Origin of the sequence: Photobacterium phosphoreum, from assembly GCF_002954725.1 — a bacterium.
Lineage (GTDB): Bacteria > Pseudomonadota > Gammaproteobacteria > Enterobacterales > Vibrionaceae > Photobacterium > Photobacterium phosphoreum.
Genome location: NZ_MSCQ01000001.1, coordinates 1150341 through 1236992 on the forward strand (window position 1 = coordinate 1150341; position 86652 = coordinate 1236992).

Genomic DNA, 86652 nt, shown 5'->3' on the forward strand with positions numbered 1-86652 from the left:
TCTTATTTTATCGGCTATGATTTCCCACAAAAGATACCTTTAATCGATACATCTGATAAGGAGACTTAGATATAAGACAATAAAGTATAGATACTGTAAATGCAGGTATAAAAAAACATCTATTCTATCGTATAATTTACGTTTTTATGATAGTTATACTTGTTTCACAATTGCATATTTAGCGGTTTTGTATAAAATACTAAGACGCTTTATCTATTTAGATATGGTGAACTTGATGACAATTTGGCTATCGATTTATAGCTAAAACTGATAAATAAGAATAAAAATGAACGATGAAGTAAACGACGGTTGTAAACGTATCGGGCGTTTCGATGTTGATTTTGCACGTAGGACCATAACGCGAATTAGTGATGGCGCTTTCATTAAAGCTTCGCGATCAGAAACCTTAATTTTCACTCTTCTTGCTGAATCTGCGAATAAAACAATATATAGAGAAGTTTTATTGGCTGACTGTTGGCAAGGAAAAATTGTTACCAACAATTCACTAACGGTTGCAATCAAAAATTTACGTACAGCTTTTTCAAAAATTGGTGAGCATAAAATAATAACGACAGAACCTAAATTAGGTTACTGTATTCGACAGTTAGCACTTATTGATGATGGTTCTCACCCACCGAAATGTAATGAGATCAGTAATGAAATCAACAGTATTGATAAAAGCATTCGACCTTTAATTGAAGAGCAACCTTTTGTTATTCAAGAAAAAAAAGAAATATTAACGCATTCAAAAAAAGAAAAAACACCACGCTTATGTAATATTAATATTTTTGAAATTATTGTTGGCATTACTTTCTTTTTTGCTACATTAACCATTTGTTATCGATTTTTGTTTTTTATTGATACAACTGCAGTTGAAGGATTACCTGTTATTTATAACGGCGTTGATTTACCCAAACCAGTCCAAAATTCTATTTTAGATAATGATAATAGTAGCATAAGCCGATGGTATGCGTTTCCTCTTGATAAATCATGTAATTATTATCAATTATTTGGCGTAAGTAATGGGCATTTTATTAATTACTCATCTACTATTAAACAGGAAATTTGTAGTGTTAAATAAAGCGCTTATTGGCATTGTTAGTGCTCTTGTTTTTTTATTTATACAGGCTGTAATAAGTTCTGTTAATACTAAAGCCACATATGAATTTTCAACAAATAATAACATTGAAGATACATTAAAATTAACATTGAATGATGGACATGTTTCAATGTTAATTTCAAATAATTGTAAAACTTATTATTCTAGTCGTTTTGATGGTGTCTTCTTGCGATTCCAAAATCATTATTACTTGTTCGGCATTGAGCATATAGATAATAATAATTCACAATTAACGTTTAGCAATTTTTTCATTGATTCATTACGCTCTGGAGATGCTATTTATATATCACGCTCTCCTTCTTTTTGCCAAAGTAATGATTCATCTGATGTGTTATTAGGCAAAAGAATCATTAATTAGGTAATATAAGTCATCGAGAGGTGGCTTTTATTATTGAAGGCTATAAAGTTATAGTGCATTAGAATAAAAGATTCACCTAATAGTATCTTATTGATATTATTAGGTTTCAATAAGGAGCATCTATGGCGATTACTATTAGAGATATCGATCAGCATTACTATATGATTGAAGCATTAAAATCTCTGACAGAAACAAATGTAACAACTAAGGCATTGATAAAAGGCGGTTATTTAGCTGTTGAAATTGGAGAACAATTAGAAAAAGAAATAAATCGACGCTTAAAAGCAGAAAAAGAGCTGCTTGAATTAAAAGAAAAAATTGCATTATTCATCCAAAGTAAAGATGCATTAATGAAATCCATCAATTAATGTTCTTAGTCCAAGAGTTAATATCTTGGGCTAATTACTATTATCGCGTATAACTAATTCGTCAAAACCAGTATTGAGATCATATTGACGTTCGAAATTTAAATTATTGTACGCAATCATACATAATTCAGCCGTATAAGAAACAATACAGCCTGGCATTAAATGCCCACCATAGACCTGCCCTTTTCTATCAGAAACTGAAATATGAATGTGGACATGCTTTGCTGTTAATGTTCCACATAATGTGAGAATTTCTAAAGGCCCCTCAATATCTAACACATTTTTTTCATTAGCTAGTCTAATTTTAGCGTGAGATAAACATCCAACCCCAGTCAATAATGAACCAGCTCGAATATTATTGACTTGAATAAATTCAAGTAATGACAAACGTAAATCATCACCTTCCAATAATCGTTTTGCATAGGGTTTTATCACTTTTTCCACCTTATTTTATATAATAAAAAACGCTACTTTTATAGATAGCGTTTCTATTTTCACTCTATTTTTATTACGCTCTTTTTCCACGCTTGGATGTTGGTACATTGTGTGGAAAAACATTTTTTATACGTTGCTTTATTTTATTTGGAACATTTTTTGAAAAATCTAATTTCGTAGTAAATCGTGTTTTATAGATTTTAACTCGGCCAGAAAAAGGGGTTTTATGAGCAATATCTCGACAAGCAGTTTGAAATCCCGTTGGTACTTGTCCTTTAGTTTTAATAAGTTCACCATCTTTAAACTCTAATACCATTATGGGTCTATCTTTAAAAACAATAAAAATAACCACAACGGCTAATAAAAGAACATATTCCATTACACACTCCTTAATAATAAAGTTTAGCTTGAAAGAGAAGTACCAACGACTTAATCAAAAAGTATATTATTCAAAAGAATCTGAATTAAGTAGTTGGTTAAGATCATTCTTTAAATCTGAAACGGTTTGACTCGCTTGTTCGGTTCGAGAACTTTCACTGATCAAATATTCAATAGTGTCTGATAATGTCGAACCCAATTCTTGTGATTTTTCTGCTAATTTTTCCCAAACTCGGTAATCCAAATCAATAGATTTCTTTCTTGTATGCATTTGCTCTGAATTAAAATGTCGCTTACGTTTAGCACGAATGGCTTGTTTTAATTTATTCTCTAAATCACGAGCCATATTGTTATCAATCCACTCGATAACTTTGGTTGGTTCGTGCTCAATATCGAGTAATATTTTTACGGCCGCATCGGCTTCACTTTGATCAATAAAGCTTGTTATTGGCACTCCTTCTTTCCATTTTTTAACCAAATAAGTCCATTTCCAACCTGCTTCAAGGTTCTCAAGTTGCTGATATTTCATAGGATTAATAATTCTCAAGCTATTCAAACTGACCGTTACAGTGTAACTCCTGACAGGCAAAATAACAATCAATTCTCCTAAGATTAAATAACCTTAATAGTGAAATTTAAATATAGACGATAAGTGTCTATTATGAGCCCTTTGATTGCTTTATACTGCACATCTTTTCACAGTAACAATAGAAATCATAAATTTATGCATGAAGAATCTTGGCGTAACATGTTTCCTGATTACAGCCCATATCAGCACGTTTTAGATCAATATGATGATTTACAACCGATTCTGATAGGCATCCTTCAATCTCGCCTATCAGATGCTGTACGCCGCTTCACCGCGATGAATTTACAGCCACGCATTCTACGCATTACGGCTTCCGATAACACGTTATATCGTGATTACATTATTGAATTGCTAAAAAAAAGCATTAATAAATCAAGCAACAATAATGAAAATGCCGTAACACAGCCCATCATCATTGCAGGTGACAACGTCACTCATGAGAAGCTATTTGGCGCAGTTTACCCAGCTAAAGACGGTGAAACACAACCTCAGCTAAAATATGGCTTACTTCATCAAGCACACAATGGTTATCTCGTTTTATCTATCACGGCAATTTTAAGTGATCCCACTATATGGCCTCAGTTAAAAAATGTATTAACAAATGGTCAATTAGAATGGCACCCCATCACAAAGAAATCTCTTTATACAATACCAGCAGCAGACACAGTTAACGTTAAGCTTATAATAATTGGCGAGCGTTACTTAATGGCTGAACTGGATGCTGCAGAGCCAGATTTAAGTGATGGCATGGCAATGTACGGTGAATTTGAGCAAGATTTATTACTTAATGAAGCGACGTTAACAGATTACTTGAGCTACATTAAAGGCATTGGTCATTACTATGGCTTACCAGCACTTGCTGATTCTGATGCGATTCACGCCATATTACAGGCAGGTGCTCGCCACGCAGAAGATCAAACACGATTACCATTATGCCCATTATGGCATTTAAGTTTGCTATCAGAAGCCGCCGTAGAATCGGAAGGTAACTTGATCACAGCCCAGCACATCAAAGCATCATTAAGAGCAAAAGAATACCGAGAGTCATATTTACCTGAGCGTGCAATTGCAGATATCCACCATGGCCAAGTATTAATTGCCACTGAAGGTGAAGAAATTGGACAAGTTAATGGCCTAACTGTTGTTGAAATGCCCGGGCATCCTTGTGCTTATGGCGAACCCGCTCGTATTTCATGTGTGGTGCATTTTGGTGATGGTGATATTGCTGATGTTGAACGTAAAGTTGAACTTGGTGGTAATATTCACGCAAAAGGCATGATGATTATGCAGGCCTTTGTTGCAACAGCACTCGATTTAGACCAAGCACTTCCCTATTCTGCATCCATTGTATTTGAACAATCGTACTCTGAAGTTGATGGCGACAGTGCTTCTCTTGCTGAGCTTTGTGCGCTTATGTCGGCATTATCATCGCAACCCATTAACCAAGAAGTGGCTGTTACTGGTGCCGTTGACCAATTTGGTCGTGTGCAAGCTGTTGGTGGCATTAATCAAAAGATTGAGGGCTTCTATAAGGTTTGTGTCCATCGAGGCCTTAACGGTAATCAGGGTGTCATTTTACCGTACACTAACTTATCAAGCCTTTGCTTAAACGATGAAGTTATTGAAGCTATAAAAGCGAAACAATTCCATATATGGGGAGTCAATAATGTTGACGAGGCCATCCCCCTTCTCACGGGTAAATCTTTCCGTAGTGAGAATGAAGATGATGAAACGATCCTCTCTTTAATTGAAGATCGTATTGATTATTTCCATCATGGTGACCTTTCTAACGAGATTGGTATCGTTAATCGACTTAGATTAGCAATATCCAACTGGTTGGGCCAGAACTGATCCGAGTTGTTTAGCGTACACGTGTAAGCTAAATTGCTTGCATACTTTTGAAGGAGTAAATGATTCTAATGACACGCCAGAATTCTTATACACACGAAGAACTAGTTGCATGTGGTAAAAGCGAGCTATACGGTCCTGAGTTTCCATCACTGCCAGTAGATAATATGCTGATGATTGACCGTGTTGTTAATATCTCTGCAGAAGGCGGAGACCACGGCAAAGGTTTTATCCATGCGGAATTAGATATCAATCCTGATCTATGGTTCTTCAACTGCCACTTTATTGGTGACCCAGTAATGCCAGGTTGTCTTGGCCTAGATGCTATGTGGCAACTTGTTGGCTTCTTCCTTGGTTGGTCAGGTGGTGAAGGTAAAGGTCGCGCATTGGGTGTGGGTGAAGTTAAATTCACCGGTCAAGTATTACCAACGGCCAAAAAAGTAACCTACGACATTCAGCTTAAACGTGTAATTAACCGTAAGCTTATTATGGGTGTTGCTGATGGCCGTGTACTTGTAGACGGTAAAGAAATCTATGTTGCTAAAGATCTAAAAGTGGGTCTTTTTAAAGATACTGACAACTTTTAATTCTTTCCCAATTTAAATACTATAAAGCCCTGAAGTCTTCTTCAGGGCTTTTTTTATGGCTATTTTTTTTAATCAATAACACTCTTAACATTATACTATGTAGTCCACCAGCAACTGTCTGTAATAACATCGATAACTATATTTAAAAACTTAGCTTATTATTTATTGCTATCTTATTTTGTTATTTATAACAACTAACCAAAAATAGATTGCTTATTCTCCAGTAAGAACAAAACTCAAATCATCAAAATGATAGCAATTAATTTTATTGGCAATAAAAAGCCCCTTCTCCTAAGGGGCCTCAGAAAGGTTAACCATGAGGGAGGTTATCTTATTTATAGAGACCTTGTTGCATTTCCTCTCTTGCGTCTCGCCAACCGCCAAGCCAATTCGTACGGGCATCTGTTCCATTATATGGACAATCTTCTGTAGAACGGCCATTCAAACCGGCTTGATAACCTCGAGCTTGTGCGCGTTCTAAACGATCCCGCTTTTGTCTCTTCATAGTTCGATCCTCATTCCTTATCTGTTGGTACTTTTCATCACAATAAAGTAATGACGGAGTGTTATAACTCCTTTATTAAAAATGGGTCAGATTTCGAAATTGATCAAGCCTAAAAACAAAACGGGCCCACAATTTGTGAGCCCGTTACAATTAATAAATCTATTTAAAAATTTATTTTCTTCTTCTGAAACCAATAAAGCCTAATGCTGTCAAAGCCAAAATGCCAAGCGAACCACCTGAACGCTTAAACGGTGGTTCTTCATCTTTTACGCGTGGTTGAATATCTTCAGCCGTTGCACCTGCTTTTGGAACTAGCTTAACAACCACTTGTTGCTCAGTACCATTACAATGTGCAAGTTTACTTAGATTTTCATAACCACCGTGACAGTAGTATGCTGTCGCTGCAATTACACCCGCATTATTAATGCCTGTTGCATCAACAATACGGTATGAGTTAGCAATAGAATTAACAACACCATCATTGGTTAAGTCATCAAGCATCCAAGCACCACCAGCCTTTAGTGGCCCTTGTGCTGTACCATTGATATAAGTAAATGCACGGTGACGCGCTTCTTTACCGTTACTTGATTCAATATCAACCCAACCTACAACTTGATCGTTATTATTGATCGCTGCCGCATTACTGTTTGAATCTTTAAAGAAAAGAGATGGCGCTAATTGATCAAAGAATTGAGCATTACCTTGCCCTGCTTTGTAAACGAATGCACGTTGTGGTTTTTCACCATTACCTTTTGCATCACCCACAATCACAGAACTATTATTAACACCATTTGCGATGGTATAAGTGAAATCACGATCATCACCAGGTTCAATATCCAAACCAGGAATCATCGTACGTGTCCATGATGCTAAATTACCCGCTTTCGCAGTGAAATACGCTGCTTGCATAGCATAGTAATCATTTTTAACATCAGTCGTCGAATAACCAACAGCAATTGGATTATCATTCTTATCTAGTGCTACTGCTTGTGCAGACGCTTGGAATGATCGTGAGTCATTGTCTTTATCAATAACGGCTAAACCATCACGATTATCACCGTTACCAGCTGTAATTGCATGAGATGTTACAGTACCGTTTGCATTCACTAGCCAAACTGCAGCTTCGTTAGCAAAAGTACTAAACTGACATTCCCAGTTTTTATAAAGATTATCCGATGGGTTAATCGTACATTGCTTCATTACATCAAAATTAAGTGGGTGTGACCCATTATTTAGGATGTCATCAGAGCTTGGTAATTTATTCTCATCTTCACGGTAATCACCATCGCGATCTTGAGCATAAAAACTTGCCGCATAAGATGATGAGCCAACTACAAGTAGATTACCGTCCTTCATAGCAACAGCATCATTGGCTTGTGTCTGACCCATGTTAGAGACAAGTGTCGCGGCATTCTCATTACCAGCAACAGACGCAATACTTGATACAGGCGCTAATTGAACAGACTGACCATTTGTATTAACAAAACCACGCTTGCTAAATGCTCTCGGTTTACCCGATGCATTTTCAAACAATGCCGATGATGTAATACCATATACAAAATCAGTTCCTACAGTACCTTTTACAGTACTGTCTGTAGTATTTGCAACAATAGCACCAAGATTCGCTTTTTGAGTACCATCATACTTTGCATCATCTTCAGCAAAAGTATTTACTGGCGCACCATCAACTAAACCTTGAGCATTAGAATGATAACCATTAACCCAAGCAGCTTGTTTTTTCTGTAAACCACCTAAACCTTGACCATTCCACTCATCATTATCGGCATAATCACGACCAAAAAACTGACTCTCGGCCCAGATATCACAAGTACCATAACCTAAGTTATTATCACAGTAGTTTTGTAGCTGATACTGATTGGTTATATCTTGGCTATTTTGATTATACGGTGTGGTATCTGCAATCGGTGTACCTTCTGTACCACGACGTGCTTCACTCGTCACTTTATACGTTTCACTAGTACAATCATCAGAAAAACAACTAGCATCAGTACCTGAGTCTTGAATACCAGTGCTTGAATATAAAAGTGGAGCACCTGATTGTGCTTTGTCAAAATAAGGCTGATCTTTTAATGTACTATTCTGATCAACAGGTACAACGGTATACACAGCAGCATTGGCTTGTGATGCACCTGCAATTAAAATAGCAAGTGTAGAAAGCTTTAACATCTTATGTGGCATTAGGATTCCTTTACATCGCGTCCAGCTCTTCCCATCGTTCAAATGCAACTTCAAATTCTGCTTCAAGCTTAGTTAAAGCTGTTAGCGTCGCTTGAGTATCATTCTTCGGATCCGAGAAGAACGCAGGATCATTAACTTGTTCCTGCAATTTTGCGATTTCATTTTCTAAGTCTTCGATTTTTTTCGGTAAGCCTGCTAACTCATGTTGAAGTGTAAAAGATAACTTCTTACCGGCACGTTTAGGTGTTACGTCTTGCTGCTTTTGTTCTTGCTCTGCTTTTTTCTTTTTTGCTAATTCAATTTGAGCTGCCTGCTCTTTCGCTTGATTCGCATAAGAATTAGCGCGCTGAGATTGGGCATCATGGTAACCGCCAACGTATTCGTTAACAACACCATCACCTTCAAAAATCCAGCTTGTAGTCACAGTATTATCAACAAATTGACGATCGTGACTTACTAAAAGCAATGTTCCTTGATAGTTGGCAAGAATATCTTCCAAAAGTTCCAATGTTTCGATATCTAGATCGTTTGTTGGTTCATCGAGAACCAATAAATTATTAGGCTTAAGGAACAATTTCGCCAATAATAAACGGTTTTTCTCACCACCAGATAGTGCTTTAACCGGTGTACGTGCACGACGTGGGTGGAATAAGAAATCTTGTAAATAACCTAACGCATGACGTGTTTTGCCATTAATAGTGACTTCTTGCTTACCATCAGCAAGGTTATCTATTACCGTTTTTTCAGGATCTAGAATTTCACGGTATTGGTCAAAGTAAGCCACTTCTAGTTTAGTACCACAATGGAAATCACCACCGGTTACTTTTAGTTGATCAAGCATAACTTTGATCAAAGTACTCTTACCACAACCATTCGCACCAATTAAGGCAATACGATCGCCGCGCATGACGTTAAAGCTGAAATCATTAACGATGGACTTATCACCATAACTATAACTGATATTTTTCGCTTCAAAGACAATCTTACCTGAACGGTTAGCATCTTGTAGCTGCATATCAGCCTTACCAACAACGTCACGACGGTCGCTACGTTCGTTACGTAATGCTTTTAATGCACGAACACGGCCTTCGTTACGCGTACGACGTGCTTTAACACCTTGACGGATCCAAACTTCTTCTTGTGCTAGCTTTTTATCAAATAATGAGTTTTGCTCAGCTTCAACACGCAGCATTTCTTCTTTGCCATCAAGATAACCTTCATAGTCACCAGGGAAAGACGTTAATAGACCACGGTCAAGGTCGACAATGCGTGTTGCCATTGAACGAATGAATGCACGGTCGTGAGAAATAAAGATAATTGAACCACGGAAGTCTTTTAGGAAACCTTCTAGCCATTCAATGGTTGTTACATCAAGGTGGTTAGTTGGCTCATCCAATAATAGGATATCTGGATTACAAACAAGCGCACGAGCAAGTGCGGCTTTACGTTGCCAACCACCTGAAAGATCAGTTAGAAGCGTATTCGGTTCTAATTTTAGGCTTTCTAGTACCGCAGCAATACGTGTATCAAGCTGCCAACCATTATGATGATCAACTTGCTCTTGAATACGTGCTAACTTATTAATGTTAGCTTCACTTGGATCTTCCGTCACTAAATCTAACTGATGGTGGTATTCACGTAATACACGACCAGCATCAGCAAGACCTTCAGCAACATAATCAAATACTGAACCTTCAGCATTACGCGGTGGATCTTGCTCTAAACGTGAAACCACCAGCTCGTTTTGGCGTTGTACGCTACCGTCATCAAGTAATACTTCACCAGCAATTACTTTCATTAATGTCGATTTACCCGCACCATTACGACCCACTAAACACACACGCTCATGTGAATGAAGAAGAAACTCTGCTTTATCAAGCAATGCATGATCGCCGTAGGCTAGTTGGGCGTTACTGATTTTAATTAGTGCCATCTTATTTTAACCAAGCTTATAAGTAGTTAACCATGTTGCTAATCTATTCCGGTCAAAGGGCCAATGAAGTTCTGGCGCCAGAATAGTATGATCATGATTTTGAATTGAGAGTACGGGTATTACTACGCCGTAACGAGAGAATAAAGCATCGTCGAACGCAATATCGACGATGCTTACTTGATGCTGCACTCCCATCTCCACCAGCAAACCATAAGCTTGCTCGCAGAGATGACATCCTTGTGTGCTATAAAGTGTGATTAGCACTTAGTCTTCCTTGTGGGTGATAATCCAACAGTTATGGATTTGCTTATTTTTAGCGAAATCAAGTGGTAATGTCTTATCTGAAATATTCTTAGCGTGTAGGCCAAGTTCAGTCAGTTTTTCAAGATCCATCTTGAAGTGACGCTTGTTGTTAGAGAATACAATCTGTCCGTCTGGACGCAGCATACGCTTTAGGTTTTCCATCAACATGATGTGATCACGTTCAATGTCAAATGTCTGCTTCATACGCTTAGAGTTTGAGAACGTTGGTGGATCGATAAAAATCAGATCAAACGTATCATCAACTTCTTGTAACCACTGTAGACAATCGGCTTGCACAAACTCATGCTGATCACCCACTTGGTTATTAAGCTCCATATTTTCTTGAGCCCAACGCAAGTAAGTATTCGACATATCAACCGTTGTTGTTGATTTAGCGCCGCCTACTGCAGCGTGAACTGTTGCAGAGCCTGTGTATGCAAACAAGTTAAGGAAATCTTTACCTGCTGCCATTTTACCGATCATACGACGTGTAGTACGGTGATCTAAGAATAGGCCTGTATCAAGGTAATCATAAAGATTTACTTTAAACTTAATGCCGTATTCATCGACTGTCATGTGACGTTCTGCACTTGATAGCTTTTGATATTGATTACGGCCTTTTTGACGTTCACGCACTTTTAAAATAACTTTATTTGGCTCAACGCCTGTTACTTCAATCGTGGCACGTAATACATCCATAATACGACGACGTGCTGTTTCTTCAGAAACCGTCTTTGGTGCTGCGTATTCTTGAATGATGAGGTAATCATTGTATTTATCGATAGCGGCATTGTAGTTAGGTAAATCCGCATCATAAATACGGTAACAATCCACGCCTTCACGCTTAGCCCATTTACCTAACTTAGCGATGTTTTTCTTTAAGCGGTTAGCAAAATCAGGTGCTACGTCTTCTTGAACGATAACGCCTTCTTCTTCGCCTTCTTCTTTCTTAACACTACCGGCTGTAATTAAGTATGTTTTAAGCACACAATCAAGTGCACCGTTACTTAATTTAAATTGTTTGTCTGCACGCATACGCATACAACTTAGCAATTCATTTGAGCCTGAGTAGATAGCCGCAACTGAACCTTCAAAGGCAAGTTTTAAACGGTTACCAAACTCTTTGTACAATGAGATAAGTTCAGATGTTGTTCCTAAACGCTCACCATAAGGAGGGTTACAAAGAATGATACCTGTTTCAAATCCTTCAGGGCGAATCAGTTGTGTTGCATCACCGTAGGCAAAGTCAATCAAACCTTTAACACCAGCACGACCTGCGTTATCACGCGCAATCGCTAATACACGTTGATCCATTTCACGACCAAAGAACTTCGTCGTTACTTTTGAAGGACCACGACGCGCTTTCACTGTCGCTTCAGCATGAATTTCTAGCCACGCTTCTTTGTCAAAGTCTTTAATGGACTCAAAGCCCCAACGCTTACGTTTAAGGCCTGGTGCAATATCAGCTGCCATCATAGCGGCTTCAATCACTAACGTACCAGAACCACACATTGGATCTAGCAATGCAGTTTCTGGTGTCCAGCCACTTTTCATAACTAATGCAGCAGCATGGGTTTCACGTAATGGCGCACGACCGGCTTCACTACGGTAACCACGTTGGTGTAAACCGCTACCAGCCATATCTAGGCCAAGAATACCTTTCTCACCAGAAAGACGCATATGAATACGTAGATCAGGATTTTCACGATCGATATTTGGGCGACGAAGATCAGCTTTAGTAAAGCGGTCAACAATCGCATCTTTGATTTTCATTGCGCCGTATTGGCTATTACGGATTTCACGGTTAGTACCATTGAAATCAACCACAATACGGGTATTGCTATCAAAGTGGCTCATCCAATTAATTGCCGTTGCACCTAAGTATAAGTCCATATCGTCACGGACATTAAACTCACTCAACACTTGGATGATTCGAGAGGAAATACGTGTCCATAGACAGCAACGATAAGCCATTGCTTGATCGGCTTTAAAACGGACACCGGCATGCACAACTTGAATGTTTTGTGCACCTAATTGTTCTAATTCATCCGCAAGCAAGTTTTCTAGGCCGCGGGAAGTAATCGCTAAATATTGATTCATGGCGTTCTTTTCACACTAATATTGCGTCGAATTATAACTTAAATCACATTAAATACCTCGTTTTTACCACAATCAATTCACTAATTAGGTGAAAAAATCAGCCTTTGATTCCCTATCAACATTCTATCCCCGTTATTTGAACATAAATACAGCGTAAATATTTGCCACCAAAACTTCCCTATCCTACCTCTCAACACTATTCTCACAAGGAAACAATAGGCTCTAATCAGGTATTTATTACATCAAAAATTATCATAAAAACAATTAACCACTCAGGGAAACAATCTTTAATTAATTGATTTTAAATATTTAAGTTTATTTTTTATAGATATAAAGAATAAAAGCGTAACACTTTCTCACCGTTTTTTTGTTGCAATAAGCCACTGTGGAATAAATGGAATAGTACTTATCTTCTTGTCTCTCTTTAAGACCACCAGCAACGTTGCGTTGAAGTGTTTAACAAAAATTGGTGGGTGTTAATTTACAGATATAAAAAAGCCAAATTGAATACCACATTCAATTTGGCTAAATAACTAATCGTCTTATTACATCATACGGTTACATTAAAGACCGTTAACAATGTCTTTTACTAGTCGTGGGCCGTGATAAATAAAGCCCGTATAGACTTGTACCAATTGCGCTCCTGCTTGCATCTTTTCACGCGCAGCCATTGCTGAATCAATACCACCCACACCAATGATCGGTAATGCACCATCTAGAGCAATCGCCATTTTACGAATAACATCAGTACTCTTATTTTGTAATGGACGGCCACTTAGCCCTCCCATTTCATCACAATGATCCATACCCTCAACCAAAGTACGATCTAATGTTGTATTCGTACCAATAACACCATCAATCTTATTGCGAATAAGTGATTCACAAACCTGAATAATTTCTTGATCATCAAGATCGGGGGCGATCTTAAGGGCTAACGGAACATACTTACCGTGTATGTCAGCAAGCTCGATTTGCTTTTGCTTTAGTTGCGCTAATAAATCATCCAATGCTTCACCGTATTGTAGCGAACGTAATCCCGGTGTATTAGGTGATGAAATATTAACTGCGATATAGCCAGCGTACTGATAGACCTTTTCCATACAAATCAGATAATCTTCAGCACCCTTTTCAATTGGGGTATCTTTATTTTTACCGATGTTAATACCAATAACACCGTCATAGGTCGATTTCTTTACATTCTCGACCAGATTATCTACACCTAAGTTATTAAAACCGAAACGGTTAATAATGCCTTCAGCAGGAATTAAACGAAATAAACGTGGTTTATCATTACCCGACTGAGGGCGTGGTGTTACGGTACCGACTTCAACGAAACCAAATCCCATTGCGCCAAATGCATCAATGCACTCACCGTTTTTATCAAGGCCAGCGGCCAAACCTACAGGATTTTTAAACGTAAGACCCATCACTTCAACAGGACGTTCAGGAACATGTTGACGATAAAAGAGATCAAGTGGAGTACCAGTAAAGCGAGAAAAGTTTTGAATAGCGAGGTCGTGTGCTTTTTCTGCATCCAGCTGGAAAATAGCGGATCGTGCGATGCGATATAACATTATAACTCCATTAAAAATCCCGTGTAAACGGGGTGGTATTATTCACAGTTATACCGTCAAATACAATCCCTATTCATTTGATTATCATCAACAAAACAGAGGCTTATATTTTATATCAATATTTACAATGAGTTATAAATAGCTCTTATTTAAAATAATTTCCTTTTTAAGCAAACGTTTTCGTTACTAATTGGTGAAAAAACCATAGTGAAACGTTTCACCTTCAAAATAAAACACAACTCACAACATTATTGTTACTTTATGGTGTTATTTTATCGACTTAGAATAAATATTTAATAATGTTAGCTCCCTTAATGCGACCGCAAATTTAGCAAATTCATGCACGGTCCCTATTTTAAATTCGGTTAATACGCCCTCCCAACGTTGAATCGGCACCGGATGTTGAGCAACCCATTGTTGAACACAGTCTTCTGGTTGAGATGCTGTATTTTGAATAACAGAAATAGTAAGTTGCCGTTGTTGCCAATCAAGCTCTTCTCTAAATGAAGCGCGGGCTAATGCTTGCCAATGATTCTCTACCGGTTGATTATTAATTTGCTTTAAAAACCAATGTAGCGACAAATCAACACCCAGAATAAAATACACTTGTGCAATATGGCTAAACGCTTGAGATGGATGTTGTTGTGCTATTTGGCCAATATCCATCGCACAATACAAACTCGATAATCGCACAATATCATTAGCCAACGTTTGAGGCACACCGACAGTTATCAATTGCAGGGCTTGTTGTTGATGCTCTTTCACCTCATCGGTGACAAGGTAACGTTCTAAGTTTTCATGTAAGTCAATAATATGGGGTATATAGAAACTGATCTGCTGCTCTATCGTTAAAGTTCTATCTCGATTACGTAATAGCCACCGTGTTATTCGACGCAACATGCGCCGACATTGAAAAAGCATATTGTATTGTGTCTCAGCCGTTACGTGATTATCGAGCTGTCGAATGGCCGTATATAATTTAGGAAAGCTGAAAATTTCACGTCCTACAACATACGCTGATGTAATATCAGTTATTGATGATCCGGTTTCTTCTTGTAATCGAGTGACAAAATTACACCCCATTTCATTTGACATCTGATTTGCTAATGCTGTCGCTATAATCTCTGTCGTTAATGGGTGATGGTTCATTTGTTGACGATAGCGTTGTAATGCTGACGGGAAATAAGTCGCTAACTGATGACGATGAAAAGTATCATTGGCTATATCGTCACTTTCTAATTGTTGCTTTAAGACTATTTTCCCATAAGCCACCAGCACCGATAATTCTGGGCGCGTAAGACCAATCCCTGCTTTTTCTCGCTCAATTAACGTTTCATCATCAGGCAAATACTCCAGACACCGATCCAATTTCCCCGTTCGCTCTAAATGATGAATAAACCGAATTTGTTCTTTCAGTAATGTGGTTTGTTGATATTGAGTCACAGATATTGATTCACTTTGGCAATAAACATCAGCTAATACTTGTTCACTGACCTCTTTTTCCATTTTATCCAACAACACATTACGCTGCTTATAAGTTAGATCGCCTTCAACCACGAGGTTATTTAATAAGATTTTTATATTTACTTCATTATCAGAGCAATCAACCCCTCCAACATTATCAATAAAATCACAATTAACTCGCCCTCCCTGTTTGGCATACTCAATTCGTCCTAATTGGGTTAAACCTAGATTACCGCCTTCCCCTACAATCTTTGCTTTTAATTGATGTCCATTAATTCGTAAACCATCATTCGCACGATCGCCTACATCCGTGTTTGATTCTGATTCGGCTTTGACATAAGTTCCAATACCGCCATTCCACAACAGATCGACATCCATCATCAAAATCAATTGAATCAATTCATTGGGTGTACAGCTATGTTTTTTAGTTCGCAGTATTTTTTTAATTTCAGGGGTTAATTTAATCGCCTTACTACGCCGAGAAAACACACCGCCACCAGCAGAAATAAGCGCTAAATTATAATCTTCCCAATGAGAACGTGGCAGTTCAAATAACCGTTGTCTTTCTTGATAACTAACTTGTTCATCTGGCGTTGGATCAATAAAGATATGTTGATGATTAAAAGCCGCTATCAAACAAACATGGGGCGAGCGCAACATACCATTGCCAAACACATCACCTGCCATATCGCCAATCGCAACACAAGAAAATGAGGTTTCTTGGCAGTTAATCCCTAATTCACGAAAATGCCGTTTAACTGACTCCCATCCCCCTTTAGCCGTAATACCCATTTGTTTATGGTCATAACCATGTGATCCCCCAGATGCAAAGGCATCCCCTAACCAGAATTGATAAGCTGCAGAAATTGAATTAGCTAAATCAGAAAAAGTGGCGGTCCCTTTATCTGCTGCGACAACAAGATAAGGATCATCGTCATCATGACAACGCACATCAGAAGGCGCTATAACCTTACCATCAATAATATTATCAGTAACATCAAGCAGTGCTTCTATGAAATATTGATAACAACGCATCCCTTCTTGAGTCACTTCTTCACGTGTTTTTAATTGTAGCTGCCGCTTACACACAAAACCGCCTTTTGCTCCCACTGGCACTATTACGGTATTTTTGACTTGCTGCGCTTTCACTAAGCCTAAAATTTCTGTTCTAAAATCTTCTTGTCTATCCGACCACCGTAGTCCTCCACGTGCAATTTTACCTGCCCGTAAATGTACGCCCTCAACATCAGGCGCATATACGAAAATTTCAAACATCGGAATCGGTGCTGGAATATCAGGAATTTGAGTGGGCAATAGTTTTATGGCTAAACAATGCTTAGGCTGGTGGTCATTATCATGTTGATAATAATTAGTTCGAACTGTCGCTGAAATCATATCGATATAACGCCGAATAATACGATCGTCATCTAAACTTTCAACTAATTCTAACTTTTGCTCCAATTTTGAAATTAATACTTGTTCACTTTGGGCAGAATGATGGCATTTTGTGTTAAAGCGTAATTGAAACAGCCTTACTAAATCGCATGCAATATCATTATGGTACGTTAACGTGTCTTCAATATATTGCTGGCTAAAGGGAAATCCTACTTGGCGCATATAACGCGCATAGCAACGCAAAACCGTCACTTCGCGCCCCGTTAATCCCGCATTAAGCACCAACCGATTAAACCCATCACTCTCAAGGGTTCCCTGCCAAATATCTGCAAATGCATTTTGAAACCGATCTCTGGCTTCTGTTAAATCAATACCACCACGACGGCTATGTAACATTGAAAAATCAAGCACCCAGTAAACAATATTATTGGCAGTGATAACTTGATATGGCGATTCACCAACGACACGTAACCCTAAGTTTTCCAACATCGGCATCACATCAGAAAGATAGATAGGTTGAGTGCGATGAAAAAGCTTTAATTTAACCACACAAGAATCTGCAGCTTCTTCTTGTGGTCGGTAAAAGAGCATGCCAAGTTTATTACTATCACTCAATCGTTCTAATTGCAGTACATCGGCAACAGCGTAACCTGGTAACATTTGTTCTTTATAAGATCGAGAAAATGCATTGGCATAATTTTTTGCCACTGCGATACCTTTACTTTCACCGAGGTTTGCCACTAAAGCATGCGTTAACCTGTCTTCCCACAACAAAGCCACTTCCACCAAATTATGTTCAATCGCTTTAGCATCAATATCACTATTATTATTAGCAACTCGTACAATATAATGCGTTCGTGCTAACCGACTTTCTGAAAAAAACGTGGTGAACTCAACATCCTCATTAGATCCAAGGTACATTTTCAATATCTGTTGTGTTTTTCGTCTTAGCTCAGTGTTGTAACGCTCTTTACTGACATAGACCATGCATGAGAAAAATCGACCAAAGGGATCACGTCGAATAAACAACCGTAATAAATCACGATCTTGCATTCGTACTACTCCCATACCCACCGCTAACATTTCATTTTCATTGGCTTGAATAAGCTCATCTCGAGGATAGGTTTCTAATATATTATTGAGCGCTTTCCACGAATGAGATCCTGGTGAATATCCACTAGCCTGTAATATACGACTGACACGATTACGTATTAACGGGATATTACTTACGGTTTGATGGTAAGCACTTGAAGCATATAAACCAATAAAGCGATGCTCACCAATAATATTGCCCTGAGAATCAAATCGTTTTATGCCGATATAATCAATATAAGCTGGACGATGAATGCGTGATTTACCATTACTCTTCGTCAGAATAAGCACTTCGGGTTTGTGAGCTTCAATACGTGCCGATTCAGGAAGGCTTGATAATCGAAATGAAGCAGCGGAGGTCGTTTTAATCAGTAACCCTAAGCCACTCTGCTTAACCGGTGTTAGTTCATAATCACCATCGACCACAGTAAGATCGTAAGTGTGATACCCCATAAAGGTAAAATTATGCCTTGTTAGCCAATTAATAAATTCAAGGGCTTCTTGGCAATGCACTGCTGAAATAGGTAAATCGTGATCTTGTAATTCAGCCGCGATTTGCAGTAATTTTTGTTGCATTGGCTGCCAATCACGTACCACCAGCGTAATATCTTTTAATAAAGTGGTTAACTCTCGTGTTAATTGTGCAATTTCTGCTTTTGTCGGTAAACGATCAACTTCAATATGAAACAAGGTTTGTTGGTCACCATCATCACTGCAAGCTTTAACAATCTGTCCATTATCATCGCGTTGAAAACGATACGGGCCATTAAGCATTAAGTGACTCGTTATACCAAGTCGGTCTAATACCATACGAATAGAATCGACTAAAAAGGGCTGATCAGGTGTCACTATCTCAACCACTGTATGGGTTGATTTCCAGCCATGAAGGCTAACACTTGGATTGTAGACGCTTACTGAGATCTGAGACGGTTGGTTTGCGACTAAGTGTTGCCATAAACTCAATACAGCACCATAAAGATCCGACTCGTTACGGTGTAATAAATCATCATCAGCCAATTGCCCCAATAATTGCTGAGCTAATGTCATCACTAAAGCACGTTGGGCAGGATTTACTTTTTCGGCAATTAAGCCATACACTTTTTCCAGTAAAACGGGGACGATATTGTCGGGTGCAGTCATGCATATACTCCAACATCTTTATAATTATACTGATAAGTATAGAGTTTGATGCTGGTGACGGGGGGTTTTAGGCGGGAATTAAGCTAAATACGTTCAATAGTCTCGAATTTGTTATCGTTATTCACCAATACACGAAATTTCCCCATGATACCTGCATGGGTTAAAAAACCACGTAATCTCACCGCAGGAAGTTGAAGCTTCAATCCAGTATCGGTTAATACCACGACACTACTTGCAGTACCAGAATAGTGCTGTAGGAAGGTATTGTAGCTAATATTAACGTTAAACGTAAAACTGCGCATCGCTAGTTAACCTCTATCGAACGGTTTGAGATGACCATTAAAAATATTTAAAACAATAACATAAAATAAAAGCCAGTCACTATTATTAGTCACTGGCTTTACTTAATCACGTTTTAAATCATTAACGCATTAACTTTAAATAAGCGCTTTTAAACAAGTGCTTTTTGTACTTTTTCAAACAAGTCTTTAGCCAAATTATCCATTGCGGCTAACTTTTCAAGTTGTTGACGCATCAATTGCTGACGACTCGCATCGTATTGGCGAAGTTTAAGTAACGGCTCAATTAAACGCGCTGCAACTTGTGGATTACTGGTGTTTAAAATCTCTAAAATCTCAGTTAAGAACGCATAACCTGAACCGTCTTTTGCATGAAAATGTACGGGATTATTCGCACTAAACCCTGCGACTAAACTACGAGTACGGTTAGGGTTTTTCAGACTAAATGTTGGATGATTCATGGTATTACGCACATTTTCTAATGCATCTGCCGCAGGGTTTGTACCTTGCAACATAAACCATTTATCCATCACTAAGCCATCATGGCTCCACTTGTCGCTGAAATCAGCCATTTGCGCAGCACGACAATCAAGTTGCGCATTATTAGCCGCTGACATTGCAGCCATCGTATCCGTCATGTTGTCAGCCGCTTTATATTGCGCAGCAACAAGTGCCTCACCTTGGGTAGTATATGCTAGGTATGACAAACATTTATTACGCAGTGCACGTTGTGCCATTGCCGCATGATCTAAGCTATAGCTACCTTGCGTTAAGCTATGATAAATCGCACTCAACTCATCTTCCATTTCAGCAGCAAGTAGTCGTGTAAATGCCCCCACAACCTGGTTGATCGCATCAACATCAACGGTTGTGTACCAACCCGCAATTTCATTCTCACTTGGCAGGGTTAGCATTTCAGCAATAAAGGCTGGATCAAGGTTTTCATCCAGTAATGCACCACGGAACGCATCAATCACCGCATCGGGTAACGTTACACTGTGACCTTGTTGTACTTGCTCAACATTTTGGCGAATATATTTAGCCAATAGCATCTGACCCGCATCCCAACGAGCGAATTCATTTGATGCATTTACCATTAGAAATATAAGTTCATCGTCGGTGTAGTTATATTCTAAAATCACTGGCGCTGAAAATTCACGTAGCATTGAGATAACAGGCTGCTCTGCAACATTATCAAATACAAATGTTTGCTCGGCTTCTTTTACATCAAGTACGTTATGTACTGTTTCGCCATTGATTTGTAAGCCAATGACTTCGCCTTTACTATCGTATAATTCAATATCAAACGGAATATGCAGTGGCTGCTTTTCAACTTGCTCGGCTGTTGGTGGGGTTTGCTGCTTAATAGTGACAGCGTAACTCTTAGCGTCAACATCATAAGCCGTTGAGACACTAACAACAGGTGTACCCGCTTGGCTGTACCAGCGACGGAAACGACTTAAATCAATCCCTGATGCATCTTCCATTGCTTGTGCAAAATCATCACAGGTTGCAGCTGTACCATCATGACGCTCAAAGTATAGCTTCATGCCCGCTTGGAAATTTGCTTCACCCAATAAGGTATGCAGCATACGGATCACTTCACTGCCCTTTTCATACACAGTTAGCGTATAGAAATTATTCATCTGAATCACTTTTTCAGGACGAATTGGGTGTGACATTGGGCCGCGATCTTCAGCAAATTGTGGACCACGAACAATACGGACATTCGCAATACGGTTAACAGGTCGAGAGCCTAAATCTGAAGAGAACTCTTGATCACGGAAAACCGTTAAGCCTTCTTTTAAGCTTAATTGGAACCAATCACGACAAGTAACACGGTTGCCTGTCCAGTTGTGGAAATACTCATGACCAATAACCGCTTCAATACCTTGATAATCAGTGTCAGTAGCAGTATTTGGATTCGCCAATACAAATTTAGAGTTAAAGACATTCAGGCCTTTATTCTCCATCGCACCCATATTGAAAAAATCAACCGCCACAATCATGTAGATATCAAGATCGTATTCAAGACCGAAACGCTCTTCATCCCACTTCATTGAGTTTTTAAGGGACGCCATCGCATAATCAGCACGATCAAGATTGCCTTTATCGACAAAAATTTCTAACGCAACATCACGACCACTCATGGTAGTGAACGTGTCACGTAATACATCAAAATCACCCGCAACAAGTGCAAATAAGTAAGATGGTTTTGGGAATGGGTCTTGCCACTGAACCCAATGGCGACCATTATCAAGTTCACCTTCTGCAATGCGATTACCATTACTTAGCATGTAAGGAAACGCTGCTTTATCTGCAATAACTTTAGTGGTGAAACGCGCTAAAACATCAGGACGATCTAAATAAAACGTAATACGACGGAAACCTTCAGCTTCACACTGAGTACAGAAGCCACCACCTGATTTATATAGACCTTCAAGTAAGGTATTGGCTTCTGGATTAATTTCAGTCGTAATAGCCAATTCAAAATCAGCAGGAAGATTTGTTAACGTCAAATGGCCTGACTGCTGGTGGTAATCTGCCCACGCTTGACCATTCACACTCACACTAATCAATGTCAAATCATCACCGTCTAAGACCAGTTCAGCATTCGCTTGCTCACTAAGACGTACAACATGGCTGATTGCAACAACCGTTGTTTTGGTATCATGAAGGTCAAATGTCAAATCAGTATCAGTAATGGTGTAATCAGGTGCGCGATAGTCTGAACGATATTTTGCCGCAGGTTGAGTCACAGTAGAATGTTCTGTCATTATTTTTATATCCTTTATGATTCGCTCAAATGCTGCATGCACGAGCTACCGATTAATGTTGACTGTTATGTAATAATATTGTGTCACCAATAACACTTTTCAAGCATAAATTAATAGACACTCTTTATTATCACTAACGTAATCGTTTACGTATTTTAATAGCAATACACGTCAAGATGATTAATGCAACAGTCACAATGAGTAAACTTGATATTCCTTGACCTTGTTCACCTCTTAGGTCACAATCTCACACCAGTTAAATAGTTTAGTTATTTATTTACTAAACCTTATAAACCATGTCCAAGACATTGAATTTAAAGATCCTATAATTATAAAAATAAATTCTTTAGATTTATTAATTTGAGTATCTACTACCAGATATGAATAATAACAGACACAATAATGGGGTTATAGACTCCCTGCTTGATACTGATGCTTATAAACTTCATATGCAACAAGCAGTATTTCATCAATACCCAGGCGTTGAAGCCGTGGCAGAATTTCATTGCCGCAGCGAAGAAGACCTACGTCCTTATGCTGCTGAAATTAAAGCACAAATTGATCACATTGCGACCTTATCTTTCACCTCAGGTGAACTCGATTTTTTATCGACTCTAACTTTTTTCCATGCCGATTACCTTGCGTTTTTAAAAGATTTTAAGCTTAATGCGGATGATGTTGACGTCGATATCTCAGGTGATCAATTAGCAATCACTATTCGTGGTACATGGCTTGATATCATTTTATGGGAGGTACCATTACTTGCCATTATCTGTGAAGTTCGTTGTAAACATCTTTATCCGCAAGCAACAACAGCGATAGCAATTGAGCAGTTAAAAACAAAAATTGAACGCTTCTATCATGATGCAAAAAATTGTGATTTAAGCCAGTTTTCGTTAGTCGATTTTGGTACTCGTCGCCGTTTTTCAAAAGATGTTCACCACCATGTTGTTGATTACTTAAAAGACAACATGCCTGAATTTAAAGGCACGTCAAACTATTACCTTGCTTATACGCGCGGTTTAACACCTGTTGGTACTCAAGCACATGAATGGTTCCAAGCACATCAACAGCTTTCTGGCGAGTTAGCCGACTCTCAACAACTGGCACTTAATCGCTGGTTGCAAGAGTATCCTCACGATTTAGGTATTGCATTAACAGACTGTATCAATATGGATGCATTCTTGCGCGACTTCGATCAACGCCTTTCTGAGCGTTTTATTGGCTTACGCCATGATAGTGGTGATCCTATTTCTTGGGGTGAAAAAGCCATTGCGCACTATAAATCTTTAGGTATTGATCCAAAAACGAAATCTTTAGTATTTTCAGATAGCCTAACACTTGATAAAGCATTGGTGATTTATAAACACTTTAATGATCATATCAATGTAAGTTTTGGTATTGGTACACAACTAACCTGTGATTTGCCTGATGTTAAAACACTAAATGTTGTTTTAAAACTCACTGAATGTGAAGGTCGACCTGTTGCTAAAATTTCAGACGAGCCAGGAAAAAGTATTTGTCGGGATGAAAACTATCTTGATCAACTACGGACTGCTTTTCAACTCGTTAACGAATAGTTCTCAACGATATCTATAAACAAAAAAAAGCGAACAGCTGTTGTTCGCTTTTTTACTTCTCTACACCATCATCAACACTGATCATCATATATCGTAGCTATTACTCTCTGCTGACATTATTCTCTGTTTAATATTGCTTCCATACCAAAATGTTTATTACTCAGCGTTAATGTATTCTGTCCATTCAAAACAAAATGACTGTCATGTTGACCTTCTTCATATAACAAGACAATTTGATCATCTTCTAAATAATACACACCACGGTGCTCTTTCGTTTTACCCGCTTGGTTAGAGATCTCAGCTGAAAATAAAAAGTCCGGACGCAAAGATAATGCAAACTCAGCTATATTATCAGCAACATCTTGTCCTGAAATCGTTTTAGTGCGCCAATTACCTGCTAAATTTTCAGGGGCCAGTTTAGTAAAATGTGCGCCATCAAGAACAAAACGATTATAGTTGAGTAAGTAGGTATGCATTTGATCATCTTCATTCGAGGAAATAAACGTAATATTGGTATCATCAATATCATAATCGCCTGTCCATTGTTCCACTTTGCCATCTGTCCGTAATAACCGCATTGCAAATTGATAATCTGATTTGAACATCACATGCATTGCTCGATATTTTTCCCCTTCACTTTCTATCCCGTCTTGTTGATTACTAAACCAATACCAATTACCTAATAAGAAGGGATAATCAAACTCAGTAATATCATCCGCAACAGAGTTAACACTAAATAAGCTTAAGATAAATAACCAAAAAAAATAAAATGTCTTCATCATATGCAGTTTCCCCTTACTGAACGCTTTCGCTTTTGTATTCCCTCTCTTAAATTGCAGAGGTCTATACTTAAAACTAGTCGGGAAACCTAATTTTCGATGAAAAATATGCGCTATATCACACTTTGTAGTTTAATCTATCTCAATAATAAGACACAAAAAACAACCATAAAAAAAAGCGCTCCTAAGAGCGCTTTAATAATAGAGACATCAACAAAATAATGTCATTCCGTATCATACTTACGATTGTTTTTGATTACTAAAATCAGCTGTTATTGCAACGGCTTCATCAAGATAAACATCAGGTGCTTCATAATCTTTTGGTACCGCATCCAAATCAGCGAACGGTTTTTCACCTAACACTTTTTGGCGTTTATTTAAGCGGGCTAAACGATCAGCATCTTCTTTATCTTGCTCAGCTATGCGTGACTTTTTATTCAATGAAATAGTATTGATATCTTTTTCCTTTTTATAGGTAATAATATCTTCATTGATAAAACCAAATTCCATATTATTTTTAATACGGGTTTGGTGTTCAGCTGTCAGTATCGGTACAAGCGTACTGTAATCATGTAACTTTTTATAACCTGCAGGCTTAATACTATCCCAAGGTAATGCATTATCTTCAACACTCTCTCCTGTTTCAGCAGGATCGATCGCTGAAGGGAAAGTGATATCAGGCACAACACCAAGATTTTGAGTACTTCCACCGTTAATACGGTAGAATTTTTGGATAGTATATTGAACATGACCTAATGGTTTATCAAACAAATCATAGAGATGATTTAATGATCGGTGTTGTTGCACCGTACCTTTACCAAAAGATTGCTCACCTAAAACAATGGCACGTCCGTAATCTTGCATCGCTGCTGCAAAAATCTCTGAAGCAGATGCGCTATAGCGGTTAACTAATACCGTTAATGGACCATCAAAAGAAATTTGATCATCTGAATCACCATTAACTTTAATTCGGCCATAACTGTCTCGCACTTGCACAACCGGTCCACTCGAAATGAATAAACCTGTTAATGCAGTTGCTTCAGTTAAAGCACCACCACCATTATTACGTAAGTCGATCACAACACCATCAACATTCTGATCATTTAATTTAACCAGTTCTTTTTTGGTATCTTGTGATAAGCCCACATAAAAGCTAGGAATTTCAAGCACACCAATCTTTTTACCATCGACAGTTTTCACTTCCGACTTCGCTGCACGATCTTCAAGACGTATCTTGTCGCGTACAATAGTTACGGTGTAACCCTTTGCATTATTGCCTTCAGGTAATATCTCCAGAATAACCTTACTGCCTTTCGGCCCTTTGATTAACTGTACGACATCATCAAGACGCCAACCAATAACATCAACAACTTTCTTGCCTTCTTGACCAACGCCAATAATGCGATCACCTGCTGCGATTTTCTTCGAACTTGCTGCTGGTCCACCAGCTACTAAAGAACGAATCTTGGTATAATCATCTTCAACCTGTAATACTGCACCAATTCCTTCTAATGATAGATTCATCTCAGCTTGGAACTGTTCAGCATTGCGTGGCGATAAATAACTTGTATGTGGATCGACCTCACGTGAAAAAGCATTCATGTATAACTGAAATACATCTTCACTGTGTGTTTGTGTTAGACGCTTAATCGCATTGTTATAGCGTTTAGTTAACGTTTTTTGAATCTCTGGCCATTTTTTACCTGCAAGTTCAAGATTTAACGCATCGTATTTAACACGCTGTCGCCAAATCTCATTCAATTCAGTGCTGTTTTTCGGCCATTCAAGTTCTGAACGATCAATAACAAAATCATCTTTATCATCGAATTTTATTTCAGTATCAAGTTGAGCAAGCGCAAATTGATACCGTTCAAAACGACGTTGAAGGACTTTATTAAAAATATCAAACGCAGCAGATGTATTCCCTGATTTCAGTTGATCATCTAACTGGTTTTTCCATTTACTAAACTGTTCAACATCTGTTGCGTCAAGAAAGCTTTTATTATAATCAAGCATTTCAATATAACGATTGAATACTTGTCCAGAGAACTTATCATCAAGTGAAAAATGCTTATAGTGAGAACGCGTATAACGCGAAGCCACTCTAGTACTCGCGGTTGCATGCTGTTTTTCAGGAGCAAGATGCGGCACATCACTTAATGAATATTTAGCCTCAGCGGCTTGAACCGAAGCTGCTAGCATCATGCCAGCAGCTATCAGTGAGAAACGGAATCGACAATTCATGCGTCGAGCATTCTCCTTTATGAACGCAAGTGCTCCGCTTTAACAGCCATTACTAGACCGTTATTCAAACGAACTCGCACATCGTCCTTGTTAATTTCAACAATAGTCGCAGGCATATTACCTGAGCCCATGTTCACTTGAACATTTTTACCTACGATTACTTCATCAGCATTAAGTACACGTGTCGTCTCTACAGGCTTCTTTTTAATAGTAGCTGTTTTTGGCTTAGTGTTACTAGATTTAACTGTTTTTGCTCGTGTTTTTTTAGCTTCGCCTTCTTTAGTCGCTTTAGCAATTGCTTGCTCTTTACGACGAGTGCGTACTTTAGCTTTACTTTCTTCTAAAGCTTTAAGCGCATGATCTACGTGCTCTTGCTCTAGAACATCACAATCATTACCATCTAGATCAACACGGTTCACACCCGCTTTAACACCGTGAAGGTAACGCCAAGAAGATGTGTATTGACGTAAAGCTGTACGTAGTTGAGTCTTGCTTACTTTTGGATCTTCGTTAAGACGCTCTGCAAGGTCTTGGAAGATACCAATTTTAAGTGGCTTCGCTTCACCTTCAACAGTGAAACATTTTGGGAAACGCTCAGCGATGTATGCAATAACTTCTTTACTGTTCGTTAACTTTTCAGAGTTTTCCATGGAGTTTCCTGACATAAACGAGGATTGCTCGTTATTTGTGCTTTGTTCAAAAAGAAATAGTGCTGCCATTATAATTACCTACCGCGGAAAAACCACCGAAAGCATGAAATTAGAGTACTTTTTGTAGTGCTTCTACGAAAGAAACTAGACCTCGTTCATCATTTTGGTCAAATCTTGACAAATTTGGACTATCAATATCCAGCACACCAATTAATTTTCCCTTCACTGTAAGCGGAATAACGATTTCTGAATTGCTAATAGCGTCACAAGCAATATGCCCAGGGAAACTATGCACATCAGCAATACGCTGAACTTTATTTTCAGAAATAGCCGTACCGCAAACACCTCGCCCAACAGGAATACGGACACATGCAGGATTACCTTGGAATGGACCCAGAACTAATTGGTCTTGTTTGAGTAAATAAAACCCTACCCAATTAATTTGTTCTAACTCCATATTTAATAACGCACTAATATTAGATAGATTAGCAATAAGATCTGTCTCACCTTCAATTAACGCTAGTGCCTGTTGAGTAAGGCGATTATAAAAAGCGGGTGTATTTTCCATAGATTACTCCGTATATAGCCGTTAGAATAGCAAGAATAACATTGATAATAGGAATTATTCTCACAGTGAAAGATAAGAACCATCTTATGATTAATTGGTCTTGGTTACTACTACAAGCAAAGTTACATAAACCAAGATTAATTGTTGCGAACATTATTGCGGTTATCGCAACCTTGATCAGTGTCCCTATTCCACTTTTAATGCCATTAATGGTGGATGAAGTTTTGCTACATAAACCCGGCGAAGGCATTACTTATCTCAATGCCCTATTACCCTCAGCTTGGCACAATCCAACCGGTTATATTCTACTTGTGCTGGTCTTAGTCGTCTTGATGCGCACATTTAGTCAGGCATTGAATATACTGCAAAGCCGACAATTCACATTAGTATCAAAAGACATAACCTATAACTTACGCCAACATTTACTCGATAAATTAGGCCGTATCAGTATGCGTCAGTATGAAGAGCGTGGCAGCGGCGGCATTAGTTCCCACCTTATAACTGATGTCGAGACGATTGATAAATTTGTGGGTGATACATTAAGCCGCTTTATTATTGGGTTCTTAACTGTTGTTGGTACAGCGGGCGTTCTGCTCTGGCTTGATTGGAAGCTCGGGCTTTTTATTCTTATCATCAATCCTATTGTTGTCTATGCCTCTAAGCTTATGGGCAGCCGCGTTAAGAATTTAAAAAGTAAGGAAAATAAATCTTATGAAGTATTTCAACATCGTTTAATTGAAGTATTAGATGGCCTCTATCAATTACGGGCTTCTAACCGTGAACGTGATTTTTTAGATCAACTAAAAGGTAATGCCAGTGATATTCGCCATAGTGCGGATAAATATGCATGGCAATCAGAAGCCGCTGGGCGTGTTTCCTTTCTATTATTCTTAATTGGTTTTGAAATATTTCGTGCGGCAGCAATGCTAATGGTGCTATTTAGTAATTTAACCATTGGTGAAATGTTAGCTGTCTTTAGTTATCTATGGTTTATGTTAGGCCCAATTCAAGAATTATTAGGTATTCAGTTTGCTTGGTATGGTGCATCGGCAGCAATGCAACGCCTTAACAGTTTATTAGATCTTGAAGAAGAAACGCGTCCACCAGCAACGGTTTATCCTTTTAATGACGATGAAACTATCGCGATTAAAATTCGTGACTTACATTTTTCTTATGATAACGATAAAGAAGTACTCTGTGGCTTAAACCTTGATATTCCTGCAGGTAAACGCGTGGCACTCGTTGGCGCTTCTGGTGGAGGTAAATCAACCTTAATTCAATTGCTATTAGGTATTTATCAAAAAAGTAGCGGTGATATTTTAATAAACGATCACCCTATTGAAGCCGTTAGCTATGAAGCACTACGTGAAAAAATGGCGGTGGTATTACAGCAACCAGTATTATTTAATGAAACGTTACGTCATAACTTAACCCTTGGCGCCTCATTCAGTGATGAGGAATTATGGCAAGCATTAGATATTGCACAACTTGCTGATGTAACAGAACGCCTGACTCACGGTTTAGACACTGAAATTGGCCGTCAAGGTATTCGCTTATCCGGTGGGCAACGGCAGCGATTAGCCATTGCGCGTATGGTTCTGACAAATCCCGAGTTTGTTATTTTAGACGAAGCAACGTCAGCATTAGACACATCAACAGAAGCGGCCCTACACACAGCCCTTAATGTATTTTTGAAAAACAAAACCACCTTAATTGTTGCTCATCGATTATCTGCTGTAAAACAAGCTGACATTATCTATGTACTTGAAGATGGTTTAGTTAGCCAATCAGGTACGCATGTAGAGTTGGTCAATACACAAGGGCTTTATCAAACCCTTTATGGTTCAATTCAATCAGCAGAAACAGCGACTAATGGACGTGATCATCACGAAGCAGTAGCCAGCGTCAACACAAAATAATATAGTGTGCATTAATCGGCGTTCATTGAGTTGTTAATAACTCAATGAGCGCTTTTGTATACATTAATTATCAAAGGAAGAAACGCACCATGTCGAAGGCTCGACGCTGCCCAGGCTGCGATTTACTTGTGTTGCCAGAAACAGCAACGCAAGGACACAGTGCCTATTGCCCACGTTGTCATACTCGACTCTATCGCGGCGGTATTGCGCGCTTTAATGCAGAATTAGCGATTGCGGTTGCCTGTCTTATTCTTTATATCCCCACGATCAGTTTGCCGTTAGTTACCATTCGTTTAATAGGTCAAATGATCCCAGCAACATTAACCTCAGGAACCGTTGCGCTTGCTCCAACATTTCCTGCCGTTGCTATATTAATTCTTTTTTGTAGTGCAATAGCGCCATTATTACTGATCAGTGCCGTATTAGGCGCACAGTTCTCATTACGTTTTCGGCAATTACGATTATTTAAACTATCACTGTGGATCCTCTCGCATTTAAAGCAATGGACAATGCTAGAAGTCTTTTTAGTCAGCTTAGCTATTTCATGTTTTAAAGTACAAGAAGTCGCAGATATCTATGTCGGCCTTGGTTTATATTGTTTGATCAGTATGCAGATATTACTGTCGGTATTATTAACTAAAGTCAGTGTTCGTCGTTATTGGGATGCGTGGCAACCAGAAGATGAACATATTAGTGATAAGCTTGATACGATCTGTCATTCCTGCCACTTAACTCAGGAAGCACTTCCATATTGCCGCCGTTGTGGCAGTCGATTACATCATCGGATCCCAAAGTCACTCCAAAAAACATGGGCATACCTTATCACCGCCAGTATTTTTATCTTGCCGGCAAACCTTTACCCTATTTCTATTTTTATGAATAACGGTAAGCGTATTGAAGATACTATCTTCTCAGGTGTGGCTGGCTTAGTAAAAACAGGAATGATCAGTATTGCCGTCATTATCTTTGTGGCCAGTATTGTTGTTCCCGTCGCTAAAATCATTGGGTTAGCATATATATTATTATGCATTCAATTTAAGCAACGTAGCCAACGCCTACAACGCATGCGTATTTTTCGCATCGTGCATTGGATTGGAAAATGGTCAGTCATGGATCTTTTTGTCATCGCGATCATGGTCGCTTTAATCGATCGTGGACAACTTCTCGATTTTACACCTGGGCCTGGTGCCATTGCTTTTGGTGTAGTCGTTATCTTAACAATGTTAGCAGCAGAGAGCTTAGATTCTCGTCTAATCTGGGACAAATATGAACAACGAACCAAATAACGAGCAACCACAACACGTTAGTATTCGCCGTGATCGCGGCTTATCTCCTTTATGGTTATTACCCCTATTGGCAATTATTGTCGCTGGGTGGTTATTATATAAAGCGGTTAATGAAGGTGGTGAACGTATTCAAATTCACTTTAATGATGCCGTCGGTTTAGTCGCGGGCCGTACCACTATCCGCTATCAAGGATTAGAAGTGGGTATCGTCCGTGATGTGACGTTATCGAAAGATCTGAAAAGTATCTATGTCTCTGCTGATATTTACCCAGAGGCTGTTAAAACGTTACGCACCCACACACAGTTTTGGTTAGTCAAACCCAAAGCATCGATTACTGGTATCTCTGGCCTAGATGCGCTGGTTTCAGGTAATTATATTGCTCTTCAACCGGGCACAGGTGATGAAGCAACGAAATTTACAGCGCTCGAAAACCAGCCAGCAAATATGCCGATACATGACGGTTTAACCCTACAATTAAAAGCCCCTAATTTAGGCTCTCTCAGTGTTGGCTCCCAAATTTTTTATAAGAAGATCCCTGTAGGTGAAATTTATAATTATACCCTTAGTGCCAATAAAAAAGAGGTACTTATTGATGCGTTAATCAAACCGCATTATGCCAATCTTGTTACCAATAAAAGTCGTTTCTGGAATGTCAGTGGTGTCAGTGCCAATATTGGCTTTAGTGGTGTTGATGTTAAATTTGAAAGTCTATCGGCATTAATTGCGGGTGCGATTGCCTTTGACTCCCCAGATGCAGGTAAACCTATTGATAAAGGGCATTTATTTAACCTTTACCCTGATATTAATACCGCAGGGCGTGGTATAGCAATCACGATTACTCTTCCTGATAATAATGACATCAGTAATTCAGGCGCACCGATTATGTATCGCGGCCTGCAAATTGGTAAAATTTCAGATCTAAAACTGGATGATAAAACCAATAAAATTATTGCCCATGCTGCCATTGAACCGAGTATGAGTGATTTACTGAATAATGGTTCACGATTATTACTCGAAGAAGCACAAGTCTCTCTTACTGGTGTTAAAAATATTGGTAACCTTGTTCGTGGTAATTACTTACGTTTAATTCCCGGTGAAGGTGAAAAATCCCGTCATTTTACCGCTATTACTCAAAATACACTTGAAGAGCAACAACCGGGCGTCGCTGTTTTCTCGCTTTATGCAGATAAAAGCTATGGCTTAAAATCTGGCACTAAGTTGCGTTACCGTGGTATTGATGTCGGTCATATCACAACAGTGAAACTCGATGGTGATCGAGTACGATTAGAGGCACTAATTCAACCGCAATATACCCACTTAATTCGCTCTCATAATCGTTTCTTTATCGATGGTGGTATTGAAGCCAATATCAGTAACCGTGGCGTAGATGTTTCTATCCCAGCAGCTGATCAACTAATAAGCAGCGCAATAAGCTTTACTTCTAGCGGTAAGGCGGGGATCCAAAAGAGTTATTCGCTATTTAAAAATAAGCATCTTGCTAAACTCGCAGACGATAAGTTAAAAGGCTTTACTTCTATTACACTGGTCGCTGATAACTTACCGTCAATTTCTGAAGGTAGTCCGGTGCTTTATCGTAATTTACAGGTTGGTGAAATCACCAGTTTTGCCCTTAAAACATCTGGCGTTGAGATAAAACTGAATATACAGAAAAAATACCGTCATTTAATTGATGCTAATACTGTATTTTGGAATCGTTCAGGAATAGAAGTCGAAGCAGGATTAAATGGCGTTAAAATCAAAGCAGATCCCCTCTCTACATTATTAAAAGGTGGTATTGCGTTTGATTCAATTAAAGGTGTTGCTAACCGTTCTGGTAATGACTATAAACTTTACCCTAGCTTAGGTGATGCTCAACATTTTGGCGTTATGATCACCCTAACGGCAGATGATGCACGCTCGATATCAAAATCTACAGCAATCAAATATCAAGGTGTCGTGATTGGTAAAGTTGATAATATTGAGCCTAATTTTGAACGTAATGACGTTACAGTAAAAGCGCGCTTATTCCCCCAATATGCAAAAGTAATTGCGCGTAAAGATAGCTATTTCTGGATAGTAAAACCTAAAATCAGTTTAAGTGGTAGCGAAAACTTAGACTCACTATTAAGTTCATACATTGCGGTTCAACCAGGTAAAGGCTTAACCTCTCATACTTTCAAATTAGGTTCTGCAGAACTATTTGATGCTGGTAAAACCTTTATCTTAGAAAGTGAAGAGCGCGGTTCAGTCAGTGAAGGAACACCACTGCTTTATCGTGACATTCAAGTAGGACAAGTGATTAAGGTTGCTTTGGGGGCATTAGCTGATCGGGTGTTAATTACAGTACAAATTGAACAAAAGTACCGTCACCTTATTCGTAGTAATAGTATTTTTTGGAATACATCAGGACTAAACGTTGATGTCGGTCTTACTGGCGCAAAAATAAAAGCCGGTACTTTTGATAGTTTACTCCGTGGTGGGATCTCGTTTGCTACACCAGCAACACATCCACTAGAGCCACAAGCTAATCAAGGTAAACACTTCTTGCTCAATAAAGAAGTCAACCCTAAATGGTTAAGTTGGCGTACTGCTATTCCCGTTAAATAATCACGGATAGCATCAATAAAAAAGGAGCAGTTAATGCTCCTTTTTTGATCTTTTTCGTTAATAAAACACCGCAACCAAGCCACTACCTGATGATGAAAACTGATCCATATACTGAACACTCTTCGAAGCATAGATAGCCGATATAACTTTGTTCCTATTTAGTATAGAATCCCGACATTGCTAGTTTGACAGAGAGTGCTACCTTGCATCCTAATATCTATATTCCTGACGCTTTTATTGATCTCATCAAGCACACAATGCCAGAAAATCTGAGTATTGATGAATTTATTAGCTGTTGTAAAACACCGTTACGTCGCAGTATTCGTGTAAATACACTCAAAATAAGTGTGGCGGATTTTCTTACTCGCGTTGCTGATAAAGATTGGACACTAACTCCTGTTCCTTGGTGTGATACTGGTTTTTGGATCAAACGTGAGGATGAAGAGAGTGTTTCATTAGGTAATACTGCTGAACATATGGCAGGATTATTCTATATTCAAGAAGCTAGCTCAATGATGCCCGTCACCGCGCTACTTAATCATAATGATGCGCTTGATTGTGTACTCGATATGGCATCAGCTCCAGGCTCCAAAACCACCCAAATTGCTTGTGCGATGCAAAACAAAGGGGCATTAGTGGCTAATGAGCTTGCAGCTAGCCGCATTAAAGTATTACACGCTAACCTGCAACGTTGTGGTGTCCATAACGCCGCATTAACACATTTTGACGGCTGTGTGTTTGGCACATGGGCACCTGAAGCCTTTGACTCTATTTTACTTGACGCACCCTGCTCTGGCGAAGGCGCTATTCGTAAAGATGATGATGCAATGGCAAACTGGAGCCTTGAATCAATCGATGAAATTGCAGCCGTACAACGCAATTTAATTGTCAGTGCTTTTCAGGCATTAAAACCTGGTGGTGTTATGGTGTATTCAACATGCACATTAAACCAACGTGAAAACCAAGAGGTATGTTATTACCTTAAAGAAACGTTTGGTGATGCGGTTGAATTTGAATCATTAGCTAACTTATTTGAACATGCAGAAAAAGCACTTACACCAGAGGGATTCTTACACGTTTATCCTCAGGTTTTTGATTGTGAAGGTTTCTTTGTTGCACGTATACGCAAACATGCATCTGTTGATACGGATCCGGTTAAAAAGCGAATGGGTAAATTCCCCTTCAGCCAAGTAAAAGCGGATGAGCAACAATTGATTGCTGAACAACTTAACACTGATCTGAATATTACATTATCAACCAACAGTGATATTTGGCTACGTGATAAAGAAGTATGGTTGTTCCCAACACAAATTAAACCCTTAATTGGTGAAATTCGCTTTCAACGTATCGGTATTAAGTTAGCGGAACAACATAAGAAAGGCTATCGCTGGCAACATGAGGCAATCATGACACTGGCGACAGGTAAAGAGTCAGTTGCCATCGCGTTAACCGCACCACAAGCGAAAGAGTGGTTTATGGGTCGTGATATTCGCCCTGATGACCTAACAGGTAAAGGCGAAGTGATTGTTACTTACCGTGATTACCCTATCGGCATTGGTAAATGGGTCGGAAATCGAATCAAAAATGGCTTACCTCGTGAATTAGTACGCGATAATAACCTCTTTGATATTTGATTATATTCAACTCGTTAGCGTTAAATAATGTTTTATTGATTAAATAAACAATTATTTTTGATTAAAACTGGAAAATCACCATAGCTAAACTAGTATTGATAGTGTAATCGAATTCTCTACATAAACCAGTTAGCGCAAGGCTCATCACTGAGCCTATTCCCCTAAGCCCGACACAGGAATCGTTTCGGGCTCTTTTTTATGCCTATTCCGTGTTTTCTTGATCCAACCTCAACCATACCCAATAAAAAAGCAAAAAAAAACCTGAGCATATAGCTCAGGTCTTAGTTAGCGAACAAACAAAAATTAATTATGTTTATGTGCTGTGATTTCTGCTTTTTTAAGCTCTTTAACGTTCTTGCTAACGTCACGACGCTCTTTAGATAGCTCCGCACTGATGATGATATGGTCATCAACACGATCTTCGTAATCGCTCTTCATGTTTTCAATAATTTCTAGAATTTGATCATGTGTCATATCTGGCTTGATATAATCCAACATGTTTTCTAGTAATTCGACACGCTTACGGTTATCACGAACTTTGCGGTCGTTATCAAGGATCTCGCGCTTAAGTTTGTTTTTACGACGAGCCTGACGAACAAGTTCAAGGATGTTGTTCATGTTTTGTCCTTAGTCTGAAAATAAAGCCTTGTGAAACTGATTTAATGCTAATGATTAGGAAAAATGCACTTCCTAGTACATAACCGTCGAGTCTCAGTTTTTTTCTAAAATCGTTATATCAGATAATCCGCAGTAAACTCAAGCAATACCCGAAGATTATCGACTAGATGGTGAGTTAACATACGCTTAACGATCTTTGCTTGTCTGAATTATGCACTTTATTATTTGTAGTTGCTTTGATTTCGTTCAAGAAACGTTTGAGATGATAACTGACAAAAAAGACATTTCAATGAAATTACCCATAAATAATAATAACATCCCGATTATTATTTTCTTTGTACACAAAAACAGTGAATTTGATTTGCAAATCACAGATCAACGCCTAATCTTCATAGTAGACCAGTATTCATTTACAGTTAAAGCAATCTGAACAAGGATATCTTCGCTGTCATCTTTATGATCAGCAACAGAGTTCAAAGCTCAAATCGCTCCGTAATCTGATATTGGCAATACCGTGTAATGAATAGATTTATCAGGAGACAACATGTCAAAAGCAACAGGTACCGTTAAGTGGTTCAACGAAGAAAAAGGGTTTGGTTTTATCACTCAAGATGACGGCGGTGCTGATGTATTTGTACACTTCCGTGCGATTAGTGGCGATGGCTTTAAAACCTTAACTGAAGGCCAAAAAGTCTCTTACGAGACAGAGCAAGGTCCAAAGGGTCTTCAAGCAGCAAATGTTGAAAGAGTCTAATAAATTAGTCTTGAATATCAATAAAACAAAGGGCTCATGTAGCCCTTTTTTTCGTCTCTATCATTCAAAAAAAACCAAAACACATCAAACATTTCAATAATATAGGCTTAAGATTAATAAGCACTAATACTATTTGATCGATAAAGAAAAATCAGCTCTAACATCAGTAAAAGTTGCTTCTCTCACAATAAGCAAACAATAGCATAATAACTCAACATGTTATTTTGTTAAAGTGGTCACATTATTGACTTGTTCTTACAGGAGAAACTTGCCCTTTCAATATGAAAATGGCCTAATACTCATGGTTTTATGAAAGGCCTATTTATGCAACAAATTGAAAGAGAAAACTTCGATACACTGTTCAAATATTCACAGTTGTCCTGAAGCGCTTCATTATTCTTTTGTACATAAGTAAAACAGCGTAATGTGCGCTACTAATTTATTATTTCAGGAGACATAACATGTCTAAAGCAACTGGTATCGTTAAGTGGTTCAACGATGAGAAAGGTTTCGGTTTTATCACTCAAGACAATGGCGGCGCTGACGTATTCGTTCACTTCCGTGCTATCACTGGTGAAGGCTTCAAATCTCTAGCTGAAGGTCAGAAGGTTTCTTTTGACGTTGAGCAAGGCCAAAAAGGTCCTCAAGCTGCTAACGTTGAGCGTGCTTAATTTTTCAACGAACAGTTGAAAGAAGTAAAGGGTATCTCAGATACCCTTTTTTTATATCTATTTTTTTATATCTATTGTTTATATAACCGCAAATGTTTATATAACCGCAAATCACGCTACCACACGCACCATTTTTACTCGTGGTTGATCAGGGCCAAAATAGTCATTTTCTTGTTCAACATCCGTAAAACCAAGCTGCTGATAGAGCTTTTTAGCAGGATTATCAGGATGTACCGTTAACCAGAGCTTCTCACATCCACTCAGTATGGCCATAGCCTCTTGTATCAATTGTTTACCTATACCTCGCCCCTGTACGCTAGGATCTACCGCTAATGCCAGTATCCACCCCTCTGATACAACTAATGACATGGTGTTAAACTGAGGTGCACACAACACATAACCAACAATATTATCTTGGTAACGAGCCACCAATAAACCGCTAGGCCAACAATCGTACGCTTGGCGAATAAAAAAATCAGGATAACAATGATCGCCAAACAAGTGTTGTTCTAACTGATACACCGCTTGCACATCTTCTTTCTTAGCAACATCAATTGTTATTAACTCAACCACAGTATTCCCTACCCATTATTTTCCTTTCTTCCATAAAAAAGCCAGCATCGAATAAACGACACTGGCTTTATAAAACAATAATAACTAATTATTATTTATCAGCACGGCTCATAAACTTGTGTTCAGCTGTGTTGATTTTGATTTTTTCGCCATTTGCAATGTATTCAGGAACTTGAACAACAAGACCTGTAGACAATGTTGCAGGCTTAGTACGAGCACTTGCAGATGCACCTTTAATTGAAGGATCTGTCTCAACAATTGTTAGCTCTACCGTTGCTGGTAGTTCTAATGCAACAGGTACACCATCAACAGTCAATACTTCAATACCTTTAGTATCTTCAGTAATGAAAAGTAGTTCTTCAGAAATTGCATCTTTAGTGAAAGTGTATGGCGTGTAATCTTCATCATCCATAAACACATATTCTTCACCGTCGATGTATGAGAAAGAGGCTTTTTGACGACTAAAATCTGCTAACGTAATCATCTCATCAGCTTTGAAACTAACATCTGATTTTGAGCCCGTTGCAACATCATAAATACGCATACGGTAAAGACTTGCGCCTGCACGACCACTAGGCGTTAGCTTAGTAATTTCTTTAACTAAAGATACTTTACCATTAAGTTCAATAGCAGCAAATTTTTTAATATCACTAGCCTTTGGCATGATCATTATTCCAAAAATAAATAGTGGTGAGAAATTACACCAAGATACAGATTTATAGCAAGTAATATGATAGTTCAATCTCTATTTTTTTGCATTGAACTACCCACATGGTCAATAGATAGACAAGAAAATAATCTAATCATCTTCTTTACTCTCTTGATATTACTTTATATAGAGCATCACTTATAATAAATGCTATAACCACTATATTAAGGCAATACTAACGCATTAACATCACTTAATACCCAAGCACTGTTATGTTCAGTAAAACCAATTTTAGGATAATAACCTTCAGCTTTGGGTGCTGATAATAAAACAATTTTACAATCTTCAGCGATAGATTCTGCCGTGACTAAAATAAGGTATTTAGCAATACCCATTGATTGAACACTTTGATCAACAGCAAGATCAGACAAATAGCAGCAATAATGGAAGTCGGTCATTGAGCGAGCAATACCAACAAGTTGCTCGTCAACCCATGCTGTGACAATCAAATTACTATTTTCAAGCATCCCTGTAATTGTCGCCTCATTATCAACGGGTCGGCGATCACCCAAGGTCGTCTTATTGACTAATTCAATATATTGGCTTGCTGTAATTGGATGATTAACTTTATATTCGATTTCCATCTTGACCCTTTAATACTAACTTGATGTTTTAACAACATACTACAGCCTTAAAGTGACACTGTCATAACGCAAAAGATATAATCACCTATATACAGAAAATTAGAATGCTATTTTTTACTTACATAAACCTGCCATGGATCACCTTGATCAGGAAGGTCACCTAATGTCCACCACTTTGCTTTATATATTATATCGTTATAGCTAATAATATCCCCACCATGATAGATAGTATCCTAATTTCAAATCGGTATGGTTGGCAGAGGAAATAACATCACTGGCGATATTTATTTAATTACGCCGCACACTAAACGAGCGCCACTACCACCATGTTGATGCGGATGATCAGCATGATTATCACCACCTACATGTACCATTAACGAACGTCCAACTAAATCAGCAAGCTTTAAACGAGGAGCAAGAACAGGCTCTGTCGCATGACCATGGTTATCAACATACAATGGTGGTAAATCACCAAGATGATTATCATTAGTCCAAGAATAACCATGTTTTCCCGTATTCATTGGATCATAATGTCCACCAGCACCACCTGCAGCTATTGCTTTTCCATTTTCTTGCGTCATTTCACATGATGCATTTTCATGTAAATGAAACCCATGTAAACCCGCCGATAAACCAGATAAATTGGGTGTAAATACCACACCATATTGCGATTGTTTTGCTGTAATATTACCGATTGATTTATCTGTATTGAGATCGTCCATCTCAACCGTAATAACAGTAGCATTCGCATCAAATGAAGTAAGCAATAAGCTAAAAAACAACCAAAACTTTATCATAAATTCATCCCTAAATTTAATTTCACATTTAAACATTTCCAATGATTATTAAATTATAGGCACTTTTTTGCGTATTAGGTTAGCAAGGAGATAAAGAAATAAAAAATTACGTAACAGCAACATAATATAAATAATTACGTTGCTGTCTTATTTTATTTACTTTCAGATGTATAGCTGGAATATGAACAGTAATAACAACCATTTGATTGAGGATATATTTTTTTTGCCGCATCTAATGCGGTACTACATGCTGTATGATAACCAAGAGCATCACAATTTTTCAGACCAGGACTGTGGCTACATGATGCTGTATGAATTTCATGATCGCCATTATCTTGCGTATTTTTATCAACATAAAACAAACTCATAATCACCTCTGAATAGTAGTATTCTTAATAAAGACATTACTCCTCTACAATTATAGGAGATACTCAATAATCCCAATAATTAGATTTGTATCACTTTCACAGGTGAATATTAGCCTTTAAATATTAATACTGTGATTAATTCGATTTATTCAAATATTATACAAATATATTTCCATATCACTGTCCTACTGCGGTCTTTATTATTCATCTAATACGACTTCATCAGCTAGTGACTGTGTTTTCAATGCAAAAATCGCCATAATAAATGCAATAACCGCAACAGCAGCCATAACGAGATAAGTCGTATTAAATCCTGACGCTAACAGTCGAGCATCAACACCGGCTAAACCATTAGCACTATCGGCTAATACATCATCAGGTAATTGATAATGGAAAATAGCAGCACATACTGCAACACCAATTGCGCCACCTAGCTCACGGCCAAAATTAAACAATGACATCCCAATACCACGATCTCTTGGAGGCAATACGTTTTGTACTACCACACTTAAAGCTGGAAGCGTAAAACCAAGACCAAGACCTGCAAAAACGAGGGCTAATTTAACACCAAGATCAAAGTGCAATTGCCATAACGCCAAAGATGTCATTAAGAAACCCAGTATGACAAAAATCTTATAATTCCCCCAACGAGCAATTAATTTACCGCCAATAAATGCGCCCGTTGTAATACTGAACATAAAGATCATCATAAATAACCCACTTTCTGATGCTGTTAGCCCTTTTTGCCATTGAAGCTGTAAAGGAAAATACACTAACACAGCAAACATCAGTAATTGTGAACATAAAATCAAACTAACACTGACCAAATAACCGGGTAAACGTATTAGACGCGCAGGAAGAATCGGATCTTTGGCCAATTTTTCAACAATATAAAGTAAAATCAATGCTAGCAATAAAGCACTGGCTACCCACCCTCTTGGAAGTTGTGATTCAGGCGATAATAGCAATAACACTAAGGTGGTCACACTGATAAGCAGCCCTGCACCTTTCCAATCGAACGGTGATTTTCGACCTTTACTTAAATGAGCTAAATTACGATTAACCATCCATAAGGCAAGAATACCGAGAGGTAAATTCACCCAAAAAATCCAACGCCAATTAAGATGTTCCGCAAAAAAACCGCCCAGTAACGGACCAGCAATACTTGAAACAGCATAGACAATAGAAATATAACCTTGATATTTACCGACAATACGCGCGGGAATACTGTCAGCTATCACTGTAAATGCTAATGCGATTAAACCGCCACCGCCAAGCCCTTGTAAAACACGGCTTGCAATTAACTGCCCTAAAGTATCTGATAGTCCACACGCAATAGATCCCAGCATAAATAACACAATACTCACATTGAGCATTTTTACTCGACCGAAAATATCACTTAATTTTCCATATACAGGAAGCACTGCGGTTGCCGCTAACAAATAAGCGGTGACAACCCACGTTAATGCCTGACCAGCATTTAAGTCCTGACCAATAAGAGATAACGGTATGGTGACAATACTTTTTTCTAATGATCCTAGGGCAATAACAAGCGCGACACTGGCAAATATCCGTTGAGGTGACATTCAGTTTCCTTTATTTAAGCATAACAAATACAACTAGCTATATTGTTTCATTAGAATTAAAAAAAGCATAATCAAAACAGCTTGAATAATTTGCTAATACTTAAATAAAATCGAACAATACCCTTTTTCTGTGCCTATTTTAATACTTGCTGCTTAATAATGGTCATTACACCTTGCTCATTATTACTTGGAGCATGAAAACGGGCTAATTGTTTTATTTCAGGATGGGCATTGTCCATCGCATAACTAAAATAGGTTTCTTTCAGCATTTCAATATCATTTAAGAAGTCACCAAAACTCATACTTTCTTCAAATTTGAAATCAAAAATACGCTGTAATTCTTTAATTGCAGCGCCTTTAGAGGCAGTTTTATGCATCACGTCAAGCCAAATTTTTGCACTAATAACAACTTGATGAGTCTGGGCATATAAGGGGGCAATAATGGGATAAACCTGTTGCTCTGTACCATTAAAATTAAGGACTGCAATTTTAATAAATTCATCATCAACAGCAAGTAAATTAGTAACAAATTCAAGGTTATGATAATATTTTTTGATTTCTTCTATCGCGTGTTCATCTGTTGTTTCGGTATAAGCAGAATTTTTACCGCACAGAACAATGAAGGTATTATCAATCGCTTTAATACTATTAATAATGGTATGAATTTCGGGCGTTGGAATGGTAGAGCTATAGAGTTCTTTTCCTTGGTACATCACTAAAGTACCATTTTCAGCAATAAACAGCATTTTGTCTTTAATGGGTTCAAAAGTATTCACTAAGCTCTGATACTGACGACCCGATGCAGCTGCAAATAACACATTTTTAGCATCAAGCTCATTAAACACATGATAAAAATCAGCGGGAAGTGCTTTCTCATCATTCAGTAACGTGCCATCCATGTCTGTTGCGATAAATTTTATTGAAGATGTCATCACTCGTTATTACTCCGATATTTTATTATTAACATCCTCCATTCTACCTGTTAATGATGCTACTTTTCACTAAAATACCAATTAGTTACCCAATAAAAACTGAACAACATTAAAGCTACATATAAAAAAACACCACTACATAACATGGTGGTGTTTTTTACTGATATTAAGAGAGATGATCATCATCCCTCTTAAACTTTGGTGTCGACTTTTCGTCAGTGCTACAACACCCGCCAATATTTTCTTTTTTCGCTTTTAGATATAATTGTATAAATAAAAAGAACATGAAGAATAAAAACACAACAACAGAAATAATGATATATAGCGGAAATAGCTCATCGGTATTCATAGAATCTCCTTATCTGTCCCACTGACTGATCATGTAAATAAGAATGTAATTCATTATCAGGATTTATCAACCATAATTTAAATATTGTTTTTTGCCGCCACCAATCACTTAGTGACAACGTAACACCTTTTGTTTGATCACGGTGATTACGCCCTGCTCATTATTACTAGGAGCAATAAAACGGGCTAATTTTTTGATCTCAGGATGTGCATTACTCATCGCATAACTAAAATAGGTTTCGTTAAGCATTTCAACATCATTAAAGAAATCACCAAAACTCATACTATTTTCAAACGTAAACCCAAACTTATTACGCATTGCCAAAATAGCTTGTCCTTTTGATGCGTGTTTATCCATAAAATCTAACCACGTTTTACCACTAACAACCACTTGATGCGTTTCAGCAAACAAAGGAGCGACGAGTGGATAAACATGCTCTTCAGTACCACTAAAATTTAATACTGATACTTTAATAAATTCATCATCAACATCTAATAAGTCATCAACAAATCTTATTTGATGGCAATACTTCATGATTTCTTGCTGAGCATCTTCATCTTTTGTTTCGGTATAAGCCGATTTTTTACCGCAGAGCACTATATGACTATCTTTAATGTTACGCACAGTTTCAATAATTGAATCAATCTCAGGTTTAGAGATCGTTGCACTATAAAGCTCTTGGCCTTGATACATGACTAAGGTGCCATTTTCAGCAATAAACAAGACATTATCTTTAATCGACTCAAACATATTTAACAACGTAAAGTATTGACGCCCAGAAGCCGCTGCAAATATTATATTTTTTTCATTAATCGCATGAAATACATCATAAAAGTCGCATGGAAGCTGATTAGCATCATTCAGTAAAGTACCATCCATATCTGTTGCTATAAATTTTATATCAAATGTCATTACTGTTATTACCCCGATAATCGTTAACTTAATACAGTAACGATATCTTACATACAAATTCTCAGTAAGCATATAACAGCAACACTCTTTGATATTCAAAGAGTGTTGTTAAATATTTATAAGGCCATCCTTATTTTATAATTAACACAGTTACTTATCCGCAGCTGATAATAATTTTTCGTGGAAAGTCAGTATCCTCACTTTCTGTTTTATTAATACACCAGAGTATGACTTATCAATTGACCCACTAACCATGTATCTTTGCAAAGATATATAATTAGTTGATGGCTTATCAAATTTAACCTTACCAATAAAGTCACCGTCTTTAGCAGATACACTATAAGAAGTTGAACTAATAATAATAAAAAGAATATAGGTAATATATCGCATCATTTTTTCTCCTAAGACTGACTGACGAGTAATTTTTTATTATGCTCAACAACCATAATTGCAATCGCTAGAAATAAAATATCTTTGACTAAAAAGAAACTTGTCGTTGGTATCCCATCAACAATTTTCCATGTATCAGGCGTTGTAAATAAGAAACTCAGTGTCACAATAAAAATAACGCTTGATGCTAATCCTGAAAAATAGCCTACTCGAGGATTAAAAAAGCCATAAATAAGTCCTATCGCAACGACAATCTCACTAAAACCAACAAGATTAGAAACTGTTTGAACAGATAAAAAGTTATATGCCCACCCCATTAGCGGATGGTTTTTAATAAGAGGCTCAATTGCTGCAGCTTCAGTTGGTGTGAATTTAAAAATACCAATCCACAATAAAACTAACACAACACCAAAAACACCTAACTTGTAACCCAATGTGGTTGCTGGTGGTGCCGATGTGCATTTACTTAAACTATTCATCTTATATCCTTACAATAACTAAATTGAACTAAACCGTTCAGTTCAATTTAGTTGCAAAAAAATATCCTGTCAACACTTTTGAACTAAACAGTTTATTTTGTTACTATCTATCATATAAAAAAGAGGTTCAAGAAATGAACAAACAACAAGAAAAACGACTTAATATTATCAATAAAACAATTACGTTATGTGCTCAATATGGTTTCCACGGAACCAGTATGGATAGCATAACTACTGCAACGGGCGTTTCTAAAGCGACTATTTATAAGTACTTCATTTCAAAAGAAAACCTTATAAAAGAAGCCTTGGTCATGTTCAGCGAACGAGCTTTAAACCATTTAAATATCATCTTTTCTGATTCGACACTTACACTAGAACAGAAACTCTCAGAGCGATTTGAAATATTAACCGCATTAATGAAAGATGATTTATTTAATGGCTGTTATTTTCAGTTGGCATACAGCGAATTTAATCATACTGACAATGCTATTGCTGATACGTGTAGTGGATATAAAAAAAGCCGTGTAGAAATGATTCAAGCTTTATTAACTAAACATAATATCAGTAATGCCGCATTGAAATCACAGCAAGCAGAGTTGATTTTTAATGGATTATTAGCGTCATTGCAGATAACAAAAAACGCCCAATTAATACCAATGGCAAAAGCAATGTATCTTGATATTATATTTAAAGATTGATATGCATAATCTGAATTGTTTACATTATTTTTATGCCATATTTTAAAAAAGACACAGCTCATACTTAAAACGAATTATAGCTTTGACCTCTGTCACAATTTAATGATCATTATCTTTTCTAAAAATCATTACAATGTCATAAGAAGAATAGATATGTACCATCAGCTATATAAATAATCACTATTATATAGTTATCATTAATTTTTCAGCATGGTTTTAATAAAAGGCGTATTACTATGAGAAATTATCTTGTTTTCTCTCTACTATTCATCTCAACCTCAGTCTTAGCTAATAATACTGAGGTCTTAAATTCAAAATTTCATAATCCTGATAACAAAAAAATCACACAAAAGTCCTCTCCACCGACGATTGAGAACAAAGGGGTGATCAACTCTAAATTTCATCATCCTGATAATAAAGAACATCATGTAATAAAAAGATCAAAAAATACCCCCTCTTCTACTTCTGCTCTTTAGTTAGCTCATTATTACTATATTTAACAATGAGCACGATAATGTGCTCATTGACTGTACTGTTTATCCTGTAATTACAAATATACATTCTTGAAATGACACCCGCCATTGATCAAAACTCATTCTATTCGCAACATCAAAATACCTAAAAAGAATAAACAAAGCTCACTATTCTTATTTTTTGGACTAAGCTTGGTAACAACATTCGTATTTACTACCAAACGACAAGGATAGAATAATATGGCATTACTTGATTTTGTACGTGATATTGGCAATAAATTATTCAGCAATGAAGATGAAGCACCAGCAAAAATAACTCAACATATTGAAAATAATAACCCAGGCTTAACTAATTTAAGTGTTGAGGTTAAAGATGGCGTAGCGACTCTTTCAGGTACAGCAGATAGCGCCGCAGCGAAAGAAAAAGCTATTTTGATGACTGGTAATACTGCAGGTATTGAATCAATTGTTGATAACATTGATGCACCAGCAGCAACTGAAACAGTAAACTATTATGAAGTTAAATCTGGTGATAGCTTATGGAAAATAGCGGAAAACACATTAGGTAATGGTGCTGATTATCAAAAAATATTCGATGCTAACCAAGAAGTGATTATCGATCCTGACAAAATATTTCCAGGTCAAAAACTGCGTATACCAACGATGGCTTAATAGAATATAAAGGTGAAATTAATGGATATTAATCAACTATTACGTATTGGCGCCCAACTGTTTTCGCAATCTCAAGCAAATACCACAGGATTAAACGAAACTACGATTACTTCAGCATTATCACGTTTATTTGGTGGTGATAGCGATGGAAAAGGCATTGATTTACAAAGTATTATACAATCACTTAATGGTGCAGGGTTAGCCAATATTGCAGCATCTTGGCTTGGTAATGGTGATAATGCCGCAATTTCAGCCACAGATATTGGGAATATTTTCAACGCAGACCAACTGTCAAACTTTGCTAACGAGGTTAAATTACCACAGAGTGAAGCAATAACGGGTTTGCAGGAAACACTGCCAGGAATGATAGATAAAGCAAGTCCGAATGGTGATATTGCCGGAGAGCTTTTTCAAGCTGTTGGTGGAATGGATGGACTGCTCAATATAGCTTCAAAAATTTTTGGTAAAAAGTAATATTTCGCATCATCATCTGAAAAGTGAATCGATGCTATTACAACGAATTATCATTAATAATATTATCGATTCCCTTCTTATTTTATCGTATTACTTCTGAGCACTAACGCCCATTAGATGATCTACTTTTTGTATATTCTTAAAGCCAACCGCTTTTAATCGACGAATAACACCGTCAACAAAACCACTGCCTTTTTTCATAATATGTGGATTACCGGTATAGTGGAAAAGACGCCCATCTTGACGTAGCACACGGTAGATTTCGCCATAAAACTCTTCACTATAAAGCTCACCAGCAAGAGAAAAACGTGGTGGATCGTGAATCACTGCATCAAATGACATTGAAGGCATGGTCGTGATCAATTCAAAGCTACTGCCCTGTCGTTGCTCAATGCCTGCATTATTTAAATCACGCGACCAAGGATTGAGTGCGCGTAATCCCATCACCGATTCACTCAGTTCAATGGTCAATACTTTTTTCGCGCCAAGTCGGTGTGCTGCAATCGCTGCGTAGCCTAAACCGCTGCAACAATCGAGTACATTATCTCCACTGCGTACTGCTTGTTTAGCCATATCGGATGCACTTGCAAAAGGATCCGTTCCTTTAGAAATGTGCATCTTAACGCCACTAATTTCGAGTAGTGGTGCACCTTCTGTAGGGGCTAATTTGTAATAGCCAACACTGCGATCTTCAATTGGTTCCATATCGCCATCACTACAAAGATAAATTCTTTGGGTCTTTTTAACGATTTTTTTAAGATCAGCAATAGAAAGTTGATTGTCTTCGTCAAGAATTAAGCCTTGATCAGTAACGACAAAATCCTGTTCTGTAAGATTAAGATCAGTCGAGATTCGAACGCTAGAAAGTCGTTTTCCGATGGCATCTAACACTTGTTGCGCATTTTTTGTATGAAGGTAATAGCCAAGCATAGTTCATTTATCTAATTAGAAACACTGTTGGCATTATAACATAAAATAGAAACGTCAATCTTCATCGTTAACAACCCACTCAGTCTGAATTAAATTGATAATAACGTTACTCTTAATAACACATTCAGCCGCCTTATTTGTGCTATTTAACTCTTCTTATCATCACCACAACATCCTTATTAGTGGTTATTCTATTTTCATGCTTTTATACATCACTGGGTAAAAAATCATTTCTAGGGAGAATATATCAAATAATAAAATGGATGGATATAATAACAATATGGAGTAAATTCAATATGATAAATAGTAAATAAATCAATTTTCTAGAAGAGTATCCCAATTTAGAATATTAAACATGACTCTTATCACAAGCTCTATTAATGTAAAAAAACAATGCGATTATTTACATTGTCTGTGCGTGTTATTTCTAATGTTATTAACACGAATAATTAAATAAAGGACAGTCATGAACAAGGCATATTTGCTATTAACGTTATTATTCCCTTTTGCAGCAACCGCTTCTGATAACGTTCAACATCCTGAAAATCAACCATTGATACAAAAAGTCAACCATAGCAGTAATACCTACACCTATGTAAAATGTTGGTATCGTACCAGTGTCAGCCATGATGAGCCCGCAACTGATTGGGTGTGGGCTAAAAATAGTGACAATAGTTATTATGAACTACCAGGTTATTGGTGGTCATCTATTTCATTTAAAAATATGTTTTATACTGATGTACCGAATAAAGCGATTGCACAACGCTGCGCAACATCTATTGATACAGATAATAAAAATGCAGACATTATTTTTTACGCTTCAGATATAAAAGCATCTTATAGCCATACTATTTGGAGCAATGATAACGTTAATCAACCCAATACAATCAATAGAATCGTCGCTTTTGGTGATAGTCTTTCAGACACAAGTAATACCTTTAATGGTTCACAATGGATATTTCCTAATAGTAATAGTTGGTTCCTTGGCCATTTCAGTAATGGTCTAGTCTGGACGGAATATCTCGCTAATGCTAAAAATCTGCCTTTATATAACTGGGCTGTTGGTGGGGCCGCTGGTGTTAATGAGTATGGTATTCTAACTGGTATTTATGACCAAATTTCATCGTTTAACACATACATGAAATCGGCAAAAAATTACCATATTGAAAACACTTTATTTACTCTAGAGTTTGGTCTTAACGATTTTATGAATTACGATCGTAATATTACTGAAGTCAAAAGTGATTACAGCACTGCACTGATTCGTTTAACAGATGCTGGTGCCAAAAATATTTTACTCATGACATTACCAGATGCTAGCAAAGCCCCACAATTTAAATACGCCACAGCAGATAAAGTCACTTTAGTCAGTCAGCAAATTAAACAATTCAATCTTTTTATAAAAGAACAAGCTGCTTATTATAAACAAAAAGGTATCAACATTACGCTTGTTGATGCATACCAGATCTTTGAGAATGTAACGTCTGAGCCTCAAAAATATGGTTTTGTGAATGCTAAAGATGCTTGTATGGATATTAATCGTAGTTCATCAAAAGATTATTTAATGAGCCATACACTTACTAATGATTGTGCACAACATGGTTCAGATAAGTATGTCTTCTGGGGCGTTACCCATCCAACTACAGCAATGCACAAATATATTGCTAGAAAAATTATTACAACTGTTTCAATAAACTAAAGAGTATTAATACTATCGGCACTAACTTTTGGTTAGTGCCAATTATTTTAGATATGCATGATAGAGTCAGTGATCAAAAAGTGCTTAATATCTTAATTGAGCTTACTTGATTATCGAACCCTGTCGCATTACCATCACCACTATTACGCGTATAATAAACACCGCTATAATTTACACCTTCGTAGAATCTTACTGACCATCCCATAGGTATATCATAAGACGACATTTTATTATCAAAATTATAATCCCCCAAATTAGGAATGTCATGAGTGATCTTTACTGACTCTCCCATTTGATAATTTTGACTATAAATTGAAACACCTTTACCTTTATATCGACCCGTATCACCTTCCGAAACAAGGGATGATTCAACACACTTCGCTTCTTTCGCTTTACAGAAAATACTGCCTTCACCTTGGGATTTTTCACAACGACGTTGCACTTTATAACGAGCCATATCCTCTGTTACGCCAACATCAGCAAAAACATCACGGAATGGTTGCAGTGTACAAACATAAACACGCCCGCTATTACTTCCATTATTATTATGAAGATTATTTACATTTTTGAACTCTAAATGTAAATCCGCATATGAAGCAGTACTGAAACTTAAAAGTGTGGTTAAAAAGATTATTTTTTTCATGACTACTTTCTCAGATATAGCAAAATGATTTATTACTATAAGGTTGATAAACATGCAGCATAATAACACTAAGAGAAATCATTTAATATAATACAGTGTACAAATATGACATTAAAACATCGAAAATATCACTTGTTATGCGTTATTTTTTATAAAATACATATTTAATGATACTTAAATCATTAATTCACTCATGAACAATCTAATTTTATAATATAAAAAATTAATCATAAAGATTAAAAAATTTAATTACTATTAGATAATTTCCTTATGGTGTTTTTTTTAAGGTGTATCGTTAATGAATTAATTGATATAGCAAAAACAAACATACTGCGTTAACGAATAAAAGGTGTACTCAGTACACCTTTTTACCATGCTTATTTATAATATAAACAATCAATCACCAAAGATTCTTAATTTGAGCTAAATGATTAGGCAGGTCTTGTGGTTTTTCACAACATACCTGTTCCATCACTTGTTGAAGTTGTTTTTTCAACATATTCATTGCGTGATAACCTCCATTTTGACCCAGAGCACCCACACTGTACATAAAACTACGACCCATAAATGTAAAGTCCATGCCCGCAGCCAACGTACAAGCAACATCAGAACCTTCTCTAATACCACTATCCATCATAATAGTTGTTTGACCTTTACACGCATTAAGAATTTCGATGCCTTTACTAATGGTTGACGGACCTGCATCCAATTGACGTCCACCGTGGTTTGAAACGATGATCCCATCAAGACCTATTTCAATCGCTTTTTTCGCATCTTCAACAGTCGATAACCCTTTTAGAACTAAGTTACCATCCCACTTATCACGTAACTTACGCACTTTGTCTTCACTTAAGCGTCCATTAAAGGTTTTATCCATAAATAACGCTAAGTGGTGCATGTTCATTGAACCAGACATATATTTGGTTAACGATTTAAATTCCGGCTTGCCTTTAATTAAAGTTTCCAATGCCCATTCAGGAGAAAGCATAATTTGCAGCATATTTTCTGCTGTCATTTTTGGCGGCATCGCCAATCCATTTTTTATTTCTTTAGGACGATAAGCAAAGGTAGGAACATCAGATAATAACACTAAGGTTTTTACGCCTGCCGCTTTACAACGCGCCAGTAAATCATCAGTGATCGCATCATCAACAGGGTGATATAACTGAAACCACATTTTACCTTCAGTAATTTCAGCAATTGTTTCAATTGATGCAGTTGAGACCGTACTCAACACAAATGGCACATTATGATCAAAAGCCGCTTTTGCTAAAATCTCTGGTGCTTGCGGCCAAATTAATCCTTGAAGTCCAACGGGGCTAACACCAAATGGCGCATCATAAGTTTCACCGAATAAAGTCGTTTTTAATGAAACATCTTTATAATCTCTTAAATAATAAGGAATAAGTTCAAGCTTACGAATATCATCAGTGTTTCGTCTTAAACCAATTTCATTGTTACAACCGCCATCTACATATTCAAACGCAAACTTTGGCAACCGTGATTTGGCTTTTTTTCTGAGTAGATCAATAGATGGATATGCAGTATTAAAATAGTCTTTCATGATACTTCCTTTATTATTTTGATAATATTTTCGTTGGAATGAATCGCTGAACTTTGTATTTATATTTCTATTACATATATATCACTAAAAAAAACAAATCACCATGACTTTTATTGACTATAAGTAAAACTTTACATTTCGACATTTAATGTATGAAAACAATATTGATTCTGTTTCTACCAACCAACATTACCTCTGCATATGACACGCTGTATAACCCTAAAACAGTGACTTCATTTTTGGTAAATAAACATTAATAACTTATTATACTAGCCACTATTGGCTAATTTATAATTACTTATATCTCTAATGATAATGTAATTACACACCGCTCATTAATTGTACTTGCTTGATTATCGTTGCTATACCAATCGCACGAGTTGCCGTTAAGTGTTGAGTTAACCCTAATTGTTCAAACCAAGCATCAATATTAAACGCCGCTATTTGCTGGCTCGTTTTTTTATCATAGGCAATAATAATTAACGCCAATAAACCTTTCACAATCGCGGCATCGCTATTAGCTGCAAACTGAAGAGTCGTGTCACTTTTATCTAATGTGATCCAAACCCTACTTTGACAACCTCGAAGTTTATGATTGTCCGTTTGTGCACTTAAAGGTAAACGACAAAAACGATCACCAAGCTCAATAAGGTATAAATATTTATCTTCCCAACTAGTACAACGTTGAAAATTAAGTAATACTTTTTGAGGTGTGATTATTACACTCATGACCTATCCTAATAATGTTTTAATATGTTGCATACGATCAACGAATACGTCCACATCCCGACTGTCGTTATATAATCCAAACGATACTCGACATACAACCGATTGCTGCAAGCATCTTAACAACGGTATTGCACAATGATGACCGGTTCTAATCGCCACTCCGTAATTATCTAAAAAACTACCAACATCAAAAGCATGATGGTTACCTAAATTAAAAGGAATTACTCCCACTCGGTTAGCTGCATTACCGTATATTATTAGAGAGTCAACATGTTGCATTTGTTCTTCAGCGTAACGGATCAATGCCTCTTCATGTGTAACTATGGCATCCATACCAATATGATTAATATAAGTAATCGCCTCACCCAACCCTAAAATTCCGGCAATATTAGGAGTACCCGCTTCAAAACGCCATGGTGATGTTTGGTACGTTGTTCCTATCGGTAATTGGACATCGTCAATCATCGCACCACCACCTTCCCACGGTGGCAGTGTATTAAGCCACTGCTGTGCAATATACAGCACACCAATTCCCGTCGGTCCATACAGTTTATGACCAGAAAAAGCATAAAAATCACAGCCAATATCTTGTACATCAACAGCTTGGTGCATAATCCCTTGCGCGCCATCAATCAATACCGCAGCACCACATTGATGAGCCATTGCTGTTGCCGCTTTAATCGGATTAATACAACCCAGCACATTAGAAATATGTGTTAAGCCTAATAACTTAGTTTTTTTACTCAGTAATTTCTGTAAGTCGTTTAAATCCAATCTATATTCAGCAGTCATTCGCCAAACTTTAATTGTTAGCCCTAACCTTTGAGCTAACATCTGCCATGGAACAATATTTGAATGATGCTCCATCTCAGTAATAATAATTTCATCACCAGTTTGAGCAAACGTTGGAAGGTATGTGTTTGCAACTAAATTAATTGCTTCAGTGGTTCCTTTAGTGAAGATAATCTCATCGTTTGATTTTGCATTGACAAAATTAGTCACCGTTTGGCGAACTTGCTCCATATTGTACGTCGCATTAGCACTTAATCGGTGTATACCACGATGTACTGTTGCATATTCATGAGTATAAAAACGCTGCATGCGCTCAATCACCGCTAAGGGTGTTTGTGCTGTCGCGGCACTATCAAGATAAACAAAAGGCGAAGTCTGCTGATTATTAGTGAGTGTAGGGAAATCATGTCGCCAAGGGCTAGTAATCATTTTCACCCTCCAGTTTTTGCGTTACCTGCCGTAATAAATACTGACGTACATTGGCTAGTGTCACTTTTTCACACACTTGAGCCGCAAAAGCTTTAGTGATCATCTGTTCAGCAAGCGGTTTAGGAATACCGCGCGCTTGAAGGTAAAACACCTGTTCTGAATCTATCTTACCGGTTGTCGCACCATGACTACATTTTACATCATCGGCATAAATTTCTAGCTTAGGGCGACTATTCACTTGTGATGTTTTACTTAACAGCAAGTTATGATTATCCATTTGACCGTCAGTTTTAATCGCGCCTTGATTCACATAAATCATACCGTCAAATACACCAATCCCTTCACCTAGCCCTACAATTTTATGCAGTTGCTGACTGTGACAATGTGGCGCTCGATGACGTAAGAAAGTACGACTATCAAAACATTCACTCGATGTCGGTAATGCCAAACTATTAAAGCTGACATCACATCCCGCATTACCCAATTCAGTGCTTAACTGATGCCGAATTAACTGACCAGATAATAAAAACGTACTGCTACTGACATTAACATCACGGCCTGTTTTTATATCATTATGCGCTAAATGATACTGCTCACTTGCTGCTTCTATTAACTTAATATGTTCAAATCGAGCGCCATCAGCAATCGACGTAGATAATCGAGAAAGCGTTACCCCTTGTGCATCAGGTGATGAAATATGATGTTCAACTAATTGACATGATGCCAATGTTTCAAGCTGCAAGTGATGTCGAATTGAAGTAACTTCCCCTGCTTTACTGTGACTAAAATGGATCAAATAAATAGGCTTATCGACATTAACCTTTGCCGAAATCCTAATACACAATCCATCTTTTGCTGTCGCATCAGTTAACTCAGAGATAAATTCAGGTCTTATTGCATCCTTAATAACATGATCACTCTCTAACCATTGATCAAAACCTTGGATATCAACACCCACAATCACATCTGATAAATCAGGCGAAAATTTGCCATCAATAAAAATAAGTCGATAACCGTCATCTCTCCATAGCGCTAGATTCGATGTTGAAAGCATTGTTACTGGTTTAACTGACGTAAAATCAACATCATTAAATGCAGCCAGTGAAGTATATTTCCAATCTTCGCCAGTCATTGCCGACGAGCCACGCTGCATGATGTTGTTCCAACATCCACGTTGCCATATTGAGTTTTGCACCAATGGTTGTAATCGCATTAAAGCGTGATCAAAATTATTCTGCAGAGATCCAGCCATAACCTTTCTCCTCTAATTCTTTCGCTAAGCGATAATCACCTGATTTTACAATCTTGCCATTCACCATTACATGCACATAATCTGGCTTAATGTAATCAAGAATACGTTGGTAATGGGTAACAACAATAAAGGCACGATTGCCGTCACGTAGTGCATTCACACCATCAGAAACCGCTTTTAATGCATCAATATCTAAACCTGAATCTGTCTCATCTAAAATACAAAGATTGGGTGCAAGTACGGCCATTTGTAAAATATCATTACGCTTCTTTTCGCCACCTGAAAAGCCTTCATTAACCGCACGATCTAATAGCGGTAACGGCATTTTTAATAACTGCGCTTTCTCTGCCAATAGATCGTCAAAATCAAACCGATCAATCTCTTGCAATCCTTTATATTTACGAATGCCATTCAGTGCCGTGCGTAAAAATAATTTATTACTAACACCAGGAATTTCAACCGGATATTGAAAAGCTAAAAATATCCCCTCACCAGCACGTTCATCAGCATCTAATTCAATTAAATCTTTATTATCAAACTCAATCGCACCTTGAGTGATGGTGTAATCCTCTTTACCTGCGAGTGTTGCTGAAAGCGTACTTTTACCAGAGCCATTTGGCCCCATAATGGCATGTACTTCACCAGCACCAACGGTTAAGTTAATCCCTTTTAAGATTGCGTTATCATCCACTGCAACATGTAAATCTGTAATTTTTAGCATAATCAATTAACCCACACTGTGTTCAAGACTAATAGCAAGTAACTTCTGTGCATCGACAGCAAATTCTAACGGTAATTCTGAAAACACATCTTTACAGAAACCATTTACAATCATAGAGATAGCATCATCTTCGCTGATCCCTCGTTGCACACAATAAAACAACTGATCTTCACCTATTCTTGAAGTGGTCGCCTCATGCTCTATTTGAACAGTTGGATTATTTATCTCGACAGTCGGAAAAGTATGCGCTCCGCATTGATCGCCAATCAGCATCGAATCACACTGGGTATAGTTTCGGGCCCCTTCTGCGGTTGCGAGTATCTTTACCAAACCACGATAAGTGTTATCACTTTTACCGGCTGATATCCCCTTTGATATAATGGTCGACTTGGTATTCTTACCAATATGGATCATCTTGGTGCCGGTATCGGCTTTCTGGGAACCATTGGTTAAGGCAACAGAGAAAAATTCACCTACCGAATTATCACCTTTAAGAATGACGCTGGGATATTTCCATGTAATTGCTGAGCCTGTCTCCGATTGTGTCCACGACATCTTACTGTTAGCGCCATCACACACGGCACGTTTAGTAACAAAATTTAAAATACCACCAGCAGTGCCTTCTTCGCCTGCAAACCAATTTTGAACAGTAGAATATTTCACTTCGGCATCTTGATGAATGATCACTTCGACTACGGCAGCATGTAGCTGATAAGTATCACGCACAGGAGCGGAACAACCTTCGATATAACTAACGTAAGCACCTTGATCTGCCACTAAAATTGTCCGTTCAAATTGGCCTGTTTTAGCTTGATTTATTCTAAAATAAGTTGATAACTCACGTGGACAACGCACACCAGGCGGAACATAGATAAACGTCCCATCAGATGCAACAGCAGCATTTAGCGCCGCAAAAAAATTATCGTTAGCTGGCACGACAGTACCTAAGTAACGTTGAACCAATTGTGGGTGCTGCTGAATTGCATCACTGAAAGAGCAAAATATAATCCCAAGTTGACTAAGTTCCTGATGGTATGTGGTTGCCACTGAAACTGAATCAAAAATCGCATCGACGGCAATGCCTGAACCTTCATGGACAGGCACACCTAATTGCTCAAAAGCATCGGCCACTTCTTTGGTTAAAAAATCATTATTGTTATCACTAGGCTCGGCATCATTACACCGATCACAACTTGGTGCTGAATAGTAACTATAATCTTGGTAATCAAGTTCGGGATATGTCGCTTTTAGCCAATGTGGCTCGGTCATTGTTTGCCAATGTTTAAATGCATTTAACCGAAACGCTAACATCCACTCAGGTTCATTTCGACGTGCAGAAATGGCGCGAATAACATCTTCATCAATCCCTTTTTCAAGCGTATCACTGGCAATATCGGTATAGAATCCTTCTTTATAACCTTTATGATTCAGTGCCATATCTATATCTTGTTGAATTTCTGGACTATTCATTCACTAAATTCCAAAGCTTTCACCACAACCACATTCGGTTTTAACGTTTGGATTGTGATAAATAAAAGACTGATTTAACCCCTGCCGAACAAAGTCGATCTCTGTGCCATCAAATATGGGTAAAGCATTTAATACGACATAAAAAACACAACCATTAGATTCAAACCGAACATCATCAACTTGAGTATTCTCTCGTTGTTCTATGACATAGGCATATCCGGTACATCCCGATGTTTTTACCGAAAAACGAACAACGGATCCTGATTGCGATAACGCTAAAATTCTATTAGCAGCAGCCGTTGTAGCCGTCACACCACGCCATGTTTGATCTTGTAAAGAAAACTCTTCTACACCTTGAAAAGGGTTTGTCATTGCCGCATCTCCTGAGCAATAAATTCAAGCCAAATAATAATGATTATCAATTTCAAATCAACCATGAATAATATGCGCCTACTCGCTCGACACACAACAATAACAACATATGGTAAAAATAGATCTTGAGAACACAAGATATAGATGTCAATATGATAATGATTATCGTTTAAATAGTTATTGCCATTAATTAAGTGAGATATTTAATGAGTGTTATCGTTTATTCCAAACCTAATTGCATCCAATGTATAGCAACAAAAAGAGTGCTTGATGCTCAAGGGACTGATTATAAAAATATTGATTTAAGCGCAGATAAAAACGCGCTAGAGACAGTGATCCAACTTGGCTATCGCGAAGCACCTGTGGTGGTAGTTGAAGATAAACATTGGAGTGGATTTCGTCCTGATTTGATTAAGCAGCTATGTGCAAATTAGTCTATTTCTCAAGTCAATCAGGTAATACTCAGCGTTTTATTGAAAAGCTTAATTTGAATGCAATCCGCTTACCTATAAACGCTGAAATCAGCCCCCAAATAACAACAGAACCCTTTATTTTGATATGCCCAACCTATGCCGATGGTTATGGACGTGGAGCAGTACCTAAAAGTGTGATTAATTTTTTAAATAATCCTAAAAATCGGTCATTGCTTAAAGGGATCATTGCGTCTGGCAATCGAAATTTTGGTTGCTTATTCGCCCAAGCTGGCAATGTGATCGCACAAAAATGTCAGGTTCCAGTGCTTTATCGATTTGAACTTGCGGGTACAGAACAGGATGTATTACGGGTTCAAGAAGGACTTAAACGATTTTGGTTAACATTATGAATAACAACAAAAATGATTCAGCAACGCTTGATTATCACGCATTAAATGCAATGTTAAATTTAGTCGATAACCAAGGCGAGATTCAATTTTCCGCAGACAAACAAGCGATTCGGCAGTATTTTTTACAACATATCAATAAAAACACCGTCACCTTCGATAGTTTACGTCAAAAAATCAATTACTTAACACAAGAGGATTATTACGAAACTGCTATTTTTTCAGCCTATTCATGGACATTCTTAGAGCATATTTGGCAAACGGCATTTAAAGCTAAGTTTCGATTTGAAACCTTCCTTGGCGCATATAAATTTTATACTTCTTATGCACTTAAAACACGTAACGGTAAACAATACCTTGAACGGTTTGAAGATCGAGTTGTAATGACAGCCCTATTACTCGCTCAAGGTAATGAAACCCTTGCGATGCAATTAATGCAAGAAATCCTCAATGGTCGCTTTCAACCCGCCACTCCAACTTTTACCAATGCCGGTAAATGCAGTCGTGGTGAGTTAATTTCATGTTTTTTACTGCGCATTGAAGACAACATGGAAAGCATTGGCCGTGCCGTTAACTCATCACTGCAATTGTCACGTCGAGGAGGTGGCGTTGCATTAATGCTCTCTAATCTACGTGGCTATGGCGCACCCATTAAAGGCATTGAAAATCAATCTTCTGGTGTTGTGCCTGTAATGAAATTATTGGAAGACAGTTTTTCATATGCTAACCAGCTCGGTGCTCGTCAAGGTGCAGGTGCGGTTTATCTCCATGCTCATCATCCTGACATTCTACGTTTTCTTGATACTAAACGTGAAAATGCCGATGAAAAAGTACGGATTAAAACGCTAAGTTTAGGGGTGGTTATTCCAGACATTACTTTTGAACTTGCGAAAAATAATCAGCAAATGCATCTATTTTCACCGTATGACATCGAAAAAGTGTATGGCAAACCATTATCAGAAATTTCGATAAGTGCGTTATATCATCAAATGGTCGCTGATGATCGCATTAGTAAAACCCAAATCAATGCACGTCAATTTTTCCAAACACTGGCAGAGGTACAGTTCGAGTCTGGTTATCCTTACATTATGTTTGAAGATACCGTCAATAAAGCTAACCCTATTGCTGGTCGTATTTCAATGTCGAATTTATGTTCTGAAATACTTCAAGTTAATCAAGCATCAACCTATAACGACGATCTTAGTTATCAACATCTCGGGGCTGACATTTCATGTAACCTTGGCTCATTAAATATTGCCAAAACAATGGATGGCAACAACCTTGCACAGTCGGTTGAAATTGCTATTCGTGCTTTAAATGCTGTTTCTGAAATGAGTAATATCAATAGCGTACCGTCGGTCCGTAAAGGCAACGAAGACAGCCATGCTATCGGTTTAGGTCAAATGAATTTACATGGGTTTCTTGCCCGGGAACATATCTATTATGGTAGCCAACAAGCGTTAGATTTTACTAATGTCTATTTTGCGGCGGTACTCTACCATTGCTTGCGAACATCCAATCAACTCGCGATTGAAAAACAAGCAACATTTAAAGGGTTTGAACAATCACAATACGCTAACGGGCAATTTTTCGATAAATATATCGAGAATGATTTCTCTGCTAAAACATCACGAATTAAGCAGCTATTAATCCAATTTAAGCTAGAAACTCCAACTCGACAACAGTGGGAACAACTAAAAAAATCCATCATGGAATACGGCTTATATAATCGTAACCTACAAGCAATTCCACCTACAGGATCAATCAGTTATATCAATAATTCCACCGCCTCTATTCATCCGATTATATCGAAAATAGAAATTCGTAAAGAAGCTAAAATTGGGCGGGTTTACTACCCAGCTCCTTATCTCACTAATGATAATAAACACTTCTATCAAGATGCGTACGAGATAGGTGTGACTGCCATTATTGATACCTATGCCGTTGCCACTCAACACGTAGATCAAGGCTTATCATTAACCTTGTTTTTCCCTGATACTGCAACCACTCGCGATATCAATAAAGCCCAAATTTACGCTTGGAAAAACAATATTAAAACCCTGTATTACATCCGATTACGTCAAAAAGCCCTTGAAGGTACGCAAGTTGAAGGCTGCGTTTCTTGTAGTTTATAAGGAAAAGTTATCATGAACTCTCAAACAACTCGCCCACTTGCGCGTGCTATTAACTGGAATCAGCTCGAGGACGACAAAGATCTCGAAATCTGGAACCGATTAACGGTTAATTTTTGGCTACCTGAAAAAGTCCCACTATCGAACGACATTGAAAGCTGGTCGCAATTAACTGATCACGAACAACAACTAACGATCCGTGTTTTTACTGGGCTAACATTACTCGATACCATTCAAAATACCATTGGTGCGCCAACACTAATACCTGATGCATTAACCCCTCATGAAGAAGCGGTGTTAACCAATATTGCCTTTATGGAAGCGGTACACGCGCGCAGTTATTCTTCTGTTTTCTCAACCTTATGCACTACCCCACAAATTAATGAGGCTTTTAAATGGGCAGAAGAAAATGCACTCCTACAACAAAAAGCACAGCTAATTTTACAACAATATAATGCAGTCGAATCACCACTTAAAAAGAAAATTGCCAGTGTGTTTTTAGAAAGCTTTTTGTTTTATTCTGGATTTTACCTGCCAATGTATTGGTCAAGCCGAGGCAAGCTCACCAATACTGCTGATTTGATCCGCTTAATTATTCGTGACGAAGCTATACATGGCTATTACATCGGTTATAAATTCCAGAAAAAATACCAAACATTGCCAGCAACAGAACAAGCTGAACTGAAAGACTATGCTTTTTCACTGTTATTTGAGTTATATATTATTGAATGTCAGTATACAGAAGCACTTTATAGCAGCGTCGGTTTAGTAGAGGATACCAAGCAGTTTCTCCACTATAACGCCAACAAAGCCTTAATGAATTTAGGCTTTGACCCACTATTCCCTGATGAAGTCTGCCAAGTTAATCCTGTCATCATGGCTGCGTTATCCCCCAATGCTGATGAAAATCATGACTTTTTCTCAGGATCGGGCTCATCATATGTGATCGGTCAAACCGTTGCGACTGAAGATAGTGATTGGAATTTTTAAAACATTAAAAATCAAACATATAGATAAACTACCTACTGATAGGTAGAAATAGTATTTGACGACAAAATAAAATCACCCTATATTTAAAATCAATGAAGCGCAGCATGAATCATCGAATCACATTGCTCGCTTCTTTTTTAAACCACACGGCCTATCAACTAGTAGGTAGACAAATAAAGGATTACATTATGTTCACTACATCATCAATTGCACTTATCGTTGGCGGCTCATCAGGCATGGGTAAAGCCACCGCTGAACGGTTATTAAACGCTGGGGTTCCAGTCATGATTTTATCGCACAATGCCGATAAACTTGCCGCAGCAAAAGCTGACTTAGAACAACGAACTGGCGGTAATGTTGAAACAGCACAAGTTGATTTATATGACCTTACTGATGTAAATACTTTTATTGCTCAACTTGAAAATGAAAACCGTCATATTGGTTACCTCGTTAACGCCGCAGGTTTTTTTAAACCCGTTAGCTTTCTAGAGCACACTGCAAAAGATTATGATCTTCAATTGGATATCAACAAATCATTTTTCTTTATTACTCAAGCTGTTGCAAAAAACATGCAACAATATGGTGGTGGTTCAATCGTAAATATTGGTTCAATGTGGGCTCATCAAGCCATTAAGGCAACCCCATCATCAGCTTATTCAATGCAAAAAGCAGCCTTACATGCGTTCACCCGCAATTTAGCAATGGAATTAGCAGACTACAATATTCGTGCAAATGCAGTCGCTCCAGCTGTTGTCCTTTCAACTATCTATAAATCATTCATTGCGGAAGATGAGATTGAAACCGCTTTACAAGGATTTAATGATTTCCACCCTATTGGGCACATAGGTTCCACCTCCGATATTGCAGATGCAATTGAGTTTTTATTATCAGATAAAGCAAAATGGATCACTGGTACAGTACTTGATGTCGATGGCGGTGTGATGGCGGGTCGTAATTAATCCGTAGAAACACATTCACAAAGCCAAATTCACCGAAACAATAATAGTCATTTTTTATTGAATAATGGCGATAAATACGTCGCCATTACCTCTCTACTCATAGGTAGAAAAAATTGTGATCTTTAATGCTAAATGATAGATTATTGAACTTCTTAACAATGTGAATATCAATGATGAAAGACATTAATCCTACAGCAGCAAAAATTGCTGATATTGCCGAAAAATATATTCAATGTCGTGGTTTTAACGGCTTTAGTTTTCGTGATATTCAAGATGAACTGGGTATAAAAACAGCCAGCATTCATTATCACTATAAAACCAAACAAGATTTAGCCATTGTCGTATTTGAACGTTATCTAGAGCGTTATAAAACAGCGTTAACAGCCATCGAACAACAAAATCTAACCGCAACTGATAAGTTAAAAGCGTTAGCCAATATTTTTATTACCGTACGTAATGAAGGCAAGCTTTGTTTATGTGGCATGTATGCATCGGATTTTTATTCTCTCACTGATAGCTTAAACATTCAGCTTGATCGATTCGTTGCTTTTAATGAGCAGTGGATAGAGCAAGTGATAACAGCTGGAATTAAGAACGGTGAGTTTTCATCACAATTAATTGCCATAGATGCTGCTCGGCTTTATTTCGTGTCGCTAGAAGGCTGCATGCTTATTTCACAATTTAAAGACGCGAATTACATTCAAATAGTGGTTAACAACTATTTTAATGTCGTTTTAAAAGTAAAACCAAATATCTAAGACTATTGCTGTCAATAAAACAGACTACACTCAATACAAATAATATCGCACTTTCCTTTCGCAGGTATTTCAATGGCATCATATTATCAATTTTTGTCTCTATGTTGCCTTTACTGCCTCTGTTTCACCCTTCCAGCACACAGCAGTCCCAAACCAACCAATAACATTCATGCCAGCGTTAACTACTCACAAACAATACAACCACTGACGATCAACACTCACATTGATAACAACTACCCCATCCAATTACAATTACGGTTTAATGTGATTGATTGTTATGATGATATTGGACTAGTTACGGGTTGGTATCAGTATGATAAATATAAAGTTCGTATACCATTATTAGGAATATACAACTATCAATTTATAACCTTATATCGTTTTGACGCAGTACAACATCAACGCCTGCTTACCCAATTAAAAGATCATCCAAGTCAATTAACCACCCTTGAAAATAATTCTTCATTTATCGAAAAATTTGAGTTTATCAATCGTTGGCAGCAACCCAATGGGGTATGGCTCCCATTTAGCGGTAAGTGGACAAACGGCACAAAAACGTTAAGCGTCAATCCTTTTAATATGGATAGCATCACCGACCAAGCACAAAACCATTATGATTTAGTGATTACCTCTCCACACCATGCCACTGTCACCATCGATGTATTAACACAACTCGGGTTAGCGTCGGAATACCGTATCACCAATGGTAATATTGCCTGCCCTGAGCTCTCATTAACTGTTGCCAACATCGTAAAAAAAACAAAAGGTTGGAACATTAAAATTGATTATGATGTTGGGCTTCGTCGCTGCGCAGGCAGTCATTCTGGTTACTATGATTTACAGCTCGATGATCACTTTACTGTTATCAATAAGCAATCTGTTTTATTACATCAATGCAGTATGACGGAATAACAACAATGACTTATAAAGTTAATATTTATCCGCCATGCTCACCTATTAACAACTATAATAATAGAGTATTTACTTTAATAATAGTAAAGGCTTTATATCATTCAATATAAACGCGAATTAACGCTATAAATCATATAAAAAATAACCCATTAGATGATGGTAAATAGTCATGTTCAATAGTCATACAGATATCCTGTGTATTCTTATTGGGTATTTTACATTAAGAAAAGAATCAGTAGCATGTTAAAAACAAGCTTATATTGGCTAAAAAAACTCATTAAAGATCCCTTTTCTCATTTCCTCATTGCAGGTGCGATTCTATTCCTTTGTTATTCACTTTATCATTCAGGATCTTCTATCAATGAAGTGATAATCACACCGTCACAAATTATTCAACAACAACGTGACGATAAAACATACTTTGGCAGTTCCCCATCCAAAGAAATGTTAAATAAGGATATAAATCAGGTTATTCTACAACGAATTCTATCGAGTGAAGCGATCAAACTCGGTTTAGAGAAAGGTGACCCGAACCTTAATGCAATGCTAATGCAACGGTTCATTTCTTATACCACCCAAATTGCTAAAATAAATGCCACCAATACTACGTTATTGCACCACTATTATTTAGCACATCGTCAAAACTACCACCACCCTGATCTGTATTCATTGTGCTATCACTTTCTATCACCACAAGAACAAACACACCCCAGCCAAGCGCCAGCATCTCACCAGTGCTTAAGTGATATAACGCAGCAGGACTTACAAGCTAAACTCGGCCCATCAATAATAACGACCTTAAATACCCTCGCACCTAATAAATGGTCAAAGCTAATAAACACACCATTTGGCCCACTAACGGTGAGATTAATTCAGCATCAAAAAGCTGGGATTTTAAGCTTTAACCAAGCTAAACCACTCTTAGCTCAAGACTATACTCATGATGCTGTAAATAAAAAAATCGACGCCGCAATAAAGAACTACCATATTCAGCTGCCAACTCATTCAGGCATCGTTGTCACAACTAAGACCTTACTTCAAAATGTATAAACATAAAATTTACACAGCTATATACATGGTTTTATTGATCGCGCTTAATCTAGCATGGAGCCCGCAAGCAGCGGCACATCCCTATCAACCTGCTGTTGGCCTAATAACTCAAATAAATAACCATCAATATGAACTGACCCTCAAGTTACCCGTGGTTGCTGGAGAACACACAATAATCACCCCCAAGCTCCCTAATGGTGGTGTAATTCATCTATTAAGCTCCCAAAATAGCCTTGATGGTTTTGGCATGGATCTACACCGTTATTTATTGGTATTTCCAGCAAAAACCACCGCACCATTGATTACATTTCAAGGGTTAAACAATATTCAACTCCTGACGCAAACCACTAACCAAAATGGTCAAATAAATACCTTAGAACTTTATGAAGGACATAATCATTTATTATTAGCGGGGAAAGTCAGCACTTGGTCTACTGTGCGGTTATTTGTAACATTAGGAATAACCCATATTTTAACCGGCATCGACCATCTTATGTTTGTTGCTGGCCTACTGCTGTTTACGCGTGATTTTCGTACTTTCTTAAAGGCCATAACCTGTTTTACATTGGCACACAGCATTACGTTAAGTTTATCGGCACTCAATCTGATTCATGTACCCGAACCTCCCGTTGAAGCAGGTATCGCATTGAGTATTTTATTTTTATGTTATGAGTTAACTCGACCTAATAATAAAGACCAACCAACATTAAGCCGACGATTTCCTTGGTTAATCTCGTTTTCATTTGGGCTATTGCATGGTTTAGGCTTTGCGAGTGCACTTAAAGCGGCAGGACTACAACAAACCAGCATTCCTTTAGCGCTGGCATGTTTTAATGTTGGCGTTGAAATTGGACAGCTTATCTTCCTAAGTATATTACTGACGCTGTTGAAAATTTGCTCCAAAATCGCATTTTTCCAACAACGTATCTTTCAACAAGTACCGTTATATATCATGGGAATTATGGCTTCATTTTGGTTTATTCAACGGATTTACATCGTCTTTCACTAAATAGAACATTAATCGCAATCAAATATTTTGTTTTTATAAGTGGTCAACAACGTTATTGCTATGATAGTGATAGCACTCTAAAAATAAAATAACAGTCAATCAGTTAAGGAAGTTATATGTACATTGCAATGAACCGTTTTAAAATTCGTTTAGGCTCTGAACAAGAATTTATCAATATCTGGAAAAATCGCGAAACGTATCTTGATACAGTCCCTGGTTTTCAATCGTTTAATTTGCTACAAAGTGCATCTAACGATGAATACACACTGTTCGCTTCTCATTCAGTGTGGGACTCTCGCCAAGCATTTGAAGATTGGACTCAGTCAGAACAATTTCGCAAAGCCCATGCTAATGCTCGTGGCAACAAAGAAATCTATTTAGGCGCACCAAACTTTGAAGGTTTTGAGAACTGCCTTTAATAACAACGTGTATACCACATAAATACCCAAATACCTTATTCATAGGTATTTGGGTTACCATTATTTACCTACTGGAATATCAACGTTTAATGCTTGATTTTGAAGAAAATCTTCCAATGGCATCGGCTTAGAAAATAGAAAACCTTGTAAGAAATCAACGCCTTGTTGTTGTAAATATTCAGCTTGTGCTTCTGTTTCAACACCTTCAGCAATAAGAGCAAGTGACAATCGTTTTGCCATTTCAACTGTAGTTTCAATTAAGTGCTCGGAAGTGCTGTCTATACCAATATTATTAACAAAGATCTGATCGATTTTAAGATAATTAAGGTCAATCTGTTGCAAATTAACCAAGCTTGAATGCCCTGTCCCGAAATCATCAATCGCAATTTTACAACCAAGGCCTTTAAGTTGCTGGAATAGACCTTGAGTAAAGTCCGACACATCAAGCGCCTCACGTTCAGTTAATTCCAACACAAGTATAATTTTACTGTCAGAAACCTCATCAATAAAACTATGACACTCTTGCGATAACACTGTGCTATTACAATGCTGAGGCGCAATGTTTACTCCAACATGAAACGGATCGGGTAAGTAATGCTTATAAAGCCGTAATTGTTTTGCCGTCTCTTTCAAAATCAAATCAGTCATTGGAATAATTAATCCAGAATTTTCTGCTTGTGGAATAAACAGATCTGGCCGTACAAGGCCTTGAACTGGATGTTCCCACCTCATTAAGATCTCTATCCCAACCAGTTCTTTAGTTGTCGCATCCACAATAGGTTGAGCATATGGCACAAACTCTCGATTTTTTATTGCTCTTTCCAATTCTAAATATAACGAGCGAGGACGATGTAATAACCACCAACAAAATAGAGAAAAAAATATTTGAGTAACTAATATAACTATAATATAAAAATATTCTTGATCCCAAAAAGTAAGCCACGAAGATGGACTATTTAAGCCTGAATAAACCGTAAATGGATACCTTTCTGATTTTACTGATTGAATATCTAACAGCGACTTATTAGGGTTATTATAAGTAAACACATTATGATCGGTTATCCATGCATTACCGACAGCGAGTGAAACAATGAAAGAATTTGATTTTGAATTCGAGAATAGCGGCTTGATATACCGTGTATCAATACCACTTAAGGCTACTCTTTTACCTTTCATAGTACGAACCACAATGAGGGGTTGTTTATGTTTAATTCTACTTCCCGGCATCAATAATAACTTACCATTGACATATTTGGTTTGATCATAATTAAATTGAGCTGGCCCCCAAAAAGAAGTACAAAAAATCGTATTATCCTGTGCCAGGTTTGTAGTACGTACATAAGGAGTACGCGAGACACTTCTTCTTATTTTTTGATAAATCTGCTCACAATGGCTGTTGTCTGCGCTTAAATTTAGTACCCGTTGGTTAGATTGTTCGCCATAAGAGAGAATAGAGTCAATCTGATTAACAATTATTGTAGCATGTAGCTTTGCATTTACCTCTAAGGAGAAGATAAAACCAGCATGAAATAATTTCAAAAGAATAAGACTGGGAAGTAAAGTAAATAATATAATTAAGGTTTTTTTTATTTTGTCAATCATTTCGCCCTCTATATAATCATTATGTATATAATGTTTTACCACCAATCTATACTCTTTAATGCTTATTGTCTCACAATCATCAGCAAGTAATTATATTTACTGGTTGATAATAAATAAGTATATTCTAATCAATAAGCTTCATATTGATTATATGTAATTTTCACCTTCTAGATATAACTCACTATAATTATTTTTATTTTAAATAATTAAATTATGCTTAATTATAAATAGTTAACTTATAGTTTATGTTAAAAACAACAAATAATAAGGTCATTGAAGTAACATAATGAATTTTTCTACCTATAACATCAGATCTATCCGCACACAGCATCAATGTAAACTTAAATAGTTGTATCCATATTAAGTTTACATTATCCATGCTATACAGCATGCTTATACGCAATTATCTCCGCCCTACTTTAATGGATCTGTTTTATCATGAGTCAAGCCATGTTAACTATTATTTTACCTTTAGCTCTCGCCTGGATGATGTATTGCGTCGGCTTAACGCTAAAATTAGATGACTTTAAGCGCGTAAGTTCTTTTCCTCTAAAAATAACAGCGGGTCTAATAACACAATTGATCGGTTTACCAATTATTGCTTATGGCTTTATCCACTATTTAGGGCTACCAGAACCCATAGCGGTTGGCCTATGGCTACTTGCCTTAGCGCCGGGAGGTGCATCATCGAATACAATCACTTATTTAAGTGGAGGCGATACAGCATTATCAATCAGCATGACTGCACTAAGTAGCCTTATCATTCCATTCAGTCTTCCTTTAATGTTGCCATTAGTGCTGACTGATGCACATTTAGTCATGCCAATAAAAATTGCGATACTTCAATTAGTGGTGGTTACTATATTGCCAACGGCTATTGGTATGGTAATGAGAGCTTACATATCAACGAAATGGTTTAAGAACTTTATTAACGTCTCGGGGAAATCAGCATTATGGACGTTATTTTTTACCGTATTTGTAACGTTACTTGCTAATTTATCCGTTTTTGAGCAATTATTCTCCATTGCATCAATCGCTGTTTTAGCATTGTGTCTATGTGGCGGTCTATTGGGTGCTATCGTGGCCAAGGCTATAGGTGGCGATAATATATTAATGAAAACATTTTCCATTGAAGTCGGTATTCAAAATGCAGGTACAGCAATTTTTGTTGCTGTGGTGCAATTACAACAACCGGATCTTGCTGTTACACCTTTACTCTATGGTATTCTTATGAATATTCCAGCTTTGATTCTCATTCATTGGCATAGAGTGCATAAAAATATCATGATTTAACGCATTGTATTTAAAGCCATTTTATTCATTAATTTAATATAATGTAGATTACCACCGATACTAGAAAAATTATGGCTCTTGGCTGAGTCTCGGTGGTAATCAGGTTTAAAAACCTTGTTTTAACGGTAAGAACCCCATCGAATAAGCGAATACTACTTTCCCTGCTCATCCCATCTAAAGACCCAGCATTTTAATAAAACGTCTAAAAAACACTCCGCATATTGATATTATGTAGTAATAAAAATCACAATTGTGTAAGAACGCATATTTTTAATTATTCTTCACTGTATAGCCATAGCCATAGCCATAGCCATAGCCATAAAAATGACAAAATAATCGCTTATTATTCAATTCAAGCAACCTCACCATTTGACTTATAACACATAAACCGTATTGAAATGTTTACACGTGTAAATATTTAATAGTGTAAATAACAATCAATATCATTTAATGAAATTGCATCACATTGCATCAATAAGTAGTATTTACGCATAATTTGTTATGTAAAAGAGAATATAACTCTTGGTTACTTAATTAACACGCAGACAATAATAGAAAATACATTTAGATCACTAACAATAAACACCTTTTATTTACATTCGGAATAGACTATGAAAAAAATTATCAAAACAATCGCGATTGCATCTTTATTTATATCAACTGCAGCAAGTGCTGCTACTGGTTGGCAGATTGAGAAAGACGTTATAGCTTCACCAAAAATCACACAAGGCGATGAAACGATGGTCTCATCTTTCGAAAAAGAAAACGGTCAGTTAGTTTTCTCTGTAATTATGGTGTCTAAAGATAAGAAAAATACCGTCGGCAAAGAAATGCTCGAAGTAGATGCCCCTATCATGGTTAACGGAAAACTTATCAAAATGAAAGTTGAAGCGATCGGGCAAATGAAAAGTTATAACCCAAAAACTGAACAAGGAACGCAGTATATTTTAAATGAATTTAAAACAAAGGATGGTGTAGTTATTGAGAATACAACTTATCCAACAAATAACTTTAACCAAGCGTTTAAAAAACTTAAATAATTAAAATCATAGCCAGGGACGATTATACAATTCACAGACCGTCACAAAAAAATCAGAACAATTATAATCACAATTTCATTTATTAATGATGATTTATTGTTGAGTAATATTACGTTATAACCTCTTCAGATATAAATCCAGAGCGGAATAACCATAATTTACTATCCCTCGTTCTAATATTTATTGCTATTACAACCTTATAACAATAAACATTATAAAAAACAGATTAAGGAGGTTTAGTCTCCTTAATCTAATTTATCATTCAAATTTAGATGCAGCTTCTAACAACAGATCGCTATGCATAAAAATATCATCTAATGCTTCAATTGGATGTCGGACTTCTTTCTTATCTTCACCAACAACGCCAAGATACTTTTGTTTCGCATTAAAATGTAATCTACATAATGGTTTTCTATTATTATCATCTAATAACACACCAAAATAACTTTGCGTATCTCGATGAGTAATACGTGAGACTGCAAATTTTGAACGCAGAATTGCTTTAATAATATTAAAGCCATCTAACTCATCTTGAGTTGTCTCGACCTTAGATTTTTCTTCTACTATATCTAATTCAATTTCAGCTATAGACTCTGGTATTGATTGTGTCTTCATTAAAATTTCGTCATTAGCTCCAATCGCAGATTTTAATCGGTTATTAATGCTGTCATTTAAGAATTGTTTTAAAGCTTTCGTTGTAATCTCTAAAAATTGAGCCTTAACTTTTGCCGTTTGGACGCCGTCATATACTCTCGATGTAAAGAACTTAACAAATTCTTCTTCTGGAGCATTAAACTGTTCTTTAAGTACACCTTTAATTTGATTAAGGTATTTAAGTTCTCCAGCAGCATCAACGACGGAATCTACATCAAATGAAGATTTAGTCAGCTTTTTCACTTCAGGAACGATATGCTCGTCTAAATCAGACATATTCAAAATCAAAAATGGTTTTTCATCCATTTTATTTGGGGCATCTAAATCTGTATAAAACTCATAAATATCACCATTAGTAAGAATAGCAATACGAGCATTAGTAACTGAAAAATATCGAAAAAGTTGACTTGCATGTTTGGTTGATAATTTTTCACCAAATTTTTTACATTCAATTAAAATTTGAACTTCACCATCTTTCAGAAGAGCATAATCAACTTTCTCTCCTTTTTTAGTACCGGTATCTGCATTAAATTCAGGAACAACTTCTGTTGGGTCAAAAACATCGTAGCCTAATACTGTATGTAAAAATGGCATAATAAGAGCATTTTTTGTTGCTTCTTCTGTCTCTAAAGTAGAGCCTATTTGTGAGATTTTTTTTGATAGGTTCTGTAAACGATCGATAAAGTCCATATGTACACCACCAATTAAATAATGAAATTAACTGCATATGGAACTGTAGCATATTGGCTTTGTATAAAAGCAGTAAATCACACCTATCGATAAGGTAACTTACTATTATTTGATCTATGTATAATTTTACATACTAAAACCATCAACTAATTCAACACTTCGTTATAACACTTAAATCGAGTTTCTTATGTCCATACAATACGACCAGATTTACAACATAGGCACTTACAGCAATGACAATACCACTAATAATAACCCTACAACACGCGGATAGTAGATTCCCTATCGCCCCATCGTCATTCACTGTAGGGAATGACGATGAGGACGCTTTATTTTCCCTAAAAACTTGCCTCTATTAGGTCTGTTACGGGATACTTAGCTTTATAACGTATTGCTTTAAGATAATATTAAGTTGTTATGCAGCGTGTCATTGATTACGGTAACTTGATATTGAGCCAACGGCTTTTGGGAAAACTATGAAAAAAACCAACGAACCAAGCTTATACTAGATTGACTCTAATACGTTACTTGTAACCATTTGATATATATTGCTTTAACAACATCATCTGTTACTGAGGACACTTCAGGGACAAAGCCACGTATTAATTCCATTAAATTAGCATAGACGAAATTGTCCTTTACTGACTGAGTGCCAATATTCCGCGTCATTTCCATAAATTTACGTAATATGCTATTTCAGCCAAATACTCTTTACCCTATTGATATAGTTTGATGTCATACTGATTTACATTGCTAAAACAGAAACAAAACAATATCACCTTATACTGATACATTAGGATGATAATCAACCAGTTAATTAACTGTGCCTTGATATTCTTGTGTCAAATTGATATTCTAAATATAGGGTTGAGGCTTACCTATGGCTGATTAGATACTTTTATCAGATAAAGCACTCACAAGTACAATAAGTACTTAAAAACGTCATTAAAATTTAGCCTAAAAGTATATCTAGTTAATTCTAGAGGCATTTTTATAAATTAAATATAGGCGTTTTTATTATGACTGCTACATACTATCTTCCACTAAATAACTTTCATATTGTTTCTATTCGAAGTCTAGAACCTGATCAAATAAAATTATCAGCTAAAAAACATACAACTCATGATAGAGAAGAAATTAAATTTAATACTTTACTGAATTGTATTGCAAAATCACTAGGGTTTTCTGGTGGCTTTTCTGGATATAAAAAAGAATACACATCGAAATTAATTCCATTTTTTAAACAACATAACCTAAAAAAGAAAGTTGATTTAATCGAGAAGAAAGACTCATTAAGCGCTTTGGCTAACTTAAAAAGACAAGATTTATCTGAACGGTTATTCTTTCATCATAAAGAATTACCAAAGAAAGTTTATACTGGATACAACAGTGATTTTATAGATAAGTTTTCTAAATCACAATATGAGGCAAGAAGCTTCAATAATAAAGTTGCTAAATTTGAAAATAAACATATCAGTAAAATAGATTTCCATGAATATCGTGGTTTATTTTTGTCTGGTCGGTCAGATAATATTATTCATCAGTGTGCTGATAAGTTATATCAAAATATAGTAAACAATATAAAAATAGCATTAGATGACGATTTCTATTTCGAAGATAATTCAGATTTTTTTAGTAATTTATTGCTTGGTACTTTATACGATAATAATATTCTCGACTTTTACACCCAAATTACCTTCCTATCTGATAATTTATTTTATCCTCAAACTGAACCTGTAGAAATTGAACTCTATAATTATGATAATGATAAAAAAATTAAATTAGAGTTTATCTTTAAGTTTTTTAGAACATTACTAAACAAACAAACTGAAGGCTGGATAGAAATCATTCCTTTTAATGATAATTTAATTTTTTTAAAGAGTGATAATGGTGATTATGATTTCATCTTCAAAAATCAAAGAGATAGCTTATTTAATCACCAGATTTATGGTGACAATATTAAGCGTAAGGATGTTCCAAATAATTTATCCAAATATCACTTCAAAAGATGGAATTACTTTTGCAATCAAGGGTTTAGATATTCAGACTATCACAATGCAGAAAAAATGTATTATGCGAATGGCGGCCAATCACGTAATTATCCAGGTAGAGAAGTTATTTTAAAAGAATACTACACTTCTAAAGGTATATATTCAGATTTAAAATCATCACCGTCTGATTATATTATCCCTTCATTTAAAAAAGTGTTAATTAATGATGAATATTATGCGGTATCTGAGTTAGTAACCATTAAAGATTTTGTTCATTTTTTTGAAGAAAACAAAACACGATTTGAAGATGATAGCAATTTTAAATTGACTTATAGTGACTTTTTTGAGGCAAATGCACAAGAGGAAGATTTTCCTGTATGCGTAAATTGGTTTAATATGATGCATTATATATCGTGGTTTAATCAAAAACATGATATTTCATCAAGACTGCTAACGATTAATGAGTTTTCTATAGTTAGAGGTGACAATGATATCTCTATCGCTTTTGATAAAGATATTGCACCACATGAAATTATGCTTCTTACTGAAGATGCTACAAAAGGAATGCCACACCGAGATTCATATCATAATGAACATAAATATAACTCTATTCTTATAAATGATAAAAAGTGGATAAACCCGCAGTATAAACTCTCATTTATGAGATCAAATTATTTTGCTGAGTGGTTAGCTGAAGAAACTTGTGTAAGAACAGGTTCAATTAAAGATTTTTATTATTCATATAATAGCTCATATGAGAGCTTAAAACGAAGTACACCACCTTTAGATTCTAATGGCATGTATAAAGGCGTAAAAATAGGATTTAGATTAATTTACAAACTAAGCTGCAATATCTAGAAAAACAACTACTAAATTATATTATCCATGCTGAAGATCGATACTATCAGCATGGATAATTAAAAACTATTTTTATAAGGATAAAATCAAATGCTTACACCATCAGAACTATTTAATAAAACTTTTACACCGTCAGATGATATGAATTGGTGTCGGCTCCCCTCTAAAAGCCCTAGAGAAATAGTCAATGAAATAGTTAAGAACCTGATATCGAAAATAGATAATAATTTACAAAAAGGTATAGTTTCTTTCGAGTGCCGAACTGGTATGAATATGCCAGAAGTTAAAAACCAAGATGTCATGCATCAACTAATTTGTAAATTAATCAATGATGAAATGAATAAATTTGGATGGATTACTTATATTCGAATGGAATATGAAACATGTAAAATAATACTAGCAGTTAAAGAAAGTGATTTATCATCAATAGAGATACTCATGACAGAAACCAACAAAGACTAAATTTTAATGTACTTTAATTAATAATTACGCTCATAAGACTGTCGTTGTTGTCTTTAAAAATTGCCATTATCTCCACTCATAGAAATAAAGCTAATATTACATAGAGAGGTAAAAATACTTCTATCCAATAATAGCATTAAACACAAACTAAACAGCGTTACGCATCACGCTCTACCCTTCACCACCGAAAATGGTCTAAATCACCAACCTCGGTGGTGATGGCTAAGAAGGCCCGAAAATTTTTATTTCCCGAGAGTCTGACTCGTTTGAGGTTTCTGCGCGCCCAGAAGAACCTACAAGATCAATAGGTTAACTAATAACAAACACATCTCTTCATTACCTTCTCTCGAATTCGCTTTCGAGATTCAGCCATTGTAACGCCAGGATTTTTCCAATTTTCTTTTTTACTAAATGGATTTTCAATTACTTTTCTTTCGCTTCTTTCCATAATGAAATCCTCTCAGACTTATTTATGCTTTACACAAAAAAGAACTCATTAACTAAAATTAATCTTCAAACAGCGTGTCAGCACCAATCAATGGAATAATTCTCAACAGTACATCTTCCATTACACCACTATTTGCAGTCGTAATTAACTTAGCACTACGGTCAGCCCATGACAGGGTTTGAATCAAACTTGCTGCCACTACTGATGGCTTATCTAGGTTCTTAACAGGTACTTCTGTCACACCACCACGAATGCTTGTACTGATTGGACAACAAATTAATAGTCCAGACTTCTGATTATACTCTTTACTCGATAGCACTAAAGCTGGACGATATTTACCAATTTCTTTACCTTTTACTGGTTCAAAATCTAACCAAACAATATCGTTCCTTTGCGGTATATATTTCACCATTACTCGCCTAGCTCCTTGGCTGAAACAACCGCAATTTCATCTGCATGAGCAGTGTATGCATTCATGCTTTGTAATAATTCTTTTTCACTAAATGGAAAACGTTTTTTCTTCGCTTTAATTGGCTCAATAATAATTTTACCGCCTTCTGTTTTCACTTCGATTTCTGTGCCTTCTTCAAGACCCAACTGACGAATAAAAGCAGCAGGAATAATGTTACCTAAGCTGTTACCTATCTTTCTTACTTGAGTACGCATACATTACCTTTACGTGGCTACTTTGTTATAACACCAATTATTGTATGCTTAACTGCCAGTGTCAACATTGTTATAACTTTCATTCGAACATAACCACCTCTCACCAAATACCCTCTTCCCCAAGTCGTCTTCAACAAAGTACTAGCCCACGAACTCGACAACTCACAACGCTCGGCAATCTGTTCTGCTGTTACCTTTTCACCAGGCATAATCGACTGCAGAACTTTCAACTGGGTTTTACTCAATTTTATTAAACCAACTTGATGAGGAACAACGCGTGCAGCCCCTATCAAATTAGCGTTGATTTGTTCGTTTTTCGTACAAAACTGCATTCTTATTATCATCCGCTGAGGTTTATAATGAAAAGTTTCTTCAAGCCAGTCTGGATAAGCAAGATTATGGCTGTCCTTTTTTCTTTTTTTAATGTCATTAGAATATTTTCCAACATTTGATAAAAAGAGTACTTGCTCGCCGCTAAAACTCCCATATGCTTTAATTGAAAATTACCAAAATGAAAGGAGAGCACTATGAAGAAGATTATTCGATTGACAGCAACTCATGCATCAGGAAATGAATTCCAAGCAGAGCTAAACAGGGATGGTAAATATAGTCTCAATAAAAAAACAAAGGACAAAGATGGAAAAAATATCACAAATAAGGCCATCTGTAAGGTACAGGTTGAAACATTAGATAAAGCTTACGAGTTATTAAAAACAAATGATTATTTAATTAATCTTGTTGGACTCAATACCAAAGGAAATAAAGTAAGGGGACTTAGAGAATTAGCAGCAGTTACAGCACATTTTCATTAGAAAAAATAATAATCAACGCTAGCTGCTAGCTGGCGTTATATTCTCTATTTATATTCAAACTCCCCCAACGAATAAACAAATTCAAGTCCACCATTCATCCGTACATCAAGCAAACATTGGACAGCCATATATTTTAGTCCTTAAAAAAGGCTCTTATGCGGATTATCACCACACAAATATGCACAATGCACACAATGATTGATGTGCAAGGATATGGCTGTCCTTTGTTTACTAGCTTTGATTGAAAACCAGCGGTTTTAATAAATTTATTTATAAGGCTAATAACTCAAACCTAGCTCTTTTATGATGGTTTCTGACCGCTCGATACTGACGGTAATTCGAGATTCCAACCGTCCCATGATGAACTCATGGCGCTCTGCTTCATTAACCCCGAACATGTCTAGTTTATCTAACATGAACACCACAAACAGTGAACCTAAACCTGAGAGTAGTCCCGTTAATACCATGCTAATCGTGCCAGCGAATGGAATAGTACCTAATGCAGTAGCAATAGCTTCTCCTGCCATAATACCGCCAGTAAGCACTAAACCTGTCGCTAGAATTTTAGTTGCTTCATGCGCTGCTTGTTTTGCTGTCATCCCCTCTGGTGGGGAAATTAATGTTTTTAACGCCTTAGTTAATGACATGAAGCCTTCACGAATAATACGCACCATGTTTTTACCAGTGCGAACAAACATGTTTAGTAACGCAGTAATGATGGAGGTTAAAAATCCGGATAACGCTCCTACTGCAAATGCCTGAGCCACGTTCTTCCATTTTGATAGCAGTTTATTTTTGATGTTATTCAGTCTTGTGACTAATACATTCACCCACGACATTTCAAATGCGTTACCTTTAAAGCCATTGTTAAATATATCTTTTACTTCTGCAAATGTGGCAGAAATAAACTCAGAGAGCAAAGCACCTAATGCTTGTTGCAACCCTTGGTGGCTGCCTGCTTTTACACCATCAACCGCACCACTTTGGGCTACAAAGACAGCTTTACCTACAGTGTCAGATGGTACGTATTTCTCTGCGGCTTTTTCTGCTCTTGCATGGGCGGCGTTTGTACGTCTTTTATCTGCTTGATCATTGGTTTCAGAGAACTCTTTAAGATCTCTTGCACCTTTAGATCGATTCAAACTGTTATGGGTAAACTCGTGATTATCAGAATCGGCGGCAAATTGGCGTTTTTCGCTATCTGATAACATATATGCCCCACTTTCATGGAAGGCTTTTAGCGATTTAACATGATCCAAATCCATTTGATCTGCATCGTGGTATTGCCCTGTGTAGGTATCTTTGATCTGACCTTGTTCGTTAGTCGCTTGTTGTTTTAATTTCTTACGCTGAGTATCAAATGCTACCCCCTCACCACCTGAACTTTTTGGAGATTTAGTGTAATCATCACGGTTGTAGTCAAAATTACGATCGACATTTTCTAAATCAGCTCGGCTTAGATTAAGAGGGCTTAGGAGTTGGTTTATCAAAACGTCTTTGCTTGATTCAAATAACACATCGTATTTATCTTTATTGAAGTCTCTGTCTAACATCTTTAATGATGCATTTACTTCCGCTTCAGAAACATTTAAATCGTAGATCGGCGTCTTTTCTAACAGCGCATTATCAACAAAACCTTGATCAACCCCACTGGCTAACATTTGCTGTGATAACTCAGAATTTGCGAGCTCTTTAATATGACTTTTTTCAGCGTAATTACTGCGAATTTGCTGTCTTTTTTTGAAGCGTTCCGATCTACTACTCATATATTAATTACCTTGTATTACGCTGCTTTTACTATTGTATTCCATGCTTGTTGGAACGCTTTTTCATTCTCATGAATACGACCATCGGCATGCATAACCACTTCGATAATTTCGTCGTAAAGCTCAAATGAATTCAAGCCTACCTTTTGTGCTAATGCAAAAGCGGTGTTAATACTTGGCGGATTTTGAGCCATGCCTTCAATTTTTTGTTTTACATGAGAAGGCAATTCGCTTGATGATACACCAGCAATAAATTCATCTATCTCTTGCCGTTCTTCTACTGAAATTTCACCATCACAGTTAGCGCAAGCAAGACCAACAGCTTCCATTGCGATTAATAAGTTAAAGTAATTTTCAGTCTCACCTAAGTGAGTTTTTGCGTCTTCAAATGCCGTCGCTAATTTACTATATTTAAGATCATGGTGAGCATTAGCTCTACGCTCACCACGACGTTCTGCTTGTTCTTCACTATCATCCATTGCATAAGCAACACCGCCAGCAGCAGCACCTACACCACCAGCAATAGCTGCACCTGCCGCTGTAATTGCGCCAATAGGCCCTGCAATAGGTAATGCCACAACACATGCGATCCCTGCGGCTGCGCCACCAATAATTTTCCAAAAGCCCATATATTCGTCCTTTTATTTATAAAAATAGTTATTCAAATGAAGTCTTTATCTTTAACCGCCAGCAGCATGTTTGAGCCATACAATATAAGGCGAAAACATTTAGGAATTAACCTTTTCACTACGAATGATTGGTGATAAAAAACTTAATCTATAAGGTAGTTTATAAATCTTTACAAATGGAAGGTTTGTGAATCAAAGCACATATGTGAATAATTGCTTATTTTTACTATGATATTTATTGATTTTTGCTATGTAGTCTGCATCTTTATACTGTAATTTAAATGAGTTTAGTGCTAACTCTGACGTCATTTTCTGAGATTGCTAACAATGGTATTTTGACAACGAAAATAGTTACATTGTCACAAAATATCACTGAGTTATGGTCATCACGCTTATGCCACATCATTATGTGTTTGAAGGGTTTAGAAGAAAATGGCAATGTCCTAATTTGTAAGTTAATAATGAGGCGTATTTTTTAGCCATTAATCGACTGATAGGCGCAACAGTGTTACTCCTTATACTAAAGCCAAGATTGAAACAATAGATACGGTTTCACAATCTAAATCTCTTGGCAGAAAACGTTTATCAGAGAAATAATGTCTATTTAGGGTGCCGTTGATGGCTTGCCGATTAACCACCTTTTCCGCTGCGCTGATATCTTCAATGTACCAATCAGCAATGATTTCGGTGGTTGCTTTGTCGCCTTGTTTTACTCCTGTGGTATGGCCTAACCCTGCAGTCCAACGGTCAGCACTACATTGATAAGCGGATGATGAACACCCCTCTAAATTACTGATAAACGCTAATCCATCAGGGGTGGTTTTTAAATCGTGATCGGTACCCGCTACAACCGCCAACACACTGGCGACCAAGCAGCCAATAACGCCACTAGTCTTCTTCAATTTGCTCATAGATTTTCTTCACCTCTGGATGGTTTTGCAGGGCTTTGAGGGTTCGATGTCGATAAAACCAGTTAATAAACGCGGTAAATACGGTGGCAAAAATAGAGATGAGCACCCCTATTTCGTTCATGGAAAGACCAGAGGCTACACCAGTTAAACCAGCCCAAAGGTAGGCAAACCAGCTAATAACTTTCTCTCTCATAGGCGAATTTCAGACATAAAAAAACCGCCTCAAAGGACGGTTATGGATTTAATGGAATCCTAAAACGACAAAACCCCACCGAGTAGGTGAGGTTCTGCAATGTGGGAATTTTGCCTATTAGATAAATTAAAGTCAATAAAATTTAATTAATTGCCATTTTAATAAAAAACTGAGCGTCAAGTCTGAAATATAACCATAAAAAACAACTTATTAGATGAAAATATTCAACCTTTAGCATACAATACGCCACAATTAGCATGGAGTGAAAGACAACGTGAGAGCGGTAGCGTGTCTTTTTCTTCCAAATCTTCCGTAAAATATTTAAACTTAATTTTAAGAATCTATCAAATGTCTAATAATGTAACCCTCTACGCTTTTGATGCGGAAAATGGCGATTGTCTACTACTTATCAATAACAATACCGGATTTTCAATTTTAATTGATTCTGGGCCTAATAAAAAAATAGTAAGTGAAAGATTAATAACATCTATTAAAAATGTACTAATAAATGACTTTATAGATTTAGCGATAATTACTCATAATGATGATGACCATATTGGTGGATTTAAAAGTTTTTTAAAAAAAGATATTACTATAAATAATTTCATTTTTAATTCCTATGATTATATAAAAAAAATAATACCATCACCAAGAAACACTAAAATATCATTAAAGCAAGACAAAGACCTATTTAAAAACATAGAAAATAAAATAATAAATCTTGAACTTACTGAGAATGGTTATTTTTTAGATATTAACATTGATATTTTTAACATAAAGTTTAGATCGCCTAACCTCGATAAACTTAATAAATACAGATCTTGGATAAATAAAGAAGAAAAAAAACTCAGAAATAAAAAGATAAGTAAATCATCCATTTCAATAACTAATGATGAATGTATAAAACGAGCAAGTAATGACATTTATTTTAAAGAAGACACTAGAGAACCTAATGGTTCTAGTTTAGCTTTAGACATTGCATTTGGTACATCAAGAATATTATTACTAGGAGATGCCCACCCTTCAGTAGTTATAAACAGTCTTATTCAAGATAATGAAGAAATAACAAAATACGACTTAATTAAAATATCGCATCATGGAAGTGAAAAAAACACAAGCAACTCATTATTAGAATTAATAGACTGTGATAATTATTTGATTTGTTCAAATGCTAAAAATAGTCATGGGCATCCATCACCAGTATCATTAAAAAGAATAATTAACAATAATGAACATGCAAAAATATATGTAACAAAAAATAATTCAGAAATGAAAGAAATTGAATCCACTTTCAACTTTAATTTCATATATCCTCTTAATTCTATTTTGGAATTTAAATATGAATTTTAAACAAAATACTATTAAAATTAATATAAAACTTGATGATACTATTTTAAGTTCAGGCAGTGGTCTAATATTTAACAGTGATGAGTGTAGTTACCTTTTATCAAGTAAGCACTCGTTATGCTTCAATTTTAATTCATGTGATGAAAAAGAATGTGGAACTTGTGAAGCAGAAATAAAAAAAGAAAGTATTAGCTCAAGTTCAATAGCTATAACAATTAAAGCTGTCCATCAATCAAGATTCAAAGATATAGCTTTAGCTGTAATAGATCTAAACCTAAAGTTAGAACAAGTAATAATAAAAAACCACAATTCAAACAACCATGAATATTCATGTTGGAAAGGTGGCACAGAAGATAGGTTAATTCTAGATAGCCCCGAAACTACTGATTCTGATGTCAGATTAAATATAAAATCAAATATTAACGCACATGATGAATCAAAGAATGATGAGGTCTCTGGCTTTTCTGGAAGTCCGGTCCATATTGAAATAGAAGGAAAAAAATATCTTATCGGAGTACTAACCGATTCCAGTGGTATCAATGATGTATCATGTATCATTTTGGATAACGACTTAACTTCCGAATTAGAAAATAATCTTGGTAAAAAAATTTTTTATCGGCTACAAGAAAAAGATATTCTCGATAAATCAATGAATGTAGAAGTTAATAACATTTCATCTCCCGCCATACAAAATAATGCATTACAACTTTTAATTGCAAACTCTCAACAAATGGCAAAAGATGACCCATCTTATCGTGATATGATAGAGGAGTTTCAAGAATTTCTAACTCCGAGGGCTGGAAGAAAAATCATAGGATTAGATGATAAATTAATCGAAGGAAACAGAGAAGATTTATTAGATGACGCTATTTACTTAGAAAGTCGGTTCTCACGAAAAGTATCAAAAGTTCAAATGTCAGATAAAGAGCAAATTGTGTACTTCCATTGCTTAAGTAAAATAAATTCTTATTTTAATAGTTATGTAAGAACAAAGATAAAAGCAAATAAAGAAAATGACATTATAGATGCAAGTATCCAAGAAAAGATTATTAATCCATTGTATAAAGAAATTGCGGTTGTACAACCAATGTCGATGGAAATGATAAGAGGAATGCTCTATTTTCTAACCGGAAAGTGTCATATCAGGTGGAAATAATGATTATCTATCACCCATATAAAGATGCAAACCATTGTGTATATAGGATTTTAAGCATTCTTACTGCTTGCAATCAACCTGTAAACCTTAACTATCTTCACATCGCTGATTTCTACCATCTATTTCCTTGTCAATTAAAAAACATAGAAAAATGGCCTTCAAAAAACAGTAGTAATTACAAGTATATTCAAAACATACAAGATGCTTATGAAAATATAGAAAACCCAAGAAAAATATTTTTTGAATTAAAAACAATTCAACGAAACATTATCATTAATTTATTATCAAGAAACATAATAGAATATACAAAAGATGATTTAATTAAAATAAAAAATATTCCCAAATCAATATACAATTTAATGAATGAAGATATTTTTAGAAAAACTAAAGAATTTGAAATAATAACAAAAAACATGAAGGCCTTGAACTTATATGGTACATCTGGTCTCAAGTCAAAATCAGGTTTGATGGAGTATAGATATGACTTACCAAAGATTAAAGATTAATCGATTTGTTGCTATTAGAAATAATCGTATTATGTATGATCAACTTTTTCACGATGGTATTAATGTTATAAGAGGTGAACACTCTGTTGGTAAATCAACTCTACTTGATCTTATTTTTTATTCTCTAGGTGGCGAACTCAAAGAAAAAGAGTGGAAATCTCCTCTCACTCAATATGAAAAAGTAATTATTGAAGTAACAATAGGTACAAGAACTTTAACTCTTAGTCGACAGATTGAAACCAATAATAAAAAACCATATATAAATGTTTTTGAAGGAAACTTAGATGATGCATTATTAAATCATAATAAATGGTTGCCACTAGGGCCATCTCGAAGCGAAAATAAAATGAGCTTTTCTGAGTTTTTATTTGAAGCACTAGGATGGGGGCAATCAATTACATCTGAACATAATAACCTAACTATGCATCAAATCTTAAGACTTTTATACTTAAGTCAAACATCAAACTCAACAAATATTTTACGAAGTGAACCTCATTTAGATAAAGAAAGTACGAGACAAGCTATAGGTGATTTTCTTTTAGGATTAGATGATCTATCCCTATACGAAATAAGGCAAAACATATGGAAACTACGTCGAAGTATAGAACAGAAAAACTCTGATATAAAATCATATCGTAGACTTTTGAATATTGATGAATCAACTACCATTGAAAACATTCAAGAAAACATCAAAATAATTCATGATAAACTAAGCTTATCTATTTTAGAAAAGAAAGATAAATTGAATGAAGCATCACCATATATGCCAAATGGTTTTTCTGAAAAGATAATGAACACATCAAAAAATATTGCTGAACTAACAAAAGATATAAAGTATCTATCAGAAAAAGAGCAATATATAAACTCTGAAATTACTGACTGTATGTTATTCAGTAAAAGTTTACAATTCAGAATAAAGTCTCTTAACGAATCTAAAAATACTTTTGTTGTTCTTGGTGAAATGAGTTTCAATTACTGTCCTAGTTGCTTTTCAACAATCAGTGAAAATGAAAACGCTACAACTTGCAAATGTAGTCTTTGTAAAAGTGACTTACCAAAATACAGTTTGGAAGAGAAATATACAGAAACGTTAACTGAGCTAAAATACCAACAAAGACAAAATCAAAAAACAATAACAAGTTTAAACTCTAATTTATTAGATACAAAAGAAGTATTAATAATAAAACAAAATGAATTACGTAATTTAGAATTCATATTAAGAGATTATTCAACATCAACAAATGAAAGAGAAATAATAATAGAAGAATATTCGAAAAAATTAAGTCTAATTGAAAAAAATCTTGAAGACGCTATTTCATCACAGGAAACTTTTTTAAAAATAGATAATATCATTCAAGAAAAAAAACTAGAAGAAACAGAACTCATAAAACTTGAAAAAGAAATAGAATTAAAAGAAGAAAATAGTAAAGAACGACGCTTTTCAGTTCTTAATTCAATATCTAAATATTCTAAACGTTTACTTGAATTAGATATTGGAAGTGAGGAAAGCTTTAAGCATGCTACCTCACTTTCTGATGAAATAAATTTTAGCAAAGATGAATGGTCACTTGGTGGTAGAGTTGCATTTTCTGACAGCTCAAATGTCGTTAAAAAAAGTAGTCTACAAATAGCGATGCTTAAACACGCAATTAAGGATCCACAATGTCGATTACCAAACTTTATGATACTTGACTTTGAATGTGGAGATCTAAATGCCCCAAGAAGCCATCGATTACAACAAAATTTATTAAATACTTTTACTAACGATACTAATTTCCAAGTAATTATAACATCATCGAAAGTATGTAAAGAGCTAAATAATAATACTTATGGAATTGGTAAGTATTACGATACTAATGATTATATTTTCAAATAATATCTTTTAAATCATAAAGGTAAAAATTTCCGCTTTGAAAAGTTATTCGAGATAATATAATTTATCTCGAATCTCCCTACAAAAAATCTACTCTTTAATTACTTATCTACTACGCTAACTCCCTCTCAACCTGCTCTTCCATCGCCATCACTGCCACAGCCCTATTTTCTACCAACCAAAACACCAACAAACTTAACACCACGTTATAACGCTTAAAGCGGCTATAGGTTACTGGCAATACCTGAGCAAAATACGCAAAACGCGTTTCTTGTGTCCATACAATACGACCCGCTTTACAGCATTGGCACTTACAACGATTACGATTCTTATG

At 36.5% G+C, this 86652-nt stretch carries 83 protein-coding genes and 1 pseudogene; 35 read left to right on the top strand and 49 right to left on the bottom strand.

Annotation, left to right across the window (positions count from 1 at the left end):
* The first annotated feature begins 286 nt into the window (after nt 1–286).
* The 3 genes from BTO21_RS05065 to BTO21_RS05075 all read left to right on the top strand — a co-directional run bounded on the left by BTO21_RS05065 (nt 287) and on the right by BTO21_RS05075 (nt 1846).
* A complete protein-coding gene (locus tag BTO21_RS05065) occupies nt 287–1081 on the top strand; it encodes a winged helix-turn-helix domain-containing protein (protein ID WP_045029008.1) in 795 nt (264 codons plus the stop codon).
* The gene (locus tag BTO21_RS05070; protein ID WP_105026714.1) at nt 1071–1478 is read left to right on the top strand and encodes a hypothetical protein; all 408 of its coding nucleotides are present in this window, start codon (nt 1071–1073) and stop codon (nt 1476–1478) included. Before BTO21_RS05065 ends, BTO21_RS05070 begins: the two co-directional genes overlap by 11 nt.
* Before the next feature lie 122 nt (nt 1479–1600).
* On the top strand, nt 1601–1846 hold the full coding sequence (locus tag BTO21_RS05075) for a hypothetical protein (protein ID WP_045029011.1): 246 nt from the start codon (nt 1601–1603) through the stop codon (nt 1844–1846).
* Nucleotides 1847–1876: 30 nt separating this feature from the next.
* Here the strand turns inward: BTO21_RS05075 and BTO21_RS05080 are convergent, their stop codons facing one another.
* From BTO21_RS05080 to matP, 3 genes are all read right to left on the bottom strand, one after another.
* Nucleotides 1877–2281 carry a PPC domain-containing DNA-binding protein gene (locus tag BTO21_RS05080; RefSeq protein WP_045029012.1) on the bottom strand — a complete coding sequence of 135 codons (405 nt, stop codon included), beginning with the start codon at nt 2279–2281 and terminating at the stop codon, nt 1877–1879.
* A 73-nt stretch (nt 2282–2354) separates the two neighbouring features.
* Nucleotides 2355–2660: a DUF3634 family protein gene (locus BTO21_RS05085; RefSeq protein ID WP_045029014.1), complete on the bottom strand. Its 306-nt coding sequence runs from the start codon at nt 2658–2660 to the stop codon at nt 2355–2357.
* 66 nt (nt 2661–2726) lie between these two features.
* Complete coding sequence (gene matP / locus BTO21_RS05090) at nt 2727–3188, bottom strand: macrodomain Ter protein MatP (RefSeq protein ID WP_045029016.1); 462 nt, start codon at nt 3186–3188, stop codon at nt 2727–2729.
* 195 nt (nt 3189–3383) lie between these two features.
* On the opposite strand from matP, the gene BTO21_RS05095 reads away from it, so the two are divergent.
* Nucleotides 3384–5099 (top strand): AAA family ATPase, encoded by a 1716-nt coding sequence (locus tag BTO21_RS05095; protein WP_045029017.1) that lies wholly within the window; start codon nt 3384–3386, stop codon nt 5097–5099.
* Nucleotides 5100–5167: 68 nt separating this feature from the next.
* Entirely contained in the window at nt 5168–5683 is a 516-nt protein-coding gene (gene fabA / locus BTO21_RS05100; protein ID WP_045029019.1) for a 3-hydroxyacyl-[acyl-carrier-protein] dehydratase FabA, read from the top strand.
* A 331-nt stretch (nt 5684–6014) separates the two neighbouring features.
* Here fabA and rmf read toward each other — a convergent pair whose 3' ends face one another.
* The 9 genes from rmf to pepN form a co-directional block, all read right to left on the bottom strand.
* A complete protein-coding gene (gene rmf, locus BTO21_RS05105; protein ID WP_045029021.1) occupies nt 6015–6188 on the bottom strand; it encodes a ribosome modulation factor in 174 nt (57 codons plus the stop codon).
* A gap of 171 nt (nt 6189–6359) precedes the next feature.
* On the bottom strand, nt 6360–8387 hold the full coding sequence (locus tag BTO21_RS05110) for a DUF3466 family protein (protein WP_045029022.1): 2028 nt from the start codon (nt 8385–8387) through the stop codon (nt 6360–6362).
* 10 nt (nt 8388–8397) lie between these two features.
* Nucleotides 8398–10320 (bottom strand): ATP-binding cassette ATPase Uup, encoded by a 1923-nt coding sequence (gene uup, locus BTO21_RS05115; protein ID WP_045029024.1) that lies wholly within the window; start codon nt 10318–10320, stop codon nt 8398–8400.
* A 6-nt stretch (nt 10321–10326) separates the two neighbouring features.
* A complete protein-coding gene (locus tag BTO21_RS05120) occupies nt 10327–10584 on the bottom strand; it encodes a glutaredoxin family protein (protein WP_045029025.1) in 258 nt (85 codons plus the stop codon).
* The gene (gene rlmKL, locus BTO21_RS05125; RefSeq protein ID WP_045029027.1) at nt 10585–12723 is read right to left on the bottom strand and encodes a bifunctional 23S rRNA (guanine(2069)-N(7))-methyltransferase RlmK/23S rRNA (guanine(2445)-N(2))-methyltransferase RlmL; all 2139 of its coding nucleotides are present in this window, start codon (nt 12721–12723) and stop codon (nt 10585–10587) included.
* Between the two features lie 563 nt (nt 12724–13286).
* Nucleotides 13287–14297, bottom strand: a complete 1011-nt coding sequence (gene pyrD, locus BTO21_RS05130; RefSeq protein WP_045029028.1) for a quinone-dependent dihydroorotate dehydrogenase — start codon at nt 14295–14297, stop codon at nt 13287–13289.
* Between the two features lie 267 nt (nt 14298–14564).
* The gene (locus BTO21_RS05135) at nt 14565–19388 is read right to left on the bottom strand and encodes an NAD-glutamate dehydrogenase (RefSeq protein ID WP_045029030.1); all 4824 of its coding nucleotides are present in this window, start codon (nt 19386–19388) and stop codon (nt 14565–14567) included.
* A gap of 83 nt (nt 19389–19471) precedes the next feature.
* Complete coding sequence (locus tag BTO21_RS05140; RefSeq protein WP_045029032.1) at nt 19472–19690, bottom strand: DUF2835 domain-containing protein; 219 nt, start codon at nt 19688–19690, stop codon at nt 19472–19474.
* 149 nt (nt 19691–19839) lie between these two features.
* Entirely contained in the window at nt 19840–22464 is a 2625-nt protein-coding gene (pepN, locus tag BTO21_RS05145; protein WP_045029033.1) for an aminopeptidase N, read from the bottom strand.
* A 380-nt stretch (nt 22465–22844) separates the two neighbouring features.
* Between pepN and pncB the strand changes: the two genes are divergently transcribed.
* Nucleotides 22845–24044, top strand: coding sequence for a nicotinate phosphoribosyltransferase (gene pncB / locus BTO21_RS05150; RefSeq protein WP_065192891.1), 1200 nt, complete (start codon nt 22845–22847; stop codon nt 24042–24044).
* 116 nt (nt 24045–24160) lie between these two features.
* Here the strand turns inward: pncB and BTO21_RS05155 are convergent, their stop codons facing one another.
* From BTO21_RS05155 to BTO21_RS05170, 4 genes are all read right to left on the bottom strand, one after another.
* The gene (locus BTO21_RS05155) at nt 24161–24826 is read right to left on the bottom strand and encodes a lipocalin family protein (RefSeq protein ID WP_045029035.1); all 666 of its coding nucleotides are present in this window, start codon (nt 24824–24826) and stop codon (nt 24161–24163) included.
* A gap of 237 nt (nt 24827–25063) precedes the next feature.
* A complete protein-coding gene (prc, locus tag BTO21_RS05160) occupies nt 25064–27067 on the bottom strand; it encodes a carboxy terminal-processing peptidase (RefSeq protein WP_045029037.1) in 2004 nt (667 codons plus the stop codon).
* A gap of 17 nt (nt 27068–27084) precedes the next feature.
* Complete coding sequence (gene proQ / locus BTO21_RS05165; protein WP_045029039.1) at nt 27085–27717, bottom strand: RNA chaperone ProQ; 633 nt, start codon at nt 27715–27717, stop codon at nt 27085–27087.
* 109 nt (nt 27718–27826) lie between these two features.
* Nucleotides 27827–28285: a GAF domain-containing protein gene (locus tag BTO21_RS05170; protein ID WP_045029040.1), complete on the bottom strand. Its 459-nt coding sequence runs from the start codon at nt 28283–28285 to the stop codon at nt 27827–27829.
* Nucleotides 28286–28371: 86 nt separating this feature from the next.
* Here BTO21_RS05170 and BTO21_RS05175 point away from each other — a divergent pair, with 86 nt between their 5' ends.
* The 4 genes from BTO21_RS05175 to rsmF all read left to right on the top strand — a co-directional run bounded on the left by BTO21_RS05175 (nt 28372) and on the right by rsmF (nt 35732).
* A complete protein-coding gene (locus BTO21_RS05175) occupies nt 28372–30204 on the top strand; it encodes an ABC transporter ATP-binding protein (RefSeq protein WP_045029042.1) in 1833 nt (610 codons plus the stop codon).
* Between the two features lie 89 nt (nt 30205–30293).
* Nucleotides 30294–31490: a paraquat-inducible protein A gene (locus BTO21_RS05180; RefSeq protein WP_045029044.1), complete on the top strand. Its 1197-nt coding sequence runs from the start codon at nt 30294–30296 to the stop codon at nt 31488–31490.
* A complete protein-coding gene (locus BTO21_RS05185) occupies nt 31471–34098 on the top strand; it encodes an MlaD family protein (RefSeq protein ID WP_105026715.1) in 2628 nt (875 codons plus the stop codon). The genes BTO21_RS05180 and BTO21_RS05185 overlap by 20 nt, the downstream gene beginning before the upstream one ends.
* Nucleotides 34099–34301: 203 nt before the next feature.
* Nucleotides 34302–35732 carry a 16S rRNA (cytosine(1407)-C(5))-methyltransferase RsmF gene (rsmF, locus tag BTO21_RS05190; RefSeq protein WP_045029047.1) on the top strand — a complete coding sequence of 477 codons (1431 nt, stop codon included), beginning with the start codon at nt 34302–34304 and terminating at the stop codon, nt 35730–35732.
* A 303-nt stretch (nt 35733–36035) separates the two neighbouring features.
* Here the strand turns inward: rsmF and BTO21_RS05195 are convergent, their stop codons facing one another.
* Nucleotides 36036–36350, bottom strand: coding sequence for a DUF496 family protein (locus BTO21_RS05195; protein WP_045029049.1), 315 nt, complete (start codon nt 36348–36350; stop codon nt 36036–36038).
* Nucleotides 36351–36894: 544 nt separating this feature from the next.
* Between BTO21_RS05195 and cspE (BTO21_RS05205) the strand changes: the two genes are divergently transcribed.
* Together cspE (BTO21_RS05205) and cspE (BTO21_RS05210) are read left to right on the top strand one after the other, a co-directional pair.
* Complete coding sequence (cspE, locus tag BTO21_RS05205) at nt 36895–37104, top strand: transcription antiterminator/RNA stability regulator CspE (protein WP_045029050.1); 210 nt, start codon at nt 36895–36897, stop codon at nt 37102–37104.
* A gap of 461 nt (nt 37105–37565) precedes the next feature.
* Nucleotides 37566–37775, top strand: a complete 210-nt coding sequence (gene cspE / locus BTO21_RS05210; protein WP_036794623.1) for a transcription antiterminator/RNA stability regulator CspE — start codon at nt 37566–37568, stop codon at nt 37773–37775.
* A gap of 111 nt (nt 37776–37886) precedes the next feature.
* Here cspE (BTO21_RS05210) and BTO21_RS05215 read toward each other — a convergent pair whose 3' ends face one another.
* The 12 genes from BTO21_RS05215 to BTO21_RS05270 all read right to left on the bottom strand — a co-directional run bounded on the left by BTO21_RS05215 (nt 37887) and on the right by BTO21_RS05270 (nt 45454).
* Entirely contained in the window at nt 37887–38348 is a 462-nt protein-coding gene (locus BTO21_RS05215) for a GNAT family N-acetyltransferase (RefSeq protein WP_232572931.1), read from the bottom strand.
* 91 nt (nt 38349–38439) lie between these two features.
* Nucleotides 38440–39012 carry an elongation factor P-like protein EfpL gene (gene efpL, locus BTO21_RS05220; protein WP_045029057.1) on the bottom strand — a complete coding sequence of 191 codons (573 nt, stop codon included), beginning with the start codon at nt 39010–39012 and terminating at the stop codon, nt 38440–38442.
* Nucleotides 39013–39221: 209 nt separating this feature from the next.
* Nucleotides 39222–39641, bottom strand: coding sequence for a GNAT family N-acetyltransferase (locus BTO21_RS05225; RefSeq protein ID WP_045029059.1), 420 nt, complete (start codon nt 39639–39641; stop codon nt 39222–39224).
* A 107-nt stretch (nt 39642–39748) separates the two neighbouring features.
* A complete protein-coding gene (locus BTO21_RS05230; protein ID WP_082056838.1) occupies nt 39749–39868 on the bottom strand; it encodes a carbohydrate-binding protein in 120 nt (39 codons plus the stop codon).
* Between the two features lie 57 nt (nt 39869–39925).
* The gene (locus BTO21_RS05235; RefSeq protein ID WP_045029061.1) at nt 39926–40438 is read right to left on the bottom strand and encodes a superoxide dismutase family protein; all 513 of its coding nucleotides are present in this window, start codon (nt 40436–40438) and stop codon (nt 39926–39928) included.
* 152 nt (nt 40439–40590) lie between these two features.
* Nucleotides 40591–40806: a hypothetical protein gene (locus BTO21_RS05240; RefSeq protein WP_045029062.1), complete on the bottom strand. Its 216-nt coding sequence runs from the start codon at nt 40804–40806 to the stop codon at nt 40591–40593.
* A gap of 200 nt (nt 40807–41006) precedes the next feature.
* The gene (locus BTO21_RS05245) at nt 41007–42392 is read right to left on the bottom strand and encodes an MDR family MFS transporter (RefSeq protein ID WP_045029064.1); all 1386 of its coding nucleotides are present in this window, start codon (nt 42390–42392) and stop codon (nt 41007–41009) included.
* A gap of 134 nt (nt 42393–42526) precedes the next feature.
* Nucleotides 42527–43324, bottom strand: coding sequence for a Cof-type HAD-IIB family hydrolase (locus BTO21_RS05250; protein WP_045029065.1), 798 nt, complete (start codon nt 43322–43324; stop codon nt 42527–42529).
* A 166-nt stretch (nt 43325–43490) separates the two neighbouring features.
* Complete coding sequence (locus tag BTO21_RS05255) at nt 43491–43673, bottom strand: hypothetical protein (RefSeq protein ID WP_045029067.1); 183 nt, start codon at nt 43671–43673, stop codon at nt 43491–43493.
* A 108-nt stretch (nt 43674–43781) separates the two neighbouring features.
* The gene (locus BTO21_RS05260) at nt 43782–44585 is read right to left on the bottom strand and encodes a Cof-type HAD-IIB family hydrolase (RefSeq protein WP_045029069.1); all 804 of its coding nucleotides are present in this window, start codon (nt 44583–44585) and stop codon (nt 43782–43784) included.
* Nucleotides 44586–44735: 150 nt separating this feature from the next.
* Nucleotides 44736–44978 (bottom strand): hypothetical protein, encoded by a 243-nt coding sequence (locus BTO21_RS05265; protein WP_065192903.1) that lies wholly within the window; start codon nt 44976–44978, stop codon nt 44736–44738.
* Between the two features lie 8 nt (nt 44979–44986).
* Nucleotides 44987–45454, bottom strand: a complete 468-nt coding sequence (locus BTO21_RS05270) for a DUF417 family protein (protein ID WP_105026716.1) — start codon at nt 45452–45454, stop codon at nt 44987–44989.
* A 134-nt stretch (nt 45455–45588) separates the two neighbouring features.
* Between BTO21_RS05270 and BTO21_RS05275 the strand changes: the two genes are divergently transcribed.
* From BTO21_RS05275 to BTO21_RS05290, 3 genes are all read left to right on the top strand, one after another.
* A complete protein-coding gene (locus BTO21_RS05275) occupies nt 45589–46152 on the top strand; it encodes a TetR/AcrR family transcriptional regulator (protein WP_045029070.1) in 564 nt (187 codons plus the stop codon).
* 713 nt (nt 46153–46865) lie between these two features.
* Nucleotides 46866–47297 carry a peptidoglycan-binding protein LysM gene (gene lysM / locus BTO21_RS05285; protein WP_045029072.1) on the top strand — a complete coding sequence of 144 codons (432 nt, stop codon included), beginning with the start codon at nt 46866–46868 and terminating at the stop codon, nt 47295–47297.
* Nucleotides 47298–47318: 21 nt separating this feature from the next.
* Nucleotides 47319–47771 carry a YidB family protein gene (locus tag BTO21_RS05290; protein WP_045029074.1) on the top strand — a complete coding sequence of 151 codons (453 nt, stop codon included), beginning with the start codon at nt 47319–47321 and terminating at the stop codon, nt 47769–47771.
* A 90-nt stretch (nt 47772–47861) separates the two neighbouring features.
* Here BTO21_RS05290 and BTO21_RS05295 read toward each other — a convergent pair whose 3' ends face one another.
* Nucleotides 47862–48701 carry a class I SAM-dependent methyltransferase gene (locus BTO21_RS05295; protein WP_045029076.1) on the bottom strand — a complete coding sequence of 280 codons (840 nt, stop codon included), beginning with the start codon at nt 48699–48701 and terminating at the stop codon, nt 47862–47864.
* A gap of 466 nt (nt 48702–49167) precedes the next feature.
* Between BTO21_RS05295 and BTO21_RS05300 the strand changes: the two genes are divergently transcribed.
* On the top strand, nt 49168–50400 hold the full coding sequence (locus BTO21_RS05300) for an SGNH/GDSL hydrolase family protein (protein ID WP_065192909.1): 1233 nt from the start codon (nt 49168–49170) through the stop codon (nt 50398–50400).
* A 73-nt stretch (nt 50401–50473) separates the two neighbouring features.
* On the opposite strand, the gene BTO21_RS05305 is transcribed toward BTO21_RS05300, so the two are convergent.
* The 8 genes from BTO21_RS05305 to BTO21_RS05340 all read right to left on the bottom strand — a co-directional run bounded on the left by BTO21_RS05305 (nt 50474) and on the right by BTO21_RS05340 (nt 58372).
* On the bottom strand, nt 50474–51043 hold the full coding sequence (locus BTO21_RS05305) for a beta/gamma crystallin-related protein (RefSeq protein ID WP_045029077.1): 570 nt from the start codon (nt 51041–51043) through the stop codon (nt 50474–50476).
* A gap of 400 nt (nt 51044–51443) precedes the next feature.
* Complete coding sequence (locus BTO21_RS05310) at nt 51444–52607, bottom strand: alpha-hydroxy acid oxidase (RefSeq protein WP_045029079.1); 1164 nt, start codon at nt 52605–52607, stop codon at nt 51444–51446.
* Nucleotides 52608–52928: 321 nt separating this feature from the next.
* Complete coding sequence (locus BTO21_RS05315) at nt 52929–53336, bottom strand: SufE family protein (RefSeq protein WP_105026717.1); 408 nt, start codon at nt 53334–53336, stop codon at nt 52929–52931.
* Between the two features lie 3 nt (nt 53337–53339).
* A complete protein-coding gene (locus BTO21_RS05320) occupies nt 53340–54557 on the bottom strand; it encodes a SufS family cysteine desulfurase (protein WP_045029081.1) in 1218 nt (405 codons plus the stop codon).
* Complete coding sequence (sufD, locus tag BTO21_RS05325; RefSeq protein ID WP_045029082.1) at nt 54547–55809, bottom strand: Fe-S cluster assembly protein SufD; 1263 nt, start codon at nt 55807–55809, stop codon at nt 54547–54549. The genes BTO21_RS05320 and sufD overlap by 11 nt, the downstream gene beginning before the upstream one ends.
* Nucleotides 55787–56530 (bottom strand): Fe-S cluster assembly ATPase SufC, encoded by a 744-nt coding sequence (gene sufC, locus BTO21_RS05330; RefSeq protein ID WP_045029084.1) that lies wholly within the window; start codon nt 56528–56530, stop codon nt 55787–55789. Before sufC ends, sufD begins: the two co-directional genes overlap by 23 nt.
* A gap of 6 nt (nt 56531–56536) precedes the next feature.
* Nucleotides 56537–58000 (bottom strand): Fe-S cluster assembly protein SufB, encoded by a 1464-nt coding sequence (sufB, locus tag BTO21_RS05335; protein WP_045029085.1) that lies wholly within the window; start codon nt 57998–58000, stop codon nt 56537–56539.
* A gap of 3 nt (nt 58001–58003) precedes the next feature.
* On the bottom strand, nt 58004–58372 hold the full coding sequence (locus tag BTO21_RS05340; protein WP_045029087.1) for an iron-sulfur cluster assembly accessory protein: 369 nt from the start codon (nt 58370–58372) through the stop codon (nt 58004–58006).
* A 206-nt stretch (nt 58373–58578) separates the two neighbouring features.
* Here BTO21_RS05340 and nrdH point away from each other — a divergent pair, with 206 nt between their 5' ends.
* The 10 genes from nrdH (at nt 58579) to hmuQ (ending at nt 67421) form a co-directional block, all read left to right on the top strand.
* Nucleotides 58579–58806 (top strand): glutaredoxin-like protein NrdH, encoded by a 228-nt coding sequence (gene nrdH, locus BTO21_RS05345; protein WP_105026718.1) that lies wholly within the window; start codon nt 58579–58581, stop codon nt 58804–58806.
* Nucleotides 58794–59195: a class Ib ribonucleoside-diphosphate reductase assembly flavoprotein NrdI gene (nrdI, locus tag BTO21_RS05350; protein ID WP_045029088.1), complete on the top strand. Its 402-nt coding sequence runs from the start codon at nt 58794–58796 to the stop codon at nt 59193–59195. The genes nrdH and nrdI overlap by 13 nt, the downstream gene beginning before the upstream one ends.
* Nucleotides 59192–61327 (top strand): class 1b ribonucleoside-diphosphate reductase subunit alpha, encoded by a 2136-nt coding sequence (nrdE, locus tag BTO21_RS05355; protein WP_045029090.1) that lies wholly within the window; start codon nt 59192–59194, stop codon nt 61325–61327. Before nrdI ends, nrdE begins: the two co-directional genes overlap by 4 nt.
* 12 nt (nt 61328–61339) lie before the next feature.
* Nucleotides 61340–62314 (top strand): class 1b ribonucleoside-diphosphate reductase subunit beta, encoded by a 975-nt coding sequence (gene nrdF / locus BTO21_RS05360; protein ID WP_045029092.1) that lies wholly within the window; start codon nt 61340–61342, stop codon nt 62312–62314.
* Nucleotides 62315–62502: 188 nt separating this feature from the next.
* Nucleotides 62503–63273 (top strand): SDR family NAD(P)-dependent oxidoreductase, encoded by a 771-nt coding sequence (locus tag BTO21_RS05365; RefSeq protein ID WP_045029093.1) that lies wholly within the window; start codon nt 62503–62505, stop codon nt 63271–63273.
* A gap of 173 nt (nt 63274–63446) precedes the next feature.
* Nucleotides 63447–64031 (top strand): TetR/AcrR family transcriptional regulator, encoded by a 585-nt coding sequence (locus BTO21_RS05370; protein ID WP_045029129.1) that lies wholly within the window; start codon nt 63447–63449, stop codon nt 64029–64031.
* Between the two features lie 72 nt (nt 64032–64103).
* Nucleotides 64104–64943: a hypothetical protein gene (locus BTO21_RS05375; RefSeq protein ID WP_045029095.1), complete on the top strand. Its 840-nt coding sequence runs from the start codon at nt 64104–64106 to the stop codon at nt 64941–64943.
* A gap of 240 nt (nt 64944–65183) precedes the next feature.
* Nucleotides 65184–65993: a peptidylprolyl isomerase gene (locus BTO21_RS05380; RefSeq protein ID WP_065192920.1), complete on the top strand. Its 810-nt coding sequence runs from the start codon at nt 65184–65186 to the stop codon at nt 65991–65993.
* Nucleotides 65994–66018: 25 nt separating this feature from the next.
* On the top strand, nt 66019–67002 hold the full coding sequence (locus BTO21_RS05385) for a HupE/UreJ family protein (RefSeq protein WP_232582723.1): 984 nt from the start codon (nt 66019–66021) through the stop codon (nt 67000–67002).
* 116 nt (nt 67003–67118) lie between these two features.
* Nucleotides 67119–67421: a heme-degrading protein HmuQ gene (hmuQ, locus tag BTO21_RS05390; protein ID WP_045029098.1), complete on the top strand. Its 303-nt coding sequence runs from the start codon at nt 67119–67121 to the stop codon at nt 67419–67421.
* Between the two features lie 60 nt (nt 67422–67481).
* Here the strand turns inward: hmuQ and BTO21_RS05395 are convergent, their stop codons facing one another.
* A complete protein-coding gene (locus tag BTO21_RS05395) occupies nt 67482–69023 on the bottom strand; it encodes an EAL domain-containing protein (protein WP_105026719.1) in 1542 nt (513 codons plus the stop codon).
* 438 nt (nt 69024–69461) lie between these two features.
* On the opposite strand from BTO21_RS05395, the gene BTO21_RS05400 reads away from it, so the two are divergent.
* Both BTO21_RS05400 and BTO21_RS05405 read left to right on the top strand, forming a co-directional pair.
* A complete protein-coding gene (locus BTO21_RS05400; RefSeq protein WP_045029099.1) occupies nt 69462–70316 on the top strand; it encodes a bile acid:sodium symporter family protein in 855 nt (284 codons plus the stop codon).
* Nucleotides 70317–70927: 611 nt separating this feature from the next.
* Complete coding sequence (locus BTO21_RS05405) at nt 70928–71356, top strand: hypothetical protein (RefSeq protein WP_045029101.1); 429 nt, start codon at nt 70928–70930, stop codon at nt 71354–71356.
* Between the two features lie 258 nt (nt 71357–71614).
* On the opposite strand, the gene BTO21_RS05410 is transcribed toward BTO21_RS05405, so the two are convergent.
* Nucleotides 71615–72700: a type I restriction endonuclease gene (locus BTO21_RS05410; protein ID WP_045029103.1), complete on the bottom strand. Its 1086-nt coding sequence runs from the start codon at nt 72698–72700 to the stop codon at nt 71615–71617.
* A gap of 1019 nt (nt 72701–73719) precedes the next feature.
* Here BTO21_RS05410 and BTO21_RS05415 point away from each other — a divergent pair.
* Together BTO21_RS05415 and BTO21_RS05420 are read left to right on the top strand one after the other, a co-directional pair.
* Complete coding sequence (locus BTO21_RS05415) at nt 73720–75549, top strand: hypothetical protein (RefSeq protein ID WP_105026720.1); 1830 nt, start codon at nt 73720–73722, stop codon at nt 75547–75549.
* Nucleotides 75550–75639: 90 nt separating this feature from the next.
* Complete coding sequence (locus BTO21_RS05420; protein WP_045029106.1) at nt 75640–76011, top strand: hypothetical protein; 372 nt, start codon at nt 75640–75642, stop codon at nt 76009–76011.
* Between the two features lie 313 nt (nt 76012–76324).
* On the opposite strand, the gene BTO21_RS20325 is transcribed toward BTO21_RS05420, so the two are convergent.
* Genes BTO21_RS20325 through BTO21_RS05435 form a run of 4 tightly spaced genes read right to left on the bottom strand, consistent with a single transcriptional unit; the run spans nt 76325 to nt 77457 of the window.
* The gene (locus tag BTO21_RS20325; protein WP_258179351.1) at nt 76325–76459 is read right to left on the bottom strand and encodes a hypothetical protein; all 135 of its coding nucleotides are present in this window, start codon (nt 76457–76459) and stop codon (nt 76325–76327) included.
* Nucleotides 76460–76517: 58 nt separating this feature from the next.
* The gene (locus tag BTO21_RS05425) at nt 76518–76871 is read right to left on the bottom strand and encodes a type II toxin-antitoxin system PemK/MazF family toxin (protein WP_045029108.1); all 354 of its coding nucleotides are present in this window, start codon (nt 76869–76871) and stop codon (nt 76518–76520) included.
* Nucleotides 76871–77125 carry an AbrB/MazE/SpoVT family DNA-binding domain-containing protein gene (locus BTO21_RS05430; RefSeq protein ID WP_045029110.1) on the bottom strand — a complete coding sequence of 85 codons (255 nt, stop codon included), beginning with the start codon at nt 77123–77125 and terminating at the stop codon, nt 76871–76873. Before BTO21_RS05430 ends, BTO21_RS05425 begins: the two co-directional genes overlap by 1 nt.
* 17 nt (nt 77126–77142) lie before the next feature.
* The gene (locus BTO21_RS05435; protein ID WP_239998004.1) at nt 77143–77457 is read right to left on the bottom strand and encodes a MarR family winged helix-turn-helix transcriptional regulator; all 315 of its coding nucleotides are present in this window, start codon (nt 77455–77457) and stop codon (nt 77143–77145) included.
* Nucleotides 77458–77652: 195 nt separating this feature from the next.
* Between BTO21_RS05435 and BTO21_RS05445 the strand changes: the two genes are divergently transcribed.
* Entirely contained in the window at nt 77653–77937 is a 285-nt protein-coding gene (locus BTO21_RS05445) for a hypothetical protein (RefSeq protein ID WP_045029113.1), read from the top strand.
* Nucleotides 77938–78215: 278 nt separating this feature from the next.
* Here BTO21_RS05445 and BTO21_RS05450 read toward each other — a convergent pair whose 3' ends face one another.
* The 4 genes from BTO21_RS05450 to BTO21_RS05470 all read right to left on the bottom strand — a co-directional run bounded on the left by BTO21_RS05450 (nt 78216) and on the right by BTO21_RS05470 (nt 81436).
* Entirely contained in the window at nt 78216–79703 is a 1488-nt protein-coding gene (locus BTO21_RS05450; protein WP_045029114.1) for a hypothetical protein, read from the bottom strand.
* A gap of 17 nt (nt 79704–79720) precedes the next feature.
* A complete protein-coding gene (locus tag BTO21_RS05455) occupies nt 79721–80332 on the bottom strand; it encodes a tellurite resistance TerB family protein (protein ID WP_045029116.1) in 612 nt (203 codons plus the stop codon).
* A gap of 515 nt (nt 80333–80847) precedes the next feature.
* A complete protein-coding gene (locus BTO21_RS20230) occupies nt 80848–81243 on the bottom strand; it encodes a glycoside hydrolase family protein (protein WP_239998003.1) in 396 nt (131 codons plus the stop codon).
* The gene (locus BTO21_RS05470) at nt 81221–81436 is read right to left on the bottom strand and encodes an HP1 family phage holin (protein WP_036794948.1); all 216 of its coding nucleotides are present in this window, start codon (nt 81434–81436) and stop codon (nt 81221–81223) included. The genes BTO21_RS20230 and BTO21_RS05470 overlap by 23 nt, the downstream gene beginning before the upstream one ends.
* A gap of 348 nt (nt 81437–81784) precedes the next feature.
* On the opposite strand from BTO21_RS05470, the gene BTO21_RS05475 reads away from it, so the two are divergent.
* From BTO21_RS05475 to BTO21_RS05490, 4 genes are read left to right on the top strand one after another with little or no spacing between them, the layout of a single operon-like run.
* On the top strand, nt 81785–82786 hold the full coding sequence (locus BTO21_RS05475; RefSeq protein ID WP_045029118.1) for a ComEC/Rec2 family competence protein: 1002 nt from the start codon (nt 81785–81787) through the stop codon (nt 82784–82786).
* On the top strand, nt 82776–83939 hold the full coding sequence (locus BTO21_RS20165; RefSeq protein WP_205059510.1) for an ABC-three component system protein: 1164 nt from the start codon (nt 82776–82778) through the stop codon (nt 83937–83939). The genes BTO21_RS05475 and BTO21_RS20165 overlap by 11 nt, the downstream gene beginning before the upstream one ends.
* The gene (locus BTO21_RS05485; RefSeq protein WP_045029119.1) at nt 83939–84445 is read left to right on the top strand and encodes an ABC-three component system middle component 5; all 507 of its coding nucleotides are present in this window, start codon (nt 83939–83941) and stop codon (nt 84443–84445) included. The genes BTO21_RS20165 and BTO21_RS05485 overlap by 1 nt, the downstream gene beginning before the upstream one ends.
* Complete coding sequence (locus tag BTO21_RS05490; RefSeq protein ID WP_105026721.1) at nt 84420–86321, top strand: hypothetical protein; 1902 nt, start codon at nt 84420–84422, stop codon at nt 86319–86321. Before BTO21_RS05485 ends, BTO21_RS05490 begins: the two co-directional genes overlap by 26 nt.
* A gap of 109 nt (nt 86322–86430) precedes the next feature.
* Here BTO21_RS05490 and BTO21_RS20035 read toward each other — a convergent pair.
* Nucleotides 86431–86652: pseudogene (locus tag BTO21_RS20035) on the bottom strand (hypothetical protein); the annotation flags it as partial.

Bases quoted from the DNA above. Each gene is read 5' to 3' on its own strand.
- BTO21_RS05065 (WP_045029008.1), top strand. From the start codon at position 287: ATGAACGATGAAGTAAACGACGGTTGTAAACGTATCGGGCGTTTCGAT.
- BTO21_RS05075 (WP_045029011.1), top strand. From the start codon at position 1,601: ATGGCGATTACTATTAGAGATATCGATCAGCATTACTATATGATTGAA.
- BTO21_RS05085 (WP_045029014.1), bottom strand. From the start codon at position 2,660: ATGGAATATGTTCTTTTATTAGCCGTTGTGGTTATTTTTATTGTTTTT.
- matP (WP_045029016.1), bottom strand. From the start codon at position 3,188: ATGAAATATCAGCAACTTGAGAACCTTGAAGCAGGTTGGAAATGGACT.
- BTO21_RS05095 (WP_045029017.1), top strand. From the start codon at position 3,384: ATGCATGAAGAATCTTGGCGTAACATGTTTCCTGATTACAGCCCATAT.
- fabA (WP_045029019.1), top strand. From the start codon at position 5,168: ATGACACGCCAGAATTCTTATACACACGAAGAACTAGTTGCATGTGGT.
- rmf (WP_045029021.1), bottom strand. From the start codon at position 6,188: ATGAAGAGACAAAAGCGGGATCGTTTAGAACGCGCACAAGCTCGAGGT.
- BTO21_RS05110 (WP_045029022.1), bottom strand. From the start codon at position 8,387: ATGCCACATAAGATGTTAAAGCTTTCTACACTTGCTATTTTAATTGCA.
- uup (WP_045029024.1), bottom strand. From the start codon at position 10,320: ATGGCACTAATTAAAATCAGTAACGCCCAACTAGCCTACGGCGATCAT.
- rlmKL (WP_045029027.1), bottom strand. From the start codon at position 12,723: ATGAATCAATATTTAGCGATTACTTCCCGCGGCCTAGAAAACTTGCTT.
- pyrD (WP_045029028.1), bottom strand. From the start codon at position 14,297: ATGTTATATCGCATCGCACGATCCGCTATTTTCCAGCTGGATGCAGAA.
- BTO21_RS05135 (WP_045029030.1), bottom strand. From the start codon at position 19,388: ATGACTGCACCCGACAATATCGTCCCCGTTTTACTGGAAAAAGTGTAT.
- BTO21_RS05140 (WP_045029032.1), bottom strand. From the start codon at position 19,690: ATGCGCAGTTTTACGTTTAACGTTAATATTAGCTACAATACCTTCCTA.
- pepN (WP_045029033.1), bottom strand. From the start codon at position 22,464: ATGACAGAACATTCTACTGTGACTCAACCTGCGGCAAAATATCGTTCA.
- pncB (WP_065192891.1), top strand. From the start codon at position 22,845: ATGAATAATAACAGACACAATAATGGGGTTATAGACTCCCTGCTTGAT.
- BTO21_RS05155 (WP_045029035.1), bottom strand. From the start codon at position 24,826: ATGATGAAGACATTTTATTTTTTTTGGTTATTTATCTTAAGCTTATTT.
- prc (WP_045029037.1), bottom strand. From the start codon at position 27,067: ATGAATTGTCGATTCCGTTTCTCACTGATAGCTGCTGGCATGATGCTA.
- proQ (WP_045029039.1), bottom strand. From the start codon at position 27,717: ATGGAAAACTCTGAAAAGTTAACGAACAGTAAAGAAGTTATTGCATAC.
- BTO21_RS05170 (WP_045029040.1), bottom strand. From the start codon at position 28,285: ATGGAAAATACACCCGCTTTTTATAATCGCCTTACTCAACAGGCACTA.
- BTO21_RS05175 (WP_045029042.1), top strand. From the start codon at position 28,372: ATGATTAATTGGTCTTGGTTACTACTACAAGCAAAGTTACATAAACCA.
- BTO21_RS05180 (WP_045029044.1), top strand. From the start codon at position 30,294: ATGTCGAAGGCTCGACGCTGCCCAGGCTGCGATTTACTTGTGTTGCCA.
- BTO21_RS05185 (WP_105026715.1), top strand. From the start codon at position 31,471: ATGAACAACGAACCAAATAACGAGCAACCACAACACGTTAGTATTCGC.
- BTO21_RS05195 (WP_045029049.1), bottom strand. From the start codon at position 36,350: ATGAACAACATCCTTGAACTTGTTCGTCAGGCTCGTCGTAAAAACAAA.
- cspE (WP_045029050.1), top strand. From the start codon at position 36,895: ATGTCAAAAGCAACAGGTACCGTTAAGTGGTTCAACGAAGAAAAAGGG.
- cspE (WP_036794623.1), top strand. From the start codon at position 37,566: ATGTCTAAAGCAACTGGTATCGTTAAGTGGTTCAACGATGAGAAAGGT.
- efpL (WP_045029057.1), bottom strand. From the start codon at position 39,012: ATGCCAAAGGCTAGTGATATTAAAAAATTTGCTGCTATTGAACTTAAT.
- BTO21_RS05225 (WP_045029059.1), bottom strand. From the start codon at position 39,641: ATGGAAATCGAATATAAAGTTAATCATCCAATTACAGCAAGCCAATAT.
- BTO21_RS05235 (WP_045029061.1), bottom strand. From the start codon at position 40,438: ATGATAAAGTTTTGGTTGTTTTTTAGCTTATTGCTTACTTCATTTGAT.
- BTO21_RS05240 (WP_045029062.1), bottom strand. From the start codon at position 40,806: ATGAGTTTGTTTTATGTTGATAAAAATACGCAAGATAATGGCGATCAT.
- BTO21_RS05245 (WP_045029064.1), bottom strand. From the start codon at position 42,392: ATGTCACCTCAACGGATATTTGCCAGTGTCGCGCTTGTTATTGCCCTA.
- BTO21_RS05250 (WP_045029065.1), bottom strand. From the start codon at position 43,324: ATGACATCTTCAATAAAATTTATCGCAACAGACATGGATGGCACGTTA.
- BTO21_RS05255 (WP_045029067.1), bottom strand. From the start codon at position 43,673: ATGAATACCGATGAGCTATTTCCGCTATATATCATTATTTCTGTTGTT.
- BTO21_RS05260 (WP_045029069.1), bottom strand. From the start codon at position 44,585: ATGACATTTGATATAAAATTTATAGCAACAGATATGGATGGTACTTTA.
- BTO21_RS05265 (WP_065192903.1), bottom strand. From the start codon at position 44,978: ATGATGCGATATATTACCTATATTCTTTTTATTATTATTAGTTCAACT.
- BTO21_RS05270 (WP_105026716.1), bottom strand. From the start codon at position 45,454: ATGAATAGTTTAAGTAAATGCACATCGGCACCACCAGCAACCACATTG.
- BTO21_RS05275 (WP_045029070.1), top strand. From the start codon at position 45,589: ATGAACAAACAACAAGAAAAACGACTTAATATTATCAATAAAACAATT.
- lysM (WP_045029072.1), top strand. From the start codon at position 46,866: ATGGCATTACTTGATTTTGTACGTGATATTGGCAATAAATTATTCAGC.
- BTO21_RS05290 (WP_045029074.1), top strand. From the start codon at position 47,319: ATGGATATTAATCAACTATTACGTATTGGCGCCCAACTGTTTTCGCAA.
- BTO21_RS05295 (WP_045029076.1), bottom strand. From the start codon at position 48,701: ATGCTTGGCTATTACCTTCATACAAAAAATGCGCAACAAGTGTTAGAT.
- BTO21_RS05300 (WP_065192909.1), top strand. From the start codon at position 49,168: ATGAACAAGGCATATTTGCTATTAACGTTATTATTCCCTTTTGCAGCA.
- BTO21_RS05305 (WP_045029077.1), bottom strand. From the start codon at position 51,043: ATGAAAAAAATAATCTTTTTAACCACACTTTTAAGTTTCAGTACTGCT.
- BTO21_RS05310 (WP_045029079.1), bottom strand. From the start codon at position 52,607: ATGAAAGACTATTTTAATACTGCATATCCATCTATTGATCTACTCAGA.
- BTO21_RS05315 (WP_105026717.1), bottom strand. From the start codon at position 53,336: ATGAGTGTAATAATCACACCTCAAAAAGTATTACTTAATTTTCAACGT.
- BTO21_RS05320 (WP_045029081.1), bottom strand. From the start codon at position 54,557: ATGATTACTAGCCCTTGGCGACATGATTTCCCTACACTCACTAATAAT.
- sufD (WP_045029082.1), bottom strand. From the start codon at position 55,809: ATGGCTGGATCTCTGCAGAATAATTTTGATCACGCTTTAATGCGATTA.
- sufC (WP_045029084.1), bottom strand. From the start codon at position 56,530: ATGCTAAAAATTACAGATTTACATGTTGCAGTGGATGATAACGCAATC.
- sufB (WP_045029085.1), bottom strand. From the start codon at position 58,000: ATGAATAGTCCAGAAATTCAACAAGATATAGATATGGCACTGAATCAT.
- BTO21_RS05340 (WP_045029087.1), bottom strand. From the start codon at position 58,372: ATGACAAACCCTTTTCAAGGTGTAGAAGAGTTTTCTTTACAAGATCAA.
- nrdH (WP_105026718.1), top strand. From the start codon at position 58,579: ATGAGTGTTATCGTTTATTCCAAACCTAATTGCATCCAATGTATAGCA.
- nrdI (WP_045029088.1), top strand. From the start codon at position 58,794: ATGTGCAAATTAGTCTATTTCTCAAGTCAATCAGGTAATACTCAGCGT.
- nrdE (WP_045029090.1), top strand. From the start codon at position 59,192: ATGAATAACAACAAAAATGATTCAGCAACGCTTGATTATCACGCATTA.
- nrdF (WP_045029092.1), top strand. From the start codon at position 61,340: ATGAACTCTCAAACAACTCGCCCACTTGCGCGTGCTATTAACTGGAAT.
- BTO21_RS05365 (WP_045029093.1), top strand. From the start codon at position 62,503: ATGTTCACTACATCATCAATTGCACTTATCGTTGGCGGCTCATCAGGC.
- BTO21_RS05370 (WP_045029129.1), top strand. From the start codon at position 63,447: ATGAAAGACATTAATCCTACAGCAGCAAAAATTGCTGATATTGCCGAA.
- BTO21_RS05375 (WP_045029095.1), top strand. From the start codon at position 64,104: ATGGCATCATATTATCAATTTTTGTCTCTATGTTGCCTTTACTGCCTC.
- BTO21_RS05380 (WP_065192920.1), top strand. From the start codon at position 65,184: ATGTTAAAAACAAGCTTATATTGGCTAAAAAAACTCATTAAAGATCCC.
- BTO21_RS05385 (WP_232582723.1), top strand. From the start codon at position 66,019: ATGGTTTTATTGATCGCGCTTAATCTAGCATGGAGCCCGCAAGCAGCG.
- hmuQ (WP_045029098.1), top strand. From the start codon at position 67,119: ATGTACATTGCAATGAACCGTTTTAAAATTCGTTTAGGCTCTGAACAA.
- BTO21_RS05395 (WP_105026719.1), bottom strand. From the start codon at position 69,023: ATGATTGACAAAATAAAAAAAACCTTAATTATATTATTTACTTTACTT.
- BTO21_RS05400 (WP_045029099.1), top strand. From the start codon at position 69,462: ATGAGTCAAGCCATGTTAACTATTATTTTACCTTTAGCTCTCGCCTGG.
- BTO21_RS05405 (WP_045029101.1), top strand. From the start codon at position 70,928: ATGAAAAAAATTATCAAAACAATCGCGATTGCATCTTTATTTATATCA.
- BTO21_RS05410 (WP_045029103.1), bottom strand. From the start codon at position 72,700: ATGGACTTTATCGATCGTTTACAGAACCTATCAAAAAAAATCTCACAA.
- BTO21_RS05415 (WP_105026720.1), top strand. From the start codon at position 73,720: ATGACTGCTACATACTATCTTCCACTAAATAACTTTCATATTGTTTCT.
- BTO21_RS05420 (WP_045029106.1), top strand. From the start codon at position 75,640: ATGCTTACACCATCAGAACTATTTAATAAAACTTTTACACCGTCAGAT.
- BTO21_RS20325 (WP_258179351.1), bottom strand. From the start codon at position 76,459: ATGGAAAGAAGCGAAAGAAAAGTAATTGAAAATCCATTTAGTAAAAAA.
- BTO21_RS05425 (WP_045029108.1), bottom strand. From the start codon at position 76,871: ATGGTGAAATATATACCGCAAAGGAACGATATTGTTTGGTTAGATTTT.
- BTO21_RS05430 (WP_045029110.1), bottom strand. From the start codon at position 77,125: ATGCGTACTCAAGTAAGAAAGATAGGTAACAGCTTAGGTAACATTATT.
- BTO21_RS05435 (WP_239998004.1), bottom strand. From the start codon at position 77,457: ATGCAGTTTTGTACGAAAAACGAACAAATCAACGCTAATTTGATAGGG.
- BTO21_RS05445 (WP_045029113.1), top strand. From the start codon at position 77,653: ATGAAGAAGATTATTCGATTGACAGCAACTCATGCATCAGGAAATGAA.
- BTO21_RS05450 (WP_045029114.1), bottom strand. From the start codon at position 79,703: ATGAGTAGTAGATCGGAACGCTTCAAAAAAAGACAGCAAATTCGCAGT.
- BTO21_RS05455 (WP_045029116.1), bottom strand. From the start codon at position 80,332: ATGGGCTTTTGGAAAATTATTGGTGGCGCAGCCGCAGGGATCGCATGT.
- BTO21_RS20230 (WP_239998003.1), bottom strand. From the start codon at position 81,243: ATGAGCAAATTGAAGAAGACTAGTGGCGTTATTGGCTGCTTGGTCGCC.
- BTO21_RS05470 (WP_036794948.1), bottom strand. From the start codon at position 81,436: ATGAGAGAGAAAGTTATTAGCTGGTTTGCCTACCTTTGGGCTGGTTTA.
- BTO21_RS05475 (WP_045029118.1), top strand. From the start codon at position 81,785: ATGTCTAATAATGTAACCCTCTACGCTTTTGATGCGGAAAATGGCGAT.
- BTO21_RS20165 (WP_205059510.1), top strand. From the start codon at position 82,776: ATGAATTTTAAACAAAATACTATTAAAATTAATATAAAACTTGATGAT.
- BTO21_RS05485 (WP_045029119.1), top strand. From the start codon at position 83,939: ATGATTATCTATCACCCATATAAAGATGCAAACCATTGTGTATATAGG.
- BTO21_RS05490 (WP_105026721.1), top strand. From the start codon at position 84,420: ATGACTTACCAAAGATTAAAGATTAATCGATTTGTTGCTATTAGAAAT.